General features: G+C 50.9%; 92 protein-coding genes, 4 tRNA genes and 1 pseudogene (1 of these 97 only partly in view). 40 read left to right on the forward strand and 57 right to left on the reverse strand.

What is annotated here, in order from left to right:
* Window positions 1-240: the 3' end of a hemolysin family protein gene (locus HEN33_RS05670; RefSeq protein WP_000934983.1), read on the forward strand. It extends 1,104 nt beyond the left edge of the window; 240 of the gene's 1,344 nt are visible here — the last part of the coding sequence; its start codon lies beyond the left edge, outside the window; it ends in the stop codon at window positions 238-240.
* 62 nt (window positions 241-302) lie between these two features.
* Here HEN33_RS05670 and HEN33_RS05675 read toward each other — a convergent pair whose 3' ends face one another.
* On the reverse strand, window positions 303-509 hold the full coding sequence (locus HEN33_RS05675) for a DUF1107 domain-containing protein (protein ID WP_000689228.1): 207 nt from the start codon (window positions 507-509) through the stop codon (window positions 303-305).
* Window positions 510-834: 325 nt separating this feature from the next.
* On the opposite strand from HEN33_RS05675, the gene HEN33_RS05680 reads away from it, so the two are divergent.
* Window positions 835-1,389: a YtfJ family protein gene (locus HEN33_RS05680; RefSeq protein ID WP_000175278.1), complete on the forward strand. Its 555-nt coding sequence runs from the start codon at window positions 835-837 to the stop codon at window positions 1,387-1,389.
* 100 nt (window positions 1,390-1,489) lie between these two features.
* On the opposite strand, the gene HEN33_RS05685 is transcribed toward HEN33_RS05680, so the two are convergent.
* Together HEN33_RS05685 and cysQ are read right to left on the reverse strand one after the other, a co-directional pair.
* A complete protein-coding gene (locus HEN33_RS05685) occupies window positions 1,490-2,413 on the reverse strand; it encodes a hypothetical protein (RefSeq protein WP_183083421.1) in 924 nt (307 codons plus the stop codon).
* Window positions 2,414-2,625: 212 nt separating this feature from the next.
* Entirely contained in the window at window positions 2,626-3,366 is a 741-nt protein-coding gene (gene cysQ / locus HEN33_RS05690) for a 3'(2'),5'-bisphosphate nucleotidase CysQ (RefSeq protein ID WP_000886904.1), read from the reverse strand.
* 189 nt (window positions 3,367-3,555) lie between these two features.
* On the opposite strand from cysQ, the gene cpdB reads away from it, so the two are divergent.
* Entirely contained in the window at window positions 3,556-5,499 is a 1,944-nt protein-coding gene (cpdB, locus tag HEN33_RS05695; RefSeq protein ID WP_176263558.1) for a 2',3'-cyclic-nucleotide 2'-phosphodiesterase, read from the forward strand.
* Window positions 5,500-5,623: 124 nt separating this feature from the next.
* Here the strand turns inward: cpdB and HEN33_RS05700 are convergent, their stop codons facing one another.
* Window positions 5,624-6,004 carry a winged helix-turn-helix transcriptional regulator gene (locus HEN33_RS05700; protein ID WP_000075980.1) on the reverse strand — a complete coding sequence of 127 codons (381 nt, stop codon included), beginning with the start codon at window positions 6,002-6,004 and terminating at the stop codon, window positions 5,624-5,626.
* A gap of 87 nt (window positions 6,005-6,091) precedes the next feature.
* Between HEN33_RS05700 and qorB the strand changes: the two genes are divergently transcribed.
* From qorB to ytfE, 3 genes are all read left to right on the forward strand, one after another.
* Window positions 6,092-6,952 carry an NAD(P)H:quinone oxidoreductase gene (gene qorB / locus HEN33_RS05705; protein ID WP_176263557.1) on the forward strand — a complete coding sequence of 287 codons (861 nt, stop codon included), beginning with the start codon at window positions 6,092-6,094 and terminating at the stop codon, window positions 6,950-6,952.
* Window positions 6,953-7,060: 108 nt separating this feature from the next.
* Window positions 7,061-8,026 carry a DMT family transporter gene (locus tag HEN33_RS05710; protein WP_176263559.1) on the forward strand — a complete coding sequence of 322 codons (966 nt, stop codon included), beginning with the start codon at window positions 7,061-7,063 and terminating at the stop codon, window positions 8,024-8,026.
* Window positions 8,027-8,133: 107 nt separating this feature from the next.
* Window positions 8,134-8,796 (forward strand): iron-sulfur cluster repair protein YtfE, encoded by a 663-nt coding sequence (gene ytfE / locus HEN33_RS05715; RefSeq protein ID WP_176263556.1) that lies wholly within the window; start codon window positions 8,134-8,136, stop codon window positions 8,794-8,796.
* A gap of 44 nt (window positions 8,797-8,840) precedes the next feature.
* Here ytfE and cycA read toward each other — a convergent pair whose 3' ends face one another.
* Both cycA and fklB read right to left on the reverse strand, forming a co-directional pair.
* A complete protein-coding gene (gene cycA, locus HEN33_RS05720; protein ID WP_000228346.1) occupies window positions 8,841-10,253 on the reverse strand; it encodes a D-serine/D-alanine/glycine transporter in 1,413 nt (470 codons plus the stop codon).
* A gap of 308 nt (window positions 10,254-10,561) precedes the next feature.
* Window positions 10,562-11,182: an FKBP-type peptidyl-prolyl cis-trans isomerase gene (gene fklB / locus HEN33_RS05725; protein ID WP_088541516.1), complete on the reverse strand. Its 621-nt coding sequence runs from the start codon at window positions 11,180-11,182 to the stop codon at window positions 10,562-10,564.
* A gap of 217 nt (window positions 11,183-11,399) precedes the next feature.
* On the opposite strand from fklB, the gene ytfB reads away from it, so the two are divergent.
* Window positions 11,400-12,038, forward strand: a complete 639-nt coding sequence (gene ytfB, locus HEN33_RS05730; RefSeq protein WP_001119472.1) for a cell division protein YtfB — start codon at window positions 11,400-11,402, stop codon at window positions 12,036-12,038.
* On the opposite strand, the gene HEN33_RS05735 is transcribed toward ytfB, so the two are convergent.
* The gene (locus HEN33_RS05735) at window positions 12,022-12,669 is read right to left on the reverse strand and encodes a TetR/AcrR family transcriptional regulator (RefSeq protein WP_176263555.1); all 648 of its coding nucleotides are present in this window, start codon (window positions 12,667-12,669) and stop codon (window positions 12,022-12,024) included. The two genes, ytfB and HEN33_RS05735, sit on opposite strands and share 17 nt — an antisense overlap.
* Window positions 12,670-12,876: 207 nt before the next feature.
* On the opposite strand from HEN33_RS05735, the gene HEN33_RS05740 reads away from it, so the two are divergent.
* The 7 genes from HEN33_RS05740 to HEN33_RS05770 all read left to right on the forward strand — a co-directional run bounded on the left by HEN33_RS05740 (window position 12,877) and on the right by HEN33_RS05770 (window position 21,360).
* Window positions 12,877-13,668 (forward strand): 3-ketoacyl-ACP reductase, encoded by a 792-nt coding sequence (locus HEN33_RS05740; protein ID WP_176263554.1) that lies wholly within the window; start codon window positions 12,877-12,879, stop codon window positions 13,666-13,668.
* A 9-nt stretch (window positions 13,669-13,677) separates the two neighbouring features.
* Entirely contained in the window at window positions 13,678-14,520 is an 843-nt protein-coding gene (locus HEN33_RS05745) for a sugar phosphate isomerase/epimerase family protein (protein ID WP_088541517.1), read from the forward strand.
* A 9-nt stretch (window positions 14,521-14,529) separates the two neighbouring features.
* Window positions 14,530-15,306, forward strand: a complete 777-nt coding sequence (locus HEN33_RS05750; protein WP_001283548.1) for an enoyl-CoA hydratase/isomerase family protein — start codon at window positions 14,530-14,532, stop codon at window positions 15,304-15,306.
* Between the two features lie 9 nt (window positions 15,307-15,315).
* The gene (locus HEN33_RS05755; RefSeq protein WP_176263553.1) at window positions 15,316-16,857 is read left to right on the forward strand and encodes an acyl CoA:acetate/3-ketoacid CoA transferase; all 1,542 of its coding nucleotides are present in this window, start codon (window positions 15,316-15,318) and stop codon (window positions 16,855-16,857) included.
* The gene (locus HEN33_RS05760) at window positions 16,854-18,926 is read left to right on the forward strand and encodes an FAD-dependent oxidoreductase (RefSeq protein ID WP_176263552.1); all 2,073 of its coding nucleotides are present in this window, start codon (window positions 16,854-16,856) and stop codon (window positions 18,924-18,926) included. Before HEN33_RS05755 ends, HEN33_RS05760 begins: the two co-directional genes overlap by 4 nt.
* Window positions 18,927-19,018: 92 nt before the next feature.
* Window positions 19,019-20,296 carry an MFS transporter gene (locus HEN33_RS05765; protein ID WP_001033614.1) on the forward strand — a complete coding sequence of 426 codons (1,278 nt, stop codon included), beginning with the start codon at window positions 19,019-19,021 and terminating at the stop codon, window positions 20,294-20,296.
* Between the two features lie 269 nt (window positions 20,297-20,565).
* The gene (locus tag HEN33_RS05770) at window positions 20,566-21,360 is read left to right on the forward strand and encodes a DUF2686 family protein (RefSeq protein WP_088541520.1); all 795 of its coding nucleotides are present in this window, start codon (window positions 20,566-20,568) and stop codon (window positions 21,358-21,360) included.
* Window positions 21,361-21,430: 70 nt separating this feature from the next.
* Here HEN33_RS05770 and rplI read toward each other — a convergent pair whose 3' ends face one another.
* From rplI to rpsF, 4 genes are read right to left on the reverse strand one after another with little or no spacing between them, the layout of a single operon-like run.
* Complete coding sequence (gene rplI, locus HEN33_RS05775) at window positions 21,431-21,880, reverse strand: 50S ribosomal protein L9 (RefSeq protein WP_001196062.1); 450 nt, start codon at window positions 21,878-21,880, stop codon at window positions 21,431-21,433.
* Between the two features lie 41 nt (window positions 21,881-21,921).
* Entirely contained in the window at window positions 21,922-22,149 is a 228-nt protein-coding gene (gene rpsR, locus HEN33_RS05780; protein ID WP_000135199.1) for a 30S ribosomal protein S18, read from the reverse strand.
* Window positions 22,150-22,153: 4 nt separating this feature from the next.
* Window positions 22,154-22,468: a primosomal replication protein N gene (priB, locus tag HEN33_RS05785; RefSeq protein ID WP_176263633.1), complete on the reverse strand. Its 315-nt coding sequence runs from the start codon at window positions 22,466-22,468 to the stop codon at window positions 22,154-22,156.
* 6 nt (window positions 22,469-22,474) lie between these two features.
* Window positions 22,475-22,870 carry a 30S ribosomal protein S6 gene (gene rpsF / locus HEN33_RS05790; RefSeq protein ID WP_001216676.1) on the reverse strand — a complete coding sequence of 132 codons (396 nt, stop codon included), beginning with the start codon at window positions 22,868-22,870 and terminating at the stop codon, window positions 22,475-22,477.
* Between the two features lie 327 nt (window positions 22,871-23,197).
* On the opposite strand from rpsF, the gene yjfY reads away from it, so the two are divergent.
* Entirely contained in the window at window positions 23,198-23,473 is a 276-nt protein-coding gene (yjfY, locus tag HEN33_RS05795; RefSeq protein ID WP_000492914.1) for a DUF1471 family protein YjfY, read from the forward strand.
* Between the two features lie 73 nt (window positions 23,474-23,546).
* Here yjfY and HEN33_RS05800 read toward each other — a convergent pair whose 3' ends face one another.
* The 7 genes from HEN33_RS05800 to ulaA form a co-directional block, all read right to left on the reverse strand.
* Window positions 23,547-24,098 (reverse strand): YagU family protein, encoded by a 552-nt coding sequence (locus HEN33_RS05800; protein ID WP_032304369.1) that lies wholly within the window; start codon window positions 24,096-24,098, stop codon window positions 23,547-23,549.
* Window positions 24,099-24,194: 96 nt separating this feature from the next.
* Window positions 24,195-24,881, reverse strand: a complete 687-nt coding sequence (gene ulaF / locus HEN33_RS05805; RefSeq protein ID WP_001170804.1) for an L-ribulose-5-phosphate 4-epimerase UlaF — start codon at window positions 24,879-24,881, stop codon at window positions 24,195-24,197.
* On the reverse strand, window positions 24,881-25,735 hold the full coding sequence (ulaE, locus tag HEN33_RS05810; RefSeq protein WP_000949498.1) for an L-ribulose-5-phosphate 3-epimerase UlaE: 855 nt from the start codon (window positions 25,733-25,735) through the stop codon (window positions 24,881-24,883). The genes ulaF and ulaE overlap by 1 nt, the downstream gene beginning before the upstream one ends.
* A 9-nt stretch (window positions 25,736-25,744) precedes the next feature.
* The gene (gene ulaD, locus HEN33_RS05815) at window positions 25,745-26,395 is read right to left on the reverse strand and encodes a 3-keto-L-gulonate-6-phosphate decarboxylase UlaD (protein ID WP_105271838.1); all 651 of its coding nucleotides are present in this window, start codon (window positions 26,393-26,395) and stop codon (window positions 25,745-25,747) included.
* 13 nt (window positions 26,396-26,408) lie between these two features.
* On the reverse strand, window positions 26,409-26,873 hold the full coding sequence (gene ulaC / locus HEN33_RS05820; protein ID WP_000776505.1) for a PTS ascorbate transporter subunit IIA: 465 nt from the start codon (window positions 26,871-26,873) through the stop codon (window positions 26,409-26,411).
* Window positions 26,874-26,882: 9 nt separating this feature from the next.
* Window positions 26,883-27,188 (reverse strand): PTS ascorbate transporter subunit IIB, encoded by a 306-nt coding sequence (gene ulaB / locus HEN33_RS05825; RefSeq protein WP_000218362.1) that lies wholly within the window; start codon window positions 27,186-27,188, stop codon window positions 26,883-26,885.
* 15 nt (window positions 27,189-27,203) lie between these two features.
* A complete protein-coding gene (gene ulaA / locus HEN33_RS05830) occupies window positions 27,204-28,601 on the reverse strand; it encodes a PTS ascorbate transporter subunit IIC (RefSeq protein ID WP_000404886.1) in 1,398 nt (465 codons plus the stop codon).
* 354 nt (window positions 28,602-28,955) lie between these two features.
* Here ulaA and ulaG point away from each other — a divergent pair, with 354 nt between their 5' ends.
* A complete protein-coding gene (gene ulaG / locus HEN33_RS05835; protein ID WP_001353507.1) occupies window positions 28,956-30,020 on the forward strand; it encodes an L-ascorbate 6-phosphate lactonase in 1,065 nt (354 codons plus the stop codon).
* A gap of 107 nt (window positions 30,021-30,127) precedes the next feature.
* Window positions 30,128-30,883: an HTH-type transcriptional regulator UlaR gene (gene ulaR, locus HEN33_RS05840; protein ID WP_000133631.1), complete on the forward strand. Its 756-nt coding sequence runs from the start codon at window positions 30,128-30,130 to the stop codon at window positions 30,881-30,883.
* Here ulaR and yjfP read toward each other — a convergent pair.
* Window positions 30,880-31,629 (reverse strand): esterase, encoded by a 750-nt coding sequence (yjfP, locus tag HEN33_RS05845; protein WP_032185754.1) that lies wholly within the window; start codon window positions 31,627-31,629, stop codon window positions 30,880-30,882. The genes ulaR and yjfP overlap by 4 nt on opposite strands.
* Window positions 31,630-31,810: 181 nt before the next feature.
* Here yjfP and bsmA point away from each other — a divergent pair, with 181 nt between their 5' ends.
* Together bsmA and yjfN are read left to right on the forward strand one after the other, a co-directional pair.
* On the forward strand, window positions 31,811-32,140 hold the full coding sequence (gene bsmA / locus HEN33_RS05850) for a biofilm peroxide resistance protein BsmA (protein WP_000254636.1): 330 nt from the start codon (window positions 31,811-31,813) through the stop codon (window positions 32,138-32,140).
* 148 nt (window positions 32,141-32,288) lie between these two features.
* On the forward strand, window positions 32,289-32,564 hold the full coding sequence (yjfN, locus tag HEN33_RS05855; protein WP_000811566.1) for a DUF1471 family protease activator YjfN: 276 nt from the start codon (window positions 32,289-32,291) through the stop codon (window positions 32,562-32,564).
* 149 nt (window positions 32,565-32,713) lie between these two features.
* Here yjfN and HEN33_RS05860 read toward each other — a convergent pair whose 3' ends face one another.
* The 22 genes from HEN33_RS05860 to nnr all read right to left on the reverse strand — a co-directional run bounded on the left by HEN33_RS05860 (window position 32,714) and on the right by nnr (window position 55,566).
* Window positions 32,714-34,339: an isovaleryl-CoA dehydrogenase gene (locus tag HEN33_RS05860; protein ID WP_176263634.1), complete on the reverse strand. Its 1,626-nt coding sequence runs from the start codon at window positions 34,337-34,339 to the stop codon at window positions 32,714-32,716.
* 83 nt (window positions 34,340-34,422) lie between these two features.
* On the reverse strand, window positions 34,423-35,586 hold the full coding sequence (locus HEN33_RS05865; protein WP_000943973.1) for a glutathionylspermidine synthase family protein: 1,164 nt from the start codon (window positions 35,584-35,586) through the stop codon (window positions 34,423-34,425).
* A gap of 2 nt (window positions 35,587-35,588) precedes the next feature.
* Window positions 35,589-36,227 carry a DUF1190 domain-containing protein gene (locus HEN33_RS05870; RefSeq protein WP_000101673.1) on the reverse strand — a complete coding sequence of 213 codons (639 nt, stop codon included), beginning with the start codon at window positions 36,225-36,227 and terminating at the stop codon, window positions 35,589-35,591.
* A 9-nt stretch (window positions 36,228-36,236) separates the two neighbouring features.
* Window positions 36,237-36,635: a DUF350 domain-containing protein gene (locus HEN33_RS05875; RefSeq protein ID WP_000547753.1), complete on the reverse strand. Its 399-nt coding sequence runs from the start codon at window positions 36,633-36,635 to the stop codon at window positions 36,237-36,239.
* 17 nt (window positions 36,636-36,652) lie between these two features.
* Entirely contained in the window at window positions 36,653-37,312 is a 660-nt protein-coding gene (locus tag HEN33_RS05880; protein ID WP_176263635.1) for a YjfK family protein, read from the reverse strand.
* Window positions 37,309-38,379, reverse strand: a complete 1,071-nt coding sequence (locus HEN33_RS05885; RefSeq protein WP_000466338.1) for a potassium channel family protein — start codon at window positions 38,377-38,379, stop codon at window positions 37,309-37,311. The genes HEN33_RS05880 and HEN33_RS05885 overlap by 4 nt, the downstream gene beginning before the upstream one ends.
* Window positions 38,379-39,077 carry a PspA/IM30 family protein gene (locus HEN33_RS05890; protein ID WP_000511992.1) on the reverse strand — a complete coding sequence of 233 codons (699 nt, stop codon included), beginning with the start codon at window positions 39,075-39,077 and terminating at the stop codon, window positions 38,379-38,381. Before HEN33_RS05890 ends, HEN33_RS05885 begins: the two co-directional genes overlap by 1 nt.
* An 18-nt stretch (window positions 39,078-39,095) precedes the next feature.
* Entirely contained in the window at window positions 39,096-39,497 is a 402-nt protein-coding gene (locus HEN33_RS05895; RefSeq protein WP_176263636.1) for a YjfI family protein, read from the reverse strand.
* A 126-nt stretch (window positions 39,498-39,623) separates the two neighbouring features.
* Window positions 39,624-40,355 (reverse strand): 23S rRNA (guanosine(2251)-2'-O)-methyltransferase RlmB, encoded by a 732-nt coding sequence (rlmB, locus tag HEN33_RS05900; RefSeq protein WP_001293282.1) that lies wholly within the window; start codon window positions 40,353-40,355, stop codon window positions 39,624-39,626.
* Between the two features lie 180 nt (window positions 40,356-40,535).
* Window positions 40,536-42,977 carry a ribonuclease R gene (rnr, locus tag HEN33_RS05905; protein WP_000076292.1) on the reverse strand — a complete coding sequence of 814 codons (2,442 nt, stop codon included), beginning with the start codon at window positions 42,975-42,977 and terminating at the stop codon, window positions 40,536-40,538.
* A gap of 38 nt (window positions 42,978-43,015) precedes the next feature.
* Window positions 43,016-43,441 carry a nitric oxide-sensing transcriptional repressor NsrR gene (gene nsrR, locus HEN33_RS05910; RefSeq protein WP_001177639.1) on the reverse strand — a complete coding sequence of 142 codons (426 nt, stop codon included), beginning with the start codon at window positions 43,439-43,441 and terminating at the stop codon, window positions 43,016-43,018.
* Window positions 43,442-43,645: 204 nt separating this feature from the next.
* Window positions 43,646-44,944, reverse strand: a complete 1,299-nt coding sequence (gene purA, locus HEN33_RS05915; RefSeq protein WP_000527955.1) for an adenylosuccinate synthase — start codon at window positions 44,942-44,944, stop codon at window positions 43,646-43,648.
* A gap of 103 nt (window positions 44,945-45,047) precedes the next feature.
* Window positions 45,048-45,245, reverse strand: coding sequence for a DUF2065 domain-containing protein (locus tag HEN33_RS05920; protein WP_001089292.1), 198 nt, complete (start codon window positions 45,243-45,245; stop codon window positions 45,048-45,050).
* Window positions 45,246-45,326: 81 nt separating this feature from the next.
* On the reverse strand, window positions 45,327-46,331 hold the full coding sequence (gene hflC / locus HEN33_RS05925; RefSeq protein ID WP_001232412.1) for a protease modulator HflC: 1,005 nt from the start codon (window positions 46,329-46,331) through the stop codon (window positions 45,327-45,329).
* A 2-nt stretch (window positions 46,332-46,333) separates the two neighbouring features.
* Window positions 46,334-47,593, reverse strand: coding sequence for an FtsH protease activity modulator HflK (gene hflK, locus HEN33_RS05930; protein ID WP_000312477.1), 1,260 nt, complete (start codon window positions 47,591-47,593; stop codon window positions 46,334-46,336).
* An 85-nt stretch (window positions 47,594-47,678) separates the two neighbouring features.
* Entirely contained in the window at window positions 47,679-48,959 is a 1,281-nt protein-coding gene (gene hflX, locus HEN33_RS05935; RefSeq protein WP_000460360.1) for a ribosome rescue GTPase HflX, read from the reverse strand.
* Between the two features lie 76 nt (window positions 48,960-49,035).
* Window positions 49,036-49,344, reverse strand: coding sequence for an RNA chaperone Hfq (gene hfq, locus HEN33_RS05940; protein WP_001051883.1), 309 nt, complete (start codon window positions 49,342-49,344; stop codon window positions 49,036-49,038).
* Window positions 49,345-49,429: 85 nt separating this feature from the next.
* Window positions 49,430-50,380, reverse strand: a complete 951-nt coding sequence (miaA, locus tag HEN33_RS05945; RefSeq protein WP_001280350.1) for a tRNA (adenosine(37)-N6)-dimethylallyltransferase MiaA — start codon at window positions 50,378-50,380, stop codon at window positions 49,430-49,432.
* Window positions 50,373-52,220 carry a DNA mismatch repair endonuclease MutL gene (mutL, locus tag HEN33_RS05950; protein ID WP_015953939.1) on the reverse strand — a complete coding sequence of 616 codons (1,848 nt, stop codon included), beginning with the start codon at window positions 52,218-52,220 and terminating at the stop codon, window positions 50,373-50,375. The genes miaA and mutL overlap by 8 nt, the downstream gene beginning before the upstream one ends.
* A 9-nt stretch (window positions 52,221-52,229) precedes the next feature.
* The gene (gene amiB / locus HEN33_RS05955; protein ID WP_176263637.1) at window positions 52,230-53,567 is read right to left on the reverse strand and encodes an N-acetylmuramoyl-L-alanine amidase AmiB; all 1,338 of its coding nucleotides are present in this window, start codon (window positions 53,565-53,567) and stop codon (window positions 52,230-52,232) included.
* An 18-nt stretch (window positions 53,568-53,585) separates the two neighbouring features.
* A complete protein-coding gene (gene tsaE, locus HEN33_RS05960) occupies window positions 53,586-54,047 on the reverse strand; it encodes a tRNA (adenosine(37)-N6)-threonylcarbamoyltransferase complex ATPase subunit type 1 TsaE (protein WP_000981977.1) in 462 nt (153 codons plus the stop codon).
* The gene (gene nnr, locus HEN33_RS05965; RefSeq protein WP_105272304.1) at window positions 54,019-55,566 is read right to left on the reverse strand and encodes a bifunctional ADP-dependent NAD(P)H-hydrate dehydratase/NAD(P)H-hydrate epimerase; all 1,548 of its coding nucleotides are present in this window, start codon (window positions 55,564-55,566) and stop codon (window positions 54,019-54,021) included. Before nnr ends, tsaE begins: the two co-directional genes overlap by 29 nt.
* Between nnr and queG the strand changes: the two genes are divergently transcribed.
* Entirely contained in the window at window positions 55,565-56,704 is a 1,140-nt protein-coding gene (gene queG, locus HEN33_RS05970; RefSeq protein WP_001294196.1) for a tRNA epoxyqueuosine(34) reductase QueG, read from the forward strand. The two genes, nnr and queG, sit on opposite strands and share 2 nt — an antisense overlap.
* Here the strand turns inward: queG and HEN33_RS05975 are convergent.
* The 5 genes from HEN33_RS05975 to orn form a co-directional block, all read right to left on the reverse strand.
* Complete coding sequence (locus HEN33_RS05975; protein ID WP_010723271.1) at window positions 56,687-56,740, reverse strand: hypothetical protein; 54 nt, start codon at window positions 56,738-56,740, stop codon at window positions 56,687-56,689. The genes queG and HEN33_RS05975 overlap by 18 nt on opposite strands.
* Window positions 56,741-56,973: 233 nt before the next feature.
* Window positions 56,974-57,049: transfer RNA gene (locus HEN33_RS05980), tRNA-Gly, on the reverse strand.
* A 35-nt stretch (window positions 57,050-57,084) separates the two neighbouring features.
* A tRNA-Gly gene (locus HEN33_RS05985) sits at window positions 57,085-57,160 on the reverse strand.
* Window positions 57,161-57,317: 157 nt separating this feature from the next.
* Window positions 57,318-57,393, reverse strand: a tRNA-Gly gene (locus HEN33_RS05990).
* A gap of 210 nt (window positions 57,394-57,603) precedes the next feature.
* Entirely contained in the window at window positions 57,604-58,149 is a 546-nt protein-coding gene (gene orn, locus HEN33_RS05995) for an oligoribonuclease (RefSeq protein ID WP_105277360.1), read from the reverse strand.
* A gap of 94 nt (window positions 58,150-58,243) precedes the next feature.
* Here orn and rsgA point away from each other — a divergent pair, with 94 nt between their 5' ends.
* From rsgA to mscM, 3 genes are all read left to right on the forward strand, one after another.
* Window positions 58,244-59,296 (forward strand): small ribosomal subunit biogenesis GTPase RsgA, encoded by a 1,053-nt coding sequence (gene rsgA, locus HEN33_RS06000; RefSeq protein ID WP_000041977.1) that lies wholly within the window; start codon window positions 58,244-58,246, stop codon window positions 59,294-59,296.
* 96 nt (window positions 59,297-59,392) lie between these two features.
* Window positions 59,393-60,361, forward strand: coding sequence for an archaetidylserine decarboxylase (gene asd, locus HEN33_RS06005; protein WP_032185738.1), 969 nt, complete (start codon window positions 59,393-59,395; stop codon window positions 60,359-60,361).
* A gap of 21 nt (window positions 60,362-60,382) precedes the next feature.
* Window positions 60,383-63,706: a miniconductance mechanosensitive channel MscM gene (gene mscM, locus HEN33_RS06010; protein ID WP_001236835.1), complete on the forward strand. Its 3,324-nt coding sequence runs from the start codon at window positions 60,383-60,385 to the stop codon at window positions 63,704-63,706.
* 28 nt (window positions 63,707-63,734) lie between these two features.
* Here the strand turns inward: mscM and HEN33_RS06015 are convergent, their stop codons facing one another.
* The 3 genes from HEN33_RS06015 to epmA form a co-directional block, all read right to left on the reverse strand.
* Window positions 63,735-64,049, reverse strand: coding sequence for a YjeO family protein (locus HEN33_RS06015; RefSeq protein ID WP_001276175.1), 315 nt, complete (start codon window positions 64,047-64,049; stop codon window positions 63,735-63,737).
* Between the two features lie 97 nt (window positions 64,050-64,146).
* The gene (yjeM, locus tag HEN33_RS06020) at window positions 64,147-65,649 is read right to left on the reverse strand and encodes a glutamate/gamma-aminobutyrate family transporter YjeM (protein ID WP_176263638.1); all 1,503 of its coding nucleotides are present in this window, start codon (window positions 65,647-65,649) and stop codon (window positions 64,147-64,149) included.
* A 218-nt stretch (window positions 65,650-65,867) separates the two neighbouring features.
* Window positions 65,868-66,845: an elongation factor P--(R)-beta-lysine ligase gene (epmA, locus tag HEN33_RS06025; protein ID WP_000004771.1), complete on the reverse strand. Its 978-nt coding sequence runs from the start codon at window positions 66,843-66,845 to the stop codon at window positions 65,868-65,870.
* A 324-nt stretch (window positions 66,846-67,169) separates the two neighbouring features.
* Here epmA and frdA point away from each other — a divergent pair, with 324 nt between their 5' ends.
* From frdA to blc, 6 genes are all read left to right on the forward strand, one after another.
* A complete protein-coding gene (gene frdA, locus HEN33_RS06030) occupies window positions 67,170-68,978 on the forward strand; it encodes a fumarate reductase (quinol) flavoprotein subunit (protein ID WP_001192973.1) in 1,809 nt (602 codons plus the stop codon).
* Window positions 68,971-69,705, forward strand: coding sequence for a fumarate reductase iron-sulfur protein (gene frdB, locus HEN33_RS06035; RefSeq protein ID WP_000829498.1), 735 nt, complete (start codon window positions 68,971-68,973; stop codon window positions 69,703-69,705). Before frdA ends, frdB begins: the two co-directional genes overlap by 8 nt.
* A 10-nt stretch (window positions 69,706-69,715) precedes the next feature.
* Complete coding sequence (gene frdC / locus HEN33_RS06040) at window positions 69,716-70,111, forward strand: fumarate reductase subunit FrdC (RefSeq protein WP_000208757.1); 396 nt, start codon at window positions 69,716-69,718, stop codon at window positions 70,109-70,111.
* 10 nt (window positions 70,112-70,121) lie between these two features.
* A complete protein-coding gene (frdD, locus tag HEN33_RS06045) occupies window positions 70,122-70,481 on the forward strand; it encodes a fumarate reductase subunit FrdD (RefSeq protein ID WP_000609663.1) in 360 nt (119 codons plus the stop codon).
* Window positions 70,482-70,543: 62 nt separating this feature from the next.
* The gene (locus HEN33_RS06050; protein ID WP_176263639.1) at window positions 70,544-71,677 is read left to right on the forward strand and encodes a BlaEC family class C beta-lactamase; all 1,134 of its coding nucleotides are present in this window, start codon (window positions 70,544-70,546) and stop codon (window positions 71,675-71,677) included.
* 88 nt (window positions 71,678-71,765) lie between these two features.
* Window positions 71,766-72,299, forward strand: a complete 534-nt coding sequence (blc, locus tag HEN33_RS06055) for a lipocalin Blc (RefSeq protein ID WP_001238369.1) — start codon at window positions 71,766-71,768, stop codon at window positions 72,297-72,299.
* On the opposite strand, the gene sugE is transcribed toward blc, so the two are convergent.
* The 4 genes from sugE to efp all read right to left on the reverse strand — a co-directional run bounded on the left by sugE (window position 72,296) and on the right by efp (window position 73,788).
* Window positions 72,296-72,613 (reverse strand): quaternary ammonium compound efflux SMR transporter SugE, encoded by a 318-nt coding sequence (sugE, locus tag HEN33_RS06060; RefSeq protein ID WP_000118482.1) that lies wholly within the window; start codon window positions 72,611-72,613, stop codon window positions 72,296-72,298. The genes blc and sugE overlap by 4 nt on opposite strands.
* 174 nt (window positions 72,614-72,787) lie before the next feature.
* Window positions 72,788-72,934: a lipoprotein toxin entericidin B gene (gene ecnB / locus HEN33_RS06065; RefSeq protein WP_000239596.1), complete on the reverse strand. Its 147-nt coding sequence runs from the start codon at window positions 72,932-72,934 to the stop codon at window positions 72,788-72,790.
* A 110-nt stretch (window positions 72,935-73,044) separates the two neighbouring features.
* Window positions 73,045-73,170 carry a lipoprotein antitoxin entericidin A gene (gene ecnA, locus HEN33_RS06070; RefSeq protein WP_000977757.1) on the reverse strand — a complete coding sequence of 42 codons (126 nt, stop codon included), beginning with the start codon at window positions 73,168-73,170 and terminating at the stop codon, window positions 73,045-73,047.
* 51 nt (window positions 73,171-73,221) lie between these two features.
* Window positions 73,222-73,788, reverse strand: coding sequence for an elongation factor P (efp, locus tag HEN33_RS06075; protein ID WP_000257278.1), 567 nt, complete (start codon window positions 73,786-73,788; stop codon window positions 73,222-73,224).
* Window positions 73,789-73,829: 41 nt separating this feature from the next.
* On the opposite strand from efp, the gene epmB reads away from it, so the two are divergent.
* Together epmB and HEN33_RS06085 are read left to right on the forward strand one after the other, a co-directional pair.
* Window positions 73,830-74,858: an EF-P beta-lysylation protein EpmB gene (gene epmB / locus HEN33_RS06080; RefSeq protein WP_000940518.1), complete on the forward strand. Its 1,029-nt coding sequence runs from the start codon at window positions 73,830-73,832 to the stop codon at window positions 74,856-74,858.
* A 234-nt stretch (window positions 74,859-75,092) separates the two neighbouring features.
* Entirely contained in the window at window positions 75,093-75,962 is an 870-nt protein-coding gene (locus HEN33_RS06085) for a YjeJ family protein (RefSeq protein WP_176263489.1), read from the forward strand.
* 49 nt (window positions 75,963-76,011) lie between these two features.
* On the opposite strand, the gene HEN33_RS06090 is transcribed toward HEN33_RS06085, so the two are convergent.
* The 3 genes from HEN33_RS06090 to HEN33_RS06100 form a co-directional block, all read right to left on the reverse strand.
* Window positions 76,012-76,365 (reverse strand): DUF4156 domain-containing protein, encoded by a 354-nt coding sequence (locus HEN33_RS06090; RefSeq protein ID WP_000558209.1) that lies wholly within the window; start codon window positions 76,363-76,365, stop codon window positions 76,012-76,014.
* 134 nt (window positions 76,366-76,499) lie between these two features.
* Window positions 76,500-78,146 carry a chaperonin GroEL gene (groL, locus tag HEN33_RS06095; RefSeq protein ID WP_000729117.1) on the reverse strand — a complete coding sequence of 549 codons (1,647 nt, stop codon included), beginning with the start codon at window positions 78,144-78,146 and terminating at the stop codon, window positions 76,500-76,502.
* Between the two features lie 43 nt (window positions 78,147-78,189).
* Window positions 78,190-78,483, reverse strand: coding sequence for a co-chaperone GroES (locus HEN33_RS06100; protein WP_001026276.1), 294 nt, complete (start codon window positions 78,481-78,483; stop codon window positions 78,190-78,192).
* 275 nt (window positions 78,484-78,758) lie between these two features.
* Between HEN33_RS06100 and yjeH the strand changes: the two genes are divergently transcribed.
* The gene (gene yjeH, locus HEN33_RS06105; RefSeq protein ID WP_032185731.1) at window positions 78,759-80,015 is read left to right on the forward strand and encodes an L-methionine/branched-chain amino acid transporter; all 1,257 of its coding nucleotides are present in this window, start codon (window positions 78,759-78,761) and stop codon (window positions 80,013-80,015) included.
* A gap of 15 nt (window positions 80,016-80,030) precedes the next feature.
* Here yjeH and HEN33_RS06110 read toward each other — a convergent pair whose 3' ends face one another.
* Entirely contained in the window at window positions 80,031-80,507 is a 477-nt protein-coding gene (locus HEN33_RS06110) for an FxsA family protein (RefSeq protein WP_001267448.1), read from the reverse strand.
* A gap of 336 nt (window positions 80,508-80,843) precedes the next feature.
* Here HEN33_RS06110 and aspA point away from each other — a divergent pair.
* The 8 genes and pseudogenes from aspA to HEN33_RS06150 form a co-directional block, all read left to right on the forward strand.
* Window positions 80,844-82,278: pseudogene (gene aspA, locus HEN33_RS06115) on the forward strand (aspartate ammonia-lyase).
* 117 nt (window positions 82,279-82,395) lie between these two features.
* Window positions 82,396-83,697, forward strand: coding sequence for an anaerobic C4-dicarboxylate transporter DcuA (dcuA, locus tag HEN33_RS06120; RefSeq protein WP_000961959.1), 1,302 nt, complete (start codon window positions 82,396-82,398; stop codon window positions 83,695-83,697).
* A 114-nt stretch (window positions 83,698-83,811) separates the two neighbouring features.
* On the forward strand, window positions 83,812-84,150 hold the full coding sequence (cutA, locus tag HEN33_RS06125; protein ID WP_000883405.1) for a divalent cation tolerance protein CutA: 339 nt from the start codon (window positions 83,812-83,814) through the stop codon (window positions 84,148-84,150).
* Window positions 84,126-85,823 carry a protein-disulfide reductase DsbD gene (dsbD, locus tag HEN33_RS06130; protein WP_176263486.1) on the forward strand — a complete coding sequence of 566 codons (1,698 nt, stop codon included), beginning with the start codon at window positions 84,126-84,128 and terminating at the stop codon, window positions 85,821-85,823. The genes cutA and dsbD overlap by 25 nt, the downstream gene beginning before the upstream one ends.
* A gap of 36 nt (window positions 85,824-85,859) precedes the next feature.
* Window positions 85,860-86,435, forward strand: a complete 576-nt coding sequence (locus HEN33_RS06135; protein WP_001188520.1) for a transcriptional regulator — start codon at window positions 85,860-85,862, stop codon at window positions 86,433-86,435.
* 67 nt (window positions 86,436-86,502) lie between these two features.
* Window positions 86,503-88,512 carry a DUF1176 domain-containing protein gene (locus HEN33_RS06140; protein WP_176263487.1) on the forward strand — a complete coding sequence of 670 codons (2,010 nt, stop codon included), beginning with the start codon at window positions 86,503-86,505 and terminating at the stop codon, window positions 88,510-88,512.
* A 115-nt stretch (window positions 88,513-88,627) separates the two neighbouring features.
* Window positions 88,628-88,703 (forward strand) — tRNA-Phe (locus tag HEN33_RS06145).
* A 197-nt stretch (window positions 88,704-88,900) separates the two neighbouring features.
* A partial coding sequence (locus HEN33_RS06150; RefSeq protein ID WP_183083422.1) for a tyrosine-type recombinase/integrase occupies window positions 88,901-90,080 on the forward strand: 1,180 nt, incomplete at its 3' end.

Raw genomic sequence — 90,080 nt, forward strand, 5'->3', positions numbered from 1 at the left:
GATATTGATGAGTTCCCGCAGTCAGGCAACTACGAAACCATCGGCGGCTTTATGATGTTTATGCTGCGTAAAATCCCGAAACGCACCGACTCGGTGAAATTCGCCGGCTACAAATTTGAAGTGGTGGATATCGATAACTACCGCATCGACCAGTTGCTGGTAACGCGGATCGACAGCAAGGCCACCGCCCTTTCGCCCAAACTGCCTGACGTTAAAGATAAAGAAGAAAACGTCGCGTAACCCCAAGAAACATCAACGGCTCCTGAATCAGGAGCCGTCTTATTTACTGCATAGCACTTTGGTTAAGCCATCTCTGTTTGCAGACGCATAACCTGACGGTTAACTTCGGACATCACTGACAAATGCAGCTTATCCTTCACTTTTGGGATAAGAATCTTACCCTTATCAAATTCAAAAGCGCCAACGTCCTTGATGTATAACCGTCCACGGAACAGGATCTTTACGTACTTCGCCACCTGCAGTGGGTTGTACCGTTGGAAAATTTTCATTGTTATCTCCTGCTGAGTATTACGCCTTTGCGGTGCCACAATCGGCCCAACTATTATGAGGCGCAAATTTTAATGCTTAGTGACTATAGACTATCCGGGTAATGTTTCCACCGCGTATAACTTTTTTTACCTAAAGGTTACAATTATTCAGAATTATCTTTTTACCGAAGCGCGGTCTTCAGTATAAGCATTCATTTTTCATATGATTTGTGCGCTTGACCGCAAACTGGCATCACACTTGCGGGAAATTCGATAAATAGCACATATGATTAAAATTCAGACCCCAAGTGGTCGGATCACCTGCATATCATAAGAAGGATACACCATGACCCTACGTAAGATTCTGGCACTCACCTGCCTGCTGTTGCCGATGATGGCTTCCGCACATCAGTTTGAAACCGGTCAACGAGTGCCACCGATAGGCATTACCGATCGGGGCGAGTTGGTGCTTGATAAAGATCAGTTTAGCTACAAAACCTGGAACAGCGCGCAGTTAGTGGGAAAAGTGCGAGTACTGCAACATATTGCTGGTCGCACCTCTGCAAAAGAGAAAAACGCGACGCTGATTGAAGCGATTAAATCAGCAAAGTTACCGCACGATCGTTACCAGACCACCACCATTGTGAACACCGACGACGCGATTCCGGGTTCTGGCATGTTTGTGCGCAGCAGTCTGGAGAGTAATAAAAAGCTTTATCCCTGGTCGCAGTTTATTGTCGATAGCAATGGCATCGCGCGCGGTGCCTGGCAGCTAGATGAAGAAAGTTCCGCTGTAGCGGTGCTGGACAAAGACGGTCGAGTGCAATGGGCCAAAGACGGTGCGCTCACTCAGGAAGAGGTGCAGCAAGTGATGAACCTGCTGCAAAAGTTGCTCAAATAATGTTAATAACATAAATTCTGGAAAAATAAATTTCCCCTATCGATATATATGGGATAGGGGAATTAAGTCTCTGAGTTTTTACGCCGAACTCATACTAGTATCAATAACCCTTATTCGCGTTTAACGGTTTTACCTCTTTTTTAAACGCTTCAATGGTAGATTTATATTTCTTGTGAATCTTTTCTTCGGTATAATTACCGTTTGCGGCCAGATTTGCACTTACAATCGCTTCCACTTGCTCGGTTATTTCCACTTGTTGGTAACCTGCATTAACCAGAAAATTATAAATAAGAGAGTAATCTTCACCCTGCAAAAAAATATAAGAGCCAGTTCGAAGTTCCTCATCCCCTCCATAGATTTTAAGAGCAAAGCCCAAAGATTCTATGACCATGGCATAATTTCCATTATTTATTTTCTCGCAAAAATACCATCCTTCACATTCTTTAATGCTACCTCCTGGCCCTTCAAGTTCAAATTTACCCCGTTTTAATTTGCTTACTACATTCTCCAAATAAGCAGAATCGTAAGATAAGTTACCCACCGCCTTCCGAAAATAACCGTTAATCCTTTCAGGTATGTCAGACTGTTTTTTCTGCAAAATATCATAGGCATACAATCTTCTATTTTGTGCTAGTGGAAATTCACGGTTTTTAAAGTCTATAAATGAGTTATACTCATTTATTGTTATAGGGATTTCTTCGTATTCAAATCCAGTGCCTCGCAATGTCATTGTATATTCGGCACCGTTATCTTTAAGGCGGAAGCTGATAAGAAAATTATCCATGGAGTGAACGGTTTCATCTTTTAATGAAAGCACCTGATAACTATTTTTATCGATCTGTGTTGCTCTAAGAAAGAACTCCCTTAAAATTAACAGACTATCATAATTCGAAATCCAATCCCTTTTCTTAAATGCATGCTGAATATTATTAAAGAAATTATTTGAATGTATTTTTGTATGCGATGACTTTACAAATAACTCCACTGCACCAAAAAAATTATTGTGTCTAATCTTGGGTAACATATGACAACCTTATTATATTTGGTTATTCTATGTCGCCATTAAATATCTTGTTAAAGAAGTAAACTATCAAAAAATGCTCATTATTAAGATATAACTCATTAGCGTTAGAATATTTACACTTTAAATACAATCCCTTTATATCTATAACTTTTTAGGTTGGAAACAAATCAGGATGGCAGAATCAGGAAATACACTGTTTCTGCCATATATATTTAATAAATAGAGACTCTGAACCCAGGATTCAGGAACGACTCGCGCGGGGTATAATCCAGCGGTTTACCCTGCCAGTCGTGAACGTGCGCTCCGGCCGCTGCCGCAACTGCGTGACCGGCGGCGGTGTCCCAAATATTGGTTGGCCCGAAACGCGGGTAAAGCTGCGCCTGCCCTTCCGCCACCAGGCAGAATTTCAGCGAAGAGCCGATAGACGTGGTTTGATGTTCGCCAAGCTGTTGCAGATACTCTTTCAGCTCCGCATCCGCATGGGAACGGCTGATCACCACCAGCGGCGGGCGCGCATCGCGGACCTGAATCTGCTTGCGTACACCGCACTCTTCTTTCCAGGCTTTGCCGTCTGCCGCGCTGTACATTACGTTCATTACCGGCGCATACACCACACCTAAAATCGGTTTGCCGTGGTCGATGAGCGCAATATTAACGGTGAATTCACCATTACGTTTAATAAACTCTTTAGTACCATCCAGCGGGTCTACCAGCCAGTAACGCTGCCAGTGTTGACGGACTTCCCAACCGGGAGGATCTTCTTCAGAAAGGACCGGAATATCCGGTGTCAGCGTACGTAAACCGTCCATGATAACGGTGTGTGCGGCAATATCCGCTGCCGTTACCGGAGAATTGTCCGCTTTGCTGACGACGTCCATCGGTTTCGTCCCGTCGTAGACCTGCATAATGGCATCGCCTGCATTCCGTGCAAGCTGGCATACTTGATCTAACATTTCTCCACCTCGTCTCTGTGAGCGGTGTTAACTTATTGTTTTACTTATACCCTATCGTTAAAGAATGCGCCAACTGTGATAGTGTCATCATTTTCAAAGCGTTAAATTGTGGCATTCTTCACTGTTCTAAAAGTAAGAGGTTTATTCTCCCTTTTCTTTCGAATTCCCGATGATAAAAGGATGTCCCTGATGATTAAGTTTAGCGCAACGCTCCTGGCCACGCTGATTGCCGCGAGTGTGAATGCAGCGACGGTCGATCTGCGTATCATGGAAACCACTGATTTGCATAGCAACATGATGGATTTCGATTATTACAAAGACACCGCCACGGAAAAATTCGGACTGGTACGTACGGCAAGCCTGATTAACGATGCCCGCAATGAAGTGAAAAACAGCGTACTGGTCGATAATGGCGATTTGATTCAGGGGAGTCCGCTGGCCGATTACATGTCGGCGAAAGGATTAAAAGCCGGAGATATTCATCCGGTCTATAAGGCATTGAATACGCTGGACTATACCGTCGGCACACTCGGTAACCACGAGTTTAACTACGGTCTGGATTACCTGAAAAATGCACTGGCAGGAGCGAAATTCCCTTATGTAAACGCCAACGTCATTGACGCTAAAACCAAACAGCCCATGTTTACACCGTATTTGATTAAAGACACCGAAGTGGTCGATAAAGACGGAAAAAAACAGACGCTGAAGATTGGCTATATTGGCGTCGTACCGCCGCAGATTATGGGATGGGATAAAGCTAATTTATCTGGCAAAGTCACCGTTAACGATATAACGGAAACTGTGCGCAAGTACGTACCTGAAATGCGCGAGAAAGGTGCCGATCTCGTTGTCGTTTTGGCGCATTCTGGTCTCTCTGCCGATCCGTATAAAGTGATGGCAGAAAACTCAGTTTATTACCTCAGTGAAATTCCGGGCGTTGATGCCATTATGTTTGGCCATGCTCACGCCGTCTTCCCGAGTAAAGATTTTGCGAATATCAAAGGGGCTGATATCGCCAAAGGCACGCTGAACGGCGTTCCGGCGGTAATGCCGGGCATGTGGGGCGATCATCTCGGCGTGGTCGATCTGCAACTCAATAATGACAGCGGAAAATGGCAGGTGACGCAGGCGAAAGCGGAAGCACGGCCAATTTACGATATCGCCAATAAAAAATCCCTCGCGGCGGAAGACAGCAAGCTGGTAGAAACACTTAAAGCCGATCACAACGCCACACGCCAGTTTGTCAGCAAACCAATCGGTAAATCTGCCGACAATATGTATAGCTATTTGGCGCTGGTGCAGGACGATCCGACCGTGCAGGTGGTGAATAATGCACAAAAAGCGTATGTCGAACATTACATTCAGGGCGATCCGGATCTGGCAAAACTGCCGGTGCTTTCAGCTGCCGCACCGTTTAAAGTCGGTGGTCGCAAAAATGATCCGGCAAGCTATGTGGAGGTGGAAAAAGGTCAGCTGACTTTCCGTAATGCTGCCGATCTTTATCTCTATCCCAATACGCTGATTGTGGTGAAAGCCAGCGGTAAAGAGGTGAAAGAGTGGCTGGAGTGCTCCGCCGGACAGTTTAACCAGATTGATCCTAACAGCACGAAACCGCAGTCACTCATCAACTGGGATAGTTTCCGCACCTATAACTTTGACGTCATTGATGGTGTGAATTATCAGATTGATGTTACTCAGCCCGCCCGCTATGACGGCGAGTGCCAGGTGGTTAATGCCAATGCGGAAAGGATTAAGAACCTGACCTTTAACGGCAAGCCGATTGATCCGAACGCGATGTTCCTCGTTGCCACCAATAACTATCGCGCTTACGGCGGCAAATTTGCAGGTACGGGCGATAGCCATATCGCTTTTGCTTCACCGGATGAGAACCGCTCGGTGCTGGCAGCGTGGATTGCAGATGAGTCGAAGCGTGCGGGGGAAATTCACCCGGCGGCAGATAACAACTGGCGTTTAGCACCGATTCCCGGCGATAAGAAACTGGATATCCGTTTCGAAACCTCTCCGTCAGACAAAGCCGCAGCGTTTATTAAAGAGAAAGGGCAGTATCCGATGAATAAAGTCGCGACCGATGATATCGGCTTTGCGATTTATCAGGTGGATTTGAGTAAGTAAAACACTTTTCCCGTCTATAAATATGAACCGCATCCGGCATTTATTGGCGGATGCGGTGCTGCTGCATCTTATCCGCCCTACAGGTCATGAACCGTAGGCCGAATAAGCGCAGCGCATCCGGCTGTTATGCCGCACGTTCATCCCGCACTGCCAACACCTCGGGCAAATTCAACTCAATCCAGTCCGCCAGTGCAGCAACCTTTTCGCTCACCTGCTCGCCCAGCGGCGTGAGGCTGTATTCCACATGCGGCGGCACCACCGGATAAGAGATACGGTTAAGAAACCCATCCTGCTCTAACGCCTGTAACGACTGCGCAAGCATCTTTTCACTCACCCCACCCATCTTGCGGCGCAGGTCGCTAAAACGGTGCGTACCTTCGCGAAGCGCGACCAGAATCAATACCCCCCAACGGCTGGTGACGTGTTTCAACACCTCGCGCGACGGGCACTGTTCGGCGAAGAGGTTACCCTCTTTCAGTTGTTGCGACAGGCTAGCCTGGCTCATTCATACTTACCTTTTTGTACGTACTTACTAAAAGTAAGTTTAGGTGGTAGCGTATTTAAACACAAGACAAACCGATGGAGGCTTCCCATGATCGCAATTACCGGCGCAACCGGCCAACTTGGTCACCATGTTATTAACTCCTTACTGAAAACCGTTCCTGCCAGCCAAATAGTGGCTATCGCACGTAACCCGGCAAAAGCACAGGCATTGAGCGCGCAAGGCATTACTGTACGTCAGGCTGACTACGGCGATGAAGCCGCACTAACATCTGCGCTTCAGGGAGTGGAAAAACTACTGCTGATCTCTTCCAGCGAAGTGGGTCAACGTGCCACGCAGCATCGAAATGTTATTAATGCCGCTAAGGCGGCGGGCGTGAAATTTATCGCTTATACCAGCCTGCTACATGCTGATACCTCCCCGCTCGGCCTCGCCGATGAGCACATCGAGACGGAGAAAATGCTGGCTGTTTCTGGCATCGCTTACACCTTGCTGCGCAACGGCTGGTACACCGAAAACTATCTCGCCAGCGCCCCGGCAGCACTGGAGCACGGCGTATTTATCGGTGCCGCGGGCGATGGCAAAATTGCCTCAGCTACGCGAGCTGATTATGCGGTAGCTGCGGCGCGCGTAATTAGCGAAGCAGGTCACGAAGGCAAGGTTTATGAACTGGCAGGTGATAGCGCCTGGACACTGACACAGTTAGCGGCGGAACTCACCAAACAGAGCGGCAAACAGGTTACCTATCAAAACCTGAGCGAAGCTGATTTCGCCGCGGCGCTGAAAAGCGTCGGTCTGCCTGACGGGCTGGCGGATATGCTGGCAGATTCTGACGTTGGCGCATCGAAAGGCGGTCTGTTTGATGACAGCAAAACGCTGAGCAAATTGATTGGCCGTCCAACGACAACATTAGCCGAGAGCGTAAGCCATCTTTTTAATGTTAATAACTAGTTAATTAAAGTGGCATCCTCCCGTATCCTCTCTGATAATGACGGGATGCGGGGAACGACTACGGTTGTTCCCAGAATATTTCTTCTGACAGATCAATGGATGCCAGAAATGATTAGCGGCGTGCTGTACGCCCTGTTAGCAGGGTTGATGTGGGGGCTTATATTTGTCGGGCCGTTGATCGTGCCGGAATACCCGGCGATGTTGCAGTCGATGGGGCGTTATCTGGCGTTAGGGCTAATTGCGCTGCCCATTGCCTGGCTGGGACGCGTGCGTCTGCGTCAGTTGGCGCGTCGCGACTGGCTTACCGCCTTGATGCTCACCATGATGGGCAACCTCATCTATTACTTCTGCCTTGCCAGTGCCATTCAACGTACTGGCGCGCCTGTTTCCACGATGATTATTGGCACCCTGCCGGTGGTGATTCCCGTTTTTGCCAATCTGCTTTATAGGCAGCGCGACGGCAAACTCGCGTGGGGAAAACTCGCCCCGGCACTGGTTTGTATTGGCATCGGCCTGGCGTGTGTGAATATTGCTGAGTTAAACCACGGACTCCCCGATTTTGACTGGGCACGTTATACCTCTGGCATCGTGCTGGCGTTAGTTTCCGTGGTCTGCTGGGCATGGTATGCCCTGCGCAACGCCCGCTGGCTGCGGGAAAACCCAGACAAACATCCGATGATGTGGGCGACGGCGCAGGCGCTGGTCACGCTGCCGGTTTCGCTCATCGGTTATCTTGTCGCCTGTTACTGGCTGAATACGCAAACGCCGGACTTCTCCCTATCTTTTGGCCCCCGTCCGCTGGTGTTTATTAGTCTGATGATTGCGATAGCCGTGCTTTGCTCATGGGTTGGCGCACTCTGCTGGAACGTCGCCAGCCAGCGATTACCGACGGTTATCCTCGGACCGTTGATTGTTTTCGAAACGCTGGCAGGTTTGCTGTACACCTTTTTACTCCGCCAGCAAATGCCGCCGCTAATGACGCTGAGCGGTATCGCGCTGTTAGTGATTGGCGTGGTCATTGCGGTCAGAGCCAAACCGGAAAAGCCTTTAACTGAATCTGTCTCAGAAAGTTGACACGCTGGCAGTGAGTTAAATAAGCCTCTGCTACGTAAGGGTTATAGCATTTGCCTTAAAGATGCATTTAAAATACATCTTATATTATTAAGAATGAGGTATCAGCTATGGCTTATCGCGACCAACCTTTAGGTGAACTGGCGCTCTCTATTCCTCGCGCTTCGGCTCTGTTTCGTCAATATGATATGGATTACTGCTGCGGCGGTAAGCAAACGCTGGCGCGTGCGGCGGCACGTAAAGAACTGGATGTTGACGTCATTGAAGCCGAACTGGCAAAGCTTGCTGAACAACCGATTGAGAAAGACTGGCGTAGCGCCCCACTGGCGGAAATCATCGACCATATCATCGTGCGCTACCACGATCGTCACCGTGAACAACTGCCGGAACTGATTATGCAAGCGACTAAAGTCGAACGCGTTCACGCCGACAAACCGAGCGTGCCAAAAGGGCTGACAAAATACCTGACCATGCTGCATGAAGAGCTTTCCAGCCACATGATGAAAGAAGAGCAGATCCTCTTCCCGATGATCAAACAAGGCATGGGTAGCCAGGCGATGGGGCCAATTAGCGTAATGGAAAGCGAGCACGATGAAGCGGGTGAACTGCTGGAAGTAATCAAACACACTACCAATAACGTCACACCGCCGCCGGAAGCCTGCACCACCTGGAAAGCGATGTATAACGGTATTAATGAACTGATTGATGACCTGATGGAGCACATCAGTCTGGAAAACAATGTGCTGTTCCCGCGCGCGCTGGCGGGTGAGTGATCTAAAAGCTGGATGGCATTGCGCCATCCAGCATGATAATGCGGTTATTTCCGCAGTTCAGCAGCCCGCTTCTTACCAATAAACAACCAGCCCAGCCCCAGCGCGATAAACCACAGCGGGGTAACCAGCAGCGCCTGGCGAGTGTCATCTTCCAGTGTCAGCAGCACGACCACGAACACAAAGAACGCCATACATACCCAGCACATCAGCTTGCCGAGCGGCATCTTGTAGATAGACTTCTCATGCAGGTGCGGACGCTGTTTGCGATACACCAGGTATGAGCAAAGGATAATCGTCCAGACGAACATAAACAGAATCGCGGAAACAGTCGTGATCATCGTGAACGCGCCAATTACACTTGGATTCACATACAACATCACCACGCCGCCAAGCAGACAGATACAAGAGAAGGTCAGCCCTTTCGCGGGTACGGCGCGCTTAGAAAGTTTAGCGAACGCTTTCGGCGCAACACCTTCCTGGGCCAGACCAAACAGCATACGGCTGGTAGAGAAGACGCCGCTGTTAGCGGAAGACGCCGCAGAGGTCAGCACCACAAAGTTGATTACGCTGGCAGCCGCAGGCAAACCCACCAACACAAACAATTCAACAAACGGGCTTTTCTCCGGGACTACTGAACTCCACGGCGTCACGGACATAATCACAATCAGCGCGAAGACGTAGAACATAATGATACGGATCGGAATGGAGTTAATCGCGCGTGGCAGTGATTTCTCCGGATCTTTCGTTTCCGCAGCGGTTGTACCGACCAGCTCAATCCCCACGAAAGCGAAAACCGCTATCTGGAATCCGGCAAAGAAGCCACTTAAACCTTTCGGGAACCAGCCGCCGTCATTCCACAAATGCGCGAATGACGCTTCCACACCGGTCGGTGACTGAAAGTGCATCGCCACCATGACCAGGCCGACGACAATCAGTGACACGATGGCGACAATTTTGATCATCGCAAACCAGAACTCCATCTCACCGAACATTTTCACGGTGGCGAGGTTAAGCGTCAGCAGCAGCACTATCACCGCCAGCGAGGCGACCCAGTCGGAGAGATCGGGGAACCAGAACTGAGCATAGGCAGTGATGGCCACCACGTCCGCCATACCGGTAACCACCCAGCAGAACCAGTAGGTCCAGCCAGTGAAATATCCCGCCCATGGCCCCAGTAAATCGGAAGCGAAGTCACTAAAAGATTTGTATTCCAGATTCGAAAGCAGCAATTCCCCCATTGCCCGCATCACGAAAAAGAGCATAAAACCGATGATCATATAAACGAAGATGATCGACGGTCCGGCAAGGCTGATTGTTTTACCGGACCCCATAAACAACCCCGTACCAATGGCCCCACCAATGGCAATAAGCTGAATATGTCGGTTTGTGAGATTGCGCCGTAGCGACTGTTCAGCCGGAGCCTGATCATCGGCAACGACTTTTACCTGATCTACCATGTTTTTTTCTTCCTGTACCTGTCTGTGTTGTTCAGGCTCTGCGGCCTTTAGTCAGTCTATGATACGACGAATCTGTATCGGGACTCATCGATATTAGGTAACAATACGCGGGATGAATACTAAGATTTAGATCTAATGTTAATTTTATGTTTAAAGTGAGTGTCATATCACGGTGATAACGCGAAACAGCTCACAAAAATACACGCTTACGTGGTCTTTGCAACACAAAATAGCGCCATTTGGCAAACTGAAGGGTTTATTGCTGAATGCCTGCTCCCCTCTGGCTCGAGGGGAACAGAATGCGCTGCTTAGAGGATTTCCAGCAGTTCGACTTCAAACACCAGGGTGCTGAACGGAGGGATGGACGCGCCTGCGCCACGCTCGCCATAGGCCAGTTCCTGCGGGATAGTCAGTTCCCATTTAGAACCTACCGGCATCAGAGTCAGTGCTTCAATCCAGCCAGGGATCACGCCGTTAACCGGGAATTCAGCTGGCTCGCCGCGAGCGACGGAGCTGTCAAACACGGTGCCGTCGATCAGTTTTCCGGTGTAATGAACACGAACGCGGTCGGTACGTGCCGGAATTGCGCCTGCACCCTGGTTGATCACGCGGAATTGCAGGCCAGATTCGGTGCTATTCACACCTTCTTTTTTGGCGTTTTCTTCCAGGTATTTCACACCTTCAGCAGCCATCGCCTGGAAACGCTGACGACGAACGGCATCTGCGCGTTCGTGGATTTCACGCAGCGCGCGGTGCACCACATCAACCGGAACAGCCGGATGTTTGCCTTCCAGCGCATCGGCAATGCCTGCAACCAGTGCTTCTGGCAGCAGCCCTTCCAGGCCAGATTCACTCAGTTGTTGCCCTACCTGCAAACCAATGCCGTAGCTTGCTTGCGCTTCGATGGTGTCAAAAGTTGGGGTGGTCATCGTATTTCCTTTCTTAGGGTATAAAGTAGCGGGCAGCATATCAGCCACACTTCTTTGGGTAAAACTTTGTCGCGGGAATGATGACAAATCCCGGGGAAAAAGAAACAATAGCAATATCCCGTATGAATATAATAAAGGCGGGTTTACCACGGACATCATAGCGTTAGCTTATTCATAGGCTATGATTGAGGAACAAGACGCGGAGCAGGAGGAAACCATGCCCGGGCGCTTTGAACTAAAACCAACCCTGGAGAAAGTCTGGCACGCGCCGGACAATTTTCGCTTCATGGACCCGCTGCCGCCGATGCATCGTCGGGGGATCATTATTGCCGCCATTGTATTGGTGGTCGGATTTCTGCTTCCATCTGATGATACGCCCAACGCGCCGGTGGTGACGCGTGAAGCGCAGTTAGATATTCAGTCGCAATCACAACCGCCGACAGAAGAACAGCTGCGGGCGCAGCTAGTCACACCACAAAATGATCCTGATCAGGTGGCTCCGGTCGCTCCAGAACCGATACAGGAAGGCCAACCGGAAGAGCAGCCGCAAACCTCGCAAGTGCAACCTTTCCAGCCAGATAGCGGAATTGACAATCAATGGCGCTCTTATCGTGTCGAACCCGGTAAAACAATGGCGCAGCTGTTCCGCGACCACGGACTGCCCGCTACCGATGTCTATGCAATGGCGCAGGTAGAAGGCGCGGATAAGCCACTGAGTAATTTGCAAAATGGGCAGATGGTGAAAATCCGCCAGAACGCCAGCGGCGTGGTGACGGGCTTAACCATTGATACGGGAAATAATCAACAGGTTCTGTTTACCCGCCAGCCGGATGGCAGTTTTATTCGCGCGCGGTAGATGAAGGGTCAACCAGAAGCCAGCTAAGGATCGTCTCTTTGATGACCTTACGCCTGGCTTCCAGTGCCTGCGGTGAAACCATACTGATGTGATAAACCAGGCCAAGCGTATGTTGGTTGATCAAATAATATCCTCCAAGAGCAGCAATATTAATATTCACCTGCAACGGGTCGATATCTGGCTTAAAAATATTGCGCCGTTTGCCTTCAGCTAATAATGACTCCATTAACTGTAAGTGTGCGTGGTTAATTTCTAAAAGGCGCTGTGATTTTGCATAATGCACCCCTTTACTCTGGTTTTCACTATGCACAATTTTTAAAAACCAGGGGTTAGCAATGTAATAATCCCAGGTGAAATCGATAATTTTCTCAATGGCTTTTTGTGGCGGAATACCTGAGAAATCAAGGGATTTTTCTTTTTGCCGAATATCATTCCAGGTATATTCCAGCACTTCGATAAATAAATTTTCTTTATTACCAAAGTGATGATAAACCGTCTGTTTACTGCACTCCGCGGCCTTGACGATATTATCGACTCTGGCCCCTTCGTAACCATATTCGGCAAATTCATTAACCGCACATAACAACAGCTTTTCCTTCAGGCTTTGTACGTTGCTGGTATCAAGATACATTCCGCTTCCCCACGTCTTCTTCGTGATGACTATCTTAACCTGATCTAACCTTAGCACTAGAAAGAAAAAATATCATTATATTTCACTGTATTATAAAAAATAACGTGACTGCAATCACACTACAACCAACTAGATGGTTGATCTTTCTTGCCGCACATTGCACGCTAATCGTCACTTAAGAAAAATTCAAAAAAAGAGGATTAACGTATGAAGCCAACACGTCCTGTTGCTGTCATCACTGGAGCCGCACGTGGTATTGGAAAGGGCTGTGCGCTGGAGCTTGCGCGTGGCGGATTTAATCTGCTGATTAATGATCGTCCGGATGCCGATAGCGTAGAAAAATTACATGCCACACAACAAGAATGTCTGGCGGAAGGCGTGGAAGTGATTTGCTTCCCTGCTGATGTGGGCGATCTCTCCCTGCATGAAGAGATGCTCGACGCAGCGCAAAACCAGTGGGGACGTCTGGACTGTCTACTCAACAACGCCGGGATTTCAGTGAAAAAACGCGGTGACCTCCTCGACCTCGAACCAGACAGCTTCGACCAAAACATTGCCATTAACACCCGTGCGCCGTTCTTCCTTGCTCAGGCATTCAGTAAGCGATTACTGGCACAGCCGAAACCGGAAGCAGAACTGCCGCACCGCTCGATTATTTTTGTCAGTTCCATAAACGCCATCATGCTGGCGATGAATCGCGGCGAATATACCATTGCCAAAACTGCCGTCTCCGCCGCAGCTCGTCTGTTTGCCGCTCGCCTTTGCAATGAACAAATTGGCGTTTATGAAGTGCGCCCTGGCCTAATCAAAACCGATATGACCATTCCGGCAACGGCTTATTACGACGAACTGATTGCTAAGGGGTTAGTGCCGTGGGGACGTTGGGGTTATCCGGCTGATATTGCCTCAACGGTCCGCGCGATGGCGGAAGGCAAACTGATTTACACCTGTGGTCAGGCGGTCGCCATCGACGGCGGCTTAAGTATGCCGCGCTTCTGAGGCTGAATCATGAGAGATCTGTTACAACGCCCGGATTTATTCAGTATCAATACTGCGACACTGGGCTATAAAACGCCGCTACCTGCCATTATTGATGCCTGCGCCGCACGCGGTATTGGCGCGATTGCCCCCTGGCGCAGGGAGTTACAGGGTGAAGATCTCCAGCAAATCGCCCGCCAGCTTGCTGCCAATAACATGAGCGTTTCCGGTTTGTGTCGTAGCACCTATTACACCGCGCCGACGCTGACGGAACGCAAACTGGCGATTGATGATAACCGCCGGGCGCTGGACGACGCCGCTGTACTGAACGCCGCCTGTTATATGCAGGTGGTTGGCGGTCTGCCAATGGGAACAAAAGATCTGTACGAAGCGCGGGAACAGGTGAAACAAGGGATTCGCCAGTTGCTGCCACATTCGAAAGATGTCGGCGTACCAATTGCGCTGGAGCCGCTACACCCGATGACCGCCGCCGATCGCTCTTGCCTGTGCACGTTACGTCAGGCGCTGGACTGGTGTGATGAACTCGATCCCGATGGGGAGTTTGGCCTCGGCGTGGCGGTGGATGTTTATCACGTCTGGTGGGACCCGGATCTCGCCAGTCAGATCCTGCGTGCCGGAAAGCGCATCCTCGCGTTTCATGTTTCCGACTGGCTGGTGCCAACCACCGATTTAGTCAATGACCGGGGAATGCCGGGAGATGGCGTAATCAATATTCCGTCTATTCGTCGCCAGGTAGAAAATGCCGGATTTAACGGTGCTGTGGAACTGGAAATATTCTCGCCGTACTGGTGGCAAAAAGATATTAACAGCACGCTGGATATTAGCGTCGATCGCATCGCGCATTATTGCTAAGGAATGATCATGAGTGACCAACCCGTTCTGTTCAGCAGAGCGGCGGCTTCTTGCCGCCTGACATTGAACCGTGAAGATAAATGTCATGCTATTAATGAAGAAATGATCGAATCTCTCGACCATTATTTAAATGAAATTGAAAACGACACCACATTACGATTAGTCGAATTAACGGCAACCGGCGATAAATTCTTTTGTGCGGGCGGCGATATTAAATCGTGGTCAGCCTATTCGCCATTAGATATGGGCAGAAAATGGATTAAACGCGGCAATGACGTTTTTAATCGCCTGCGCAATTTACCTCAATTAACGGTTGCGAATCTCAACGGTCATACCATCGGCGGTGGTATTGAACTTGCCTTGTGCTGCGATATTCGTATTGCTCGCCCCGGCGCGAAATTCTCTAATCCGGAAGTAATGCTCGGCATGGTGCCTGGCTGGATGGGCATTGAACGCGTGCTTAATCAGGTCGGTCCGGTGGTCGGTCGCCAGATGCTGATGCTGGGTAAACGCCTGACGGCGCAGGAAGCTCAGGCGGCGAATTTAATTGATGAAGTGGTAGAAAAAGAACAGGTGGAAAGCTGGATGGCGAATCAGTTAGCGCAGCTGGAAAAATGCGGTCCGGTGGCGCTGGCACATATTAAGCAACTGATTCTGGCGCTGGAAAATAAACACGCCGATTACCCGCACCAGTTACTGGCTGGATTAATGTCCGCCACTCAGGATTGCCAGCAGGCGACGCGCGCATTTGCCGAAAAAAGTAGCGTGAGCTTCCAAAATCAATAAGGAAATTGTATGCGTAAGATAACAACCGCCGAGACACTGGCGGCGCAAATTCAGGACGGCGCAACCATTGCCATTAGCGGTAATGGCGGCGGCATGGTGGAAGCGGACCATATTCTGGCTGCTATTGAAGCGCGTTTCCTGCAAACCGGACACCCGCGCGATCTGACATTAATCCACTCGCTGGGCATTGGCGATCGCGACTGCAAAGGCACTAACCGCTTTGCTCATGCAGAGATGCTCAAACGCATTATTGCCGGACATTTTACCTGGTCGCCCAAGATGCAGGATCTGGTAAAAAACAATGCTATTGAAGCCTACTGCTTCCCTGGTGGCGTAATTCAGGCACTGCTGCGGGAGATCGGTGCCGGACGTCCAGGGCTTTTTACCCACGTTGGACTGGGATCGTTTGTTGATCCGCGCAACGGCGGCGGTAAGTCGAACGCTAGCAGCACTGAGGATCTGGTAGAACTGATTGAAATCGACGGTGAAACCAAACTTCGTTATCGCCCCTTCAAAGTGGACTACGCGATTTTGCGTGGCACTTATGCCGATCCGCGTGGCAACGTCAGCCTCGAAGAAGAGGCGATTGATATGGATAGCTATTCCATGGCGCTGGCAGCACACAACAGCGGCGGCAAAGTGTTCGTACAGGTGCGCGATGTGCTGGAAGCTGGTGCCATTGAACCACGCCGGGTCAAATTACCGGGCATTCTGGTTGATGGCATCGTTGAACACCGCGAACAACCGCAAACCTATCTTGGCGGTTACGACCTGACCATCAGCGGTCAGCATCGCCGTTTGAGTTCTAACGACGCTATTGAACTGGTTAGTCATCCGGTGCGCCGCCTGATTGCCCGTCGGGCAGCACGCGAACTGGTGGCTGGCGCTTCAACCAACTTTGGCTTTGGCATTCCCGGCGGCATTCCTGGGGTTGCACTGCGCGAAGGCGTGCCTTATCAAAGTTTATGGCTGAGCGTCGAGCAAGGCGTACATAACGGCATGATGCTGGATGATGCTCTATTCGGCTGCGCCCGTAACGCCGATGCCATTATTCCGTCACTCGATCAGTTCGAGTTCTACAGCGGCGGCGGCATCGACATTACTTTCCTCGGTATGGGTGAGATGGATGAGTACGGTAACGTCAACGTCTCCCATCTCAATGGCAATCTCATTGGCCCCGGCGGATTTCTCGAAATTGCGCAAAACGCCCGTAAAGTGGTGTTCTGTGGCACGTTCGACGCCAAAGGTAGCACGATTGATGTAACACCAGATGGCTTGCATATCGCCCAGTCAGGTCAAATCCCTAAACTGGTTACCCAGGTGGAAAAAATCACTTTTAGCGCCGCCTACGCACAGCAAAGCGGTCAGGAAGTGTTGTATATCACTGAACGTGCAGTATTCCAGTTAACAGCAGAAGGCGTTGAATTAATTGAAATCGCACCAGGTGTGGAGATTGAGCGCGACATTCTGCCATATATGGCTTTCCGTCCAATTATCAATCAGCCACGCCTGATGGAAAGTAGCCTGTTTACGCCGATGGAGGATGCATGAGTCAGCTTGATGACACCCTCCTTGATGCGCTGACGCACGTCACTTTCCCGAAGGGTTTTGTGTCAGCAGAGCCAGCGTCAATTGTCACGGTTGAAGATGTCGATTACCCGATCTGGCAAGTTGATGCGCTAGTCGTTGGTAGCGGCGCGGCAGGGCTGCGCGCAGCGGTTGAACTTAAGCGCCGCCAGCAAAATGTGCTGATCGCCACCGCCGGGTTATATATGGGGACATCGGCATGTTCTGGTTCCGATAAACAGACGCTGTTTACCGCCGCTACCGCGGGCAACGGCGATAACTTCGCCAAACTGGCGGAAGCACTGGCGAGCGGTGGGGCGATGGATCACGACACCGCTTATGTCGAAGCGGTAGGTTCTCTGCACACTCTTGGCGGGTTGCAATATCTTGGTCTGGAATTACCGGAAGATCGCTATGGCGCAATTCTTCGTTATCAAACCGACCATGACGAAGCCGGGCGAGCAACCTCGTGTGGGCCGCGTACTTCTCGCCTAATGGTGAAAGTATTGCTGGAGGAAGTGCAGCGTCTTGCCATACCACTACTGACCAGTGCAACGGTGATTAAGCTCCTGCATCAGCACGGAGAGAATGGCGAAGATCGCGTTGCGGGGGCTATTCTCGCAACCGGTTCCCGCGCCTATAACCCCTGGGGGCTGGCTATTGTGACGGCGCCCAATGTGGTACTGGCAACGGGCGGACCGGGCGAGCTTTATCGCGACAGTGTTTATCCACATAAATGCTTCGGCTCGCTGGGACTGGCACTGGAAGAAGGTTTGACGCTAACCAATCTGACCGAAAGCCAGTTTGGTATAGGCACGCCGCGCAGCACGTTTCCGTGGAATTTGTCCGGCACCTATGTACAGGTGATCCCATATATCTATTCCGTGGATGCCGGGGGCAACGAGTATAACTTCCTCGCAGATTACTATCGCACCACCCAGGAGCTGGCTTCAAACATCTTCCGTAAAGGCTATCAGTGGCCGTTTCACGCCACACGAGTGATGGATTTTGGCTCCAGCTTGTTAGATATGGCAGTAGCGCAAGAGCAGCAATCAGGACGTCAGGTATTTATGGATTTCAATCGCAATCCTGAACCTGTGCCGGGTGACCTGCCGTTCTCATTAGATCGACTGGACGACGACGTTCGCGCGTATCTGGAAAATAACGACGCTCTGGCACCATCGCCCATCGAACGACTGCAACGAATGAATCCGCTGTCTATCTCGCTGTATAAGATGCACGGTTACGATCTCACCACGCAGCCATTGCAGTTTGCCATGAATAATCAGCATATGAATGGCGGCATTGAAGTGGATATCTGGGGGCAAACCTCCCTGCCCGGATGTTTCGCCGTGGGGGAAGTTGCTGGCACACACGGCGTCACTCGCCCTGGTGGTGCGGCATTGAATGCCGGGCAGGTTTTTGCTGTTCGTCTGGCACGTTTTATTGGTTGCACGCAAAAACGTAATATTGATGGAGATATAGCACAGCTGGTAGCTCCGGCACTGGCTTCTATAAGAGAGATCATTACTCAGGCGCACGATAACGGGACCGGGATGCCGTTGTCGGTTGTGAGGGAAAAAATTCAGGCACGAATGTCTGACTACGCGGGATTTATTTGCCATGCCGATAAAGTCCGACGCGCCACTCGTGATGCCCTGCTATTGAACGAATTTGTGCAACGGCATGGATTGGCAATCAAACATGTGGGTGAAGTTGCCGAGCTATTTATGTGGCGGCATATGGCGCTGACTTCTGCCGCGGTATTAACACAATTAACGCATTATATTGATGCTGGTGGTGGTAGCCGTGGGGCGCGTATGGTTATTGATCCACAAGGCAAATGCCTACCACAAACTCGTCGCGGCGCAAAAGAAGAATGGCGTTTTCGCTCTGAACTCGCTGAAGACAAAAATCACAAATTAACAATTCAATATTCGCAAGGTTCTTTTATTACCGAAGTAAAGTCTTTACGTATGCAACCGTGTATTAACGGTATTTACTTTGAAAAAAACTGGCCAGACTTTTTAAAGGGAGACATTTACACACAGTAATTTTCAATATTTACTCTGTACCTGATTTTTATTGCCTATTACATGGAAATACCAACAACCAGGGTTTATTAATATAATTAAAAGGTTTAAAAATGAATAAAATAAAGAATTATCGATGGCATATGATTGCCCTCGTATGCTTTATCACTGTAATCAATTATCTGGACAGAACGGCGTTAGGAATTGCGGCTCCAACGATTATGGAGACAACCGGAATAACCAAAGAACAATATTCATGGATTGTCAGTGCATTCCAGTTGGCCTATACATTGGGGCAACCGGTAATGGGCTTCTTTATTGATACCGTGGGTCTGAAGTTAAGTTTTGCGATATGTGCCGCAATCTGGGGCCTGGCGACAATGGGGCATGCCTTGACAGGAACATGGTCAGGTCTGGCATTTATGCGCGCCCTGATGGGTTTCAGCGAAGCATCGGCAATTCCTGCGGGTGTAAAAACCGCATCAACATGGTTCCCGGCAAAAGAGCGTGGCGTGGCGACAGGTGTTTTCAATATGGGCACCTCACTCGGCGCGATGCTTGCTCCACCGTTGATTGCCTGGTGCATTATGTTTCATAGCTGGCAATTTGCGTTTATTGTCTCAGGTAGCCTTGCTTTACTCGCGGCTTTATTTTGGTTCTTTTGTTATAAAGATCCAAAAGATGCTAAACGCCTTTCTGATGAAGAGCGCCACTATATTGAGTCTGGGCAAGAACAGCATCTTAAAACAGATAAGAAAGAAAAAACGTCAATCAAGCATATCCTCAGCCAACGTAATTTCTGGGGGATTGGCATCGCGCGTTTTCTCGCTGACCCGGCATGGGGAACCATTAACTTCTGGGTACCGATTTTCTTCGTCGAAACGCTGCATTTTAGCCTGAAAGAAATTGCCATGTTCGTCTGGCTGCCTTTCCTGCTGGGCGATCTCGGCTGTTTAGCCAGTGGTTTTGTCGCGAAGTTCTTCCACGATCGCGGCGTGAGTTTAATTAACTCACGAAGAATTACCTTCACTATTGCAGCCGTCATTATGATGACGATTGGTCTGGTGAGTATTGTCGAAAATCCCTACATCGCCGTATTACTGATTAGCATTGGCGCATTCTCGCATCAATGTCTTTCTACTGTTGCGGCAACCTTGGGCGGTGACCTATTCAAAAAAGACGAAGTAGCTACCGCTGTGGGTATGGCAGGAGCCTGTGCGTGGAGCGGTCAGTTGATTTTCAACCTGTTCATCGGGGCATTCGTTCACATTATCGGCTTCGCGCCGTTCTTTATTGCCCTGGCTTTCTTTGACATTATTGGTGCTATTGCGTTGTGGACGCTTATCAAAGTTAAAGATGAAGAACCACAAGTACAGTTAGCTACCCACTAATTATTTTAAATAAAAACGCTATAATTGAGGTTATGGCGTTTTTAAAGAAGCTTGAGTTATCGAACCTCGCTTACCAACGCGTTGTCAGTCATCTCCCCCCTCCCTGGTGCATCGTTATATCCGTGATGAGCGATTTTTGATATTAATATCTTTCACCATCCGCTATTTTCACCACTTCAGAAAACAAACTTATTTTTATTAATATCAATTCTTTTTCTTTGAACATTCAACTGCGATATTTGTAAAAATATTAAACAGGCAACAATAAAATGACATTACCAACAACTATTTATTCATTCCCCGCATATTTACCTCGTTTTTCGTCCACCGACAAACCAGCAAAACTAAAATTTCATCAATACGCACGCGCTACATTACTGTCAAATCGTGGAAGAGATCATAATTGCGATGGCAGACGTACTGTTGAGATCCACAAACTAGATCTCTCAGACTGGCAAGCATTCAATAAGCTAGCGACGAGGTGTAATACTTACGATGGAATAACAATGAATGGTGATAATTCTTTTGGATGGAACCATGAAGCTACATTAGATAATATTCACGCCCAGAAATACAATAAAGCTTACGCGGGTGCGCGGTTAACCGCAGAACTGAAATATTTATTGCAAGATGTCGAATCCTTCGAACCCAACAGTAAATACACAATACACGAAGTGGTTTTGGGACCTGGTTATGGTACTCCAGACTATACCGGCCAAACGATAGGATACGTTGTAACCCTTCCTGCCCAAATGCCTAATTGCTGGTCATCTGAACTACCAACAATCGATCTTTATATCGACCAACTTCGCACTGTTACAGGCGTTTCTAATGCCCTCGGATTCATCATTGCTGCATTGCTAAACGCGTATTCTGATTTACCCCATGATTTGAAAATTGGTCTACGTTCCTTATCAAATTCAGCCGCAATCTACTCGGGTTTAGGTTTCGAGCGAGTGCCGCAGGACCGAGACATAAGGAGTGATCGTATGCATCTAACGCCAGCAAACCATCCTGACTTATGGACACAAGAGAATGGTGAATGGATCTACTTGCGAAATTAATGCCTGACGAAAAATAGAAAGCAAAACGCCGACCAATGGTCGGCGTTTTTACGTCTCGTTGAATAACGAATTATTCAGCTACTACGTTTACGATCACTTTCGCGAATACTTCGCTGTGAACCTGGAAGCTCACTTCGTGTTCGCCAGTGGTACGCAGAACGCCGTTCGGCAGACGAACTTCGCTCTTAGCCACTTCAACGCCAGCTGCAGTTACAGCGTCAGCGATGTCGCGAGTACCGATGGAACCGAACAGTTTACCTTCGTCGCCAGCTTTAGACGCGATGGTAACAGTTTCCAGTGCATTGATTTTCTCAGCGCGAGCATTAGCAGCTGCCAGAACTTCAGCCAGTTTAGCTTCCAGTTCAGCGCGACGTGCTTCGAAGAATTCAATGTTTTTCTTGGTAGCTGGAACAGCTTTACCCTGCGGTACCAGGAAGTTACGAGCATAGCCCGCTTTAACGTTTACCTGATCACCCAGGCTACCCAGGTTTGCTACTTTATCAAGCAGAATAACTTGCATTACCTTATCCTCTCAAAGTCGTATTAATGGACCGTGACCGATTACTGATGGCGATCAGTGTACGGCAGCAGGGACAGGTAGCGAGCGCGTTTGATAGCGCGAGCCAGCTGACGCTGGTATTTTGCACGGGTACCGGTGATACGGCTTGGGACAATCTTACCGCTTTCGGTGATGTAGTTTTTCAGCGTAGCGATATCTTTATAGTCGATCTCTTGAACGCCTTCCGCGGTGAAACGGCAGAACTTGCGACGACGGAAATAACGTGCCATATGGCTAGTCTCCAGAATCTATCAATTCAATCTGCTCGGCATGCAAAACCATTTTGCTCAGTCCGTTCTTTGCCTTGTGGCATGAAATGAACCCCTGAATGGTTATGCGACTGCCGACCGTTATACTGTGAGTAATGGCCTGGTTTTCGTGTCCGCTAACAATAACGGGCATTTGACACCACGCCTGCCGGTGAAAGCCGGCTTCCTCCTGCACAGAACGATGCTCAAGCACGAACTGGCAGTGAGGAATTCCTGATGGACTGACCTTTCGAAGGGGAGTCCTGCACACGGTGCCGGACAACACCAGACGGTTGGTCATCAGAAATTACTCTTCAGAATCCCCAGCTTCAGCATCATCAGCGGTTTCGTTTGCGAAATCATCGCGACGCTCACGGCGCTCGTCTTTCGCTTTAACCATCGGAGATGCTTCGGTAACAGCGTGCTTGGTACGCATAACCATGCTGCGGATAACGGCATCGTTGAAGCGGAAGGTAGTTTCCAGCTCATCGATCACTTCCTGCGGAGCTTCAACGTTCATCAGAACGTAGTGTGCTTTGTGCAGTTTGTTGATCGGGTAAGCCAGCTGACGGCGGCCCCAGTCTTCCAGACGGTGGATCTTGCCTTCTGCACCAGTGATGGCAGCAGTGTAGCGCTCGATCATGCCCGGAACCTGTTCGCTCTGGTCAGGATGGACCATAAAAACGATTTCGTAATGACGCATCGAATTGCTCCTTACGGATTATTCAGCCTCCTGTCTGGGTCAGCCGAATCCCGGGGAGGCAAGGAACGTGTTAAAGGTCGGCTGAAAAATGACGCGTTATAGTACTGACATACCCCGCTAAACTCAAGGCCAGCCGACAAATAAATCTCATCTTTCACCAAATCGTACTAACACGCTGATTTGAAGTTCATCACACTTCATCATGGTGTTTTTTTGAACAACTGCATCAGAAATGGTCACCATCAACTTCTTTCTCATTGATTAAAATTAAATCAGAAGATCACCACAAGAGGAGAGCACACAAAGTCAGCCGTCGAGGAGGTATCTATGTTCAGCCGTGTTTTAGCCCTTCTGGCTGTGCTTTTGCTAAGTGCAAATACATGGGCAGCCATTGAAATTAATAACCACCAGGCCAGAAATATGGACGATGTGCAAAGCTTAGGCGTGATTTATATCAATCATAATTTCGCCACTGAAAGTGAAGCACGTCAGGCATTAAATGAAGAGACAGATGCGCAGGGCGCAACGTACTACCATGTGATTCTGATGCGGGAACCGGGGAGTAACGGCAATATGCACGCCAGCGCGGATATTTATCGCTAGCACCAGGTATAACCAACGAAACATTGCCATAGTTTGCTTTGCCCCCTTCTCAGGGGGCTTTTTTATGCGCCATTCAACGAATAACGACTTCCGGATCCGGCTCATGAGTAATGCGATTACGTAAGTCGCGGCGCATAATTTCTATTATCCAGAACCAGAAAATGTGCCCAAGGATTTCAGATGCATATTCGTCAAAAGGCAATTGAGTGAGCGGCGGCGTTAAATTCAGCGCCGGGCAAAATATACCGTGGACTGCCACTGTCACAATAAGCCCTGCTAATATCCCCTGCCATAATTTCACTTTCGGGAAAATTTCCGCGACCACACAATACCCTATCGCAAAAACCAGTGAGAAGATGATATGCGTCACCATCACCGGGTTGATAATATGTTCCGAGAATGTATACACAGTTTGGGTTGGGTCGATCCCTAAATAATCCCGTAGAAAGATATACGGCGGATTAAACTCATCGCGACCACCGGAAAATGTGCGCGGTGGCAAGGGAACTTCCGCTCCCCATTTAACAAATGCTGAAATAATTCCTGAAAGTACACCCACAAGTAACGCAACGCCATAACGGCGACGCTGCGGATCCGTTCTGACAAACAATCCGTTGATAGCCATAAAAACACCTGTTGTTTATACGATTTATTAACTGAAACGGCCCCGGAATCAGACCAATTACATCCCGCAGGAGGTAATAATTCCGGGGCGCACTGCTTACTTCTGCCCGTAATAGGCGTTAGGACCGTGCTTACGCATGAAGTGTTTATTCATGAGATAGCTGTCGATGTGATTCAGTTGTGGGTTAATGCCGCGGGCAATCCACGCCATTTTTGCCACTTCTTCCATCACCACCGCGTTATGCACCGCATCGTGAGCATCTTTCCCCCAGGCGAATGGCCCGTGCTGATACACCACAATTCCCGGCGTATGCAGCGGCTCGGCGTCACCCAGCGTTTCGATAATCACTTTGCCAGTGTTTAGCTCGTATTCCCCCTGCACTTCTTCTTCGCTTAACCCGCGCGTACACGGGATATCGCCAAAGAAGTAGTCAGCGTGCGTGGTGCCTAATGCCGGGATCGCCAGCCCCGCCTGCGCCCATGCGGTGGCATGCGTGGAGTGGGTATGGACAATGCCGCCAAGCGACGGATAACGGCGGTAGAGTTCAAGATGCGTCGCAGTGTCGGAAGACGGACGATACTCCCCTTCCACCACCTTGCCGCTCATATCAACCACCACCATATCGTCTGCTTTCATGGTTTCGTAGGCGACACCGCTGGGCTTGATCACCACCAGCCCGCGTTCGCGGTCAATGGCACTGACGTTACCCCAGGTAAAGGTCACCAGCCCGTAACGCGGCAGATCCATGTTGGCTTCAAATACCTGCTGTTTCAGCTTTTGCATTATGCCGCCTCCACCATGCCTGCTTTAGCCATGCGCGCTTTCACCCAATCACGCGCTTTCGCCACTTCTGCCGCCGGGTCTTCCGCCGTTTCGCTCCACATCTCAATCAGGTACGGCCCGCAATAACCACTCTGTTTGAGCGTTTCAAAGCAACGTTCGAAATCCACCACACCCTCGCCAAACGGCACGTTTTTGAAGACGCCTGGTTTAGTGTCTTTCACATGCACCGCGACGATGTGCCCGATTCCGGCCTGCAATTCCATCTGCACGTCGTTATCCCACGCCGATAAGTTGCCGATATCCGGGTAGAGCTGGAACCACGGGTTGTTGAGATAGTGCGCATAGCCCAGCGCCTTGCTGATGGAGTTCATCAACGGGTAATCCATGATCTCCATCGCCAGCGTCACCTGCGCGCGGCTCGCCATCTCAACGCTCTCTTTCAGGCCGTCACGGAAACGACGACGCGTTTCGTTATTGGCTTCCTGATAGTAAACGTCGTAGCCCGCCAGTTGGATCACGCGAATACCGACATCCTGGGCGAACTGGATAGCTTTGCGCATAATCTCCAGCCCCTGCGCCCGCACTGCGTCATCTTCGCTGCCCAGCGGGAAACGACGATGAGCAGAAAGGCACATGGATGGTACGCGCACGCCGGTTTCAACAATCGCGTTCACCAGCGCCAGACGCTGCTCGCGGCTCCAGTCAAGGCGCGAGAGGCGATCGTCCGTTTCATCTACCGACATCTCGACAAAATCGAAGCCTAACGTTTTTGCCAGTTGCAGCCGTTCCAGCCAGCACTCCCCGGCGGGGAGCGCTTTTTCATAGATGCCAAGCGGGATTTGTTTGGACAACATATCCGCTCCTTAGCCCCACAGTTGGGCGATGGAACGTTTGAACTGACGCGCGGCTTCCACCGGAGAAGCGGCATCACGGATGCTGCGACCCGCGATAAAGACATGAATCGGAATGCCTTTGAACAGCGGCAGATCTTCCAGCGCCAGGCCACCGGTGACGGTCACTTTGAAGCCCATATCGGACAGACGTTTGATCGCGGTAATGTCAGCTTCGCCCCACGCCACGCCTGCGGCCTGCGCGTCACGGCTGCGGTGATAAACCACCTGCTGGATACCTGCGTCGCGCCACTGCTGCGCCTGTTCCCAGGTCCAGTAACCGGTCAGTTCGATCTGCACGTCGCCATTAAACTCTTTTGCCACGTCCAGCGCGCCTTTGGCGGTGTTGATATCTGCACAACAAATCACGGTCACCCAGTCAGCGTTGGCTTCAAAGCACATACGAGAAAGGATTTTGCCCGCATCGGCGATTTTGGCGTCTGCCAGCACGATTTTGTGCGGATAAAGCGCTTTCAGATCGCGAACCGCACGCACACCTTCGCCCACGCACAGAATGGTGCCCACTTCGATAATGTCGACTTCTTCGGCAATCAGGCGAGTAGTTTCGTAGGCGCTAGCCATAGTCTGGTTGTCCAGCGCGACTTGCAACATCGGTAATGACATTTTCAATTCCTTCTTAAGCAGCCGCGTTGGTGCGGTCAATGAGATCCAGGACTTCCTGCTCGGTACGGCAGGCGCGTAAACGGTCGAAATTCTCTTCATCTTCAAACAGGTTGACGATCTGCATGATGCCCACTTCCTGATGTGTGTTGGCATCGACCGCCGCCATCGTGATGAGGATATCCACCGGGTCGTTATCTTCGTGGTTGAACTCCAGCGGCTTTTTCAGCGTCACCAGTGCAAAACCGGTTTTCTTAACGCCCTCTTCCGGGCGACCATGCGGCATTGCCAGGCCCGGTGCGAGCACAAAGTACGGGCCGTGTTGTTCAACCGCATCCAGAATCGCCTGGTAGTAACGCGGCTCGACAACATCCGCCGCTACCAGCAGGTCAACGCCGATTTTCACTGCGTCCTGCCATGTCTCAGCTTCAGCCTGCAGACGGATAGATTTATTCTCCGCCAGCGAATCACGTAATTTCATAGCGCGCCCTTACTTCACGTCCTGCGGGAAATGTTCTTTGATCACTTCCAGCAGTTTCGGGCCAAAGTCAGCAGGAGAGAGCATGTTGCGCACGCCAACGACATATTTGTTGCCGGTCACGGTGATTTCGCCCGCGATGTGCGTAGAAGCGATGATGATATCCGCGCCGCTCAACTCGCTTTTGTATTCACCAACCGCGCAGCTGTTTACCGTGTGGTCGATGTTCGACTGGGTTAAAAACTGGTCCACTTTCATTTTCATGATCATGGAACTGCCTTGTCCGTTACCACACACAGCCAGAATACGTACGGTCATAATCAAAACTCCTTATTAAGCAGACTGTTCTGCCAGTTGTTTTTCTGCATCTTCTTCTGCGCGCAGCGCGCGGCCAGCGAAGAACATATAAGCCAGTGCAATGACAATGATGACGGCCATAAAGGCGATGCCGATGGAGAAGAAGCCCTGCATCATCGGTGGTGCCAGAATCGACCAGTCCGCCATGCCCATCCAGGCGCTCATACCGGTGAGTTTCACCGCCCAGACGCAACCAAAGATTTCAATCATCCCCATCACCAGACAAATCTTCAGCGCCGCGCGCCAGCCACCGAAGTGGTTAGCAAACACGCCAATAGTGGCGTTAGAGAAGAACATCGGGATAAAGCCAGGGATAATCAGAATGGAAGAGCCGCAGGCGACCAGGATGCCAACTGCAATCAGTTGACCGATGGTGCCCCACATAAAGCCCCAGACCACAGCGTTCGGCGCGAAGCTATAGATGGCCGCACAGTCAATCGCCAGAACCGCACCGGGGATCAGGCGCTGGGAGATACCGTTAAACGCTTCTGAGAGTTCCGCCACAAACATGCGCACGCCCTGAGTGATGATGAAGATCGCCACCGCAAAGGAGAAACCGGTTTGCAGGATGTACACCGTCCAGTTCACTTTACCTGCCATCGCCTGCACGGTGTCGATACCGAAGGAGAGCAGAATGGCACCAAAGAAGATGGTCATGACAATCGCCGTGGAGACGATGTTGTCGTGGAAAATGTTCAGCCAGCCAGGCAGTTTGAGGTCTTCAACGCTCTCCTCTTTTTTGCCGAGGAAAGGCGCAACTTTATAAGCAATCCATGATGCAAACTGCTGCTGGTGACCGATGGAGAAACCACAGCCGTCCGTCACTTCCTGAGTCGGCTTATACATCATGTTGGAGGTAATACCCCAGTAGAGCGAAACCAGAATCGCGGTGCAGATAATGGTGGTCCACATGGAGTAACCAAAGATAAACAGCGTAACGGCAATCAGCCCCGCCTGCTGGAACATGATGTGACCCGTCAGCATGATGGTGCGAATACCGGTAATGCGACGTAGCAGCACGTAACAGATGTTCAGCGCCAGTGCCAGCAACACCGCGTAGCCCACCCAGCTATAGGCATCGCCCATACGTTCGATGGTAGCCATCATGGAAGCGTAAGTATCGGAAATCGCACCATTGATGCCATAAACCTCCGACATTTTCGCCACCACCGGTTTGAAGGTGCTGGTCAGGATGCCGGACCCGGCCTGCAACAACATGAAACCAATAATGGTTTTAATCGTACCTTTGATAATCACGCTGACACTTTTGCGCAGCAGGATGTAGCCCAGACAGGTCACAATACCCAGCAGTAACGGGGCATTAGTCATGACCTGGTTAAAAAACACGGTAAAGATGTTGTAGAGGATCTCCATAACGATCTCCTGAAGAAGAGGTAACCGGGTATTCCGCACACCCGGAATGTTGTGCACTCACTCTAATTTTCAAAAGTAATCACAACAAGATTATTTATGATTAAATGTGACGCGACACGCAAATAATTCCACATAGAAAGCGTGGAATTCACACAATGCAAAACTTATTAATTAAAATTCATGTAGTTAATTAAATATCACAATCCTTTTCATCTTTAATGCCTTAAAATCAACAACTACTCATCAGGCAAAAAGTCAAAAAATGGTCATTGCCTTCCTGAAAAAATAGTGTCAGGATTAATCAAAACCAATCAAATATTGATTCAAATTGAACCATAATGAAGGTAAATGGCGATGAGTAAAGTGAAAAGTATCACCCGTGAATCCTGGATCCTGAGCACTTTCCCGGAGTGGGGTAGCTGGTTGAATGAAGAAATTGAACAAGAACAGGTAGCTCCTGGCACATTCGCGATGTGGTGGCTAGGCTGCACCGGGATCTGGCTGAAATCTGAAGGTGGCACCAACGTTTGCGTCGATTTCTGGTGTGGTACTGGCAAACAAAGTCACGGTAACCCACTAATGAAACAGGGTCACCAGATGCAGCGCATGGCTGGCGTGAAAAAACTGCAACCGAACCTGCGTACCACCCCATTTGTTCTTGATCCGTTTGCGATTCGCCAGATCGACGCCGTACTGGCTACTCACGATCATAACGATCACATCGACGTCAACGTGGCCGCCGCCGTGATGCAAAACTGCGCTGATGACGTACCGTTTATCGGGCCGAAAACCTGCGTGGATTTGTGGATTGGCTGGGGTGTGCCGAAAGAACGTTGCATCGTGGTCAAACCGGGCGATGTCGTTAAAGTGAAAGACATTGAAATTCATGCCCTTGACGCGTTTGACCGTACTGCACTGATCACTTTGCCTGCCGATCAAAAAGCGGCTGGCGTACTGCCAGACGGCATGGACGATCGCGCGGTAAACTACCTGTTCAAAACGCCGGGCGGTACCCTGTATCACAGTGGCGATTCCCACTACTCTAACTACTATGCGAAGCACGGTAACGAGCATCAGATCGACGTGGCATTAGGTTCATACGGTGAAAACCCACGTGGTATCACCGACAAAATGACCAGTGCTGATATCCTGCGTATGGCAGAAGCGCTGAATACAAAAGTGGTTATCCCGTTCCACCATGATATCTGGTCAAACTTCCAGGCCGATCCGCAAGAGATCCGCGTACTGTGGGAGATGAAAAAAGATCGCCTGAAGTATGGCTTCAAGCCGTTTATCTGGCAGGTCGGTGGCAAATTTACCTGGCCGCTGGATAAAGACAACTTCGAGTACCACTATCCACGCGGTTTTGACGATTGCTTCACCATTGAACCGGATCTGCCGTTCAAGTCGTTCCTGTAATCTGTCGTTTATACCGGATGGCGTGGAGAAGTTCGCGCTATCCGGCGTAGTATTTCCTGGCTATTTCAAATATCATCTAAAAAAATCAAATTTTATCGGAATAGCTCATGACTGAAGCACAAAGACATCAAATTCTCCTGGAAATGCTCGCACAATTGGGCTTTGTGACCGTTGAGAAAGTCGTTGAGCGTCTGGGAATTTCGCCTGCTACCGCTCGACGCGATATCAATAAACTTGACGAAAGCGGCAAACTGAAAAAAGTGCGCAATGGCGCAGAAGCCATTACCCAGCAGCGCCCACGCTGGACGCCGATGAATCTGCATCAGGCGCAGAACCATGATGAAAAAGTACGTATCGCTAAAGCAGCCTCGCAGCTGGTGAATCCCGGCGAAAGCGTCGTCATCAACTGCGGTTCCACCGCGTTTCTGCTTGGGCGGGAAATGTGTGGCAAGCCAGTGCAAATCATTACTAATTATCTACCGCTGGCGAATTACCTGATCGATCAGGAGCATGACAGCGTGATTATCATGGGCGGCCAATACAACAAAAGCCAGTCCATCACCTTAAGTCCACAGGGCAGCGAAAACAGTCTCTATGCCGGGCACTGGATGTTTACCAGCGGCAAAGGACTGACCGCAGAAGGGTTGTATAAAACCGATATGCTGACGGCAATGGCAGAGCAGAAGATGTTGAGCGTGGTAGGGAAACTGGTGGTACTGGTTGATAGCAGTAAGATCGGCGAACGTGCGGGGATGCTCTTTAGTCGTGCAGATCAAATCGATATGCTGATCACCGGCAAAAATGCTAACCCGGAAATCCTGCAACAACTGGAAGCGCAAGGGGTCAGCATTCTGCGTGTTTAAAGATGCTGCTGGAAAAATGTCACGGCAGCATCTAATGCCTCAGGCGTAATGCGGTGACGCACGCCTGGCTGCCATGAACAGGTTAGCAGTTTATCCCGTCCCGTCTCGCTTAAGGCCTGCTGCAAACGTAGTGATTCGTCGGCAGGCACGACGTCATCGTCAAGGCCATGCCACAGCAGTAGAGGTCTGTCACCAAGTTGTTCCAGGTGGTTTGTCGCTTCCCACTCTGCCAGCGGCGCGACAATGTTATTGAATTCATTCTGCTGTGCTGCCGTTTCAGGTATCAGCGGTGGAAACAGTGAACGGGCGAGCGATGTAAAATAGCCCGATCCCATCATGCTGGCGGTACATTTCACCGTGGGGTGGCGAGCGGTAATTCCCAGTGCCGTCATCGCGCCCATCGACGCGCCACCGACTGCCAGACGGTCAGCAAGCAGCCAGTTTTCTTCGGCTATTGCCGCACGTAAGGTAGTGAATTCCTGCATACTTTGTAGCAAAATTTGCCAAAATTGATTTAACCGCCGCGCTGCGTCGCCCCTAAAACGGCTACCGTGATCGGGCGCATCCGGCATGATCACCCGCAAACCAGCCTGCGCCAGCGCAACGGCAAAATAGCTATACACCAGACTGGACGAAGTAAAGCCGTGATAAAAAATCACGCACGGTAACGGGGTATCTTTTTGCCCGACAGGATAAGCATGAAGAACGGGAATATCTGCCAGCACGCGCGAGTCTATTTCAATCATCTGTCTCTCCTTTTTGTCTGGTATGACATGAAGAAATCCTTAGCACAAGTTTCTGCTGGCGGTATTAGTTCATAATGTTGAGATGTGGGTTACGCTTTCATCACGTTTTCATTCGAAAATCGCGTACCAGGTAACAATTCGGGAACATTCCCCCAAAGTTAAATTAATAAGGCACTACACTATGGTTAGCAGGAAACGTAATAGCGTTATTTACCGGTTTGCCAGTTTATTATTGGTGTTGATGTTAAGTGCCTGTAGCGCACTGCAAGGTACGCCACAGCCAGCACCGCCAGTAACGGACCATCCGCAAGAGATTCGCCGCGACCAGACGCAAGGGTTACAGCGAATAGGTAGCGTAAGCACGATGGTTCGGGGTTCTCCGGATGACGCATTAGCAGAAATCAGAGCGAAAGCTGTCGCTGCAAAAGCTGATTATTACGTTGTCGTCATGGTGGACGAAACCATCGTGACAGGACAGTGGTATTCACAAGCCATTTTGTACCGTAAATAAATCAGACAACTTACATAGTCAGCTTTACATTGCTTTGCGTCCCTATGCGTTTACCTGTGCACAATAAATTACCAGCTGGAAGCTCGGGCGTTTATTACCGCGATGGAATGCCCTGCAACATGTGGGGAAACGAAAAATGGAGCTGACGATGAAACAATTACTTGCCTCACCCTCGCTGCAATTAGTGACTTATCCTGCGAGCGCCACGGCACAGTCTGCAGAATTCGCCAGTGCTGACTGCGTGACAGGCCTGAATGAAATAGGTCAGATCTCGGTTAGCAATATTTCAGGGGATCCGCAGGACGTGGAACGTATCGTGGCGTTAAAGGCTGATGAACAAGGTGCGTCATGGTACCGCATTATTACCATGTACGAAGACCAGCAGCCTGATAACTGGCGCGTACAGGCGATCCTGTATGCGTGAGTGTCATCTACAGCAAATGAACAATGCCGGATGCGGCACCTGTGCCTTATCCGGCCAACAGTTCCTGAAATTTCATTGTGTTAGTTGATAACACGTAATGGTGCTGTTGCCATTATAAGACGCGCTAGCATCACATCTGGCTGACTCGTTTATAAACATACTCCCCCCGTCGCCCGCAGCAATAAATCATTCTGGATCTGCTCTGACAACCGCACGCCGCCGCGCGTATCAAACATCATCTGACACCACGCCTGCGCCATTGGCGGAGAGGCATATTTCAACATTTGCGCGCCGCAACCCAGCAGGAATAGCTGACGAGTAATCTCTCGCCCCATTTCTTCAGCTGGCTTACGCAGTTGCTGCTGCAAACGACGAACCGCGCGATCAAAATAGCGATCCTGCCCTTTCACTTCCATAAACGCTTCCGACAGTAAGTCGTATACACCCGCCTGCTTATTAAGAACGCGCAATACATCCAGGCACATAATATTGCCAGAACCTTCCCAGATGCTGTTAACTGGCATTTCCCGATAAAGTCGCGGTAGTTCGCTCTCTTCGCAATAGCCAATACCGCCCAGCACCTCCATCGCTTCAGCCACAAACGGAATGCCACGTTTGCAGATAACAAATTTCGCCGCAGGCGTAAATAAGCGCGCCCACAGGGCTTCTTTGGCATCGGCACGCCGATCCCACGCTCGCGCAAGACGAAACAGCAACGCTGTTTGCCCTTCAAGTTGGAGCGCCATGCGGCTTAAGACATTACGCATCAAAGGCTGTTGGATCAACGGATTACCAAATACATGGCGTTGATGAGCGTGATAAATTGCCAGCGAGAACGCACGACGCATCATGGCGTGGCTACCCAGTGCACAATCAAAACGCGTCATCCCGCCCATTTTCAGGATCAGGCGAATCCCTTCCCCTTCCTGCCCCAATAACCAGCCTATGGCATCCTGAAACTCCACTTCGCAACTGGCGTTAGAGCGATTGCCCAGCTTATCTTTCAGCCGCTCCAGGCGAATCGCGTTGCGTTGCCCGTCAGGCAAAAATCGCGGCACAAAAAAGCAGGATAAACCGCCCGTGGTCTGCGCCAGCACCAGATGCGCGTCGCTTTGTGGCACCGAGAAAAACCATTTATGCCCCACCAGCCGATAAGAGCCATCGTCCAGACGCTCTGCGCGGGTAGTGTTGCTCATCACATCGGAACCGCCCTGCTTTTCCGTCATGCCCATGCCAATCAACAAACCGCGTTTTTGCCCACCTGGCAATAAGTGGGAATCGTAGCGATCGCTCAACAGCGGCGTGGTCCAGTCCTGAAACGGCGCGGGTAACATCTGTAATAACAATGGCGTGGCGGCAAAGGTCATCGTTATCGGGCATAACGACCCAGCCTCAACCTGTGCGTGCAACATAAAACGCGCCGCTCGCGCCACAAATGCGCCGGAGCGAGCGTCTTCTTCCCAGGCAAGATTGTGCACCCGATTGGTACATAGCGCCTGCATCAGCAAGTGCCAGGCGGGGTGAAAACGCACATCGTCCAGACGGCGTCCTTGCGCATCGTAGCGCAATAATTCGGGCGGATTCACATTCGCCAGTCGCCCCAGTTCAAGGGATTCAGCCGTTCCTAACTGCTGACCAATACTGGCGAGAAAATCGCTATCCCAGCCAGCACCTTCACGCGTTACCGCTTCGCAGAGCGCGCCATCAGACAGGTATAAGTTGCTGTTATTTAAGGGTATAGGTTGATTAAAAACAGTGTGAGTTTGCCAGTGCACTGTGTCTCCCTCCATCAATGGCAGTCACCATTAGTATGGTCACTGCCACGGATTCCTGACAGAAAGAGATTGCTAAAACATTCTTAGCCAGCAATATAATGCGGAACGAAACGTGAGGTGTCTTTGGTGATCAGCGTGTTATCTTCACGGATCCCCATTCCGCACGCTTCATCATCGACAATCCAGCTACCGATGAGTGTGTAGCTATCGCCAAATCGTGGTAGGGGTTGAAACGCCTGGTAGATCATCGGTTCATCGGCATAATCACCCTCAGCGTGGTCAACGACGTTATTCTGACCGTCGAAAATGGTGACGTTACCGCCCTCGCGTGAGTAGATCGGTTTACGCACATAGCTTTCGCCAGCGGCAATCTGCGGTTTTTCGCCATCAAACCAGGATGCAAGTAGGTTAGGATGACCAGGAAAGAAGCGCCAAAGCAGCGGCATTAACCCTTTGTTGCTCAAGATACTTTTCCATAACGGCTCCACCCATTGCTCGCGGCGCTTGCGCAGCAGCGGACCGTTATCGTCACGCATCATCCACTCCAGCGGATACAGCTTAAATGCACGCTGGATGACATTATCATCAAGATCGGTCAGTACACCGCCGACGCCCAAACCGAGATCTTCAATGTAGATAAACCGTGACTCCTGCCCTGCCTGCTGGGCGCAGTCCTGCAAGTACAGCACGGTACTCCTGTCTTCATCGGTGTCCTGACAACAGCAGAAATAAAACGGTTCCCGACTGTAAAGCTCACTAAAGCGCGAAATCAGGCGTTCCTGAATGGCATTGTACTGATCGGCATCACGCGGAATAATGCCGCTGCGCCGGGCATCTTCCAGCCACAGCCACTGGAAATAAGCCGATTCATACAACGAGGTTGGCGTATCGGCGTTGTACTCCAGCAGCTTCACCGGCGCATTGCCACACCAGGCAAAATCCATCCGACCATACAGCGAAGGATCGCGTGCGCGCCAGCTTTCAGCGATCACATCCCAGTACAGCGGTGGGATCGCCAGTTGCGTCAGGATCTCTTCGTCTTGAACCGCACGATCCACCACCTCAAGGCACATCTGATGCAATTCCGCAGTTGGTTTTTCGATCTGCTCTTCTATCTGACGCAGAGTAAAGCGGTAAGCCCGACTCTCATCCCAATAAATTTCATTATCGATGATATGAAAGTCGAAACCGTTGTCGGCGGCGATCTGGTCCAGATCCCGTCGTACAGGAACGTTGTGTCTCAGCATGATTAGCCTCCCCAGTGCCCACGGGCGCTGGAAGAACGACCATAGCCGCCGCGAGAAACAGTTGACGCTTTTCTGGTGGTAAAGCCGCCCGAGGAGTAAGACTCTTTTTTGCCAGAACCGGAGCGCCAGGAGTAATCACCGGAAGTATTGCGCCAGACGGGGCGGGAAGCAAATGAGGATCCACCGCTGTTATAAACGAACGGCTCATCGCGATCTTTACGAATAACCCGGCTTAATAAAAATCCAGAAATGACCGGGATCCAACTCTGTTCAACATTGTCGTAGTAGCAATTTTCGTACTTAGACTGACAATTCTGCTGAGTCATATTCTTCGGAACATCGGCATAAAATGCCGCTTTGGCATTGTTCCAGCCATGAGCACAGATATCTGAATTATTACCGTCATCAATACAATCCTGCACTGTCGAGTAAAACGTTCCGTCACCGTCGTTATCGACATCACCACTATCGCCACAACCTTTCAATACAAAAAAAGCTGCACCGCCCATTAGCGCCAACGTTAAGTATTTTTGTGCGTAGCGATTGCGTCGCGGCTCAAAAGGATTATTAGGTCTTCCAATGCGACTGATCGCTCCGTGACCAATTTTACTGTTATTTCTTGATTTGCGTTTTCTGGCCATGATCGTCCATTACCATGTCATACAAGCTGCGTTAAAAATACCGCCAGCCAGCGCGGCGGTTCCCATAAACATTCCTGCTGCGGTATTGTGATTAATAATTTTTTCGCTTAATGCTGGCATATAAAGTCTGACGCCAGCAAAAACGAGTAACTGAATCACCAGTGCGATCCCGCCCCAGGCAAAATAATCCGGAATACTCACCGCATTGATTGCCGCACTAGATAATGGGATCACGTAACCCAACAATGTACCACTGAACGCCAGTGCCGCCGCGGTATTATTGTTTTTAATTAACTGCCATTCGTTGTGCGGTGTAATTTTGGAGTAGATAAACAGAAAAATAATCACCATAGCTACGCCAATAAAAAAATAGGCGCTAAAGGCAAGAAGTGAATCCAGTATATGCATCGTAAACGTCCTTGTAATTAACCAATAATATGAAGTGATGTCAGTGGGATATCAACACCCAGTGCGCGCGAAAATAACCACTCCGGCTCGCCGAGATCGTTAAAAGATTCCTCACCATTTAACAGCAAATATTCACAGGTATCTTCGGTCACCTGCCGTTCATAGCCCATGGTAAAATTATGCACTTCCCATTTGGCGTGGTTTTGATTTTCAACTTTTTCCAGCATATAGACGGGTTCGATATTTCCCGGTTCTTCACTGTTAAAAAATCGCTGCCAGCGTTTTTCCTGCCAGTTTAAAGTCATTGCCCCCATCGCTTTGGCGTTGATCGCTTCGCGCCAGTGGCTCTCTTTGCTGATACCGTAGCTCTCTTCATAGACAAAGAGCTTGATATCATCAATGTCATCAATATCTTCGCCGCCGGTGGTATTGATTTGCAGAAATTCATCGCCCGAAGTGTAGTAGCGGAAAATCTGACTACCGCCGCCCAGATCGATGTGGCTGACAGCGGCTACCGTAAATTCTTCACCCGGCAGCGCAATCAGCAATTCATCTTCCAGCAAACGAAACACTAACGTGTCGAGCGTAAAGCCGCTATTGAGATGAAGTCCCAGCGGGCCGCGTGCGATTACAGGTTTATCATCCTTACCAAACAGACGCTTGAAAAAACTTGTCATATGCTTCCCTCAATGTCCTGCCATGCCACTTCTTCAGCCAAAATACGGTTATTGCCAATAAGATGCAGCCACATACCGCCTTTAACTTCCGTTGCAATGACTGGATTCAGTTCCATTCCCCTACCATTTTTACAACTGCTTATTCCCAGGACGGTGGCATCATGATGAAGTTTCATATAATGCATCAATGCGCCATAACGCATTGAGGTAACCCGTTCAGGAATCGGTAAAACAAACCCCGTATCCCCCAGCATTGGATTCATAATCGATGCCACTGATTGAGATGAACCGGGATCTTGTATTGAACGGGAAAGTTGTTCTGCTGAAATATTTCGCACTATTTCAATACGTTGACAATGAACCTCTAATAAACGAGCGTAGCGTTCATCTTCCAGATAAGCGACGATATGGCATCTTTCAGGAATAAAATCCGCCAGGGATAGTGCGGTCGTGAACGTCTGCTCATCAGTTTGCGAAAAGATGATGACACTTTGGCAATTTGCCAGTCCCATGCGGGTATGTTCATGCGGATCATTAAAATTACTAATACGAATGAAATCGACCCAATTATTTCCAGGCATCGGATGTTGAATATCATCCCGCTCACACAAAAGTACCCGGCCAAATGCTCTTCGGGAATCAAACAACAATAATGAAATCATCTTTTCAGTCTGATGCCCGCGCCATCCAATGACCAGCATATGGTTGCGCAAATTGCTGTAGTCGCCCATTCCCGTCATTCCTTTCGCCAATATGTCTTGCACTAATGCAATGACTTTTCCCATTAAAGCGCCAAATAAACCAACACTCACAGGAATCTGCCAGAGCGCTGTGAACAGACGTCCCCCCACCGTTTGGGGTGTGATATCACCAAACCCCAGCGTTGATCCCACAACCGAGCAGTAATAAATAAAATTACTCAGTTGACCTACCAACGCCTCTTCATGCAACGCAGTTAACACCAGATAACAAAACAGATACTGTCCTGTAAATAATCCAGTCAATGCCGGCCAGGTAAGCCTGGAAAGGTGACGTCGGCAGGTTTTAATGATCCAGGAGAAGAACATTACTCGCCCTGTTGGCGTTGCAGTCTTGCTAATACATCCTGGGCGCTACTTTTGTTGCTACCGCCAATTCCGGCTTCCGCCAGTTTTTCATCAAGATCGCGACCATCTGCCACTTTTTCCAGCTGTGCGGCAGCATCCAGGCGAGCTTGACGTTCGGCCTGACGCGTTTGCAGACGCTTTAAGGATTCTGCCGCTGTCGAAACGCTGGAAGATGCGCCAACAGTAGAGGTCGTTACGGCCTGTTGTGCACGCTGCATGGCTTCAGTAGCTTTAACGACTTCCATTTGTTGCTCAAACTGAGCGATACGCTGCGCTGTCGCTGTAACTGCTTTTTCCACGCCATCACGAGAGACTTCCAGATTCGACAACACTTGCTCTTCAGCGGTAATAAGATTCTCAAGGCGCGCGATTTCTTCAGCAACTTCGTTAATCAACGACGGATTAACGTTCTTGCTTAACGCTTCCAGCGCACGAGCTTCCAGACTGGCTTTACGCTCACGTAAATCTTTCAGTTTATCGTTGCTCAATTTCACTCTTGCCAGTAGATCGACACGTGATTTACCGGCCTTATCCAGTTCTGCTTTGGCATCGCGTATATGCTGTTCAAGCATTCTAACGCCCTGTGCTTCTTCAATGGATTCTTCCGCTTGCGAGATCACCGATTTACCCAGCGTAAATAAAGTTTTTAAAATTCCCATAAATACCTGTCCTTGTAATTAGTGTGAATATTCTTCTGTAATTTCAGCAAGATCCAAAGCGTTATCTACCAGCGTGGTTATCTCAAGCAGGATATCTTCAAGAGAAGATTTAAGCGATAACGCCCCGAAAACAATGTAATACTCTTCCTGTTGCACGCTGGAGATCCCTACCGATGACAACGGCATCATCTTCTGATTTCTTAATAAGAAGGTATTAAATTCATCTGGATTGTTGATACTACTTACCGGGCAAATAAAGGTTTCGATAATCATTTGGCGGGAAGTAAAAAGAATATTGATTTGCAAATCGCCATAATCATTCATTTTAATAATTAATGCGTTTTCATTATTTGTTATATCAATATTTTGTTCAGGTACAGTTTGCAGCGCCGTAGCCAGCGCCAACGGATTCCATGTCATATATTATTCCATAGTGATTAAGTTGAAATATTAATAATATAAATATTTGTAGCACGTAATTATCTTACCAGCTCCAGACAAAAAAAAACCATCCAAATATGGATGGTTTTTCATAATTCAGAGAAATTAGCTGCGCTGACGCACCGCTTCAAATAAGCAAATGCCGGTCGCTACCGAAACGTTCAGCGAAGAAACGCTTCCTGCCATTGGGATGCTGATCAACTCGTCGCAATGTTCACGAGTCAGGCGACGCATACCTTCACCTTCCGCGCCCATCACCAGTGCCAGCCGTCCGGTCATTTTGCTCTGATAGAGCGTATGATCCGCCTCTCCTGCCGTACCGACGATCCAAATATTCTCTTCCTGCAACATACGCATGGTGCGCGCCAGGTTAGTCACCCGAATCAGCGGAACGCTTTCTGCCGCGCCGCAGGCCACTTTTTTCGCCGTGGCGTTGAGCTGTGCGGAGCGATCTTTCGGCACAATCACCGCATGAACGCCAGCTGCGTCCGCGCTGCGCAGGCACGCGCCGAGGTTGTGCGGATCGGTTACACCGTCGAGGATCAGCAGGAACGGCTGATCGAGCGAAGCGATCAGATCCGGCAGATCGTTTTCCTGATACTGACGTCCTGGCTTCACACGGGCGATAATGCCCTGATGCACGGCACCGTCGCTTTTCTCGTCGAGATATTGGCGGTTTGCCAGCTGGATAACCACGCCCTGGGACTCAAGGGCGTGAATCAGCGGCAACAGACGTTTATCTTCACGGCCTTTTAAAATAAAGACTTCCTGAAAACGTTCAGGGGCGCGCTCCAGCAGGGCCTGCACTGCGTGGATGCCGTAAATCATTTCGCTCATTAATGTACTCGTTGTTTACGTTTTGCCTGATGCGCTACGCTTATCAGGCCTACATGATCCCTGCAATGTATTGAATTTGCGTGATTATGTAGGCCGGATAAGGCGTTCACGCCGCATCCGGCATGAACAAAGCGCATTTTGTCAGCAATCTGACCCTCTTCTGTTTGAAGAGGGTAATGATCACTCTGCCACTTTTTTCTTCGCCGCACGCTTCGCTTTGGTCGCTGCGGCTATTTTCTGCGTTTTCGCCGATGGCTTTTTCGCTTTTCTCGCGTCTTTCTTCGCCGCTTTCGGCTTCGTTTTTTTCTCGCCGCGGAAAGCGCTGTCTGGCTCAAAGTTTACCTTTTTACCAACCTGACGACGCTTGCCGCCTTTTTTGCCTGCATCGCCTTTTTTCGCTTTCTCGCGCGCCGTTTTACCGACGTTGCGCGGTGCGCGTTCGCTGGAGATCAGGCTAAAGTCGATTTTGCGCTCGTCCATATTTACCGCTTCGACGCGCACTTCCACGCGATCGCCCAGGCGATAAGTCTGGCCGCTGGATTCACCCATCAGGCGTTGTCCTACCTGGTCAAAGCGATAGTAGTCATTGTCCAGCGAAGAGACATGGACCAGACCATCGATGAACAAGTCATCCAGGCGAACAAAGAAGCCAAAACCAGTGACGCTGGAAATTACGCCTTTAAAGACGTTACCTACCTGGTCGAGCATGAAGTCACACTTCAGCCAGTCAGCCACATCGCGCGTTGCTTCGTCGGCACGACGTTCCGCCATCGAACAGTGCTGACCCAGTTGCAGCATCTCTTCCATCGAATAATGGTAGCCGCCGGTTTCAGTGGTATTCCCCTGATGCCCCTGCTCTTTCGCCAGCAGATACTTAATGGCGCGGTGGAGCGTCAGATCAGGATAACGACGAATCGGCGAAGTAAAGTGCGCATAGGACTGCAATGCCAGACCGAAGTGACCGCGGTTTTCCGGATCGTAAATCGCTTGTTTCATCGAGCGCAACAGCATGGTTTGCAGCATTTCTGCGTCAGGACGGTCAGCAACCGATTCCAGCAGTTCCGCGTAGTCACGCGGTTCCGGCTTGTTACCGCCAGGCAATTCCAGCCCCAGTTCCGCCAGCACTGAACGGAAAGAGGTTATCGCTTCGGTGCTCGGCTTGTCGTGAATACGGAACAGTGCCGGTTCTTTGGCCTTCTCAACGAAACGCGCCGCCGAGATATTCGCCAGAATCATGCACTCTTCAATTAACTTGTGTGCGTCGTTACGCTGGGTCTGTTCGATACGCTCAATACGGCGTTCAGCGTTGAAAATGAACTTCGCTTCTTCGCTCTCAAACGAGATCCCGCCGCGTTCTTCACGGGCTTTATCCAGCACTTTATAGAGGTTATGCAGCTCTTCGAGATGCTTAACCAGCGGGGAGTACTGCTCGCGCAGATCCTGATCGCCCTGCAGAATATGCCAGACTTTGGTGTAGGTCAGACGCGCGTGAGAGCTCATCACCGCTTCATAGAATTTGTAGCCGGTCAGGCGGCCTTTCGACGAAATGGTCATCTCACACACCATACACAGGCGGTCTACCTGCGGGTTGAGCGAGCACAGGCCGTTAGAGAGCACTTCCGGCAGCATCGGGATAACCTGCGAAGGGAAGTAGACCGACGTACCACGGTTACGCGCTTCTCTATCCAGCGGTGTTGGCGGACGCACATAGTAACTGACGTCGGCAATTGCGACCCACAAACGCCAGCCGCCGCCGCGTTTTTTCTCGCAGTAAACTGCATCGTCAAAGTCACGGGCGTCTTCGCCATCAATGGTGACCAGCGGTAAATCGCGCAGATCGACACGGCCAGCTTTCGCCTCTTCCGGTACTTCTTCTTTCAGCCCGGCAACCTGTTGCTCAACAGCCTGCGGCCAGATGTACGGAATTTCATGGGTACGCAGGGCGATATCAACCGCCATGCCGGTGCCCATATTATCGCCCAGCACTTCGACGATTTTACCCACCGCTTTGGTACGGCGAGTCGGGCGTTGGGTCAGTTCAACCACCACCACAAAGCCCATCCGCGCGCCCATGATCTGATCGGGCGGGATTAAGATATCGAAGCTCAAACGACTGTCGTCAGGAACCACAAAGCCGACACCCGCTTCGGTAAAGTAGCGACCAACAATCTGGCTGGTTTTTGGTACCAGTACGCGGACAATACGCGCTTCACGGCGGCCTTTACGGTCAGCGCCCAGCGGCTGTGCCAGCACCTGATCGCCATGAATGCATGTTTTCATCTGCTCGCTGGAGAGATACAAATCATCTTTACGCCCTTCAACCCGCAGAAAGCCGTAGCCATCACGGTGGCCAATAACGGTACCTTTCACCAGGTCGAGGCGTTCCGGCAGCGCATAGCACTGACGGCGAGTGAAGACCAGTTGACCATCGCGCTCCATCGCGCGCAGGCGGCGACGCAGGCCTTCAAGCTGCTCTTCGCCTTCAATGTGCAGTTCTACCGCCAGCTCATCACGGCTGGCCGGTTTTTCACGTTTGGTTAAATGTTCGAGGATAAATTCCCGACTAGGGATGGGATTCGCGTATTTTTCAGCTTCGCGTTCCTGGAAAGGATCTTGTGACATCTCGGTTCCTCCGTTGTCATCTCTGATGAAGATTTTCGTCACTCCACCAGCAATAATTTATAAAGCGGTTGATTCTCTTCAACCAAATCGGCAAGCGTGTAGTTATCCAGTTCCGTAAGAAAACTTTGCACGGCCTTAGAAAGTGCCTGTTTCAACCGACAGGCAGGTGTAATGTGGCAAAACTCACTGCTGCAATTCACCAGCGATAAAGGTTCCAGCTCGCGCACCACATCACCAATACGTATCGCACTCGCCGGTTTCCCCAGGCGAATGCCGCCATTTTTTCCACGAACAGCAGTCACGTAGCCGGCACGACTAAGTTGATTGATTATTTTGACCATATGATTACGGGAGACGCCGTAGACGTCAGTCACTTCAGAAATACTGGTCATCCGCCCTTCTGGCAATGACGCCATGTAGATCAGCGCACGTAATCCGTAATCAGTGAAACTCGTTAACTGCACATCAACCTCAAAAGGGAAAGCGGGAAAAAATACATTTATATTGATGATAAACCAGCCACAAGCTGTGTCGCTAATTTATTTCAGTTCGGGGAAGGAAAAAAGCGAGGATTTAACACTGTGTCGGATAGCGTAATGGCTTACCCGACACAGCAATGTATCACACTGTTAGCCCGGCAGGCAAAATATCTGCCAGGCGTACCAGAATTACGCGTCGAACGGGTCGCGCAGAATCATGGTTTCAGTACGATCCGGGCCGGTAGAGATGATATCGATCGGCACACCGGTCAGTTCTTCAATACGCTTGATGTAGTTCAGTGCCGCCTGCGGCAGACCGCTACGATCTTTCACGCCGAAGGTGGATTCAGACCAGCCCGGCATGGTTTCGTAAATCGGCTCTACACCTTTCCAATCGTCTGCTGCCAGCGGTGTGGTAGTCACTTCGCGACCATCCGGCATACGGTAAGCCACGCAGAGTTTCACCTCTTTCAGGCCATCCAGAACGTCCAGTTTGGTCAGGCAGAAGCCAGACAGGGAGTTCAGCTGTACCGCACGACGAACGGCAACGGTGTCCAGCCAGCCGGTACGACGACGACGACCCGTAGTTGCGCCGAATTCGTTACCCTGCTTGCAGAGGAACTCACCAGTTTCATCAAACAGTTCGGTCGGGAACGGACCTGCACCTACACGAGTGGAGTAAGCTTTGAGGATACCCAGAACGTAATCAACATAACGCGGGCCCAGGCCGGAACCGGTCGCCACGCCACCTGCAGTGGTGTTGGAAGAAGTTACGTACGGATAAGTACCGTGGTCGATATCCAGCAGCGTACCCTGCGCACCTTCGAACATGACGAAATCGCCACGCTGACGCGCCTGGTCGAGCAGGTCAGAAACGTCAACCACCATAGAAGTCAGGATGTCGGCAACAGCCATCGTATCATCCAGAACTTTCTGGTAATCAACCGCTTCAGCTTTGTAGTAGTTAACCAACTGGAAGTTGTGATATTCCATCACTTCTTTCAGTTTTTCAGCGAAGGTTTCTTTGTCGAAAAGGTCGCCAACACGCAGACCACGACGTGCCACTTTATCTTCATAAGCAGGCCCGATACCACGACCCGTGGTGCCGATCGCTTTCGCGCCGCGCGCTTTCTCACGCGCGTTATCCAGCGCAACGTGATAATCAAGGATCAGCGGACATGCTTCAGACAGCAGCAGACGCTCACGAACGGGGATGCCACGGTCTTCCAGTTCTTTCATCTCTTTCATCAGCGCGGCCGGAGACAGCACAACACCGTTACCGATGATGCTGGTTACATTCTCGCGGAGAATACCTGATGGAATAAGATGGAGAACGGTTTTTTCACCGTTGATTACGAGAGTATGGCCTGCGTTGTGACCGCCCTGGTAGCGTACAACATATTTAGCCCGTTCAGTCAGAAGATCGACGATCTTACCTTTACCTTCGTCACCCCATTGGGTGCCCAGTACGACGACGTTGTTACCCATTTTTCAAAATCACCGTTTGCTTAAAAATGGATTCTACCATCGCTTTTTCAGAGTTACAGCACTTTTTGCACTCAAAAATGACCTCGATCAGTCTGTTTTTTGTTCAGCCAATCGTTTTCCTCAACATGTAGTAGACCACAACGCCCGCAACCACAAGTCCACCGCCAAAACGACGTAAAATATTATCGGGCAAATTGGTCATCGCAGCGATCATCTTCTTCCATGCCTTCGGGTAAAGCATCGGCCCTAAACCTTCCAGCACCAAAACCAGGGCAAGCGCCAGCCAGATTGTCGAATTCATTCATTATCCTTATAGAAAAAGAAAACCACCGACATCCCTGAGGATGCGGTGGCTTTATTGACCTGTACCGCAGTCGTTATATTAACGCGTTGCGGAAGTCGGCGTCTTCATGTAGCGGAAGAAATCGCTGTCCGGGCTCATGACCATCACGTCCTGATTGCCGGAGAAGCTGTTCTCATAAGCACGCAGGCTACGGATGAATGCGTAGAAGTCCGGATCTTTACTGAATGCATCAGCAAACAGTTTGGCTGCTTCTGCATCGCCTTCACCACGCATGATGCGGCCCTGACGCTCAGCTTCTGCCAGCGTTCTGGTCACTTCATAGTCGGCAGTCGCGCGCAGTTTTTCCGCTTCTTCCTGACCTTGTGAACGGTGACGACGTGCTACCGCTTCACGCTCGGCGCGCATACGGTTGTAGATCGCTTCAGACACTTCGGTCGGCAGGTTGATCTGCTTGATACGCACATCGACAACTTCAATACCCAGCGCCGCCATACTGTTCGGGTTGATGACCGGAACTTTGCCCTTCGTCTCAGCCGTTACGCGCTCTGCCGCTTCGGCAATGGCGTTATCCGCTGCCGGGGTAGTAACTTCATCTTCTGTACCCGCAGAACCGGAGTTTAGCGCGTCACGCACTTCCAGGGTCAGACGACCACGGGAATCGGTGACGATATCTTTAACATCCAGACGACCAATTTCAGAACGCAGACGGTCAGAGAACTTACGTTTCAATAGCACTTCCGCTTGCGAAATGTCGCCACCACCCGTTGCCAGGTAGTAACGGCTGAAATCGCTGATGCGCCATTTGATGTAAGAGTCGACGATCAGGTCTTTCTTCTCTTTGGTCACAAAGCGGTCGGCCTGGTTGTCCATGGTCTGAATACGTGCGTCGAGCATTTTCACCGTTTCAATGAACGGTATCTTGAAATGCAGACCCGGCTCATAAACCAGAGGTTTGTTGTCATCGTCACGCAGTACCTTACCAAAACGCAGCGTAATACCGCGCTCACCTTCTTTGACGACAAAGACAGACATGTAAAGCACTACCAGCACGATGATGATAATCGCGATAACTGACTTACGCATCGTTATTCCCCCTGACGCTGGTAGTCGTTACGCTGCGCGTTAGCGCGGCGTTGGTCCATAATATCGCCCTGACTGGTGGACGACGTGTTGCTTGCTCCACTGGTTGTGGAGGAAGAGGCTGGCGGCAGACGCAGCAGATTGCTGGCACCGTTATCGCTCTTCGCCGCAGGGGCGTTACCACCTTTCAGCATCTGGTCTAACGGCAGAACCATCAGGTTGCCACCTTTATCGTTAACCAGCACTTTGCGGGTGTTGCCCAACACTTTTTCCATCGTCTCGATATACAGACGCTCGCGGGTAATTTCCGGCGCAGCTTTATATTCCGGCAGAAGTTTAGCAAAGCGTGCCACTTCACCCTGGGCTTCCAGGATAGTCTGAGCCTTGTACGCACGCGCCTCTTCGAGGATACGTTGCGCCTGACCGTTCGCACGCGGCTGAACTTCGTTGGTATACGCTTCTGCTTCACGAATGTATTGCTGTTCGTTTTCACGCGCGGCAATCGCATCGTCAAACGCCGCTTTTACTTCTTCCGGCGGACGAGCTGCCTGGAAGTTGACGTCCAGCAGAGTGATACCCATGTCATACGGACGAATCGTCTCTTCCAGTTCGCGCTGAGTATCGCTACGAATCACGGTACGACCTTCCGTCAGAATGCGGTCCATGGTGTATTTACCGATAACCCCACGCAGGGCGCTGTCGGTAGCCTGACGCAGGCTGTCATCCGGGCTGGTCACGCTATACAGATATTTTTCCGGATTGGTGACGCGGTACTGTACGTTCATCTCAACGCGCACCACGTTTTCGTCCGACGTCAGCATCACACCGGAAGCAGCCAGTTCACGCACGGCTTCCACGTTCACCGGTTTGACTTCGTCGATAAACGTCGGTTTCCAGTTCAGACCCGGCTCAACCAGATGGCTGAATTTACCAAAGCGTGTTACCACGCCGCGTTCGGCTTCTTTAATGGTGTAGAAACCACTGGCCGCCCAAATAATGACAATCGCTGCCGCTGCGATGGTAACGACACGACCGCCAAGCTGCGGGCGCGGGCCTTGCGATGAATTACCACCGCCAGATCCGGTGCCTTTACCGCCGCCCAGACCACCGAGCTTTTTGCTCAGTTTGCGGAAGATATCATCTAAATCAGGTGGCCCTTGATCGCGACCGCCTTTGTTTCCATTTCCCTCAGAGTTGCCGCCAGGTTTGCTGCTTCCCCACGGGTCGCGGTCTTGTCCGTTATTACCGGGCTGATTCCACGCCATGTTTGTGCTCCATATTTGTTATGCGGTGATCCCTGTTGTCTTTCGACGCCAGAGGATATGACTCCACGCTTCAGACGCTACGCCGTTAGATCAAGTAATCGATCAACGCCGGTTCTTGTTTGCAGAGGCGACGCCAGTCAACGATCGGCATACGAACTTGCAGACTTACGCTGCCGTCCTCCTCCATCCACTCTTTTTCTATTGCCTGAAGCTGATAAAAACGACTTCTCAGACGCCCTTCCTGCGGCGGCAGACGCAATGTATGCTGCGCCACCTCGCCGGAAAGCCGCTCCGTCAAAGCCTGAAAAAGCTGTGGTATCCCCGCTCCGGTCTGCGCAGAAAGCCAGACACGGATCGGTTTGTTCTCTTCGTCCCGATCAATACGCGGTTCAAAATCTTCCAGCATATCGATCTTGTTCATCACCAGCAGGGTTGGGATCTCGTGAGCATCGATCTCTTCAAGAACCGTATTCACCGCTTCGATGTTTTCTTGTACTCGCACATCTGCCGCGTCAATGACGTGCAGCAGCAATGTGGCTTGCCGCGTCTCTTGTAACGTGGCTTTAAATGCCGCCACCAGATCGTGCGGCAGGTGGCGAATAAACCCTACGGTATCTGCCAGCACGGTTTCACCGACATCCGCGACGTCAATACGCCGCAACGTCGGGTCGAGGGTGGCAAACAACTGGTCTGCCGCATAGACCCGCGCTTCGGTGATGCGATTGAAAAGGGTAGATTTACCGGCGTTGGTATATCCCACCAGCGAAACAGTAGGAACGTCGGCTTTGATACGCGATTGCCGCCCCTGCTCACGCTGTTTTTCAACTCTTTCCAGGCGCGACTGTATCTGCACGATGCGATTACGCAACAAACGACGGTCGGTTTCGAGCTGGGTTTCACCCGGACCACGCAAACCGATCCCGCCTTTCTGTCTTTCAAGGTGGGTCCAGCCACGCACCAGGCGCGTAGCCAGATGGCGCAACTGCGCCAGCTCAACCTGCAACTTACCCTCATGGGTACGCGCACGTTGGGCGAAAATATCTAAAATAAGGCCGGTGCGGTCGATAACACGACACTCGCACAAACGCTCCAGGTTACGCTCTTGCGCCGGGCTCAGGGCATGGTCAAAAAGAACGACCGAAGCACCCGTCGCTTTGACAGCTTCCGCAATTTCAACTGCTTTACCTTCACCTACAAAATACTTTGGGTGCGGCGCTTTACGGCTACCGGTAATCACCTGCAATGCTTCGACACCGGCGGAAGAAACCAGAGATTCAAACTCCTGGAGGTCTTCCATATCTTTGTCTTGCGTAAAATAGATGTGTACCAGTACCGCCTGCTCACCAGCATCATAACGGTCAAACAAGCGTATAACCCTCTAAATAGATCAGCGGGGAACGCAGGATCGCTGGCTCCCCGTGTAAAAAAAACAGCATGAAACCTTATTCGGTTTCTTCGCTGTCCTGTTGCGCGGAAGTATTCTGCGCGCTGCTACCATGATGATAGTTACTGCTGGTACCGCCACCGGCGTTGTTACTGTGATGAGAAACCGGGCGAGACGGGACAACAGTAGAAATCGCGTGCTTGTAAACCATCTGGCTGACCGTGTTTTTCAACAGGATCACGAACTGATCAAAAGACTCGATTTGTCCTTGCAGCTTAATACCATTCACCAAATAAATAGAAACTGGAACACGTTCCCGACGCAGTGCGTTCAGGAACGGATCTTGTAAAGATTGCCCCTTAGCCATTCTCTCTTTTCCTTATATGCTTATTTGTACTTTGAACCTTTCGATTCTGAAAAAATTGCGCACGATACGTCTCAATTGTACACATTCAGCCTGCGATAGCACCAACAACCTGTAATACTTCGTCACGCGCCTGTTCTGGTTTTTCACTGTCAAGCCAGTGAACCCCTTCCCAACCACGCAGCCAGGTTATCTGCCGCTTCGCCAACTGTCTCGTGGCGCAAACACCTCGATAAACCATTTCATCGTATGAGATTTCGCCTTCAAGGTAAGACCACATCTGGCGATAACCCACGCAACGAATGGAAGGCAAGTCCGTATGCAAATCTCCTCGGGCAAAAAGCGCCCGGACTTCTGCTTCAAAACCTGAAGCCAACATCTGATGAAAACGCTGCTCAATTCGTTGATGGAGCAGTTCACGGCTCGCCGGGGCGATGGCGAACTGATGCACCTGATACGGTAGAGCGTCTCCTGACGTTTGCGTCAGTTCCGTTAAAGTTTTACCCGAAATGAAAAAAACTTCCAGTGCCCGGGAAAGCCTTTGTGGATCATTTGGATGAATCCTTGCTGCCGCAACCGGATCGATCTCCTGAAGTTGACGATGCAATGACTCCCAACCTTGCTCTGCCGCCTGTTGCTCAATTCTGGCCCGCACTTCGGAGTCCGCCGACGGTAGCGGCGACAACCCTTCCAGCAATGCCTTGAAATACAACATCGTACCGCCCACTAATAGTGGGATCCGCCCCGCCGCGGTGATATCGGCCATTTCCGCCAGCGCATCGCGGCGAAAATCAGCGGCCGAATAAGCCTGCGACGGATCGCGAATATCCAGCAATCGGTGCGGCGCGGCGAGTAACTCTTCAGCGTTCGGCTTCGCCGTCCCGATATCCATCCCTTTGTAAATAAGGGCAGAATCAACGCTTATCAACTCTACTGGTAAAATTTTACGCAGCTCAATGGCTAACGCCGTTTTACCGGAGGCCGTCGGCCCCATCAAAAAAATCGCCTTAGGCAGGCTCGCCTTACTGATATCACTCATCTTTCAGGGCTTTTATCGCCGGATGTAAATCAACAGATTGTAACAGACCACCCGGCGGCGTTTTCACAAGTTGCGGACATAACCGTTCCACGTCCGCCAGCAGGGTGATGGCCTGTGCCATTGACCACTGCGCATGTTCGCTCATCAGATTTCGTGCAATCCACTGCGCAATATTGCCAGGTTCGAATACGGACTGCTTCGCCAGGTAGCCTATCAGTTCAGGAATCAAGATTTGTAAATTTTGTTGGCGTAAGGGTAAAGGCACGGCCCTGATGGTCACATACTGTGCATCGGACTGGAAATCAATACCCAATTCCGCCAGGGCAGACTGCGCTTTTTCTAATGCCGATTTTTCTTCGCCAGAAACTTTTAGCCGCAACGGAATAAGCAACGGCTGAGCGCAAACTGGCGTTTCACCCGGCGTCAACTGCGCCTGACGCAGCCAACGTTCTGCCACTGGCAGGGCTAAAAGTGAAATGTTGCCGTCGCGCTCCAGCAACGCACAGTCGGAATGGACGATAGTCAGTACCCGACCAAAACTCTGACTGTTCGCCGCAAGCGCTGGCTCCTGCGGTTCAGGTGCTTTTGGTTTTTGCATCGGCGCAGGCGTTTGCAAAAGCTGGCGATACACTTCACCTTGCTGTTTCTGGTAGCCTGGCTGCGCATTCGGCCAGGAAGCTGCTGGACGACCACCAGAGGCGGGCGCAGGAGAGTAGCGGGGGGCTACCGGTTCACGAACTGCCGGTTCAGCAAAATGATTACGCCCGGCGGCCACGCGGTTCTCCGGAATGGTGCGCGGTGCAGGTTGAGGTTCATCGTCCAGTGGCAGCGGCGTTTCCAGCTGTTGTTGTAGCACACTCAGCACGCCCTGATAGATAAAGTCGTGCACCAGACGCGACTGATGGAAACGCACTTCGTGTTTGGCGGGGTGCACGTTGACGTCCACTTGATGTGGGTCGATCTCCAGATACAACACAAATGCCGGTTGCTGATCGGCACCCAGTTTGTTTTCGCAGGCCTGACGGATCGCATGATTGATCAGGCGATCGCGCATCATGCGACCATTCACGTAGCAATACTGAATTTCTGCCAGTGTGGGCGTGGTGTGGTTTGGATCTGCCACCCAACCGCGCAGCGTGAGATCGCCGTGCTGCCATTCAATCGCCAGCGCATGTTCGAGAAAAGCGGTGCCGCAAATCGCGCCTAAACGCCGTTCTTTTTGCCCGCCTTCCGGCACTGCGCGGTACTGGCGAACTATTTTGCCGTTATGCGACAGATTGATAGTGACGTCGAAACGCGCCAGCGCAATGCGGCGGATGATTTCATCAATATGGTTAAATTCGGTTTTCTCGGTACGCAGGAATTTGCGCCGCGCCGGGGTATTGTAGAACAGATCCAGCACTTCCAGCGTCGTTCCCACCGGATGCGCCGCAGGTTTAACAGTCACGTCCATATCGCGCCCTTCGGCATATGCCTGCCAGGCTTCCTGCTGATCTACGGTGCGCGAAGTGAGCGTCAGACGGGAAACTGAACTGATACTCGCCAGCGCCTCACCGCGGAACCCCAGGCTGATAATAGCTTCGAGATCGTCCAGAGAGGCGATTTTACTGGTAGCATGACGCGCCAGCGCCAGCGCCAGTTCATCTTTTTTGATACCGCAGCCGTTATCACGAATGCGGATAAGTTTCGCCCCACCGCGTTCGATATCAATATCAATACGCGTCGCACCCGCATCGAGGCTGTTTTCCACCAGTTCTTTGACTACCGACGCAGGTCGCTCGACCACCTCACCTGCGGCAATCTGGTTCGCCAGTTGTGGCGGTAAGACCTGAATTGGCATCAATCATCCTTAGTTTGGCAGCGTGCGATCTGGCGTCGTCACCGTGCTGGCCGTTTGTGCCGTTGCCCCCTGCGGCGCAGATTGCATCGGATGCGCAAGGAAATAATTGCGCAGGCCTTTGTAAATGGCTTCTGCCAGCTGTTGTTGGTAATCGTCGCTCGCCAGCAAACGTTCTTCGCTGTTGTTGCTGATAAAACCGGTTTCGACCAGTACTGATGGGATATCCGGCGAACGCAGAACGCCAAGGCTGGCGTGTTCTGGTCGACGTTTATGTATTTCGCCAATGCGTTGCAACTGGCTGATCATACTGGTCGCTACATCATACCCTACCCGCTGGGAATGACCGAACTGTAAATCCAGCACCGCCTGGCTTAAATAGGGGTCAGACTGACTGTTCGCCAGCACATCGCCCGCCCCGCCCAGCAGCTCCGACTGTTTCTCATGCTGCTCCAGCCAGCTGGCCATTTCGCTGTTGGCGCGACGGTTAGAGAGCACCCATACGGAAGCGCCAGTCGCACTGCGGTTCGGTGCGGCATCAGCGTGAATCGACACGAGGAAATTGGCGTTTTGCTTACGTGCCACATCGCTGCGCCCCATTACCGAGATAAAGTAATCCCCGTCACGGGTTAAAACGCCCTTAAACATCGGATCATCATTGAGTAAAGTACGCAATTTACGCGCGATGGCGATGGTGACATTTTTCTCCCGCGTACCACCAGGGCCGATAGCGCCAGGATCCTGACCGCCGTGTCCGGCATCAATAGCGATGATAATTTTATCGCCTGTGTTAGCCGTCGCGCGCACTGCCGGACGCATTACCGTATTACTGCTGATAACACCCGTAGTGCGGTTACTTTCGGTTTTAAACGGATTACGCGCCGGTTCGCTGACGCGCGGTGCGACAACCGCAGGCGTTTCAACGCGCTTCGCAACCACTGGCGGCGGTGGAGGCGGTGGCGGCGCATCAGCGTTAATCGTAAAGACGACAGTGTAATTGTTACCATTCTGCCGCTTCACCGCTTCGGTTTTACCGTTTTCGGTGAGATCGACCACCAGCCGTAGCGTTTGTGCATCTTTAGGCGTTCCAGAGCGAATCGCCTTCACCAGATTATTACCGCTGAACAACAACGGTAGCCCCTGAATCACACCCGTTTGTTTGATATCGAGCGCCACGGTGCGTTTGTTTTGATGGCTAAACGCGTAATCAGGATCGCCAGTAAAACTCAATGTTATTCGCGCCTGTTGATTACCGTTAGAAACCTGAATATCAGAGAGCGTAGCGGCGCCAGCCTGCGCGCACAGCAGCAGCAACGTCGCTACCAACCAATTTCTGATGCGATACATCATCCCGCCACCTTTCAAAGGTTAACCGGCTAAACGCGCCAGCAACAATTCACCCGCAGAGGAAACCGCGCTCACGCGCGCCTCACGGCCTTGTGCCTGATAATCAATGTGTATTTCGACATCCGGGTCAGGAAGAACACCTGTACCTTGTTGTGGCCACTCCACCAGGCAGATGGCATCGTTAGCAAAATAATCGCGGATCCCCATAAACTCCAGCTCCTCGGGATCGGCAAGGCGGTATAAATCAAAGTGATACACCATTAAGTTGTCGAGCGTATAGGGTTCGACCAGCGTATAAGTGGGGCTTTTGACATTACCCTGATGACCCAGAGCCTGTAAGAAGCCCCGGCTAAAGGTGGTTTTACCTGCGCCTAAATCGCCATACAGATAGATTACAGTCGCGCCATCGCAGGCTTTCGCTACCCGCTCGCCCAGGTCTAATGTTGCCTGCTCATCAGGGAGCGGAATTACTCGATTCATCATGGTTTTTATCAGTCACTTCCGGGTTAACAATACGCTGTAGCGTGGAAAAGAGATCGGTCGCCAGCATTCCGCGCGTTCCAAAACGCGCCGCCAGTACGTCAGCTGCCGTACCGTGTGCGACACAGCCCGCGCACGCTGCATCATACGGCGACAGTTTTTGCCCAAGCAATGCGCCAATAATACCAGAGAGCACATCGCCCATGCCGCCGCTCGCCATGCCTGCATTTCCGGCATCAATAATGCCTAAAGCGTCAGGATGGGCGGCGACCACGGTTCCGGCACCTTTCAGCACCGCTACGCCGCCATAACGTTGTACCAGACGTTGGGCGCAATGTAAGCGGTCACTTTCAATTTCAGCGACGGAACAGCCTAACAACCGTGCGGCCTCACCAGGATGCGGCGTGATCACGCGATTGTGACGCTTATCGGGATTGATTGCCAGCAGGTTCAATGCATCGGCATCCCACAACATCGGTTTGCGAAAATTCTCAACTTTTTGCAGGGCTTTTTTCCCCCACTCTTGCTGGCCCAGACCGGGACCAATCACCACCACATCGGCCCATTCCAGGCTTTCGGTAAGAGAGTCCATAGTCAGTTCATGCACCATCAATTCCGGTCGTGCAGTCAGCAGCGGCGCAATGTTCTCACTGCGGGTCAGTACTCTGACTAAACCAGCGCCAGCACGCAGCGCCGCTTCCCCCGTCATACGAATAGCCCCCGCCGTGCCGTGATCGCCACCAACAATCACCAGCCGCCCGTGATCGCCTTTATGCGAAGTCGGGCGACGCGGTTTCAGCCAGTGAGAAAGTTGTTCTGCCGAAAACCGCTGAATTTTCGTCTCCTGACCTGCCAACCAACTGTCCAGCCCCAGCGAGTCAAAATGCAGTTTTCCGGTAATATCCCGTGCTTTCCCGGTGAGCAAGCCAGGTTTCAGCGCAATAAAAGTGATGGTGTGATCGGCGTTGATCACCGCGCCTGGCGTAGCGCCGGTTTCAGCCAGCAGGCCGGAAGGGATATCAACCGCCACAATCGGCGCAGGGTGAGTATTAGCGTGGTCGATTAACTGGCTAATGGATTCGCGGGGCGCGTGCTGCAATCCGGTACCGAGCAGCGCATCAACAATCAGATCTACTGACTCGGGCCAGACAATATTCGAAGCATGGATCTCGCCTCCCGCGTTTAACCATGCATCGCGTGCCTGCGCGGCCTCTTCCGGCAACGGTTTGTCACTTTCCTGGGCCAGTAGCGTGACATCTATACCGATCGCTTTGGCCAGCCGCGCGACCACGTAGCCATCGCCGCCGTTATTACCATGACCGCACAGCACCAGCCAGTGGCGGGCGTCAGGATAAGCCGAACGACACACCTGGAATGCGGCTTCACCAGCGCGAAGCATCAGTTCATAGAGTGTAAGCCCCAGCGCATCTGCCGCCTCGCGTTCGCCGCGGCGGATATCGTCGGCGTGCCAGACGGTGTGTGGTATACTTACGGGGTTTTTCTTCATTGTATGGTCCGTCATGTCAGAGCCCCTCGATCTCAATCAGTTAGCGCAAAAAATTAAACAGTGGGGGCTGGAACTGGGCTTTCAGCAGGTAGGTATTACCGATACCGATCTCAGCGCGTCCGAGCCCAAACTGCAAGCATGGCTGGACAAACAATACCACGGCGAAATGGATTGGATGGCGCGTCACGGTATGCTGCGCGCCCGCCCCCATGAGTTATTGCCCGGTACGCTGCGCGTCATCAGCGTGCGGATGAATTACCTTCCTGCTAACGCTGCATTTGCCAGCACGCTGAAAAACCCCAAACTCGGCTATGTAAGTCGTTATGCGTTGGGCCGTGACTATCACAAACTTCTGCGCAACCGACTCAAAAAGCTGGGCGAGATGATTCAGCAACATTGTGTTTCGCTGAATTTTAGACCGTTTGTCGATTCTGCGCCTATTCTCGAGCGCCCGTTAGCTGAAAAAGCAGGTCTTGGCTGGACAGGTAAGCACTCACTTATCCTCAATCGCGAGGCCGGTTCGTTCTTCTTTTTAGGTGAATTACTGGTCGATATTCCGCTGCCCGTGGATCAACCGGTCGAGGAAGGATGCGGTAAATGCGTGGCTTGTATGACGATTTGCCCGACCGGCGCCATCGTTGAGCCATATACCGTCGATGCTCGCCGCTGTATCTCTTATCTCACCATTGAACTGGAAGGGGCGATCCCGGAAGAGCTGCGTCCATTGATGGGAAACCGTATTTACGGTTGCGATGACTGCCAGCTTATCTGCCCGTGGAATCGCTATTCGCAACTCACTAAAGAAGACGATTTCAGCCCGCGCAAACCACTACACGCACCGGAACTCATTGAGTTATTCGCCTGGAGTGAAGAGAAGTTTTTAAAAGTCACGGAAGGTTCGGCGATTCGCCGTATAGGTCACCTGCGTTGGCTGCGTAATATCGCCGTGGCATTAGGCAATGCCCCCTGGGATAAAACGATTTTGACAGCGCTGGAAAGTCGTAAAGGTGAGCACCCACTTCTTGATGAGCACATAGCGTGGGCGATTGCGCAGCAAATCGAGAGGCGAAATGCGTGCGTCGTAGAGGTACAACTACCGAAAAAACAGCGTCTGGTTCGGGTCATTGAAAAAGGGTTACCGCGTGACGCCTGATTCATCCACAGCTTGTGAATAAAAATAAAAACGCATTGCAATTCAAGGCGAATAAAATCGTCAAGTGATCGACTCGACAAAACGAGATCTTAATTTTCAACCTATATATCAATAAGTTAAAAAAATACTATTCACCGTGCGAAGTTTCTTTGAAATTAAAATTACGACATGAGGCTGTGGATAACTCTGTTTACAAGAGTTTGTCAGAGACAACAAAAACCAGCAATAACGCATCGCGTCGCTGTGGATATTTTATTGAGAGAAGAATTTGGAGCGGGAAACGAGACTCGAACTCGCGACCCCGACCTTGGCAAGGTCGTGCTCTACCAACTGAGCTATTCCCGCTTGGGTGGTCTGTGCTTTGCAGCACTTTCAAATTTTGGAGCGGGAAACGAGACTCGAACTCGCGACCCCGACCTTGGCAAGGTCGTGCTCTACCAACTGAGCTATTCCCGCTTAATCTTCGTCTTTCGAACCGCTACTGCCTTGGCTGCCTTCACTCACCTTAGTCACTTACTTTTGTAAGCTCCCAAGAATTCGTTCAGTTGCCGCCTTGTCGCAATTCGAAATACTGCGATTGGGTGGTCTGTGCTTTGCAGCACTTTTCAAATTTTGGAGCGGGAAACGAGACTCGAACTCGCGACCCCGACCTTGGCAAGGTCGTGCTCTACCAACTGAGCTATTCCCGCGTACTACTTAATTTTGCTTTCGTAATTTTCGCATTTCTGCGTCGTTACGGGAGGCGCATTATACGAGAAATCTTTTCCTCTGCAACCCCCCTAAAAATTTTTTTTTGAGTTTTTATCTCAAGTGCTGAAATTATCAGCAAGACGTTCAATTTAGCGTCAAAATCACGCCGCCGCAAGTGGATTCCGGCGCTTACGTGACCAGGAAAAATTTTACAGCTTGATAAAATGCTCGCGGTAGTAAGCCAGTTCTGCCACCGACTCACGGATATCATCCATCGCCTGATGCGTCCCCTGCTTGGTAAAACCATCAAGAATTTCCGGCTTCCAGCGGCGCGCCAGCTCTTTCAGTGTGCTGACATCCAGATAGCGGTAGTGGAAGTAGGCTTCCAGCTCCGGCATGTATTTAAACAGGAAGCGACGGTCCTGGCCGATGCTGTTACCACAGATCGGCGATTTACCCGCAGGCACCCACTGTTTTAAAAATTCGAGCGTCGCCAGTTCCGCTTCCCGATCGCCCATCGTGCTCGCTTTCACGCGATCCACCAGCCCGCTGGCGGTATGAGTACGGACATTCCAGTCATCCATCATCGCCAGCTGTTCATCGGACTGGTGTACTGCAATGGTCGGCCCTTCTGCCAGAATATTCAGGTTGGCGTCGGTCACCAGCGTGGCAATCTCAATAATGCGATCGCGCTCGGGATCCAGACCGGTCATCTCAAGATCGATCCAAATCAGGTTGTTTTCATTGGCACTCATGCTATTTTCCACCCATTCACAGTGACTATATTGATCCACAATTGCGTGTATCATAGATGTTTTGCCCATCAGGGGCGACCAGGAGTCAGTACGATTGAGTAAAAATAAACTCTCCAAAGGCCAGCAGCGCCGCGTGAACGCCAATCACCAGCGTCGTCTTAAAACGTCTAAGGAGAAGCCCGACTACGACGACAATCTGTTTGGCGAGCCTGATGAAGGTATCGTCATCAGCCGCTTTGGTATGCACGCTGATGTGGAATCTGCCGATGGCGACGTTCACCGCTGCAATATTCGCCGTACCATCCGTTCGCTGGTGACCGGCGACCGCGTAGTCTGGCGTCCGGGAAAACCGGCGGCGGAAGGCGTAAATGTCAAAGGGATCGTGGAAGCGGTGCATGAGCGCACCTCAGTGTTGACGCGCCCGGATTTCTACGACGGTGTGAAACCCATTGCTGCCAACATCGACCAGATTGTCATTGTCTCCGCGATTTTGCCGGAGCTGTCGCTCAATATTATCGACCGTTACCTGGTGGCCTGCGAAACCTTGCAGATTGAGCCTATTATTGTGCTCAACAAGATAGACCTGCTGGACGACGAAGGCATGGAATTCGTCAACGAGCAGATGGATATCTACCGCAATATCGGTTATCGCGTATTGATGGTTTCCAGTCATACTCAGGATGGACTGAAACCGCTGGAAGAGGCGTTGACCGGGCGCATCAGTATTTTTGCCGGGCAGTCTGGCGTCGGCAAATCCAGCCTGCTGAACGCGTTGCTGGGGCTGCAAAAAGAGATCCTGACCAACGACGTCTCGGATAACTCGGGGCTTGGTCAGCACACCACGACTGCCGCGCGGCTGTATCACTTCCCGCACGGCGGTGATGTGATTGATTCCCCTGGTGTGCGTGAGTTTGGTCTCTGGCATCTGGAACCGGAACAAATTACTCGGGGTTTTGTCGAATTCCATGACTACTTAGGTCTGTGTAAATATCGCGATTGCAAACACGATACCGATCCGGGCTGCGCTATCCGGGAAGCGGTTGAGGAAGGGAAAATCGCGGAAACCCGTTTCGAAAACTATCACCGTATTCTGGAAAGCATGGCGCAGGTAAAAACGCGTAAAAACTTTTCTGATACGGATGACTGACAATTAAGCTAACCGTCGTTAGAATCGTCCCCTTTTTTTCAGGATCCGGCATGTAGGCCGGATCAGGAACGACAAAACAATGGCCTGGAGGCTACCTTGTTAAATTCATTTAAACTTTCGCTACAGTACATTCTGCCGAAATTATGGCTTACTCGCCTGGCGGGTTGGGGCGCAAGCAAGCGGGCAGGATGGCTGACAAAACTGGTTATCGATCTGTTCGTTAAATACTACAAGGTCGACATGAAAGAGGCGCAAAAGCCGGACACCGCCAGCTACCGCACCTTTAACGAATTCTTTGTCCGTCCGCTGCGTGACGAAGTACGCCCAATCGATACCGATCCTAATGTACTGGTCATGCCTGCCGATGGCGTTATCAGCCAGTTAGGTAAAATCGAAGAAGATAAAATCCTGCAAGCTAAAGGCCACAACTACAGCCTCGAAGCTCTGCTGGCAGGGAACTATCTGATGGCGGATCTTTTCCGTAACGGTACGTTTGTGACCACTTACCTCTCTCCGCGTGACTACCACCGCGTACACATGCCGTGCAACGGTATTCTGCGTGAGATGATCTATGTGCCGGGCGATCTCTTCTCCGTTAACCATCTCACCGCTCAGAACGTGCCGAATCTATTTGCCCGTAACGAACGCGTGATCTGCCTGTTCGATACCGAATTTGGCCCGATGGCGCAGATTCTGGTCGGGGCGACGATTGTTGGCAGCATTGAAACTGTCTGGGCGGGCACCATTACGCCGCCGCGCGAAGGCATCATCAAGCGCTGGACCTGGCCTGCCGGAGAAAACGACGGTTCTGTGGCGCTGCTGAAAGGCCAGGAAATGGGTCGCTTTAAACTCGGCTCTACCGTTATCAACCTGTTTGCACCGGGTAAAGTTAATCTGGTTGAGCAACTGGAAAGCCTGTCTGTCACGAAAATTGGTCAGCCACTGGCAGTATCTACCGAAACCTTTGTTGCGCCAGACGCAGAACCTGCCCCGCTTCCTGCTGAAGAGATCGAGGCAGAACACGACGCCAGCCCATTGGTTGACGACAAAAAAGACCAAGTCTAATCCATCAAAGGAAACGCTGACGTGCGCCTGATTATCACTTTTCTGATGGCCTGGTGCCTCAGTTGGGGGGCGTACGCCGCGACGGCCCCCGATAGTAAACAAATCACCCAGGAACTGGAGCAGGCAAAAGCGGCGAAACCCGCGCAGCCGGAAGTCGTAGAGGCACTCCAGTCCGCCTTAAATGCGCTTGAGGAACGAAAAGGTTCCCTTGAGCGCATCAAGCAATATCAAGAAGTCATTGATAATTACCCGAAACTTTCCGCTACTCTGCGCGCGCAATTAAACAACATGCGTGACGAGCCGCGCAGCGTATCGCCGGGAATGTCTACCGACGCGCTGAATCAGGAAATTCTCCAGGTCAGCAGTCAGTTACTGGATAAGAGCCGTCAGGCCCAGCAAGAGCAGGAGCGCGCCCGCGAGATTGCCGATTCGCTGAATCAACTGCCGCAACAGCAAACTGACGCCCGCCGCCAGTTGAATGAAATCGAGCGCCGCCTTGGAACGCTTACCGGCAATACCCCGCTTAATCAGGCGCAAAATTTTGCTTTGCAATCTGACTCTGCACGACTGAAGGCGCTCGTTGATGAACTGGAATTGGCGCAGCTGTCTGCCAATAACCGCCAGGAATTAGCGCGTTTACGCTCAGAGCTGGCGGAAAAAGAGAGCCAGCAGCTGGATGCATATTTGCAGGCCTTGCGTAATCAGTTGAACAGCCAACGTCAGCTTGAGGCGGAGCGGGCGCTGGAAAGCACCGAACTTCTGGCGGAAAACAGTGCCGATTTGCCGAAAGATATCGTCGCGCAATTCAAAATTAACCGCGAGCTGTCGGCGGCGTTGAATCAACAGGCGCAGCGGATGGATCTCGTTGCCTCGCAACAGCGTCAGGCTGCCAGCCAGACGTTACAGGTCCGGCAGGCGTTGAATACGCTGCGTGAACAATCACAATGGCTGGGATCGTCCAACCTACTCGGTGAAGCGTTGCGGGCGCAGGTGGCACGGCTACCGGAAATGCCGAAACCACAACAGCTTGATACCGAAATGGCGCAGTTGCGTGTGCAACGGTTACGTTATGAGGATCTGCTCAATAAACAGCCGCTGCTACGGCAAATCCATCAGGCAGACGGTCAGCCGCTGACCGCCGAGCAAAACCGTATTCTGGAAGCACAGCTACGCACTCAGCGTGAGTTGCTGAACTCATTGTTGCAGGGTGGCGACACGTTACTGCTGGAGCTGACCAAGCTGAAAGTCTCCAACGGGCAACTGGAAGATGCGCTGAAAGAAGTGAATGAAGCGACGCACCGCTACCTGTTCTGGACTTCTGACGTGCGCCCGATGACCATCGCCTGGCCGCTGGAGATCGCTCAGGATCTGCGTCGTCTCATTTCGCTGGACACCTTCAGTCAGTTGGGCAAAGCCAGCGTAATGATGCTGACCAGCAAAGAGACGATTTTGCCGCTGTTTGGCGCGTTGATTCTGGTCGGTTGCAGTATTTACTCACGCCGCTATTTCACCCGTTTTCTTGAACGTTCGGCGGCGAAAGTCGGCAAAGTGACTCAGGATCACTTCTGGCTGACGTTGCGCACCCTTTTCTGGTCGATTCTCGTCGCATCACCGCTACCGGTGCTGTGGATGACGCTGGGTTACGGCTTGCGCGAGGCGTGGCCTTATCCGCTGGCGGTCGCAATTGGTGATGGCGTAACGGCCACCGTACCGCTGCTGTGGGTAGTGATGATTTGCGCCACCTTTGCCCGTCCGAACGGCTTGTTTATCGCTCATTTCGGCTGGCCACGCGAACGGGTTTCCCGTGGGATGCGTTACTACCTGATGAGCATCGGGCTTATTGTGCCGCTGATTATGGCGCTGATGATGTTCGATAACCTCGACGACCGTGAATTCTCCGGTTCGCTGGGACGGCTTTGTTTTATCCTCATTTGCGGTGCACTGGCGGTAGTCACCCTCAGCCTGAAAAAGGCCGGGATTCCGTTGTATCTCAACAAAGAAGGCAGCGGCGACAACATTACCAACCATATGCTGTGGAACATGATGATTGGCGCACCGTTGGTTGCCATTCTGGCGTCGGCGGTGGGTTATCTGGCAACGGCACAGGCGCTGTTAGCGAGGCTTGAAACCTCGGTTGCCATCTGGTTTTTGCTACTGGTGGTTTATCACGTTATCCGCCGCTGGATGCTGATCCAACGCCGCAGGCTGGCGTTTGACCGGGCGAAGCATCGCCGGGCAGAGATGTTAGCGCAGCGTGCGCGTGGCGAAGAGGAAGCGCATCATCACAGTAGCCCGGAAGGGGCAATTGAAGTCGATGAAAGCGAAGTCGATCTCGATGCCATCAGTGCGCAATCCTTGCGGCTGGTGCGCTCAATTTTGATGTTGATCGCCTTGCTTTCGGTCATTGTGCTGTGGTCAGAAATCCATTCCGCTTTCGGCTTCCTTGAAAATATTTCGCTGTGGGATGTCACTTCCACGGTACAGGGCGTAGAAAGTTTGGAACCGATTACCCTCGGTGCGGTGCTGATCGCCATTCTGGTGTTTATCATCACCACGCAGCTGGTGCGCAACCTGCCCGCGCTGCTGGAATTGGCTATTTTGCAGCACCTCGATTTAACGCCCGGTACCGGCTACGCCATCACCACCATCACCAAATATCTACTGATGCTGATTGGTGGGCTGGTCGGTTTCTCGATGATTGGTATTGAGTGGTCGAAATTACAGTGGCTGGTCGCCGCGCTCGGTGTTGGTCTGGGCTTTGGTTTGCAGGAAATTTTCGCCAACTTTATCTCTGGCCTGATCATCCTGTTCGAAAAACCGATTCGCATTGGCGATACGGTGACGATCCGCGATCTCACCGGTAGTGTGACGAAAATTAACACCCGCGCCACCACCATCAGCGACTGGGACCGCAAAGAAATTATCGTGCCGAACAAGGCGTTTATTACCGAGCAGTTTATCAACTGGTCGCTCTCTGACTCGGTCACGCGCGTGGTGTTGACGATTCCGGCCCCTGCCGATGCCAACAGTGAAGAAGTGACGGAAATCCTGCTCACCGCAGCGCGTCGCTGCTCGCTGGTGATCGATAACCCAGCACCGGAAGTCTTCCTGGTGGATCTACAACAGGGGATTCAGATTTTCGAGCTGCGTATTTACGCCGCTGAGATGGGTCACCGCATGCCACTACGCCATGAGATTCACCAGCTGATTCTGGCAGGATTCCATGCCCACGGTATCGATATGCCATTCCCGCCCTTCCAGATGCGTCTGGAAAGCCTGAATGGTAAACAAACGGGGAGAACATTAACTTCTGCGGGCAAAGGTCGTCAGGCGGGAAGTTTGTAAGGTTTTGTGCCGGATGAACCCATCCGGCTCACAAACAAAACTGATAGCGCAGAAAAAACTGCCACAGCCAATAGCCGAAAATAGCCAGCGCGGTGGCGTACATAAACCAGCCGCGTTTTTTTCGCCACAAAGCGAACCAGAGAAAAGGGAAAAAGAGCGGTAACGTCATTATCACACCGACATCACGGGTATCGTCATCTTCGAGATACATCAGCACATCGCAGACGTTATTAATCCCGCGTCCATCAATCATCCACTCTTTGTCCAGCGCGGAAGTGATGGTTATCCAGAGGAACGCCACAATAAACCAGATGCAGCATAAGACAAACATGCGCGCACTCATAAGATAACCCGTAGTTTAATTTCGCTATAGCGCATACGAAATCCCACTAATTCCCTGTCATTGCGCCCTATCGTCAGGCAGACGATAGGGCATCGGGTTATTCCACCGCCCACTGCGGATTTTTTGCCACTCTGCTGCAATAGTTCTGGTAAATCGCCATCGCTAACAGCGAGAAGAAGACAGGGCCGCCAATCATCCACAATGTGCTGTCCCAGTCTCCGGCTTCAACCACAGGTTGAATGATGGTGAAGACGTTCGCAAATGTCACCACCAGTACGACAACCACCGTCGCAATCATTGCCGACATACGCGTTTTGAAAATCACAAACGGTCTGTCGAGATCCTGACGTGCTTTAAAGAATGGGAAAGCCAGCGCGAGGAACAAGTAAGGAAGCGTCATAGACACGTTCGCCATCAGCGTCAGCTTGTTAAAGAACGCCGATGCGGTACCGCCACCAAACGAAACCAGCAGGATGAAGACAGTAACCAATCCGCACTGCATCCACATGGCGATAGATGGCATCCCCATCGCATTCAGGCGCGTCATCGGTTCTGGCCACAACGCTTTCGGCGTCCCCTGGATGATGGCTTTCAGCGGTGAATAGCAAAGCGTAAAGAACGCACCGGTATAAGCGAGGAACATCGAAAGTCCGGTAATACGCGCAAACCATACGCCCAGCGACAATGACGCTTCAGGTGACAAATGCAGTGCGTTACCCAGCGTCATCCCGAGGCTCTTCATCAGCACATAGGTAATATTGCCAAGGTTAACGGAACCATTACTTAATACCTGCTGCCAGTTTGTGCTGACGCCCCATAAAAATATTGCCAGCGAATAACCGATTGAAATAACAATAGCGGCAAAAACAATACCTTTGGCAAAGTTCTTTTCTGGATTTTCCGTTTTATCGACCAGACCACCCACCGCTTCAATTCCGCCATAGGCAAAAATGGCAAATACCACAAACGATAGCATCGCCAGACCGGATTGATATCCAGGGTTCGGTGATGCAAGGAAATTAATATCCTGCGCGAAATGCCCACCGTTTAATAACAAAATAGCAATGCTTACTAACAGCAATACTAAATTAAGACACATTACTGCAATACCGCCCACCGCAGTAATACGGGCAATTTTATTAATCCCTTTTGAAGCAACGACGGTGACCAGAATCATCCATGCCACTGCCAGCAGACCAACCACCTGCGTAGGTTCCAGTCCGGCAATACGCCAGTGCTGGGTCATGTCGCTACCGTAGAGAAATGTTGAGAACGGTACCCAAACTTTCGCGGAGGTGCTCACCATCCAGATGATATAAGAGGAAAACCACATAAACGTACCAATGAAGGCAAAACGTGGTCCGACACTATTATTCATCCAGGAATAGATACCGCCTTCTTCTTTGCGATACGCAGCGCCCATTTCAGCCATCATTAAGGCGAATGGAATAAAGAATAACAATGCAGAAAATATATAAAAGGGAATCGCACTATAACCCATTAAGTAATAAGCCGATGGGCTATTGGCAAATCCAAATACGGAAGTAAAGATCATCAATATGAGTCCTATCAGACTCATCTTTTTTATCGTGTGAGGCATGAAACCATCCTTCATTTCAGCGCGTGTATAAAACGCGCCCACTGAACTGCACCGCCCAACATAGAGCGGGCAGCGTAAAAACCAATACAGAATTGATACCTGGATGATATCAAATATCCAGTCTTAAATTGTGGCCTTTAGCGGAAAAATGAAAACATATGCTACAGAATGGCGCTCATCACGCCATTCTTCGCGGTTAATTCAGTAATTTTTCAGAATTATGCCCGGTCAACGCTAAAGGCGATGACTTCAGCCAGTGTCTCCGCGCCCAGCGCCAACATCACCAGACGATCAACGCCTAATGCCACGCCGGAACAGTCAGGCATACCGACTTTCAAGGCTTCAATAAGATTCTGGTCAATGGGGTGCTGCGGCAAACCGCGCGCCGCGCGCTTACGGTTATCTTGTTCAAAACGTTGTTGCTGCTCACGGGCATCCGTCAATTCATGGAAACCATTCGCCAGCTCAATACCTTTATAATAAACCTCAAAGCGTTCAGCGACCCGATGATCTTCGGTACTGATTTGCGCCAGTGATGCCTGGCTGGCCGGAAAGTGGTACACAAAGGTCGGTTTTTCTTTGCCAATATTTGGCTCTACGCCAAAGGTAAACAGCAGTTGTAGCAGCGTGTCGCGGTCTTCTTCGGTATCGGCAACGTTGCTCAAATCCAGTTTCGCTGCCACTTCCCGCAGTTGCGTTTTGTCGGCAGAGAGCGGGTCAATTTCCAGATAACGCAAGAAAGCTTGTTGATAAGAAAGACTTTCTGCTGCCGGGCAGTCAAGCACCTGTTGTAAGAGATCGTCCACCTCGTTCATCAACCGGTACATATCATAGTGCGGTCGATACCACTCAAGCATAGTGAACTCAGGGTTGTGATAACGCCCCATCTCTTCATTACGGAAGCTGCGGCACAGCTGGAATACCGGCCCACAACCGGCAACCAGCAGGCGTTTCATATGGTATTCCGGGCTGGTCATTAACCAGAGATTCATCCCCTGCGAATGCCCAGGGCCAACGAAACGCGTCTCAAACGGGACCAAATGAATATCGGTTACCGTCGCCTGGCTCATACAAGGCGTCTCCACCTCCAGCACTCCACGATCGGCAAAGAAACGACGGATCTCCGCCATAATCGCCGCGCGTTTTAATAAGTTAGGAATGGATGCGCTCGGCTGCCAGGATGCCGTTTCGCTCATAGTTAAATCTCCATTTTTTGACAAGGGCACGAAGTCTACTCGCAACGCGGCGGCGAGACAAATTTTACGCAGGTATCAATCAACGGTGGGCGGTGACTAAAAAAAGCACGATCTGATGGTTTAGTAATTAAATTAATCATCTTCAGTGATAATTTAGCCCTCTTGCGCACTAAAAAAATCGATCTCGTCAAATTTCAGACTTATCCATCAGACTATACTGTTGTACCTATAAAGGAGCAGTGGAATAGCGTTCGCAGACCGTAACTTTCAGGCACTTACCCTGAAGTACGGGGCTGTGGGATAAAAACAATCTGGAGGAATGTCGTGCAAACCTTTCAAGCCGATCTTGCCATTGTAGGCGCCGGTGGCGCGGGATTACGTGCTGCAATTGCTGCCGCGCAGGCAAATCCAAATGCAAAAATCGCACTAATCTCAAAAGTATACCCTATGCGTAGCCATACCGTTGCTGCAGAAGGGGGCTCCGCCGCTGTCGCGCAGGATCATGACAGCTTCGAATATCACTTTCACGATACAGTAGCGGGTGGCGACTGGTTGTGTGAGCAGGATGTCGTGGATTATTTCGTCCACCACTGCCCAACCGAAATGACCCAACTGGAACTGTGGGGATGCCCATGGAGCCGTCGCCCGGATGGTAGCGTCAACGTACGTCGCTTCGGCGGCATGAAAATCGAGCGTACCTGGTTCGCCGCCGATAAAACCGGCTTCCATATGCTGCACACGCTGTTCCAGACTTCTCTGCAATTCCCGCAGATCCAGCGTTTTGACGAACATTTCGTGCTGGATATTCTGGTTGATGATGGTCATGTTCGCGGCCTGGTAGCAATGAACATGATGGAAGGCACGCTGGTGCAGATCCGTGCTAACGCGGTCGTTATGGCTACCGGCGGTGCAGGTCGCGTTTATCGTTACAACACCAACGGCGGCATCGTTACCGGTGACGGTATGGGTATGGCGCTAAGCCACGGCGTTCCGCTGCGTGACATGGAATTCGTTCAGTATCACCCAACCGGTCTGCCAGGTTCCGGTATCCTGATGACCGAAGGCTGCCGCGGTGAAGGCGGTATTCTGGTCAACAAAAATGGCTACCGTTATCTGCAAGATTACGGTATGGGCCCGGAAACTCCGCTGGGCGAGCCGAAAAACAAATATATGGAACTGGGTCCACGCGACAAAGTTTCTCAGGCCTTCTGGCACGAATGGCGTAAAGGCAACACCATCTCCACGCCGCGTGGCGATGTGGTTTATCTCGACCTGCGTCACCTCGGCGAGAAAAAACTGCATGAACGTCTGCCGTTCATCTGCGAACTGGCGAAAGCGTACGTTGGTGTCGATCCGGTTAAAGAACCGATTCCAGTACGTCCGACCGCACACTACACCATGGGCGGTATCGAAACCGATCAGAACTGTGAAACCCGCATTAAAGGTCTGTTCGCCGTGGGTGAATGTTCCTCTGTTGGTCTGCACGGCGCAAACCGTCTGGGCTCCAACTCCCTGGCGGAACTGGTGGTCTTCGGTCGTCTGGCCGGTGAACAAGCGACAGAACGTGCAGCAACTGCCGGTAATGGCAACGAAGCGGCAATTGAAGCGCAGGCTGCTGGCGTTGAACAACGTCTGAAAGATCTGGTTAACCAGGATGGCGGCGAAAACTGGGCGAAGATCCGCGACGAAATGGGCCTGGCTATGGAAGAAGGTTGCGGTATCTACCGTACGCCGGAACTGATGCAGAAAACCATCGACAAGCTGGCTGAGCTACAGGAACGCTTCAAGCGCGTGCGCATCACCGACACCTCCAGCGTGTTCAACACCGACCTGCTCTACACCATTGAACTGGGCCACGGTCTGAACGTTGCTGAATGTATGGCGCACTCTGCAATGGCACGTAAAGAGTCTCGCGGCGCGCACCAGCGCCTGGACGAAGGTTGCACCGAGCGTGACGACGTCAACTTCCTCAAACACACCCTCGCCTTCCGCGATGCTGATGGCACTACTCGCCTGGAGTACAGCGACGTGAAGATTACTACGCTGCCGCCAGCTAAACGCGTTTACGGTGGCGAAGCGGATGCAGCCGATAAGGCGGAAGCAGCCAATAAGAAGGAGAAGGCGAATGGCTGAGATGAAAAACCTGAAAATTGAGGTGGTGCGCTATAACCCGGAAGTCGATACCGCACCGCATAGCGCATTCTATGAAGTGCCTTATGACGCAACTACCTCATTACTGGATGCGCTGGGCTACATCAAAGACAACCTGGCACCGGACCTGAGCTACCGCTGGTCCTGCCGTATGGCGATTTGTGGTTCCTGCGGCATGATGGTTAACAACGTGCCAAAACTGGCATGCAAAACCTTCTTGCGTGACTACACCGACGGTATGAAGGTTGAAGCGTTAGCTAACTTCCCGATTGAACGCGATCTGGTGGTCGATATGACCCACTTCATCGAAAGTCTGGAAGCGATCAAACCGTACATCATCGGCAACTCCCGCACCGCGGATCAGGGTACTAACATCCAGACCCCGGCGCAGATGGCGAAGTATCACCAGTTCTCCGGTTGCATCAACTGTGGTCTGTGCTACGCCGCGTGCCCGCAGTTTGGCCTGAACCCAGAGTTCATCGGTCCGGCTGCCATTACGCTGGCGCATCGTTATAACGAAGATAGCCGCGATCACGGTAAGAAGGAGCGTATGGCGCAGTTGAACAGCCAGAACGGCGTATGGAGCTGTACTTTCGTGGGCTACTGCTCCGAAGTCTGTCCGAAACACGTCGATCCGGCTGCGGCCATTCAGCAGGGCAAAGTAGAAAGTTCGAAAGACTTTCTTATCGCGACCCTGAAACCACGCTAAGGAGTGCAACATGACGACTAAACGTAAACCGTATGTACGGCCAATGACGTCCACCTGGTGGAAAAAATTGCCGTTTTATCGCTTTTACATGCTGCGCGAAGGCACGGCAGTTCCGGCTGTGTGGTTCAGCATTGAACTGATTTTCGGGTTGTTTGCCCTGAAAAATGGCCCGGAAGCCTGGGCGGGATTCGTCGACTTTTTACAAAACCCGGTTATCGTGATCATTAACCTGATCACTCTGGCGGCAGCCCTGCTGCACACCAAAACCTGGTTTGAGCTGGCACCGAAAGCGGCCAATATCATTGTAAAAGACGAAAAAATGGGACCAGAGCCAATTATCAAAAGCCTCTGGGCGGTAACTGTGGTTGCCACCATCGTAATCCTGTTTGTTGCCCTGTACTGGTAAGGAGCCTGAGATGATTAATCCAAATCCAAAGCGTTCTGACGAACCGGTATTCTGGGGCCTCTTCGGGGCCGGTGGTATGTGGAGCGCAATTATTGCGCCGGTGATGATCCTGCTGGTTGGTATTCTGCTGCCACTGGGGCTGTTTCCGGGTGACGCACTGAGCTACGAGCGCGTTCTGGCGTTCGCGCAGAGCTTCATTGGTCGCGTATTCCTGTTCCTGATGATCGTTCTGCCGCTGTGGTGTGGTTTACACCGTATGCACCACGCGATGCACGATCTGAAAATCCACGTACCTGCGGGCAAATGGGTTTTCTACGGTCTGGCTGCTATCCTGACAGTTGTCACACTGATTGGTGTCGTTACAATCTAACGCATCGCCAATGTAAATCCGGCCCGCCTATGGCGGGCCGTTTTGTATGGAAACCAGACCCTATGTTCAAAACGACGCTCTGCGCCTTATTAATTACCGCCTCTTGCTCCACATTTGCTGCCCCTCAACAAATCAACGATATTGTGCATCGCACAATTACCCCGCTTATAGAGCAACAAAAGATCCCCGGTATGGCGGTGGCGGTAATTTATCAGGGTAAACCTTATTACTTTACCTGGGGCTATGCGGACATCGCCAAAAAGCAGCCCGTCACACAGCAAACGTTGTTTGAGTTAGGTTCGGTCAGCAAAACATTTACGGGCGTGCTTGGTGGCAACGCTATTGCACGAGGGGAAATCAAGTTAAGCGATCCCGCGACAAAATACTGGCCTGAACTTACCGCTAAACAGTGGAATGGGATCACACTATTACATCTTGCGACCTACACCGCTGGCGGCCTGCCATTGCAGGTGCCGGATGACGTTAAATCCTCAAGCGACTTGCTGCGCTTCTATCAAAACTGGCAGCCTGCATGGGCTCCAGGAACACAACGTCTGTATGCCAACGCCAGTATTGGGTTGTTCGGTGCACTGGCGGTGAAACCATCCGGTTTGAGCTTTGAACAGGCGATGCAAACTCGTGTTTTCCAGCCACTCAAACTCACTCATACGTGGATTAATGTGCCGTCCGCAGAAGAAAAGAATTACGCCTGGGGATATCGCGAAGGTAAGGCAGTGCATGTTTCGCCAGGGGCGTTAGATGCTGAAGCTTATGGTGTGAAGTCGACCATTGAAGATATGGCCCGCTGGGTGCAAAGCAATTTAAAACCCCGTGATATCAATGAGAAAACACTTCAACAAGGGATACAACTGGCACAATCTCGCTACTGGCAAACCGGCGATATGTATCAGGGCCTGGGCTGGGAAATGCTGGACTGGCCGGTAAATCCTGACATTATCATTAACGGCAGTGACAATAAAATTGCACTGGCAGCACGCCCCGTAAAAGCGATTACGCCCCCAACTCCTGCAGTACGCGCATCATGGGTACATAAAACGGGGGCGACCGGCGGATTTGGTAGCTATGTCGCGTTTATTCCAGAAAAAGAGCTGGGTATCGTGATGCTGGCTAACAAAAATTATCCCAATCCAGCGAGAGTTACCGCCGCCTGGCAGATTCTCAACGCTCTACAGTAAAATTTCATCGGGTCCGAATTTTCGGACCTTTTCTCCGCTTTTCCTTGCTGTCATCTACACTTAGAAAAAAACCAGTAAGGAAACATTTATGCGCCTGCTCCCTCTCGTTGCCGCAGCGACAGCTGCATTTCTGGTCGTTGCCTGCAGTTCTCCTACGCCGCCGCGTGGCGTGACAGTAGTGAATAATTTCGACGCCAAACGTTATCTCGGTACCTGGTATGAGATTGCCCGTTTTGATCACCGCTTTGAACGTGGACTGGAAAAAGTCACCGCAACATACAGCCTACGGGATGACGGCGGCCTGAATGTCATTAATAAAGGCTATAACCCTGACAGAGAAATGTGGCAACAGAGTGAAGGGAAAGCGTACTTTACCGGCGCACCAACTCGCGCTGCGCTGAAAGTGTCATTCTTTGGTCCTTTCTATGGCGGTTATAACGTTATTGCACTCGATCGGGAATACCGCCATGCGCTGGTTTGCGGTCCGGACCGCGACTACCTGTGGATACTCTCCCGCACGCCAACCATTTCTGACGAAGTGAAACAGGAGATGCTGGCAGTCGCGACCCGGGAAGGGTTTGATGTCAGTAAGTTTATTTGGGTACAGCAGCCCGGTAGTTAATGAGTGCTGAGTTTCAGACCAATAATCCCCAATACGATTAACGCCAGACTCGCCAGGCGCATCGGATTAGCGGACTCACCGAGCAGCACAATGCCGGTGATGGCCGCGCCGACTGCGCCAATCCCCGTCCACACAGCATAAGCCGTCCCCACCGGTAACGATTTCATCGCCCACGCAAGTAGCGCCATACTGACAATCATCGCCGTCACGGTAATAACACTTGGCGTCAAACGACTAAAACCGTGGGTATATTTCAGACCAACGGCCCATACCACTTCCAGCAGACCAGCAATAACTAAGATAATCCAGGACATATCAGGCTCCGGAGAATTGGGGCCGTCCCCGGTGAAAAGACGCGTTTGCAGGTCGTCCTGCAAAGCGGTTGGTTGAACGAATATTTTGCCAGGTGGCAGAGGAATTTCAACTATTACCTTAGTGACTATCGCAAAAAAACAAACGGCACGACACAGCTGTCGTACCGTTATTGCTTATTGCTGTGCTTTTGTTGCTGCACCAGAAATCGCGTTACCGCCATCAGAGATATCTTCACCAACGCCACGCGTGGTGTTGCAAGCAGTTAATACTGTTGAAAGCACCAGAACAGAAAAGATCGCTGCAATTGTCTTCTTCACCATAACGTCTTCCTTTTAGGTAATGTTATTTATGTTTGCCTATAGCAAATTAATAATAGACAACATCGCCAAAAATGATGGAAATCTGATGATTTTTCGGAAGAGAAGAAAAATTAGCTGGCAGCGCGGGAGATGGAGTTGCCGAGATGTTTGATATCTTCGCCGAAACCGCGAGCGGTGTTACAGCCCGTGAGCAGCGTGCTGGCAAGCAAAACAAGAACGATAAGGCGTTTCATCATCTCTGACCTGAATAAGTGATGGTGCAGCCTGCAGGCCGCACCACAACCGCATTACTTCACGCGAGAGACGTATTCACCAGAGCGGGTATCCACTTTGATGACTTCGCCGATTTGTACGAACAGCGGAACTTTAACCACAGCGCCAGTAGACAGGGTAGCCGGTTTGCCGCCAGTACCTGCGGTATCACCTTTCAGGCCCGGATCGGTATCAACGATTTCCAGTTCAACGAAGTTCGGCGGAGTAACGGAGATCGGCTGACCATTCCACAGAGTTACGATACACTCTGCCTGATCCAGCAACCATTTGGCGTTGTCGCCAATTGCTTTTGCATCAGCAGACAGCTGCTCGAAAGTTTCGTTGTTCATGAAGTGCCAGAACTCACCGTCGTTGTACAGGTAAGTCAGGTTCATATCGACAACATCAGCGCCTTCAGCGGAATCAGTAGATTTGAAGGTTTTTTCTACGCGAGTACCGGTCAGCAGACGACGCAGTTTAACGCGAGCAAATGCCTGGCCTTTACCCGGTTTTACGAATTCACTCGCTTCAACCGCGTAAGGTTCGCCGTCTAACATGATTTTAAGACCAGCACGAAAATCGTTGCTATAGTACGTTGCCATAAGGCCCTCTGAAATTTATTAATTGGTAGCTAAGCCACAAAATGGCGCATATTGTAACCCTAAATACCCCATCCAGAGAAGATTGGTTAACGCAACTTGCCGATGTTGTGACCGATCCTGATGAACTTCTGCGTCTTTTGAATATAGACGCGGACGAAAAACTGTTGGCCGGACGCAGCGCCAAAAAGCTGTTTGCCCTGCGTGTTCCCCGCTCATTTATCGATCGCATGGAGAAAGGCAATCCGGACGATCCACTTTTGCGTCAGGTACTTACCTCGCAAGATGAGTTTGTCGTCGCGCCCGGATTCTCCACCGACCCGCTGGAAGAACAGCACAGCGTAGTGCCAGGTTTGTTGCATAAATACCACAACCGGGCGCTTTTGCTGGTCAAAGGCGGCTGCGCGGTAAATTGCCGCTATTGCTTCCGTCGCCATTTCCCGTATGCCGAAAATCAGGGCAACAAGCGAAACTGGCAGACGGCACTTGAGTATGTTGCAGCGCATCCGGAACTGGACGAGATGATTTTCTCCGGCGGCGATCCATTGATGGCGAAAGATCACGAGCTGGACTGGTTGCTTACACAACTGGAAGCCATCCCGCATATCAAACGTCTGCGGATTCACAGCCGTCTGCCGATTGTGATCCCGGCACGCATCACAGATGCGCTGGTTGAACGCTTTTCACATTCTACGCTGCAAATCTTGCTGGTGAATCACATCAACCATGCCAATGAGGTAGATGAAACATTCCGCCAGGCGATGGCTAAGTTGCGCCGGGTAGGCGTTACTTTGCTGAACCAGAGCGTTCTGTTACGTGGTGTGAACGATAACGCACAAACGCTGGCAAACCTGAGTAATGCGTTGTTCGATGCGGGCGTGATGCCGTATTACCTGCATGTGCTCGATAAAGTGCAGGGCGCGGCGCATTTTATGGTGAGTGATGACGAAGCACGGCAGATTATGCGTGAGTTGCTGACGCTGGTATCTGGATATATGGTGCCGAAACTGGCGCGCGAGATTGGCGGCGAACCCAGTAAAACGCCACTGGATCTCCAGCTACGCCAGCAGTAACTGATTAAACAGGGAAGTTTAATCTTTGCACGTTGCATAACCTTTAATTATTCATATACATTGCTGTTATTACTTTTTATATAACCAACACCAATAATTAACCTTTCTTTTCTGTTTATATAGAGTGAGCACGGCTATTTATGTTATTTTAACAACTATTACTACCAAGCCCATTTATCTGGCTTATAAATTAAAATTAATTATTTAATTGAGAAATGGTTAGGGAGAACCTACATGGCCATAAGCATCAAGGGAGTTAATACCGGTGTTATTCGCAAGAGTAATAATTTCATTGCACTGGCGCTGAAAATTAAAGAGCCTCGCAATAAAGAATCGTTGTTCTTTATGTCTGTCATGGAACTGCGAGACCTGCTGATTGCGCTGGAAAGCCGTCTGCATCAAAAGCATAAACTGGATGCTGCAGCACGCCTTCAGTATGAGCAAGCTCGCGATAAAGTCATTAAGAAAATGGCAGAAAATATCCCAGAAATTCTGGTTGATGAGCTTAAAAATGCCGATATTAATCGTCGAGTTAACACGCTGGAACTTACCGATAATCAGGGTGAAAATCTTACCTTCGTATTAACGCTACATGACGGTAGCAAATGTGAGTTAGTCATCAATGAATTGCAGATTGAAATGCTGGCGCGAGCAATCATTCATGCAATTAATAATGCGGAAATGCGTGAACTGGCATTACGTATTACCTCACTGTTAGATTTCCTGCCGTTATACGACGTTGACTGCCAGGACAATGGCAATCTGGAATATGACACCTATTCCCAACCGGAATGGAAACATAACTTGTTCAACCATTATCTGGCGGTGCTTTACCGCTTTAAAGATGAAAGTGGCAAAGAACAATTTAGCGGCGCAGTGGTGAAAACGCGTGAAGCAACGCCGGGTAAAGAAGTGGAGGCGATCACTCGCCGAATGCTTGATTTCAGCCCCAGACTGAAAAAACTCGCGGGTGTGCCATGTCAGGTCTATGTTCGCACCGTAGCGGCAAATAACACCCAACCGCTAACCCAGGATCAATGCTTACGCGCGCTGCATCACTTACGTGTTCAGTCCATCAGCAAAAGTGCACCACAAGCGAAATAATCTCATCTTTGCTAATGCGAGGCTGGAGTCATCCAGCCTCTGAATCACATCAATTCGGGCACTTATATACCTGGCCGATAATCTGGCTATCCGTCGGGACAAAACTGGACAACATTCCCTGCGACGGGCTGCTGATACCATAAATCACGTTACCGCCCATTGCTGCCGCCTGGTTGCGCAGATCGTTTGCCGCACCACGCATAGAACCGCCTTCTTCACCGTGTTGCCCGGAAAGCCAGTTACTTTGCTTACCTGTCGCAGTACCAATCAGCTGGCACTCCGCACCTGGTTGCTCGTCCACGATGCGAACGCTCTGTCCGGCAGCGCTCAATTCGTTGCTGGAGCTACAACCCGCCATCAGTAGCGCGGCACCGACAATCCCTGCTAAGTATTTTACGTGCATGTTATTCCCCATAATCAATGAGCTGGACGCCACTCGCGTCTGTGTGTGAATCTTATACTAAAAAGATGACTAAAAGAAAAACCCCCAGACATTTCTGCCCGGGGGTTTGTTTATTTCTGCGAGGTGCAGGGCAATTACATCATGCCGCCCATGCCACCCATGCCGCCCATACCGCCAGCAGCGCCTAAGTCAGCTGCATCGTTTTTCGGCAGGTCGGTAACCATGCACTCGGTGGTGATCATCAGGCCAGCCACAGAAGCCGCGTACTGCAGAGCAGAGCGGGTTACTTTGGTTGGGTCCAGGATACCCATGTCGATCATGTTGCCGTATTCTTCGGTTGCTGCGTTATAACCGTAGTTGCCGTCGCCGCCTTTAACGGTGTTAGCAACAACAGACGGTTCTTCGCCGCAGTTCAGGACGATCTGACGCAGCGGAGCTTCCATTGCACGCAGTGCAACTTTGATACCTACGTTCTGGTCTTCGTTCTGACCACGCAGGTCTGCCAGTTTAGACGCTACGCGGATCAGCGCAACACCACCACCAGCAACCACGCCTTCTTCTACCGCAGCACGGGTCGCGTGCAGGGCGTCTTCAACGCGTGCTTTTTTCTCTTTCATTTCAACTTCGGTAGCAGCACCAACTTTGATAACTGCAACGCCGCCTGCCAGTTTCGCTACGCGCTCCTGCAGTTTTTCACGGTCGTAGTCAGAAGTTGCTTCTTCAATCTGCTGACGGATCTGAGCAACACGGCCCTGGATTGCAGCTTCTTCACCCACGCCATCGATGATGGTGGTGGTGTCTTTGTTGATCACAACACGTTTAGCCTGACCCAGGTCTTCCAGGGTTGCTTTTTCCAGCTCCATACCGATCTCTTCAGAGATTACGGTACCGCCAGTCAGGGTTGCGATATCCTGCAGCATAGCTTTACGACGATCGCCGAAGCCCGGAGCTTTAACCGCAGCGACTTTCACGATGCCACGCATGGTATTAACAACCAGAGTTGCCAGCGCTTCGCCTTCAACATCTTCAGCGATGATCAGCAGCGGTTTGCCTGCTTTTGCAACGGCTTCCAGAACCGGCAGCATTTCACGGATGTTGGAGATTTTCTTGTCAGCCAGCAGGATGAACGGGCTTTCCAGTTCTACTGCGCCAGTTTCCGGCTTGTTGATGAAGTAAGGAGACAGGTAACCACGGTCGAACTGCATACCTTCAACCACGTCCAGTTCGTCCTGCAGACCAGTACCGTCTTCAACGGTGATAACGCCTTCTTTACCGACTTTGTCCATCGCTTCAGCGATCAGTTTACCTACGGTTTCGTCGGAGTTAGCGGAGATAGTACCAACCTGAGCAATCGCTTTAGAGTCGGAGCACGGTACGGACAGCGCTTTCAGTTCTTCAACTGCAGCGGTAACGGCTTTGTCGATACCACGTTTCAGGTCCATCGGGTTCATGCCCGCAGCAACAGCTTTCAGACCTTCAGTGATGATAGCCTGAGCCAGTACGGTTGCGGTGGTGGTACCGTCGCCTGCAGCGTCGTTCGCTTTAGAGGCAACTTCTTTCACCATCTGCGCACCCATGTTTTCGAACTTGTCTTCCAGTTCGATTTCACGAGCAACGGAAACACCATCTTTGGTGATGGTCGGTGCACCGAAAGATTTATCCAGAACTACGTTACGGCCTTTCGGACCGAGGGTAACTTTCACTGCATCTGCCAGTACGTTTACGCCGCGCAGCATTTTCACACGAGCGTCGTTACCGAATTTTACGTCTTTAGCTGCCATTATCTTTATTCCTTAAATTCGTATGTTCAGTGTCGTGCGCGGATTACGCTTCAACAATTGCCAGAATGTCGCTTTCGGACATGATCAACACTTCTTCATTGTCGATCTTCTCAGATTTCACACCGTAGCCATCGTTGAAAATAACGATGTCGCCAACTTTCACGTCCAGCGGCTTCACTTCGCCATTTTCAAGGATACGGCCATTGCCGACAGCCAGCACTTCGCCACGGGTAGATTTAGCCGCTGCAGAGCCGGTCAGAACGATGCCGCCAGCAGATTTAGTTTCAACTTCTTTACGCTTGACGATCACGCGATCATGCAATGGACGAATATTCATTGATAACTCTCCTTTGAGAAAGTCCGTATCTGTTATGGGTGACGCCGGACCTTACGCGGTTTCCCGGCTGGTGACCAGAGAAATGGGGGTGAGGCTTCGCCCCTTCAAGGGGGAAAATGAAAAAAAATTCTGATCAGCACAAAATCGGGTGAAAACACTGATTCACCTCACATTTCATCGCAATTTATTCATCGCCGTCATAAGCGAATCTGATTGTGCTACCATCGAAAATCTACGCAGTTGCCCAAGATTTGGGCGCAATCGGACATCAACCCATGAGTGGACTCAAACAAGAACTGGGGCTGGCCCAGGGCATCGGCCTGCTATCGACGTCATTATTAGGCACTGGCGTGTTTGCCGTTCCTGCGTTAGCTGCACTGGTAGCAGGCAATACCAGCCTGTGGGCGTGGCCCGTTTTGATTATCTTAGTGTTCCCGATTGCAATTGTGTTTGCGATTCTGGGTCGCCACTATCCCAGTGCAGGCGGCGTCGCACACTTCGTCGGTATGGCGTTTGGTTCGCGGCTTGAGCGAGTCACCGGCTGGCTGTTTTTATCGGTCATTCCCGTAGGTTTGCCTGCCGCGCTACAAATTGCTGCCGGCTTCGGCCAGGCAATGTTTGGCTGGCATAGCTGGCAACTGTTGTTAGCAGAACTCGGTACGCTGGCGTTGGTGTGGTATATCGGTACGCGCGGTGCCAGTTCCAGTGCTAATCTACAAACAGTTATTGCCGGACTTATCGTCGCGCTGATTGTCGCTATCTGGTGGGCGGGCGATATCAAACCTGCGAATATCCCCTTCCCTGCACCTGGTAATATCGAACTTACCGGGTTATTTGCTGCGTTATCAGTGATGTTCTGGTGCTTTGTCGGTCTGGAAGCATTTGCCCATCTTGCCTCGGAATTTAAAAATCCAGAGCGTGATTTTCCTCGTGCTTTGATGATTGGTCTGCTGCTGGCAGGATTAGTTTACTGGGGCTGTACGGTAGTCGTCTTACACTTCGACGCCTATGGTGAACAAATGGCGGCAGCAGCATCGCTTCCAAAAATTGTAGTGCAACTGTTCGGTGTAGGAGCGTTATGGATTGCCTGCGTGATTGGCTATCTGGCCTGCTTTGCCAGTCTCAACATTTATATACAGAGCTTCGCCCGCCTGGTCTGGTCGCAGGCGCAACATAATCCTGACCACTACCTGGCACGCCTCTCTTCTCGTCATATCCCGAATAATGCCCTCAATGCAGTGCTCGGCTGCTGCGTGGTGAGCACGTTGGTGATTCATGCTTTAGAGATCAATCTGGACGCACTTATCATCTATGCCAATGGCATCTTTATTATGATTTATCTGTTATGCATGCTGGCAGGCTGTAAATTATTGCAAGGACGTTATCGACTACTGGCGGTGGTTGGCGGGCTGTTATGCGTTCTGTTACTGGCAATGGTCGGCTGGAAAAGTCTCTATGCGCTGATCATGCTGGCGGGGTTATGGCTGTTTCTGCCTAAACGAAAAACGCCGGAAAATGGCATAACCACATAATCCGGCGTTTCGGCATTAATCCTGGCGATCGTCTTTATGATCAAGGCGGTCGCGCTCATCATCCTTTCGCTGGTACTCACCATCAAAAGTATTACCGCCACCGGTCCCGGCGCTAAAACCGCCGCCTGGCATGCGAGAAAAGCGCAAATGCGGCATCAACTTCACTGTCAGATGCTTTTGCACCGGCGGTAATAAAAGCAGAAGACCGAGGAAGTCGGTGAAAAAGCCCGGTAATAAAAGCAGCAAACCGGCAATGATCAGCGAAACACTTTTAATCATCTCCGCCGCTGGGTTTTCACCTGCCGCCATTTTTTGCTGCATCAGCACGAAATTCTTAAAGCCCTGGTTACGTACCAGTGACATACCGATAACTGACGTGAATATAACCAGCACGAGGGTCAGCAATACCCCCAATACATGGGCAACTTGAATAAAGATTGAAATCTCAATATAGACATAAAGAAAAATGGCAATAAAAGGTAACCAGCGCAAAGGTTTCTCCTGTAATAGCAGCCGGTTAAACCCGGCTACCTGAATGGGTTGCGAATCGCGTTCAGCTTATATTGTGGTCATTAGCAAAATTTCAAGATGTTTGCGCAACTATTTTTGGTAGTAATCCCAAAGCGGTGATCTATTTCACAAATTAATAATTAAGGGGTAAAAACCGACACTTAAAGTGATCCAGATTACGGTAGAAATCCTCAAGCAGCATATGATCTCGGGTATTCGGTCGATGCAGGGGATAATCGTCGGTCGAAAAACATTCGAAACCACATATATTCTGTGTGTTTAAAGCAAATCATTGGCAGCTTGAAAAAGAAGGTTCACATGTCAAACAACATTCGTATCGAAGAAGATCTGTTGGGTACCAGGGAAGTTCCAGCTGATGCCTACTATGGTGTTCACACTCTGAGAGCGATTGAAAACTTCTATATCAGCAACAACAAAATCAGTGATATTCCTGAATTTGTTCGCGGTATGGTAATGGTTAAAAAAGCCGCAGCTATGGCAAACAAAGAGCTGCAAACCATTCCTAAAAGTGTAGCGAATGCCATCATTGCCGCATGTGATGAAGTCCTGAACAACGGAAAATGCATGGATCATCCCGGTAGACGTCTACCAGGGCGGCGCAGGTACTTCCGTAAACATGAACACCAACGAAGTGCTGGCCAATATCGGTCTGGAACTGATGGGTCACCAGAAAGGTGAATATCAGTACCTGAACCCGAACGACCATGTTAACAAATGTCAGTCCACTAACGACGCCTACCCGACCGGTTTCCGTATCGCAGTTTACTCTTCCCTGATTAAGCTGGTAGATGCGATTAACCAACTGCGTGAAGGCTTTGAACGTAAAGCTGTCGAATTCCAGGACATCCTGAAAATGGGTCGTACCCAGCTGCAGGACGCAGTACCGATGACCCTCGGTCAGGAATTCCGCGCTTTCAGCATCCTGCTGAAAGAAGAAGTGAAAAATATCCAACGTACCGCTGAACTGCTGCTGGAAGTTAACCTTGGCGCAACAGCAATCGGTACTGGTCTGAACACGCCGAAAGAGTACTCTCCGCTGGCAGTGAAAAAACTGGCTGAAGTCACTGGCTTCCCATGCGTACCGGCTGAAGACCTGATCGAAGCGACCTCTGACTGCGGCGCTTATGTTATGGTTCACGGCGCGCTGAAACGCCTGGCTGTGAAGATGTCCAAAATCTGTAACGACCTGCGCTTGCTCTCTTCTGGTCCACGTGCCGGCCTGAACGAGATCAACCTGCCGGAACTGCAGGCGGGCTCTTCCATCATGCCAGCTAAAGTAAACCCGGTTGTTCCGGAAGTGGTTAACCAGGTATGCTTCAAAGTCATCGGTAACGACACCACTGTTACCATGGCAGCAGAAGCAGGTCAGCTGCAGTTGAACGTTATGGAGCCGGTCATTGGCCAGGCTATGTTCGAATCCGTTCACATTCTGACCAACGCTTGCTACAACCTGCTGGAAAAATGCATTAACGGCATCACGGCTAACAAAGAAGTGTGCGAAGGTTACGTTTACAACTCTATCGGTATCGTTACTTACTTGAACCCGTTCATCGGTCACCACAACGGTGACATCGTGGGTAAAATCTGTGCCGAAACCGGTAAGAGTGTACGTGAAGTCGTTCTGGAACGCGGTCTGTTGACTGAAGCGGAACTTGACGATATTTTCTCCGTACAGAATCTGATGCACCCGGCTTACAAAGCAAAACGCTATACTGATGAAAGCGAACAGTAATCGTACAGGGTAGTACAAATAGAGAAGGCACGTCAGATGACGTGCCTTTTTTCTTGTGAGCAGTAACTTAAAAATAACAATCTAATATCAACTTGTTAAAAAACAAGGAAGGCTAATATGCTAGTTGTAGAACTCATCATAGTTTTGCTGGCGATCTTCTTGGGCGCCAGATTGGGGGGAATAGGTATTGGTTTTGCAGGCGGATTGGGGGTGCTGGTTCTTGCCGCTATTGGCGTTAAACCCGGTAACATCCCGTTCGATGTCATTTCCATTATCATGGCGGTTATCGCCGCTATTTCTGCCATGCAGGTTGCTGGCGGTCTGGACTATCTGGTTCATCAGACAGAAAAGCTGCTGCGCCGTAACCCGAAATACATCACGATCCTCGCGCCGATCGTGACCTATTTCCTGACAATCTTTGCTGGTACTGGCAACATCTCTCTGGCAACGCTGCCTGTTATCGCTGAAGTTGCGAAGGAACAAGGCGTTAAACCGTGCCGTCCGCTGTCTACTGCAGTGGTATCCGCGCAGATTGCGATCACCGCATCGCCAATCTCAGCGGCCGTGGTTTACATGTCTTCCGTAATGGAAGGTCATGGCATCAGCTACCTCCATCTGCTCTCCGTGGTCATCCCGTCCACCTTGCTGGCGGTTCTGGTGATGTCCTTCCTGGTCACTATGCTGTTCAACTCCAAACTCTCTGACGATCCGATTTATCGCAAGCGTCTGGAAGAAGGCCTCGTTGAACTGCGCGGTGAAAAGCAGATTGAAATCAAATCCGGTGCAAAAACGTCCGTCTGGCTGTTCCTGCTGGGCGTAGTTGGCGTGGTTATCTATGCAATCATCAACAGCCCAAGCATGGGTCTGGTTGAAAAACCGCTGATGAACACCACCAACGCAATCCTGATCATCATGCTCAGCGTTGCAACTCTGACCACCGTTATCTGTAAAGTCGATACCGACAACATCCTCAACTCCAGCACCTTCAAAGCAGGTATGAGCGCCTGTATTTGTATCCTGGGTGTTGCGTGGCTGGGCGATACTTTCGTTTCCAACAACATCGACTGGATCAAAGATACCGCTGGTGAAGTGATTCAGGGTCATCCGTGGCTGCTGGCCGTCATCTTCTTCTTTGCTTCTGCTCTGCTGTACTCTCAGGCTGCAACCGCAAAAGCACTGATGCCGATGGCTCTGGCACTGAACGTTTCTCCGCTGACCGCTGTTGCTTCTTTCGCTGCGGTGTCTGGTCTGTTCATTCTGCCGACCTACCCGACGCTGGTTGCTGCGGTACAGATGGATGACACGGGTACAACTCGTATCGGTAAATTCGTCTTCAACCATCCGTTCTTCATCCCGGGTACTCTGGGTGTTGCCCTGGCCGTTTGCTTCGGCTTCGTGCTGGGTAGCTTCATGCTGTAATGACCAATCGCGGGGCTTCAGGCCCCGCTTTCTTTCCCGCCGACTAACATCCTTCCCCCGTCCGTTGTATAGTGACCTCTCTCTTGCGGTTCCATCTGTTCTTGCGAGGTGTTTATGCTTGATGAAAAAAGTTCGAATACCGCGTCTGTCGTGGTGCTATGTACGGCACCGGATGAAGCGACAGCCCAGGATTTAGCCGCCAAAGTGCTGGCGGAAAAACTGGCGGCCTGCGCGACCTTGATCCCCGGCGCGACCTCTCTCTATTACTGGGAAGGTAAGCTGGAGCAAGAATACGAAGTGCAGATGATTTTAAAAACTACCGTATCTCTCCAGCAGGCACTGCTGGAATGCCTGAAGTCTCATCATCCATATCAAACCCCGGAACTTCTGGTTTTACCTGTTACACACGGAGACACAGATTACCTCTCATGGCTCAACGCATCTTTACGCTGATCCTGCTACTTTGCAGCACTTCCGTTTTTGCCGGATTATTCGACGCGCCGGGACGTTCACAATTTGTCCCCGCGGATCAAGCCTTTGCTTTTGATTTTCAGCAAAACCAACATGACCTGAATCTGACCTGGCAGATCAAAGACGGTTACTACCTCTACCGTAAACAGGTCCGCATTACGCCGGAACACGCGAAAATTGCCGACGTGCAGCTGCCGCAAGGCGTCTGGCATGAAGATGAGTTTTACGGCAAAAGCGAGATTTACCGCGATCGGCTGACGCTTCCCGTAACCATCAACCAGGCGAGTGCGGGAGCGACGTTAACTGTCACCTACCAGGGCTGTGCTGATGCTGGTTTCTGTTATCCGCCAGAAACCAAAACCGTTCCGTTAAGCGAAGTGGTCGCCAACAACGCAGCGTCACAGCTTGTGTCTGTTCCGCAGCAAGAGCAGCCCACCGCGCAATTGCCCTTTTCCGCGCTCTGGGCGTTGTTGATCGGTATTGGTATCGCCTTTACGCCATGCGTGCTGCCAATGTACCCACTGATTTCTGGCATCGTGCTGGGCAGTAAACAGCGGCTCTCCACTGCCAGAGCATTGTTGCTGACCTTTATTTATGTGCAGGGGATGGCGCTGACTTACACGGCACTGGGTCTGGTGGTTGCCGCCGCAGGGTTACAGTTCCAGGCGGCGCTACAGCACCCATACGTGCTCATTGGCCTCGCTATCGTCTTTACCTTGCTGGCGATGTCAATGTTTGGCTTGTTTACCCTGCAACTCCCCTCTTCGCTGCAAACGCGCCTCACGCTGATGAGCAATCGCCAACAGGGCGGCTCACCTGGCGGTGTGTTTGTTATGGGGGCGATTGCCGGACTGATCTGTTCACCATGCACCACCGCACCGCTTAGCGCGATTCTGCTGTATATCGCCCAAAGCGGGAACATGTGGCTGGGCGGCGGCACGCTTTATCTCTATGCGTTGGGCATGGGCCTGCCGCTGATGCTAATTACCGTCTTTGGTAACCGCTTGCTGCCGAAAAGCGGCCCGTGGATGGAACAAGTCAAAACCGCGTTTGGTTTTGTGATCCTCGCACTGCCGGTCTTCCTGCTGGAGCGAGTGATTGGTGATATATGGGGATTACGCTTGTGGTCGGCGCTTGGTGTCGCATTCTTTGGCTGGGCCTTTATCACCAGCCTACAGGCCAAACGCGGCTGGATGAGCGTAGTGCAAATAATTCTGCTGGCAGCAGCATTGGTTAGCGTGCGCCCACTTCAGGATTGGGCATTTGGTGCGACGCATACCGCGCAAACTCAGACGCATCTCAACTTTACACAAATCAAAACGGTAGATGAGTTAAATCAGGCGCTCGTTGAAGCCAAAGGCAAACCAGTGATGTTAGATCTCTATGCCGACTGGTGCGTCGCCTGTAAAGAGTTTGAGAAATACACCTTCAGCGACCCGCAGGTGCAAAAAGCGTTAGCAGACACGGTCTTACTTCAGGCTAACGTCACTGCCAACGACGCCCAAGATGTGGCGCTGTTAAAGCATCTTAATGTCCTTGGCCTACCGACAATTCTCTTTTTTGACGGACAAGGCCAGGAGCATCCGCAAGCGCGTGTCACGGGCTTTATGGATGCTGAAACCTTCAGCGCACATTTGCGCGATCGCCAACCGTGAACGACACTTGCAGTGGGAAAGACGGAGGAAAATAGCGTGCAACGTGAAGATGTACTGGGAGAAGCCCTGAAATTATTAGAATTACAAGGGATTGCCAACACCACGCTGGAGATGGTTGCTGAACGTGTGGATTATCCACTGGACGAGCTACGCCGCTTCTGGCCAGACAAAGAGGCAATCCTCTATGATGCGCTGCGCTATCTTAGCCAACAGATAGATGTCTGGCGTCGTCAGCTGATGCTGGACGAAACGCAAACCGCCGAACAAAAGCTGCTGGCGCGTTATCAGGCGCTATCGGAGTGCGTTAAAAACAACCGCTATCCGGGCTGTCTGTTTATCGCTGCCTGTACGTTTTATCCCGATCCTGGCCACCCTATTCATCAACTGGCCGATCAGCAAAAAAGCGCGGCCTACGATTTCACCCACGAACTGTTAACCACACTGGAAGTTGACGATCCGGCGATGGTAGCAAAGCAGATGGAACTGGTGCTGGAAGGCTGTTTAAGCCGAATGCTGGTGAATCGTAGCCAGGCGGATGTCGACACCGCACATCGGCTGGCGGAAGATATCCTGCGCTTCGCCCGCTGCCGCCAGGGTGGCGCTTTGACGTAATTCGGATTTCTGGCCCTTTCGTATACGCATATAATTCCATCAACACGGATATGTAAAAGGGAATTATATGCGCCTTCTTCACCACGCCACACTTGCCGCTCTTTTCGTTATACCCTTCTTTGCCAATGCTATAAGTGGCCTTACTTTCAGCCATAAAGACTGGGAACTCGCCTGTGACAACACCGGCACCTGCCGCGCAGCGGGCTATGGTGATAACGTCAGTGCATTGCTGACGCGTCGAGCTGGTATATCCCCTGATACCCGAATAGAGGTAACTTTTGCCCAACGAGAACAAGGGCAATCCCCCATCTCTACTGCCGTGCTTTTTATTAATAATCAAAAACAAAGGCCACTTATTCCTGTTTCTGATGGCTATTTTTTGCTGGGAAGTGACATCAGGTCTGCCTTTATTCGGGCATTACAACAAAATGACATGATTGAATTTGAAGCCGACGGCGAACGTAAAATGCTCTCTCTGGCAGGATCTGACGCCGTACTGCTGAAAATGGATGCGTTCCAAAAACGTATCAATACCGCAAGCGCCCTGCTTAAGCCAGGACCTGACAACATTTTCGAAGCACTCCCCGAATCTCCCACACCGCTTATCGCGACACGCCCCGTTATCTCATCGCCGAAAATTACACAACTAACGGAATTACAGCTCCAAAATATCCAGTCACAGCTTCAACTAACACCAGAGATGAACTGTAGGGCGGAGGAGGGAAATAACCGCTATTACGCCATTCCGGTTGATAAAAATCATACGTTAATTCAAACCGCATGTTTCGATATCTCCCGTTACGCCATGTGGCTGACTAACTCCACGTTAACAGCCTCTCCGCAGTTGATTACCAACGATGCAAGCGGCTATGAGGACGGAGAGATAATAAAATTTGCCGAGCCGATACAGATCTGGCGCTGGACCGGAAAAACGTTTGCATTAACCGATGAATACCGTAGTGGTGGTCGGGGAACTTTATCTGTTAACGGAGTCTGGACGCTACCCACATTCGTGAGCCATGTCCGCGCGCAACAAGACATCGACAAAGATAATGCCGCGCTAAAGTCTCTTCATGATGCCATCAATAAAGAAAAAGCGATTAACCCAGAACTGAATCTGAAGAAAGTTTCTGACCAGTTTCCATTAATGGGGCAGTCTACGGATTTCTCAGTGCAAGGCATCGATGAACAAGATAATCCATTACCCGATCATAAACCCTCAGCCGAAATCAGTGACGATGAATGGCAGGCCTTTAAACAATCACCTGTCGGAGGCGTTTCCGAAAATGGGCGAATCGACTATGTGTTGGTTGATTTAGATGGTGACGGAAAACGCGATCTCATTATTGACTGTTATGTTGGTGGTACGGGGCTTTTTAGCTACACGGGCGTACTAAAACGCGGGGATAAGACGTTTTATGCGGTAAAGAGCACTGACGATGAAAATCTTGATATAGCAGGTGCGTTGTTCTCGGAATCCGGACGTGGTGCTAACCAGTGGAGCCAATGGGTTCGCATACACGGCCAGGTTTATGCGCTCTGGTATAACGGGCAGTTTGGCGAAGATAACCTTTATTTACTGCGACCTTTTATCAACACAGACAAAGTTCCTGTTGTGACGATTCGTTACCGCTATGCCTTAGAAATAATGAAAGCCCACAGCAAAGAACTCCCGGCTATCAGTGATAAAGACCGCAAAAGCCTGTTGAAAGCTCTCGCCCGGATGCAGGACCATCTCATTAAAGATATGCCCTCAAATCAACCACCTGCAGCCATATGCCCAATTCCACCAAACACGTCTGCCGCAGATGCTGACAACTACCGCTATGGGGAGCCACTGCATTACACCTTTGAACGTGTTGCCGTCATTCCTGTCTGGTTGAATAACAAATGTTACATAGGCACCGTTGCCAGCCATCACGGTTATTACCAAAATGGTGTAGATGCAGAAATAATTATCACCTCCCCGAGACAAGAAGACGGTTTTATACCAGGCTATTTGCTTACAGGTAAACGGCATGTCACAGCCATCCAAAGCGGCTGGAAACCGCGGGAAGGTGATATGGGAGTGATGTAATTTTCCGCAGCAATGGTCCAGAACTGCGCAAATTGCCGCAAAGATAAGCAACCAGACAGCAAAACGTGAAATTGAGTTGACGAGATGTGCAGATTACGGTTTAATGCGCCCCGTTGCCCGGATAGCTCAGTCGGTAGAGCAGGGGATTGAAAATCCCCGTGTCCTTGGTTCGATTCCGAGTCCGGGCACCAAATTCATATAAACGGACCTCCACGGAGGTCCGTTTTTCGTTTTAGGACGCCACGATTTAAGCGTCCTGCCGCCAAATCAATTCTACCGAACTCAACCAGACTCCCCCCACATCAACCCCATTGTGTGGGTATAATTGCGGGTATACCCCAGTTCGACAGAATTTGTACCCTCTTTAACGCATTCAGAAGGCTGAACTATGGCACTGACTGACGCAAAAATCCGGGCTGCAAAGCACACTGACAAGGCTTATAAACTCACTGACGGGGCTGGCATGTTCCTGCTGGTACATCCTAATGGTTCCCGTTACTGGCGTCTCCGTTATCGCATTCTGGGTAAGGAGAAAACTCTGGCACTTGGTGTATACCCGGAGGTTTCTCTCTCCGAAGCTCGTACAAAACGGGATGAGGCCCGAAAACTGATTTCGGAGGGGATTGACCCTTGCGAACAGAAAAGAGCTAAAAAAGTAGTCCCTGATTTACAACTCTCTTTTGAACATATTGCACGACGCTGGCATGCCAGTAATAAACAATGGGCACAATCACACAGCGATAAGGTACTCAAAAGCCTCGAAACACACGTTTTCCCCTTTATCGGCAACCGGAACATCACAACACTCAATACCCCGGACCTGCTTATCCCTGTTCGTGCTGCAGAAGCTAAACAAATTTATGAAATCGCCAGTCGTCTGCAGCAAAGAATATCTGCTGTAATGCGTTATGCCGTACAGTCTGGCATCATCAGATATAATCCTGCTCTGGATATGGCTGGCGCATTGACCTCTGTAAAACGACAGCATCGCCCCGCTCTTGATCTTTCACGTCTGCCTGAACTTCTGTCGCGTATTAACAGTTATAAAGGTCAGCCTGTCACCCGGCTTGCTGTTATGCTGAATTTACTGGTTTTTATTCGCTCCAGTGAACTCAGATATGCCCGCTGGGCTGAAATTGATATTGACAATTCAATGTGGACTATTCCAGCCGAACGCAAACCTCTGCCAGGGGTAAAATTCTCACACCGGGGCTCCAAGATGCGAACACCACATCTTGTGCCACTCAGCAAACAGGCTGTAGCCATACTGACAGAACTTCAGACATGGGCTGGTGAAAATGGTCTGATCTTTACGGGAGCACATGACCCGCGTAAACCAATCAGTGAAAATACCGTAAATAAGGCCCTCAGAGTGATGGGGTATGACACAACCAAGGAAGTCTGTGGCCATGGATTCCGGGCGATGGCGTGCAGTGCATTGATTGAATCAGGTTTGTGGTCCCGCGATGCTGTGGAACGTCAGATGAGCCATCAGGAGCGTAATGGTGTACGTGCTGCGTATATCCATAAAGCAGAACATCTGGAAGAACGTCGACTGATGCTACAGT

This window comes from Escherichia sp. 94.0001, assembly GCF_013369155.2.
GTDB lineage: Bacteria > Pseudomonadota > Gammaproteobacteria > Enterobacterales > Enterobacteriaceae > Escherichia > Escherichia coli_F.

Coding starts and splice junctions, on each gene's coding strand:
- HEN33_RS05675 (WP_000689228.1), bottom strand. CDS start 509: ATGAAAATTTTCCAACGGTACAACCCACTGCAGGTGGCGAAGTACGTA.
- HEN33_RS05680 (WP_000175278.1), top strand. CDS start 835: ATGACCCTACGTAAGATTCTGGCACTCACCTGCCTGCTGTTGCCGATG.
- HEN33_RS05685 (WP_183083421.1), bottom strand. CDS start 2,413: ATGTTACCCAAGATTAGACACAATAATTTTTTTGGTGCAGTGGAGTTA.
- cysQ (WP_000886904.1), bottom strand. CDS start 3,366: ATGTTAGATCAAGTATGCCAGCTTGCACGGAATGCAGGCGATGCCATT.
- cpdB (WP_176263558.1), top strand. CDS start 3,556: ATGATTAAGTTTAGCGCAACGCTCCTGGCCACGCTGATTGCCGCGAGT.
- HEN33_RS05700 (WP_000075980.1), bottom strand. CDS start 6,004: ATGAGCCAGGCTAGCCTGTCGCAACAACTGAAAGAGGGTAACCTCTTC.
- qorB (WP_176263557.1), top strand. CDS start 6,092: ATGATCGCAATTACCGGCGCAACCGGCCAACTTGGTCACCATGTTATT.
- HEN33_RS05710 (WP_176263559.1), top strand. CDS start 7,061: ATGATTAGCGGCGTGCTGTACGCCCTGTTAGCAGGGTTGATGTGGGGG.
- ytfE (WP_176263556.1), top strand. CDS start 8,134: ATGGCTTATCGCGACCAACCTTTAGGTGAACTGGCGCTCTCTATTCCT.
- cycA (WP_000228346.1), bottom strand. CDS start 10,253: ATGGTAGATCAGGTAAAAGTCGTTGCCGATGATCAGGCTCCGGCTGAA.
- fklB (WP_088541516.1), bottom strand. CDS start 11,182: ATGACCACCCCAACTTTTGACACCATCGAAGCGCAAGCAAGCTACGGC.
- ytfB (WP_001119472.1), top strand. CDS start 11,400: ATGCCCGGGCGCTTTGAACTAAAACCAACCCTGGAGAAAGTCTGGCAC.
- HEN33_RS05735 (WP_176263555.1), bottom strand. CDS start 12,669: ATGTATCTTGATACCAGCAACGTACAAAGCCTGAAGGAAAAGCTGTTG.
- HEN33_RS05740 (WP_176263554.1), top strand. CDS start 12,877: ATGAAGCCAACACGTCCTGTTGCTGTCATCACTGGAGCCGCACGTGGT.
- HEN33_RS05745 (WP_088541517.1), top strand. CDS start 13,678: ATGAGAGATCTGTTACAACGCCCGGATTTATTCAGTATCAATACTGCG.
- HEN33_RS05750 (WP_001283548.1), top strand. CDS start 14,530: ATGAGTGACCAACCCGTTCTGTTCAGCAGAGCGGCGGCTTCTTGCCGC.
- HEN33_RS05755 (WP_176263553.1), top strand. CDS start 15,316: ATGCGTAAGATAACAACCGCCGAGACACTGGCGGCGCAAATTCAGGAC.
- HEN33_RS05760 (WP_176263552.1), top strand. CDS start 16,854: ATGAGTCAGCTTGATGACACCCTCCTTGATGCGCTGACGCACGTCACT.
- HEN33_RS05765 (WP_001033614.1), top strand. CDS start 19,019: ATGAATAAAATAAAGAATTATCGATGGCATATGATTGCCCTCGTATGC.
- HEN33_RS05770 (WP_088541520.1), top strand. CDS start 20,566: ATGACATTACCAACAACTATTTATTCATTCCCCGCATATTTACCTCGT.
- rplI (WP_001196062.1), bottom strand. CDS start 21,880: ATGCAAGTTATTCTGCTTGATAAAGTAGCAAACCTGGGTAGCCTGGGT.
- rpsR (WP_000135199.1), bottom strand. CDS start 22,149: ATGGCACGTTATTTCCGTCGTCGCAAGTTCTGCCGTTTCACCGCGGAA.
- priB (WP_176263633.1), bottom strand. CDS start 22,468: ATGACCAACCGTCTGGTGTTGTCCGGCACCGTGTGCAGGACTCCCCTT.
- rpsF (WP_001216676.1), bottom strand. CDS start 22,870: ATGCGTCATTACGAAATCGTTTTTATGGTCCATCCTGACCAGAGCGAA.
- yjfY (WP_000492914.1), top strand. CDS start 23,198: ATGTTCAGCCGTGTTTTAGCCCTTCTGGCTGTGCTTTTGCTAAGTGCA.
- HEN33_RS05800 (WP_032304369.1), bottom strand. CDS start 24,098: ATGGCTATCAACGGATTGTTTGTCAGAACGGATCCGCAGCGTCGCCGT.
- ulaF (WP_001170804.1), bottom strand. CDS start 24,881: ATGCAAAAGCTGAAACAGCAGGTATTTGAAGCCAACATGGATCTGCCG.
- ulaE (WP_000949498.1), bottom strand. CDS start 25,735: ATGTTGTCCAAACAAATCCCGCTTGGCATCTATGAAAAAGCGCTCCCC.
- ulaD (WP_105271838.1), bottom strand. CDS start 26,395: ATGTCATTACCGATGTTGCAAGTCGCGCTGGACAACCAGACTATGGCT.
- ulaC (WP_000776505.1), bottom strand. CDS start 26,873: ATGAAATTACGTGATTCGCTGGCGGAGAATAAATCTATCCGTCTGCAG.
- ulaB (WP_000218362.1), bottom strand. CDS start 27,188: ATGACCGTACGTATTCTGGCTGTGTGTGGTAACGGACAAGGCAGTTCC.
- ulaA (WP_000404886.1), bottom strand. CDS start 28,601: ATGGAGATCCTCTACAACATCTTTACCGTGTTTTTTAACCAGGTCATG.
- ulaG (WP_001353507.1), top strand. CDS start 28,956: ATGAGTAAAGTGAAAAGTATCACCCGTGAATCCTGGATCCTGAGCACT.
- ulaR (WP_000133631.1), top strand. CDS start 30,128: ATGACTGAAGCACAAAGACATCAAATTCTCCTGGAAATGCTCGCACAA.
- yjfP (WP_032185754.1), bottom strand. CDS start 31,629: ATGATTGAAATAGACTCGCGCGTGCTGGCAGATATTCCCGTTCTTCAT.
- bsmA (WP_000254636.1), top strand. CDS start 31,811: ATGGTTAGCAGGAAACGTAATAGCGTTATTTACCGGTTTGCCAGTTTA.
- yjfN (WP_000811566.1), top strand. CDS start 32,289: ATGAAACAATTACTTGCCTCACCCTCGCTGCAATTAGTGACTTATCCT.
- HEN33_RS05865 (WP_000943973.1), bottom strand. CDS start 35,586: ATGCTGAGACACAACGTTCCTGTACGACGGGATCTGGACCAGATCGCC.
- HEN33_RS05870 (WP_000101673.1), bottom strand. CDS start 36,227: ATGGCCAGAAAACGCAAATCAAGAAATAACAGTAAAATTGGTCACGGA.
- HEN33_RS05875 (WP_000547753.1), bottom strand. CDS start 36,635: ATGCATATACTGGATTCACTTCTTGCCTTTAGCGCCTATTTTTTTATT.
- HEN33_RS05880 (WP_176263635.1), bottom strand. CDS start 37,312: ATGACAAGTTTTTTCAAGCGTCTGTTTGGTAAGGATGATAAACCTGTA.
- HEN33_RS05885 (WP_000466338.1), bottom strand. CDS start 38,379: ATGTTCTTCTCCTGGATCATTAAAACCTGCCGACGTCACCTTTCCAGG.
- HEN33_RS05890 (WP_000511992.1), bottom strand. CDS start 39,077: ATGGGAATTTTAAAAACTTTATTTACGCTGGGTAAATCGGTGATCTCG.
- HEN33_RS05895 (WP_176263636.1), bottom strand. CDS start 39,497: ATGACATGGAATCCGTTGGCGCTGGCTACGGCGCTGCAAACTGTACCT.
- rlmB (WP_001293282.1), bottom strand. CDS start 40,355: ATGAGCGAAATGATTTACGGCATCCACGCAGTGCAGGCCCTGCTGGAG.
- rnr (WP_000076292.1), bottom strand. CDS start 42,977: ATGTCACAAGATCCTTTCCAGGAACGCGAAGCTGAAAAATACGCGAAT.
- purA (WP_000527955.1), bottom strand. CDS start 44,944: ATGGGTAACAACGTCGTCGTACTGGGCACCCAATGGGGTGACGAAGGT.
- HEN33_RS05920 (WP_001089292.1), bottom strand. CDS start 45,245: ATGAATTCGACAATCTGGCTGGCGCTTGCCCTGGTTTTGGTGCTGGAA.
- hflC (WP_001232412.1), bottom strand. CDS start 46,331: ATGCGTAAGTCAGTTATCGCGATTATCATCATCGTGCTGGTAGTGCTT.
- hflK (WP_000312477.1), bottom strand. CDS start 47,593: ATGGCGTGGAATCAGCCCGGTAATAACGGACAAGACCGCGACCCGTGG.
- hfq (WP_001051883.1), bottom strand. CDS start 49,344: ATGGCTAAGGGGCAATCTTTACAAGATCCGTTCCTGAACGCACTGCGT.
- miaA (WP_001280350.1), bottom strand. CDS start 50,380: ATGAGTGATATCAGTAAGGCGAGCCTGCCTAAGGCGATTTTTTTGATG.
- mutL (WP_015953939.1), bottom strand. CDS start 52,220: ATGCCAATTCAGGTCTTACCGCCACAACTGGCGAACCAGATTGCCGCA.
- amiB (WP_176263637.1), bottom strand. CDS start 53,567: ATGATGTATCGCATCAGAAATTGGTTGGTAGCGACGTTGCTGCTGCTG.
- tsaE (WP_000981977.1), bottom strand. CDS start 54,047: ATGATGAATCGAGTAATTCCGCTCCCTGATGAGCAGGCAACATTAGAC.
- queG (WP_001294196.1), top strand. CDS start 55,565: ATGTCAGAGCCCCTCGATCTCAATCAGTTAGCGCAAAAAATTAAACAG.
- nnr (WP_105272304.1), bottom strand. CDS start 55,566: ATGACGGACCATACAATGAAGAAAAACCCCGTAAGTATACCACACACC.
- orn (WP_105277360.1), bottom strand. CDS start 58,149: ATGAGTGCCAATGAAAACAACCTGATTTGGATCGATCTTGAGATGACC.
- HEN33_RS06015 (WP_001276175.1), bottom strand. CDS start 64,049: ATGAGTGCGCGCATGTTTGTCTTATGCTGCATCTGGTTTATTGTGGCG.
- yjeM (WP_176263638.1), bottom strand. CDS start 65,649: ATGCCTCACACGATAAAAAAGATGAGTCTGATAGGACTCATATTGATG.
- epmA (WP_000004771.1), bottom strand. CDS start 66,845: ATGAGCGAAACGGCATCCTGGCAGCCGAGCGCATCCATTCCTAACTTA.
- frdB (WP_000829498.1), top strand. CDS start 68,971: ATGGCTGAGATGAAAAACCTGAAAATTGAGGTGGTGCGCTATAACCCG.
- frdC (WP_000208757.1), top strand. CDS start 69,716: ATGACGACTAAACGTAAACCGTATGTACGGCCAATGACGTCCACCTGG.
- frdD (WP_000609663.1), top strand. CDS start 70,122: ATGATTAATCCAAATCCAAAGCGTTCTGACGAACCGGTATTCTGGGGC.
- HEN33_RS06050 (WP_176263639.1), top strand. CDS start 70,544: ATGTTCAAAACGACGCTCTGCGCCTTATTAATTACCGCCTCTTGCTCC.
- blc (WP_001238369.1), top strand. CDS start 71,766: ATGCGCCTGCTCCCTCTCGTTGCCGCAGCGACAGCTGCATTTCTGGTC.
- sugE (WP_000118482.1), bottom strand. CDS start 72,613: ATGTCCTGGATTATCTTAGTTATTGCTGGTCTGCTGGAAGTGGTATGG.
- ecnB (WP_000239596.1), bottom strand. CDS start 72,934: ATGGTGAAGAAGACAATTGCAGCGATCTTTTCTGTTCTGGTGCTTTCA.
- ecnA (WP_000977757.1), bottom strand. CDS start 73,170: ATGATGAAACGCCTTATCGTTCTTGTTTTGCTTGCCAGCACGCTGCTC.
- efp (WP_000257278.1), bottom strand. CDS start 73,788: ATGGCAACGTACTATAGCAACGATTTTCGTGCTGGTCTTAAAATCATG.
- epmB (WP_000940518.1), top strand. CDS start 73,830: ATGGCGCATATTGTAACCCTAAATACCCCATCCAGAGAAGATTGGTTA.
- HEN33_RS06085 (WP_176263489.1), top strand. CDS start 75,093: ATGGCCATAAGCATCAAGGGAGTTAATACCGGTGTTATTCGCAAGAGT.
- HEN33_RS06090 (WP_000558209.1), bottom strand. CDS start 76,365: ATGCACGTAAAATACTTAGCAGGGATTGTCGGTGCCGCGCTACTGATG.
- groL (WP_000729117.1), bottom strand. CDS start 78,146: ATGGCAGCTAAAGACGTAAAATTCGGTAACGACGCTCGTGTGAAAATG.
- HEN33_RS06100 (WP_001026276.1), bottom strand. CDS start 78,483: ATGAATATTCGTCCATTGCATGATCGCGTGATCGTCAAGCGTAAAGAA.
- yjeH (WP_032185731.1), top strand. CDS start 78,759: ATGAGTGGACTCAAACAAGAACTGGGGCTGGCCCAGGGCATCGGCCTG.
- dcuA (WP_000961959.1), top strand. CDS start 82,396: ATGCTAGTTGTAGAACTCATCATAGTTTTGCTGGCGATCTTCTTGGGC.
- cutA (WP_000883405.1), top strand. CDS start 83,812: ATGCTTGATGAAAAAAGTTCGAATACCGCGTCTGTCGTGGTGCTATGT.
- dsbD (WP_176263486.1), top strand. CDS start 84,126: ATGGCTCAACGCATCTTTACGCTGATCCTGCTACTTTGCAGCACTTCC.
- HEN33_RS06140 (WP_176263487.1), top strand. CDS start 86,503: ATGCGCCTTCTTCACCACGCCACACTTGCCGCTCTTTTCGTTATACCC.